Genomic DNA, 115,343 nt, shown 5'->3' on the forward strand with positions numbered 1-115,343 from the left:
GGCTTTGTTGCACAAATCGGTTGAGGGATTCACTGTGTGAATCCAGCGTGATAGCTGTGCGTCATGAGCAGTTGGGCCCCCACGAAATACAAGACCAGGAATTGGTCATCTTACAATGAGGCGTTGAGACGGCGCGGGTCGCTGTCGATTTGGTTTGACCCTGATATGGTCTGGGTTCCGCCACCGAGCGGCAAGCGCGGTCGGCGACACAGCTTTAGTGATGCTGCGATCCAAACCTGCCTGACGATCAAGGTGCTGTTTGGCCTTCCGCTCCGACAGACGACAGGCTTTGTGGAAAGCTTGTTGCAGTTGGTCGGGCTGGACTGGGCAGTTCCCGATTTCAGCACGCTGTGCCGCCGCCAGAGGACGCTGAACGTGGACCTGTCGTATCGTGGCAGTACCGGCCCGCTGAACCTTCTGGTTGATAGCACAGGCATCAAAGCTGAAGGTGAAGGCGAATGGAACGCACGCAAGCATGGCGGTCCCAAACGACGCATTTGGCGCAAGATACACATAGGGATCGACGAGGAAACGTTGGAGGTTCGAGCGGTCGAGGTTACCAGCAGCAACATCGGTGACGCGCCCATGTTGCCTGAGTTGCTGAACCAGATCCCCAACGACCAGGACATCGGATCAGTAACCGGCGACGGGGCCTATGATACGCGCAAATGCCATGACGCGATTGCCGCCCGGAATGCCCACGCTGTCATTCCGCCGCGTAAGAACGCCAAGCCGTGGAAACCCAGCAGCGCCGGAGCCATCGCCCGGAACGAAGCGGTTAACGCCTCACGATACTTGGGCCGCGCCATTTGGCGACAATGGAGCGGATACCACCGAAGAAGCCGTGTCGAGACCAAGATGCACTGTGTGAAGCTGATGGGGCAAAGTCTCATGGCGAGAGACTTTGATCGGCAGGTCGCAGAGATCCAAATCCGTGTCGCAGTCCTCAACCGCTATACCGCTCTTGGCATTCCCGTCACAGAAGCCGTAGGCTAAATCCGTCCGGGGAAAGGGGAAGTCCCATCCTCACAGGATTTGTGCAACAAAGCCATGTCGCGCTTCCTTTTCCGCGTAGGGATCGGGCGCCACTAATATCAAAACAGCGACGCCCGGGTTCTGGCATTAGACACTGCCAGGGCCGGCGGCGATCAGGTAAGTCATTTGGATCGCCGCCGGTTTTTTTTTACCTAGCCTATTTAGGCTGCGAATTCTCAGGATAAGGGAACTCACGACCAAAGACTTCGCTCGCCTCTTCAAAAATTGGGCGCAGAACGTCGTCAACATTCCACACACCACCTGCGATGAACGGGCTGAAGGCGATAGTTTCAACGCCCAACTTTTCTGCCATTGCGGTCTTGTCTGACTCCAATGGTGGCTCTGCCGGAGCTCCCAGTGGCGGTGCCCAGGTCGCTTCTTCGGTAACCGCCATGCGGACCTTGATGTCGTCCTTGGTTACGTTCCAGACCATGAAGTCCTGAGACAAGGACAGCGGGCCGTCATAAGTCGAGCGAATGCGCTCATAAACCGCCGTGGCCGTGTCGAAGTCATTGAAGAAGTGATAAGCGACGGCCATGCGCGGTTTGATCTCGCTCATCACCTTGCCGAATGCCTCCGGCGCTGTATGGACCTGAGTGCCGACCTGCAACGCGGATTCCGGCGTGAACTTCATCTTGTTGACAAGATCCGGCACAGCGATAAAGCACTCATGCACGACAAGGTCTGCGTCTCGTGCATATTCCACGAACCACTTGTTCGGGTATGTGTCCGAGCTGAAGACGAATTTCAGATCGTTCCACTCCAGCGCGTAGCTGATCGAGCCGTCGATTGAGTGGATCGCCGGGAAGGTTCGGATGGTGACACCGTTGTCCTCGTAGATGACCTCGTTCTCGAGCTTGTAGTCAAACTCGGTTACATCCATCACGTAGCCGCGGAAATCCACATTCCCTGCGCGACCGGCTAGGTCCCATGTCAGCATCTCCTGCATCCGGTCAAGGGCATAGGCAGTGCCAAGCTCAGGCGTTGCGCCGCTCGGCCCCCAGACACGCAACGGCACGTTGCGGCCCATCAGGGCACCGCCGATAAACAAGTCATGCAGGGCGCCGAAATGGTCCGTGTGCAGGTGACCGATGAAAACCTTGTCGAGGTAGTTGTAAGGGATCTGAAGGGACGAGATCCGCTCGGCGGAACCGGAGCCGATGTCGAACAGGAACTTGTCGCCATTGCCTAGCTCTACCAGAAAACACGCTGCGGCCTGTGCTGCGCGCGTTGTTGGCATACCCGTGCCGCAAGCGATCACGCGCATTTCGTCAGGGCCGAGGTCTTCACTGTTCGGGTAATACGTGTCCCTCTCGCGCGCCTTGACCGGAGAGACCTCCGCTGTCTCCTGCGCCAAGGCTGCGGAAGGGCCGATCAGATCGTTGACCAGCTGCCCTCCACTTGGTGTGGTCAGCCACATCCCGAATGCAACACCTGCTGCCAGGTATGCCGATAACCTGAGCATCTTTCTTCGATCGTTCATTATGAAATCCTCCTTTGTCATGCCCATGCACGAGACATCTCGCGACTGTCCTGAAATGCAGGCACCAAGCGGACGGCGCAAAAACGCGACCTAGGAGTAGGGTCGGGCATTTTGGGCGCGTGCGTAACGGAATCACCGTGATACAGGGGTGACTCACGCTCGCATTCCGGACATTATCCCTCTCAACCACGCTGTAAGTGATTATGATTGGATCAATTTTGCCAGATAAGCCCATCTCAGATCGCGAAAAGCGGGGTGCTTTGCAGGCTGTCTGTGAGAGCGAATTATTTGGTCATCTGGAACGCTTGCAAGGCTTCCTGGCATACGTTGTTGAAGAAGAATTGGCGGGCCGGGGTGATACTACCCGGGGCAAAACCATCGCGCAGGATGTTTATGGGCGTTCCCCCGATGACGGAAGTGATCCGGAAAACGTTGTGCGCGTAGACGCGCGGCGCTTGAGGCAAATGCTGGATCACTACTATGAGTCCGTTGGCGCAGAAGACCCTGTTCGATTGTTCATGGACGTTGGGGGATACAGGCCGCGGTTCGAGCGAGTGGTTCCGCAAACGGGCGCGCCCCCCTCAGGTAAACTTCTGACAATCGGCTTGCCAGTTCTGACCTTCGCAGTCGGAACCGCCATCGGTATTGCGGTTTCCTCTACGAACATTCAGTCGGGTCTGCCCCCTGTCGCAACGGGGCCGGATCGTTCCAAAGTTCTTGAGCGTCAGACAATCCGGGAGAAATCTCCAGCCTCACTTCAAGCGGTGAATTTAGCGGAACAGGCTCGGATGATGATCTTTCCGATCTTTGATGCGCCCCGACAGCAGCTTGTAGCCGAGGTGTTCAAGCGCGTGATCGAGCTCGATCCGGACTATTTCGGAGGATATGCTGGAGCCGCCCAGACCACTGCGACGCTGGCAATTGTAACGCCGCCTGGTGAGATTAGGCAGAGCTACCTTTCAGAGGCCTCCAGAATGGCCGGCGAAGCCATACGGCGAGAACCCTCAGATCCGTGGGCGCAGTCAGCCAGCGCCTGGGCGAAGTTCGCAAACAGAGAGTTTGATGAGGCATTGCGCTTGTCAGGAAGGGCTGCAGAACTGGCCCCGGAAGATGGCGACATTCTTGATATTCACGGCTCGATCTCCTTATTCTCCGGCGAGTTTGAACAGGCCGCAGAAGCGTCTCAACTTGCGATCGGTAAAGGTGCTGGCAGCCAGCGCTCTGCCAATCGCAATATTTTCGCAGCATCAAGCTATCACCTGGGCAACTACGCGGAATCTCTGAAGGCGTTCCAAGAAGCAGCTGACTTTGGCGATCCGATCAGCGCGCCTTCATTCGCCTACCAAGCCGCTGGATTGCAGGCTTTGGGTCGTGAGTCCGAGGCCAAAGAAAAGCTGGCAGAGCTTCAGCGGGCATGGCCGGAAGCGGATGTTGAGGGCATGCTGAGTGGCATCTTCAGAGATCCGGGTCATGTAGAAGCTCTAATGCACCGGCTGCGCGAGATCGGGCGGCCGCCAGAGTGAGTTCTTTGTTTGCTTGCGTCAGGTATGGGAATAGCTTCGATTTCCGGGAGTATGGTCGTCTGGACACTGCGAAGTTCATGTGATGCCGGTCGGTGTGGTTGGCCGCTTTTGTCATCGTCTTTCTGACCAATGCCAAGGCCGCGGCGCGCATCAAGACTGCGCCTGCTTCAGATGAAGGCGAAGCCTCTGCGGCACGGGTTTCAGTTTCCAGTCTGCTCATTTCCCGTTTCGGTGTCCTGCTGATCGCAATCTTCCTGGTCTCGACCGGCCACGGGGTGATTACCGGGCAGTTTCCGAACTATTTGGACAAAGTGTTCTCCGTCGCGGCCGAGCAATCGACGCTGGTGCTTTCGATCTCTGCTGTTGTGACCCTGCTCACGCTTGATCTGATCGGCCGGTGGATGGGCAAGTCAGGCCCGGCACCAGTGTGGTTAACGGCGGTGGGTATGAAGTCCATGATGATGCTGGCGCTGAGTGTTCTGGCGTTTGCCGCAGGAGGCTTGGTCATATCGTTCCTGCCGCTTGGGATCTATCTCGTCTTCATGCAGGGCATCGCCTGGGCCGATATGACCCAACCTGCACTGGCCTCCCGCGCCTCAACCGCCGGCGCGGGCCTGACGCAAGGTCTTCTGATGTTCGCCATGGCAATGGCGTTCGGCGTCGGCGGCTTTCTCGGAGGTACATTCGCCGACAGTTTCGGGTTCCAGAGTCTGGCGTGGCTGACAGCGGCAGTGAGTATCGGAGCCTTGGTCCTCGGGTTTTTGTCTGTTCCAAGAAAAAACCAAGCGGAAGTGTCCTGAATTCTGTGTTTCTTCTCCGGTCCATGCGGGCTTCAGAATGTCCCTGTGAGCGATACTAGAACCGCTACTCCTATTGGCGTTTAAGGTAAGGGCCGACTCTGGCCATTGCATAGTTTTTGACGATGTCAGACAGGCCAAAGCGCTTCTGCATCTTCGGCTGGCTTCTTGAAGTCGCTCAGATTTCGTTTGGCGCTATCGCGGACACAGGCCTCGTGGATGTTTTTTTCTTGGCGCCCCAAATCGCAGCGCGCGCTTCAAAGTGACTCGTCTCGCTATGCCCTTCCCAGGTGATAACCGCCACGGTTTCAAGGTTCCGAAGGAAGCACCCATTGTTTGGATGGCCAGTCGTCACCGAGAACGAGGTCCGCATAGTTTTTGATGCGGGCGACATACTCTTGGGAATACGGGCTGGCGTTTGGGGCCAGGTGATCGCTCAGCCGTTCAATCCGCGTCACGTCAATGCCGTCATTTTGTGTGAGGGTGCGAAAGACGGGGGTGACACGCACATCGTTGATGAAAGTCCTTTTCTCGCCGTCTAGTCGCCCCTTGACCAGACCGAGATTCAGGATCGCGCTCAGAGCAATGTGAGGTGCGGAAAAGCCCCATGTCAAACTGCCCAGAGAGTACGCGATCACCGCGGTTCGGTTGGGATCCCTGATTGTTTGGTAGGTTTCGACTGGCTGAATGACGTGCGGGTGGTGGCAGATCACGCAATCCGCCCCCAGTTCTGCCAAAGATCGAGCGGCTTCCACTTGAACAAATCTTGGAAAGAACTCGAACTCGTGCCCCCAGTGAACCGAGGCGACAACAAAGTCGCAGCGCTGTGCTTTGCAATCCTCGATTTGCCTGCGCAACAGAGTCAGATCCGGAGCAGATCTCTTTGAGAGGAGTTTTGACACGTGAATCCTGTAGCGTTCCTCTACCGGAAGTGTGCGCCCGTTCAAGCCGAAGCAGTCTGAGGCAAATCCGATTTTTATGCCATTTTTACTCAGTGTCTTTGCGCGCCCATACGTGTCAGGGGTTCGGTTCGTTCCGACGTCGAGAATACCTTCGCTCTGAAGGACATTCAGTGTGGTTTCGACGCCTTCGGTCCCCATGTCGTACATGTGGTTGTTTGCCGTGTGGAGTACATCGAATACGCGCCCTTTGTGACCTTTCAGAATGTCGAACTGGGGTTTGGAACAGCACTCGACCGGCGGAGCCTTGTCGCCGATCACTTCATCCACGAGATCCTGTTCCGTAACCGGTGATTCAAAATTTGCGTAAGAGACATCCTGACCAAAAACCAAGTCATTGATGTGTTCGTACAAAAGGTTCTTTGACTGCTCGATACCCTTGGACCGCAGAATGTCTCCGACAGCAGCAAAAGAAACCGAAGTTTGCATCTCAAAGCCGGCTGGGAGTTTCGGCTTACCGAGATAGGAGCCCGGCAGATTTGAACTCGGAATACCTTTCTCATATCGCAGAATCGGATTCTTGGACTTGTAGATCCAATACAAAGTGTCCCTGGCGTTCATTTCTTCCGATGTAGCGGCCGATCCGCTAAGCGGATATCTCCAGAACCCTCCGAGTTCAGCGGCTCGAACGACCAGGTTCACGATAAAACGTAGCCAGGCGCTTGAAATCTCCAAGACGTCACGCGGGGAATTTGGCAGTTCAACACGCACGGTTGCATCCTTTTGGATGTTTCAATGTCATGCCGAGTTCTAGTCGACACACGTTGTGCGTTCTCAGGCCCTGCTGTGTTTCGTCCTGACGAAGCCGACATCGATTTGCAGAGCGGGCGGGAAGAACGGCACCGTAGCTTGAGCCTTGTTCCCTTCGCTCCTCGTTCATTTCAAAACAACCCACCGGACCCAAGCTGGCAAAGCGGCCCCCACCTTCGGAATTCCAAATGTATCGGCGTCGTAGCACGAGTTAGCCCATCGGTTCATGTGCGCAGCGTTCGCCGACAACCTGTGATGCAGCTTCTTTGCCGCTCAGGTAAGCCCCGTGAACAGTCGAATAAGAGTTTGACATCGTCGCCTCTCCCGCGAAGATGATCTTGTTTCCAATCGGTTCTGCAAGAGCGCACCGCGCCCAGGTCCCTCCCGGTCTGGCATAACTGTACGATCCCAATGCATGGGAATTGCTGCGCCATGATGTCTGGCCGGTCCGCAATATGGATTTGTTGATGTCGTTGCCAAAGAATGAGCGGAGGGCTTCCATACAATAGTCGATGGCGGCATTCGGACCTGCCTGCTCGAGTTCGTCAGCAAACCTTCCGGCAACGAACCCGGTTGCGAGGCTGGTTCCAAAAAAACCAAAAAGCAAAGAGCAGAATTCATTGTCGCCGCTGTGATAATCGGCCATCTGCCCCTGAACAGCCTGAGTCCACGTTGGGAGGAATTCGATGCCGATTTTGTTGAGCAGACCATTTGGCAGCATGTGGATTGCGTCCAGTTTCGAATTGGGCAACTGCGGGGTGAATCTGATGTTTCCGGCAGCAAGAACTCCGGTTGATACAGTCAGGACAAGCTTGCGCGCTTCTACAGTACCGCGTGGTGTAACAACCCTTACACGGGGCCCCGAATAGTCGATCTTGGTCACAGGGCAGTTAAGTTCAACAGGAACGTCCCGATGCAGGTTGCCCAAGAAGTTGCCAAGCCCACCTTCGACCAGCCAATCACCTTCGCTGTCCGCATAGTTTGAAGCGTCTTGTGCCGAGGTGAGATCAGCATCCGCGCCAAGCATTTGAGGTATCGAGTGCCATGCCGTGCTGACAAAGGGGCCGTCGGGCATGGCAGAAGCCGTCGTTTCGTCTTGCACATTTTGCCCGGCGGCCCGGACCGCACGCCAAAGCTCCCTTTGATAGAGCTGGTAGTCTGCGACTTCCTTTTCGGACAAGTTATGGCCCAAGGCGTGGACCCGCGTGTGCTTCCAGGGGGCTTTGTGCAGTCTCGCGCCGGTCTTTTCCGCCAGTCTGGCCAATGGATTGATCGACGCTGAATGAAGCCAAGATGCACCAAGATCGAATGGCACGGAAAATGAGGTGTTGTCGGTTACACAGCGACCGCCGATATGGCCCGAAGCCTCCAGAACAAGGGGTTCCATCCGGGCTTCGAGCAGAGCCTTTGCAGCCGCAAGACCGGCGACTCCGGCTCCGATAACTATGACGTCTGGGTTTTTTGGAATGGCACTCATTTCTATTGCTTTTCCTGATCGTCGTCGAAGGAAAGGGAGAATTCCAACCCCTCAAATCTCGCAAGATCGACCGGGTCTTCGTTGTCGAATTTGCTGCATCTGCGATAGATTTCCAGAACTTGGGCTGACATCAAGCCTTCGTTATATAGGTGCATCGCTGCCGCGTATCTGGCGGCTCCTGAACCGGCAACCCCGGTTTCAGACATCAGGATGCGTTGTTGCCGTTCAAGTTCGGATCCGCCTGAATCTGAGACAGTCACTTTGGAGCTTCAGCGCTCAGGGATGCATTCAGTTTGACGATTTCATCCTCCCTCGGCGTGTCTTCCACGTTGTAGATGGGAAGGATCCGCCGCAGATGATCGTGATGAGACCGAACCCCGTATTCCAGATCGGAGAGGTAGAAACCTTCGAACGAGTCCGAGGCCATAGATTCGTTGGACCAGATCGTGAGTTGGATGTCTTCTTCGACGGTTTCGCGGTCGATGCGCGCGGCAAGGTACCGGGCGGCGCGTTGCTGCCGGTCCTCGTTCGGGTTGCGATAGGTTGCGCTGCGGATCACGGACTTTCCGACCGAAAGCGGGAACTCCTGATAAAACAGAACTGTTTCAGGTGTGGTGGCTATGACTGCGTTGGGAAATATCCCGAAATAGAGCCAGGACTTGTGCAGGTGCTCGGATAAGTGGGGTTGCGGTTTGCTGAACTTCTTGTAGTTGCGAACAGCCCATCGTCGCCCTTTTGTCGGTGTGAACCGACCGTCTGATTTCGAGACGCCATCCACGTATGGTTCGTCGACATAGGTTGAGCCATACAGATCCTGAAGCGCGGGGTGTGCGAGGGCTACGTGATAGCCTTCGTTGTCCACATCACGGATGGATTTCCAGTTAACGGGGCTTTCTTCGGTCCACATGCCGTCGGTCGGGACATGATCGGCCATGTTATAGGCCGCGATTTCGCCTTCAATCGGTGCCAGGAGGTCCGCAACCATTGGCTGGGGGCCGGGGCGCATACGGATGAAAACGAACCCGTGCCAGATCTCCATTTCCAACGGCTGGAGGCCAAATGCGTTCTTGTCGAGATCCGGGAACGATTCCGGGCGCGCCGCGCCTCTCAGGGTTCCGTCAAGATTGTATACCCAACCGTGGAAGGGGCAGACCAGCGCATTGGCGCATTTTCCCTGCTCCTTGGCAACCAGGCGCGATCCCCGGTGACGGCAGATATTATGGAATGCTCGGACCTCTGAGTCTCTGTCCCGCAGGATAAGCGCGCGTTCGCCGCAGAAGTCAAAAGACAGGAAGCTACCGACTTCGGGGATATCCGAAATATGACAGGCGATCTGCCAATGGGTCTTGAACAGTTCGTTTTTCTCCAGCTCCAGAAGACTGGGGCTGTGATAGCACCAACCGGGCAAGCCACGGCGGTCCCAATCAATTGGCACTTCGGTGTTTCTCGCTTCGTCACGCATCCGGATCGTCCGCTTTATGAGTTTCTGCTTTTGCCAATGGTATCAAGGCCACTTTGTCCGACCGAAGAGGGTTCGATGCGTGGCACACATTTCGGCCAGCGCTGCCGTTGATGCTTCACATGTCCCGCAAAATGTCACTTCCGTCAACCCATTCTGACTGAATGGACAGTCAAACAAAGTGGTTGATGCGGCTTCATGTCTGACACGGAACTACCAGAGGATGGGGTGTTTTGCGCCCTTTTTTCGCAATGACGGTAGAAGATGAGTGGAATTTGATCAATTTTTGAATGTTAGCTTGACTTGAGTATTTCCCCGGCCCTACCGTTTTGACTGATTGTTCAGAAGTCGGACGGGGTGACGAAGCAAGGTGTTCCTGCGCGCAGGCAGCATGATGACTTGGCCACCAAAGAGATCCGGCACGAGAGCCTCGTTCAGAAGTTGCGGCCCGGAAGCCGCCAAGACCATCTATCAGGGAGAGGAAGTTAGCTTATGAATTCGATGAAGAAAGCCTTGCGGCTATCACTGCTCGCAGTGACGGCCTCCGCAATATCCGGAACGGCCTTCGCACAGGATCGCGTGCTGAAGGTTACCAACTGGGGCGAATACATTGCCGAGGATACGATTGCGAACTTCGAATCCGAGTACGGCATCAAGGTCATTTACGATCCGTATGACTCTGCTGAATCCATCGACGCAAAGCTGTTGGCCGGCAATAGCGGGTATGATGTCGTCAGCCACGCAGGAAGTGACACGGCCCGATTGATCAAGGCCGGAATTGTTGCGCCGCTGGACATGTCCAAGCTGGACAACGTGAAGAACATCGACCCCGAGATCATGGGGCAGTTGGCCCAGGTTTGGGATCCGGGAAACCAGCATTTCATTCCCTACATGTGGGGAACACATGGCGTGACCTACAACAAGGACTTGGTCCTGGAAACCTACCCAGACGCTCCGATCGGGTCGATGGACATGGTTTTTGATCCCATGCACATGAAAGAACTGGCCAAGTGCGGTGTGTCGTTCCTTGATTCTCCGGGAGATATCATTCCGATGGCCCTTGCTCATATGGGGCTTGATCCGAATTCGACCAACCCGGACGATTACGCCAAAGTTGGCGAGATGCTCGCTGCAATCCGCCCCTACATCAAGACCTTTGACAACTACGCCTATCAGCGGATGCCGCAAAAGGAATTCTGCGTGTCGACGACCTGGGGGCCGGATGGCCTGCTGGCCATGTCCGGCGCGGCCGAGGCCGATACCGGAGTAGTTCTTGACTTCTTCCTGCCCGAAGGTGACCGCAAGGCGCAGTTGTGGATCGATGGGTGGCTGATCCCGCAGGACGCGGCTAACAAGGAAGACGCGCATCTTTTTCTCAACTACATGATGCGCCCGGACGTCGCTGCAAATGACAGCAACTTCACGTGGTATGCGACTGCCAATCTGACGGCCAAACCGATGATCGACGAGGAAGTGACGTCGAGCCCGGCCGCCTTCCCGACATCCGACCAGGTTGCCAAGATGTACACGACTGCAGTTCTGCCTCCCAAGGTTGAACGTCTGCAGACCCGGACCTGGACCAACTTCAAGGCCGGAAACTAACCCTCTCGGACAAGCTTGGCAGTCGCGTTCCGAAAGGATCGCTGCTGCCAATTCAAGACCTACAGGCGAAATGCGAGGCCCAAATTGACCGTTTCCGAACCTGTCAGCGAGACACCGTGGCTGCAGAACGAAGATCAAAAGCCGCTGATCCAGATCAAGGGGGTCACGAAGAAGTACGGTGAGGTGACCGCGGTCGATAATGTTGACCTGGACATCTATCGGGGCGAACTGTTCTGTCTTCTGGGCGGTTCCGGTTGCGGCAAGTCCACTCTTCTTAGGATGCTGGCCGGTTTCGAAGATTTAAACTCCGGCACGATCACAATTGATGGCGTGGATATGGCGAATGTTCCCGCTTATGAGCGCCCGACAAACATGATGTTTCAAAGCTATGCGCTGTTTCCGCACATGACTGTGGAAAAGAACGTCGCATTCGGTCTGGAGCAGGACAACGTTCCCAAATTGGATATCGCCGACCGGGTGCATGAAATCCTCAAGCTGGTCGAGCTGGAGGACTTCAAGAAACGCAAGCCCAAGCAATTGTCAGGCGGCCAGCGCCAGCGTGTAGCTTTGGCGCGGGCATTGGTGAAGCGCCCGAAGCTGCTGCTGCTGGATGAACCGCTGGCCGCGTTAGACAAGAAACTTCGCAAGCAGACGCAGTTCGAACTGGCGAATATTCAGGAAAAAGTGGGCGTAACGTTTGTTGTCGTCACCCATGATCAGGAAGAGGCGATGACTCTTTCCACTCGAATGGCAGTCATGGATGCAGGGCGCTTCAAACAAATCGGCACCCCGACCGAGATCTACGAGTTCCCGGAATCCAGATTTGTCGCCGACTTCATCGGGTCGGCCAACATTTTCGAGGGTCGGGTCGTCGAAGACGGTGCGGATCATGTACGTGTCGAGACCGGGATCTGTGACGTGTTCATCGATCACGGCCATTCCGTCCAAGTTGGGGCCAAGATCTGGGTTGCGCTCAGACCGGAAAAGATCCGCCTCGAAAAATCAGATAATCCGGTGTCTGGGCAGAACCAGGCAGCGGGCGTGATCGATGATATCGGTTATCTCGGTGAAACCTCAATTTACAAGGTCAGGCTCGAGAACGGGCAGATTTTTGATGTTTCAGCGCCCAATCAGGCGCGGCCGATGAACCGGACGCATCGCATTACGTGGGAAGATCGTGTCAACATCAGCTGGGATCCGTCCAGTGCCATGTTGCTGAACTCATGACCGAAGCCTCGGATCATAGGCCTGAGCCGCGGCGCCCCGAGCAGATGTCGTTTTATCGCCATGCCATGCGCAGGGCGCAGAACAACTGGCGCCAGATCGTTACGATCATTCCGTTTTTCTGGCTTTTGCTGTTCTTCCTCGCACCGTTCTTCATCGTTGCCAAGATCAGCCTAGCCGAGCTGGCCATCGCCAGTCCTCCGTTCACCAGCCTGATCGAATGGACAAGCAACGGGGTGATGACCATCCGGCTGGTCTTCGATAATTTCATCTATATTTGGGAAGACAGCCTTTACTTCGATACCTACGTAAATTCGCTCAAGATCTCGATTACCTCGACATTTCTCTGCCTATTGTTTGGCTATCCGATTGCCTATGCGATCGTGCGCTCGGGACCAGTGGCCAAACCGATACTTCTGTTCACGATTATCCTGCCGTTTTGGACGTCGTTCTTGCTGCGCGTATATTCGTGGATGGGGCTTTTGGCGGATCAGGGAACGATCAACAACCTACTGATTTCACTTGGTTTGATCGACGAACCCATCCGGATGCTCTACACCGAGTTCGCGGTCTATATCGGAATTGTCTATACCTACATGCCCTTCATGATCCTTCCGCTATACGCGAATATGGAAAAGCTGGACGGCAGCCTGAACGAAGCAGCAGCGGATCTTGGTTCGCGGCCGACCAACACGTTTTTCAAAGTGACGCTGCCTTTGACCGTACCTGGCATCGTCGCCGGGTGCCTGCTGGTATTCATTCCCGCCACTGGCGAATATGTCATTCCAGATCTATTGGGAGGCGGGAACGTCCAGATGATCGGTCGCGTTCTGTTTAATGAGTTCTCCAGAAACAGCGACTGGCCGGTGGCGGCAGCAGTGGCGATTGTTCTGCTGTTCCTGCTCGTGTTGCCAATCATGGTGTTTCAGCACTTCCAGGGTAAAGCGTCGGGGGATCAATAGTCATGTACGGAAAACGATCCGGCTTTCTGACCGTGATGCTCACCCTCGGTTTGGCATTCTTCTACGTGCCAATGATCCTTCTGGTGGTCTATTCGTTCAACTATTCCAAACTGGTTCCGGTTTGGGGTGGCTGGTCGCTGCGCTGGTATGAAGTTCTGTTCCAGTCCGAAGAAGTCTGGCGAGCAGTTGCGCTCAGCCTTCAGATCGCCGTCGTGAACGCGACCTTTGCGACACTGCTCGGTACGCTGGCGGGCCTTGCAATGGTGCGCTTTGGCCGGTTCCGGGGGCGGACCCTTTTCGGGGGAATGCTGGTGGCACCGCTGGTGATGCCAGAGGTAATCACCGGGCTTTCGTTGCTGGTTTTCTTTATTTCGCTCAATCAGTTGACCGGTTGGCCGGCCGAGCGCGGTTTCACCACGATCACCATTGCGCACATCACGTTTTCAATGGCCTATGTGGCTGTGACCATCCAGGCGCGGCTGACCGGCATGGGGCAATCGCTTGAGGAGGCAGCGGCGGATCTGGGCGCCAAACCCTTCAAGGTGTTGACTGCGATCACCATACCGCAACTTACACCGGCGCTGGTATCGGGCTGGTTGCTGGCATTTACCCTGTCGCTGGACGATCTGGTCATTGCGAGTTTCGTCACCGGACCGGGGGCGAACACCTTGCCAATTCTGATTTTTTCACGCATTCGGCTTGGATTGCGACCGGACATCAATGCACTTGCGACAATTATGATTCTCGTTATTGCCGTCTGCGTTGCGATTGCCGCTATTTTGATGTTCCGCCAGCATAAGGCGGACCTTCTGGATCAGCAGATTGCTGAGCGAGGGGAGGAATGATTTTGGAAGCCAATGAACTTCAAAGAAAAAGACGTAACGAACCGCGTGAGGTTCGGCGCATGCAGCTCATCATGGCTGCAATCGATTCCATTTCAAAGCGGGGTTTTTCGGATACGACACTCAAACATGTGACGGAAACCGCAAAGCTGTCGCACGGCGTTGTGAATTACCACTTCGACAGCAAGGAGGCGCTGTATGACGCAACCTTGGGGTTTCTGGCGCGGGAACACTATGAAAACTGGATGAAGTATCTTGATCGGGCCGCCCCGACTGCGGCGCATCGGCTCGCAGCAATAATCGAAGCGGATTTCGACAAGAGAGTCTGTACACACAAGCGGCTGGCGGTCTGGTTTGCTTTCTGGGGGCAGGCCAAGTACCGGCCCAATTATATCAAGATCCACAATAAGTACGACAATGAACGCTACGAACGGATCGCCGACCTGTGCGGCGAACTCATTTCCGACGGTGGCTATGATGATCTCGATGTCGAACGCACCGCACGCAGTGTCGAAGCTCTGTCCGACGGATCCTGGCTTAGCCTGATGCTTTATCCGAAACTGGCGGATCGGGTAGAATACCGGGATGTGTGCCTCCATGCCTTGACCCGTTTTTTCCCCAGACACTTCCCGCTTGAAGTTTCAGCTTGAGCCCGGGCGTGTCTGAGCGGGGTTCCGGGAGGTAAGAACAACCTGTGCCCTCCTGCAGCATTGGGCATGCCGCATGATTCTGGGCAAATGGTCGAAAGCAAATAAATTCAGGGAGGTCGAATGTCCGAAGAAATCCTTTATGACGATCAAGCCGTCGGTTTTCTGGAAGAGCTCTGGGGTGAGGGGTTTCTTTCGCCCGGCGGGCCTGAAGAAGTTGCCAAGGTCGTTCAAGGCGTCGAACTCAAGGGAAAGAAAATCCTCGACATCGGTTGCGGCTCTGGGGCGATTGCGGTTCTTTTTGCAAAAGTGTTCGAGGCGGCCAAAGTTGTCGGGATCGATGTCGAAGCCCCGGTTTGCGAAGTTGCGCGGCGGCGTGTGGCCAAGGCCGGACTCGAAGGCACGGTTGAAATCATTCAGGTCACACCGGGACCGATGCCCTTTGATGACGAAGTGTTTGACGTCGTGTTTTCAAAGGACTCGATAATCCATATCCCCGACAAGGTCTCCTTGGCAGCCGAAGTGTTTCGCGTTCTGAAACCCGGCGGAATGTTTGCTGCGTCAGACTGGTTGACCAACCATGATGGCGAAATGTCCCCAGAGATGGCACATTACGTGAAAATGGAAGACCTCGAGTTCCAGATGGCCTCACCGGCCAAGTATCGCAGCGCAATGGAAGCGGCGGGGTTCGAGCAGGTCGAACTGGTCGACCGAAACCCGTGGTATTCAGAAGTATCCGCTGCCGAGTTGGCTGAGTTGACCGGACCCAATCGCAGCGGTTGGGCGGAGCGTCATGGCGAAGAATTCATCGCCCACCAAATCGAGATCTGGAGCGCAATGCAGCCCGTTCTGAAGTCAGGCGAACACTGCCCGCATCATATTCGCGGACGTAAACCGGAGTAGGCCGCCAAGATAGGTGCGGGCGGCCCCATCGATTGGCCGTCAGTCATTTGATCGGGCAGATCATGGCCGCTGGGATCCGTGCGCCAGCAAGTTTCAGCGGCCGTCGCGCCCTTCAGGTGTCAAATGCTGTAGCCTGCGCTCACCTTGGTCATCCCGGCCTCCATGATGTCGAACATCTCGTCTATCTGCGCGGCGCTGATGATCAATGGTGGCGAAAACACTGCCATATTCCCGAACGGGCGCAAAAGCAGCCCGAGCTCTTCGCAGGCATCATCTAGCAGCTGTCCGAATTTCAGGTGCTCTTCGTAGCTGTCAGTCTTCAACCCGGGCTGGCACTCGATGCACCCAAGCAATCCGTCGCCACGTATGTCACCGACGATCGGAAACTTGTCCTTGATCCGTTGAAGGCGCGCCTGAAATTGTGGGGTGACCCGCCGGACATGGCCGAGTATGTCCTCGCGCTCCATGATCTCGATGTTCTTGATGGCTGCCGCACAGCTCACGGGATGGCCGGAGTATGTGTAGCCATTGTAAAAAACATCATCCCCAGGAGCGTCCGAAATACGCTGCATGACAGCGTCCGAAATGATGCAGGCGCCCAAAGGCAGATATCCGGATGTCAGGCCCTTGGCGCTGGTGATCATGTCGGGGACGATGCCGTAGACTTCCTCCGAGGCAAACCAGTGACCCAGTCTTCCAAAACCGGTCACGACCTCATCCGATATGTATAGTATGTCATTCGCACGGCAGATCTCGAGCGTGCGCTTGTGGTAGCCCGGCGGGGGAACGATGACCCCACCCGAGCACAAGATCGGCTCCGCAATGAACGCGGCAATGCGCTCGGCACCCACTTCGGCGATCAGGTTTTCCAGATCGGCAACCTTGGCATCGCACCATGCCTCGAGACTCATTCCGGCCGGGCGATGATAGGGGTTCACATCGGGAAGAAAGCGCACAAGATCCTGCGCCTTTTCAAACCGCGTTTCAAATCGCTCCTTGCCGGTGACTGTTGCAGCAAGAAAAGTTGACCCGTGGTATCCCTTTTCCCGGCCAATAACGATCTTCTTGTCGGGTCGGCCAAGCCGGTTGTTCATGAACAACGCAGTTCGCAGGGCTGTATCAACTGCCGTCGAACCGCCGGTGGTGAAATGCACCGTGTTGAGGTCTCCCGGCGCCCGCTCTGCGATCATGCGGGCCAAAATTGCAGCAGGCTCTGTCGTGAACGACCATGGCGACGCATAGGGCATCTGCATGACCTGAGCCGCAATAGTGTCGGCCATTTCCTGTCGCCCGTATCCAATCTGAGTGCACCACATGCCGCCGGGTCCGTCGATGTAGCGTTTTCCCTTGGAATCCCAGAGATAGATTCCGTCGCCGGTATTGACGCGCATGTATTCGTCGGTTCCGAAACCTTTCATTCCGGCCCACGGGTGAAGGTGATGATCCCGATCCCAATCGATCAGATCTCCGTCGGTGGGCGTATTGCCAAGTGAGTTCAAGTTAGTTCCTCCATCAGGTTCGGGCTGGTGGTGTTGCCCGGGCGCGTGGTGGTGCATAGAATGCCGATTTAACGGGATTCAGGCGGGCCATTCTGGTCGTCCATTTGCCTTCTTCTAGTGTATAGATTTCCGCAGAAAGCCGGGTCGGGGATGCGCTGGCGTAGGGCATTCGCACATGAGCCAGAGCGATGTTGCGCTTGGCGGTTGGCGACCAGACCCCGGATGTGATGTGTCCGACTTCCCGCTTGCGGCGGTTGTATATCAACGCCCCCTGAGCGGGTTTGAAGCCTTCAACATCGACCCGCATCAACAGAGATCTGGGCTGGTCGCGCCGTTTCAGCAGCGATCGGCGCCCGTTGAAATGGCCCTTCTGAAAGTCTACCAACCAGCCAAGTCCGAGTTCGAAGGGCGTCTGACCCCGATGCAAGCGTTCGGTGGCGTGGACGGGTTGGAAATCCACCCCGGCGGTCAGAAAACCGGCCTCGATCCGGGCGATGTTGACGGCCTCATAACCGATGGCACGCAGCCCCTTGTGTGCGCCGCCGGCCCAGATTCGATCCCAGAGCGGTTCGGCATGATCCCCCCCGCACCAAAGTTCATACCCCAGATCACCGGTGAAACCTGTTCTTGAAATCGTCAAACCCGGCTCAATCTCTGTCAGGTCAAAGGGCTTCAACCCACCGACGTCCAACCCCGCCGCCTCGAGAACGGCGAAAGATGTTGGCCCTTGCAGAGCGAGGCCCGCGATGCTGTGGCTTTCGTCCTGAACGATGACATCAAAACCGGCGGCAGCGTCCAGAAGCCAGTTCAGCATTGGTTCTTGGCAGCACAAGCGCCAAGTCCCATCGGTGAGATGGAACAAGGTCCCGTCGTCAATCACCATACCTTCTTCGTCGCACCAAACCGTATAGCCAACCCGCCCGACGCCGATCTTTCCCACGTCGCGGGTGACGAGGCGGTTCAGCATCTCGACCCGCTCCGGACCACTCACCCGGTATTTGTGCATCGGAGAGATATCCAGCAGCGCGGACTGATTGCGCAGGGCGAAATACTCAAACTCCACACTGTCGAGGGTCGTCGGCGCGGCATAGCCAGCCCAGTCGTACCATCCATGAGCGCGGTTTTGTTCTTCCAGTTTCCGGTGGAATGGTCCGGGGATCAGCCCAAGCTTGGGGTCGGTAAAGATGCTCATCGTTGACCCTCCAACGCCGCCAACGCCGCGTTTCTCCCCGCCAGCCCCATGACGTCGCCGCCTGGATGGGTCGTTGCGCCGCACAGGAACAGACCTTTTGGCCCCATCGCATAGCGGCCAATTCCATTGGCCGGGCGCAGCGTCAACAATTGATCCAGTGACATTTCGGCATGATGCCAATGGCCTCCGGGGGCGCCAGTCGCGGTTTCAATGAGGTCAGGAGTGATGACCTGCCGGTCTTTGACCAGATCGGAGAGGCCGGGCAGGGTGCGGTTCAATGTCTCCAGCGTAAGGCGGCCGAGGCGGTCTTGCTTCGCGTCCGTCCAGCCGCCCTCGATATCGGAGGGGGCGTATTGAACGATTGTAGACAACCAGTGCGACCCGTCGGATGAAACCGTTCGAACAGCCTCGATCACAGGAGCGTCCGACATTTCACGGTATTTCGCCGGGTTGAATGCTGTTTCCACGTATTCTGCCGACGGTGCGTACACCAGGCGGGATCCCGACAAATCAGCTGGCAGACCGGGTAGGGGGGCACCGTCCGGGAGCTTGAAGTTCACCTTGGCGGTCGTTCCGCGTGCCCGGATGTTACGGATACGACGAGATGCTTCGATGTCGAACATGCCCGTCCCAGTCAATCGGAATGTTTGTTGCGGAGCGATGCTGCTGAGGACCAGAGGCGCCCGTACCGTCTCACCGGTTGTCAGCTCAATGCCCGAAACGGAATCTCCTGTAGTCAGGATTCTCGATATCGTTGAGTCCGGCATCAGGACACAATCTGAGTCACTTGCAGCTTTGGCTAGAAGGTCAGTCACGGCGGACATCCCACCGTGGGGCAAAGAAACAATTCCGCCATGCCCCAACCGATAGATCAGGTTGAACACGGTTCCGGGGGATCTCGGGCCGGCCGCTGCACCTCGCACGGCATCGGCCGCAAGAAGCCCGGCGATCTGACCATCGGGCAATTCATCCAGGATCAGGTCGTAGACATTGGACAACAAGATTTGCAGGAACCGCCGCATCTTTGGTTTGCCCAGTCTTTTCAGACCCAAACCCAGTTTCGCCAACCGAAGAAGCTGGCTTAGCCCGTCGCGCGAGACCAAAGCGTGTGAACCGCCTGGTGGCGGTGCTTCGGCCAGTTGCCGCAGAAGTTCACCGTAACTGACAAGGCTATCCAACAGTGTTTTCAGAGCCTGAGACTCCGGGAGGGTGTTTCCGTCGATCGAACTGGCGCGCGACCCGTCAACGACGATGTGCTGACCGTTATCGGATAATGAAACGGTTGCAACCGTTTGCCCTGAGAAAGCCGCATCTTGGCTGCTCAGCCCGATGTCCTTGAGGACGCGTGGGCTCAAATTGTAAAGAGAGTGGGCAAGCGGTGGGCCGCCATTCAAGGAATACGCGGCCATTCCCCCGAAATGGTCGGCTTGTTCAACAATGCAGACACTCATGCCGCGCCGCGCCAGAATGGTCCCGGCGACCAGACCGTTGACGCCGCCGCCAACGACAATCGCATCATAGCGGCTCATGCTGCATACCCCGTCATTCGGCCGTGCTTGGTCTCGCGGCGCAGGATCGCGCGGGCCGCATTCGCTCCTGGAGCGCCCATTACGCCGCCGCCTGGATGGGCAGAGGATCCGCAAATGTAGAGCCCCTTGACCGGCAGTTCATACTGCGACCATCCCGGAACTGGCCGGTTGAAAAAGAGCTGGTCAAAAGTCAGTTCGCCCTGAAAGATATTGCCTTCTGTCAGGCCGACCTCGTTTTCGATTTCCAAAGGCGAGCGGACTTCCATATGGACCACGCGGTCCCGAATATCAGGGCAGGCAACAGTCATCTGATCCAGCACAGACTCTGACAGGGCCTTGCGTTGCGTAGTGCTCCAGTTGTCAGCGGACCTGACCCCGTTGAGCTCCAAGTCGTAAGGGGCATATTGCACGAATACGGTCATCATATGCGCCCCGGACGGGGCCATCGTCGGGTCGATCTGGCTGGGGATGAGCATGTCGACATAGGGCTTTTTTGACCATCGACCGGCTTTCCAGTCGTCATAGGCCCTTTCGAGCTCGAACAGGCTTTCGGATACATGCAGATCGCCCCGGAGAAAGCTTGCATGCTGTGGTGCCGCAGCAAAATCCGGAAACCTGTCAAGAGCGATGTTGAGCTTTGCGGAAGATCCCCGGATCTTGAAATTCTTCACAGCCTTTGTGAAATCTTCGGGCAATTCGGATTGCTCAATGTGATGCAGAACCGTCCGTTTGATATCCATGTTGGAGGCAACGACCGGAGCGTGAAACACCTTGCCATCCTCCAGCGCCACGCCCTGTACGCGGCCGTTCGTGCTGAGAATTTTTTCGACACCCGCGCCGGTGTGGATCGTCCCACCGTGGTCCTTAAAGGATGCAGCGATGGCATTGGAAATGGCTCCCATGCCGCCGCGTGCAAAACCCCAGGCACCAATGCCGCCGTCAATGTCACCCATGTAGTGATGCAAAAGAACGTAGGCTGTTCCGGGAGAGTAGACACCAAGACCAGTGCCAATGATCCCGGAGCCGGCGAGGTGAGCCTTGATCAGATCGTTTTCGAAATGCTCGTCCAGAAAATCGCCGATGGACATCGTCCAGAACCGCAGAGTTTCGCCGAGTTCCCGGCTACCGAGGTCATGCGCCTTTTTGACCAGATAGGCCATTTCCGAAAGGTCGCGCGGGCGCAGGGATGTGGGGTCCGGGGCATCGCGTAGCAGGAATGGACGAATGAACCGGCACTGCCGCATGATGGCTTGGGAATAGTTTTGATAGGCATCGGCATCGCGGGGAGAATGCCGCGTCATTTCACGCCTGAGCGCGTTATGGTCCGAGTAGTATGCGAAGTAGTCGCCGTCGCGGGTGAAACTTGCACCGCCCTCGTACGGGATGACCTGAAGCCCGTATTTGGGCAGGTCAAGATCCCGCGCGATCTCGCGCCTGAGCAACGAACAGACATATGAGCAGTTCGAGTAAGTCCAGCCTTCGTGCAATGACCGGCTGACGGCGGCGCCTCCGATCCAATCGTTCTTTTCAACCACAAGCACACGAAGCCCCGCACGGGCCAGATAGGCGGCGGTGGTCAGCCCGTTGTGGCCGGCACCAGCCACGATCACGTCATATGTATCTTGATGTGTCAAAACCCTGTTCCTTTGCCATTGGTTTACAGAGCCTATCTCGTTCCGTAAAGTTTATTTGAGCGCTCAAATAAATTTTGAACCGTTGACGCTGGTTTTCTGCAACCTGTAGATGGCGAAGCAGGCAGGAGGGTATGAACTTGGCCGAGGCAGAACAGCGACGCCCCAGAAAAGAACGCAAAGGCAACGCCGATCGCCGTCGGCGGCAACTTCTTGATGCGGCCCGTCGTTCGATTGTGGCGCACGGGCTGGCAAGAACGACGCTTGCGACCGTGGCGAACGAAGCCGGGCTTTCGCAAGGCGTTGCGGTTTTCTATTTCAAGTCCAAGGCAGGGCTTTTGACGGAAACCCTGCGGGATCTCTACCAGCGCTACGAAGATCACTGGATGGCGGCGCTTGAAAATGCGGGCGCAGCACCGGGCGGCAGGTTGAAGGCGTTGATAAGGGCGGACTTTCATCCAGATGCCTGTGGAGCCGACGTGCTGCCTATCTGGTTCGCTTTCTGGGGCGAACTGCGATCGCAGGAACAATATCACGAGGTTGCTGAGCATTTTGAAATACGCAGGCGCGAAACCTTGCTGCGCATTTGGCAGGATCTGCTACCCGAACAGGACGCCTTGTCGGCGAGCCAGATGGCAGAGTGGATGGAAACCTTGACCGACGGCTACTGGCAACGGCTTCATCTGGCACCCGGGAGCCTTGACAGAGCGGCAGCAGAAGCGGCCGCGTGGGGGTGTCTGGTTCGTCTGGTGCCCGAATTGCTTGCCGAGACGGCATAAAGAGCGGAAGAAACCGGGCGCAATCTGATGACGAACAAGCAGACGGAATTGTCGGGCCGGTTATCCTTGGGTGGGGTCAAACGCGAAACTCGTGATCTCGCCCGTCTCGGCTTTCCCATCGTGATATCCCTTGCCGCGGCAACCATGATCGGTGTTGTGGATACCGTGATGGTTGCCCCGCTCGGAACATTGCCCCTGGCAGCGGTGTCAATCACAACCTCGGTGCTGATCATATTTTATTCGGCCCTATACGGATTCGTGTCTGTGATCGGTGTCCGCATGGCCAGGGCATTTGGCGAAGGAAGCGGCGATGCCCTGTCCGTAGCGACCTGGGCCGGGGTCGCGGTCTCAGTTGGGCTCGGCTTGTTGGGAACAGCTGCAATGCTGGCGCTGAAGCCTGCACTTGGTTGGATCGGACAGCCACCGGAGGTTGTCGACCTTATCGGCGGATATTGGACTGCAATGAGCCTTTTGCTGGTCCCTTTTACAGTCTTCTACGCCCTGAAGGCCCTCTTTGATGCAATAGACAGGCCATGGCTTGGCGTTGGGCTGGCGTTTCTGGCGGTTGGCCTGAACATTCCGGCCAACTTCGTCCTAATCCACGGCCTTGGAGACTGGCCGGGCTTTGGCCTTTTGGGCGCGGGTCTGGCGAGCCTTTTGTCCGAAGTCGTTTCTCTGATTGGTGCCGTTGCCATTCTGATTTTGATGCGGCGAAACGGGAGTGGGGTGATGCTCGCATTGCCCCGTTGGGGCGAGGTCCGAATCCAGTTGAAGGAAGGTTCGGTCATTTCGTTTGGATATGTGGCAGAGGGCGCGGCCTATTCGGTGGCTGGATTAATGATGGGGTGGTTCAGTGCCGAGGCGCTTGCCGCGCATCGGATTGTGTCTGCGGCAAGCGATGTTTTGTACATGGTGCCGATGGGCGTTTCCATTGCCGTGTCGATCCGAGTGGCTCAGACCATTGGTGGCGACGAACGGGAGAAACTGACGGAGATCGGCTTGGCGTCACTGTTGGTCATCGTCTCTTGGATGAGCCTTGTTGTGGTAATGATCCTCGTTGGCCGTGAGCCTGTATCAGCAAGCCTGTCATCGGACCCAAAGGTTGTATCTCTTGCAGTCTCCATGTTTCTGGTGATCGCTGCAATGCAGATTGCCGATGGCATTCAGGGAACCATGCTGGGGGCGTCTCGCGGTATGATGGATAACCGTGTGCCAGTTGTGATTACGCTTGTTGCTTATTGGGTGGTGGCATTGCCAATCGGGTATGCGCTGGGGTTCAATTTCGGGTTTGGGCCCAACGGCATCTGGATTGGATATGGCATTGGTCTTGCCATGGCGGCTGCGGCATTGACTTACCGGTTTTTTGGCAAGGCGCGCGTCTAAACTTTTCCGCTGTGAGAACGGAGCGGTGCCGGGCGCGCGGGTTCGCGGAAACCACCCTGCAGGTGTCAGATCAGGCTTAAGTCTCAGCTCCGCTTGTGCCAAGTTCACGATCGGAGGAGGCACTCAATGAATGCAGAACCGAACAATTCGGGCGACGGGATCAACATTTTGTTCATCATGTATGACCAGCTTCGTCACGATTATCTGAGCTGTGCCGGTCATCCACACCTGCACACGCCAAACTTTGATCGGGTCGCCGCAAAGGGAGTGCGGTTCACCAACACCTATGTGCAATCGCCTATCTGCGGCGCATCCCGGATGAGCTTTTACACCGGCCGCTATGCCTCTTCGCATGGGGCGCAGTGGAACGGGTTCCCGCTGCGGGTTGGCGAGCAGACGCTGGGGGATCACCTGCGGCGAGAAGGTATGGATTGCTGGCTGATCGGAAAGACCCACATGAAAGCCGATGCCGAGGGAATGGAGCGGCTGGGCTTGAGCCCCGACAGCGTGATCGGCGCTAGGCAGGCCGAATGCGGCTTTGATACTTGGATCCGGGATGACGGGCTCTGGGCTGAAGGGCCGGACGGGTTCTATGACGAGAAACGGTCTCCCTACAACGAGTATCTAAAGTCAAAAGGATACCCGTCGGAAAATCCGTGGTCGGATTTTGCCAATGCCGGGATCGACGCCGAAGGCGACCTAGCTTCAGGTTGGATGTTCGCGAATGCAGACAAACCTGCCAACATTCGAGAGCCGGACAGCGAAACTCCTTGGCTGACGCGCGAGACAATCGCCTTTATCGAGCAGGCCAAGGGGCCGTGGTGTGCACATGTCAGCTATATCAAGCCGCATTGGCCCTATATCGTCCCGGCTCCCTATCACGACATGTACGGACCGAACCATGTGCCGCAACCTGTTCGGCATGACGTGGAACGCGAAGAACCGCACCCAGTTTTCGGGGCCTATATGAAGAACCGGATTGCTCAGGCCTTTCAACGTGAAGACGTGCGCAAAAAAGTTATCCCGGCGTATATGGGCCTAATCAAGCAATGCGATGATCAGCTTGGTGTATTGCTGGACTTTCTCGAGCAAACCGGGCGCATGCAGAGTACAATGATTGTCCTGACTTCGGATCACGGCGACTATCTGGGAGATCACTGGCTTGGGGAAAAGGACCTTTTTCACGAGCCCAGCGTCAAAATCCCTCTGATTATTTATGATCCTAGACGCGAGGCAGATAACACGCGTGGCACCACCTGCGAGGCACTCGTCGAATCCGTGGACCTTGCCGCGACATTCGTCGAAGCCGCTGGCGGCATGGTTCCCGACCACATTATCGAAGGGCGATCCTTGCTGCCTTGGCTCAGCGGGGAGAAGCCCGAGTGGCGGAGTTTTGCGATCAGTGAGTATGACTACTCGGCGACACCGCAATGTGTTGCACTTGGGTTGGAGCCACGCGACGCACGGCTCTTCATGGTGTTCGACGGGCGTTACAAACTGATCCACGCCGAAGGTGGGTTCCGACCGATGCTATTCGATCTGGCCAAGGACCCCGAAGAGTTTCACGATCTGGCAAAAGGAACCGCACATCAGGCCGAGATCAGCCGGCTTTATGACCAGCTCGCACAATGGGGGCGGCGACTGGCGCAGCGGGTGACCCGGTCAGAGGACGACATCAGGGCAACGCGTGGCAAGTCGCTACGACGTGGTATTCTCCCGTTTCTCTACGATGGTTCCGAAGTGCCCGAAGAGTTAACGAACAAGTATCGCGGCTCGGCTCCACACGACTACTCGACTGAGTAAAAACGATAGGTCGAACTTCAGCGGGCAGATGGATTGGATCCATGATTCTAAGTCGAAAGCTGTCGGGAGCGGCACATTTTGTGAACAATCAGGGTCAGCGCGCGACATTGGTGCGTCTTTAGCGGGTCGGTTTCGCTGCTCAGCCTCTTCGTTGTGAAGCCGACGGGGCGAGCGAACAGATGTAGGAAACCCTGCCTGCAATGGGTTTTTATTGTCAATAATGCATCACGGAAACCGGGGTTTGGACCCATTGGCAACCTTGACCTGCAGTCAGGGACAATGAACTGTCAGAAAGCAGTTCGCAGCGGGGGCGGAGAAGAACAGTGGCGGTGGATAAGGCGACAATCGATGTCAAGATGGGGTCAGAACGGAGTTTTGGCTTCGTCTTTGCTGCGGTCTTTGCGATTATCGCAATTTACCCGGTGTTGCACGGCAACCCTCTGCGCGTCTGGGCGCTTGGAATTTCCGCCGTTTTCCTCGCCATCACGTTTTTGCGCCCGCAAGTGTTCGCCACACCCAATCGGCTCTGGTTCAAGTTCGGTCTATTGCTGGGGGCAATCGTGTCTCCGATTGTGATGGCAGGGGTATTTTTCCTGGTGGTTACGCCGATTGGCCTTGTCATGTCGCTGTTCCGCAAGGATCCGCTGGGCACCCACCCGGATCCCGAAGCACAATCCTATTGGGTCCAGCGGGAAACGCCGCTGCAACCCTTCCAACGTCAGTTTTAGGTAATTTCAATGTTGTCGCTTGTCTCTGAACTCTGGTCTTTCATGAAAGTCCGCAAGAAATTCTGGCTTGTGCCAATCCTTGTGGTTCTTGGTCTGTTTGGTGTCCTGATCGTCTTGGCGCAAGGCTCAGCTGTGGCTCCGTTCATTTACACGTTGTTCTAAGATGACCTTCATCCTAGGCATATCGGCCTTCTACCATGACAGCGCCGCGGCTTTGTTGCGCGATGGTGAGATCATGGCGGCAGCGCAGGAAGAGCGCTTTACCCGAAAAAAGCACGACCCCGGATTTCCCCAGCGCGCGATCGAATATGTGCTGGACGAGGCTGGGATCGACTTCGGTGATGTCGACACGGTGGTGTTTTACGACAAGCCGTTGCTCAAGTTTGAACGCCTTCTGGAAACCTACATTGGCAACGCGCCGAGAGGATTTGCATCGTTCCGTCGGGCCATTCCGGTCTGGCTTCGGGAAAAGCTCTTTCTCAAGGATTTCTTGTTCAAGGAGCTGCGCAAACTCGACAAGGGCTTTAAGGCCGATCAACTGGCCTTTTCCGAGCACCATTTCAGCCATGCTGCCAGCGCATTCTATCCGTCTCCGTTTGACGAGGCGGTAGTACTGACACTGGATGGGGTCGGCGAATGGGCCACCACCAGTGTTGCAATCGGGCGTGGTAACAAGCTGACCATCGAAAAAGAGCTGCATTTCCCGCATTCTCTGGGTCTGCTCTATTCCGCTTTCACCTATTACACCGGTTTCAAGGTCAACAGCGGTGAATACAAGTTGATGGGCCTCGCGCCGTATGGAGAGCCGATCTACCGCGACCTGATTCTCGACAAGATTGTGGACCTGAAAGAGGATGGCACGTTCCGTCTGGATCAGGATTATTTCAACTACATGACCGGTTTGACGATGACGAACCGGAAGTTTTCGGACCTGTTCGGTGAACCGGTGCGGCGTCCGGACGAGGACGACCTGACCCAGTTTCACATGGATGTAGCTGCATCGATCCAAGCAGTGACCGAAGAGTCCGTGTTGCGCATGGCGAGGTCTTTGGCAGCCGAATACAAGATCCCCAATCTCTGCCTCGCCGGTGGTGTCGCGCTCAACTGTGTTGCCAATGGAAAAATGCTGCGCGACGGCGCCTTTGAAAACATCTGGGTTCAGCCCGCATCCGGGGACGCAGGTGGCGCGCTGGGCGCGGCGCAGGCGATGTGGCACCACGAAATGGAAAAGCCGCGCAAGGCAGTCCCGAATGATGCCATGAAGGGGGCCTATCTGGGTCCAAGCTACAATGACGATGCAATCGCGGCCGAACTCACGGCCTGTGGTGCGGTACTGGAAACCGTCGACACGGATACAATGATTGCGACGACAGCCGATGCCCTTGCCGACGGGCAGGCGATCGGCTGGTTTCAGGGCCGGATGGAATTCGGTCCCCGGGCATTGGGTGGACGTTCGATTCTGGGCGATCCCCGTTCAGATGAAACCCAGCGCGTTCTGAACCTCAAGGTCAAGTATCGCGAAAGCTTCCGTCCGTTCGCGCCTTCGGTGTTGCGGGAACATGTTTCGGACTGGTTCGAGCACGATGGCGACAGCCCCTACATGCTGATGGTCGCGGATGTCGTCGACAAACGGCGGGTAGAGATGAATGAGGAGCAAAAGCAGCTCTTTGGTATCGACAAGCTCAATATCCGTCGCTCGGACGTCCCCGCGATTACCCATGTCGATTATTCGGCCCGACTGCAGACAGTGCACAAAGAAACGAACCCGCTCTATCACGCGGTGATCTCGGCTTTTCACGAACGCACCGGTTGCCCTCTGGTCGTGAATACCTCGTTCAACGTGAGAGGAGAGCCCATCGTCTGCTCTCCGACGGACGCATTTCACTGCTTCATGGGTACCGAACTGGATCTGCTGGTTGTCGGGAACACGATCATGCGAAAGGCCGACCAACCCGAAGCATTGATTTCCGACTACAAGGACAAGTACGAACTGGACTGATCGGCAGGTTCAGAACAATCGTTGTCAGGCTGCCTCGTAGTGGGTGAAAATTTCTGGCGGCCCATCCTTGCGGATCAGATAGACCGTGTAAGCCTCGCGTTCGCTTTCCGGCCCCATCCCGGGCGACCCGTAAGGCATGTCCGGCACGGCCAGCCCCACCGCGTCCGGCTGTTCCTGCAGCAGGCGTCGGATATCAGCGGGCGGCACATGCCCTTCGATCATGTAGCCGTCGATCTTGCCGGTGTGACACGAGGTCATTTTCTGGGGAATGCCATTGTCGAACTTGTAGCGGAACAGGGCCGTTCCGGTACTATTCTCCATTGTAACGTCAAAGCCGTCCTGTTTCAGGATGTCTATCCAAGCACTGCAACAACCGCAATTTGGATCCTTGAGAACGTGGATGGAGGGCTGCGACGCGGCCAGAGATTGTGTCGCTACGTTTGCCGCAATTACGCCAATTCCTGCCAAAACCGTCCGGCGGTTCATACACATCGGGTTCATTTTTCCTCCAATGGTTTTCCGGTGCTCGCCCGGTCGTTCGCGGTGAGTTTGAGCGGAGCCTCTCACAGCGCTCTCCTGTCTCACCATGATTAATGTCAAGTCTTTGCAGTATCAGCCCGCCAGCACGCGTGTCGGGTGCTGATTATCCAACCCTGAGCCACGTTTTCATCCCCGCGGTCTGATGAGACAGCATATGGCAGTGAAACAGCCAGTCACCGGGGTTGTCTGCGACGAAGACTATCTCGCGACTCTGAGAGCGATCTACCAATAGCGTATCCCGCAACGGGCCGTAGGTCCCGTCTGGGCGCAGCTCGCGAAAATGGTGCCCATGCAGATGCATAGCATGAGGAAACGCAGTTTCGTTCTTTAAGGACATCTGCACTGTTTCGCCCAGAGATACTTCGGCGAACGGGGCGTCAGGCAGTCCGGCAACCCCGTTCAGAGTCCAAACCTGACCATTCTCGACGAGCTCTCTCATACCCATCATTTGGCCTTTGTATATACCTTCACGCAGACCACCCATTGCCCCGCCTTCCATCGTCATCGGCAATTGCCTTGTGACTGCATCTACGGTGGCCTTTTCGACAGGATTGGGCGGGAGGGGCACTGGCGCCTGACGACGGGAACGGGACTGATCTCCGGTAACTGTGAACTCGGCCAGCACGTAACCCTTGTCCCCTTCCTGCTGCAGGATCATTGCCGTGTCCGGTGCCTCGGTGGTAACGTCAGCAAAAACATCGGCCCGCTGGGCCGGAGCAAGCACGATACCATTCAGTGGTTGCGGCGTTTCCAGAGGCATGCCGTCCAAGGCCATCACCCAGCCTTCCATACCCCTCAGGCGCAGCCGCAAGATCCGGTCCGTGCTAGGATTTATGAACCGAACCCGCAGACGGTCATTGCGACTGAGCGATGTCACCTTTGGGATCATTTCGATGTGGACATAGTTTCCCAGTCGCCCGGCGTGGGACAGATCGTGCATCTGATTAAAGCTGTCGTGGATTTGCGCCGTATCAGTCATGCGCCAGTCATCGACCATGACAATGAGATCATGGTCGACATCGCCTTCTTGAGGTTCATTCACAATCAGAGGGCCATACAGGCCTCGGGCGACCTGCTCAGCAGATTGGTTGTGTGAATGATACCAGAATGTCCCGGCATCCGGCATCCGGCAGTCATATTCGAACTGGCCGCCGGTCGGCACTGCGTCCTGAGTAATGCCGGGAACTCCGTCCATCGCGTTTTCGACACGCACTCCGTGCCAGTGAACGGCAGTGGGCTGCGGGAGCTCATTGACCAGCCTGCGCCGCAGACGCTGGCCTTGGGTCAGCTGAATCAACGGACCGGGAACGCCGCCATCATAGCCCCAGATTGCGGTTTCGGGGTATTCCGACGGCGCAAGCCGGGCAAAACCCTCGCGCGCGGTCAGAATGGTCATCTGGCCCGAGGTGCCGGCCATCGCCGGAACGGCGGCCAAGGCAGCGATACCGCCCAACATTTCACGACGTGTCACATTCAAGGTCAATTTTCGGACTCCTCGTCCAACAGATAGGTGGCGATGGCTCGGCGGTCCAGTTCGGTCAGGTATTGGGTGCCATGGAGGACAACCTCTCCCATGGGTCCACCAAACGCATCTCCGTCGACGGTAACACCGGTTTGCAGAGCATAGGCGATATCTTCTTTGGCCCAGTTGCGCGACCGGAGGCCTTTGGGATCGATCCGGGGTGCTTTTCCCTCTCCCGGGATCGCGGCGTTTCCCATTAGCCGGGCGTTGGCCTTACGCGCGCCGACCAGATTGCGCGGTGTATGGCAGGCCCCGCAATGCGCGGCCCCTTCCACAAGCGCCCGGCCGCGATTCCATTCGCTGCTTTTGCCTTTCACGGGTTCGGTAGCGGGAGTTCGGAGAAAGGCCGCACGCCAGAATTTGAGACCCCATCGTTGGTTGAATGGGAACCGCATCGCGTTAGACCGCGAGGCCTGAGCAACCGGTGGCACCGTTTGGAACGCGGCCCAGAGGTCAGCCACATCCTGATCAGAGAAGTTGGCGTAGAACGGGTATGGGAAGGCGGGATAATAGGGCTCTCCGTCTGGCGAGATGCCCTGCCGAACTGCCTTGGCAAAACTGCTTAGATCCCAATCGCCGATGCCGTGTTCAGGATCAGTGGTCAGGTTGGGGGCAAACAGGGTTCCGAATGGCGTCGGCAAATCGGGCCCGCCCGCCAATGGCGGCCCGCCAGCGGCGAAATCCGTGTGGCAAGCAATACAGCCACTGGCCCGGGCCAGATACGCGCCCCTTTGTGCGTCACCGGCCATCACGACGTTAGCCTCGTGCCCAATTGGCCAAGTGGCAGCGGCGACCATCACGATGCCGCCAGCCAGCGCAGTCAATCCCGCCAGCCTAAACAGGCGTGGCATATTCATTCTTTCCGAAAGCGTGTGTGGCAGGCCGAGCAGGTCTGGCTCATCAGGGTAAAAACACGGTCTGCGGGCATCTGCGCAAGTGTCTGTATGTCATTCACGGACGCAGTATCGGCGCTTGCCGTCCCCATCATCGAAGTTCCCATCATAGAACTTTGGCTTGAGGCGGGATCCTCCTTCGAGAACCCATTGGCAGACGCAGCGGCCAGTCCGTCTGCCAATTCTTCGAGGCGAAGTGCCAAATCGACAAAGGCTTGCCAATCTTCCCATATCGAAGGGAGTGCTTCGGATGGCCCGTGCACCGATCCTTCGGGAAACAGCGTCAGCAAGGGTTGACCGGCATGCTTTCCAATATCTTGTGCGGCCTTCTTGATTGTTGCGCTGTCATAGGCCGTCTGCCCTTTCATCATCGGGGCAATGACCTTCACGGCGTCTTTCATGACGTCCATGCCATCCATGCGCTCCTTAACGACGCCGGTTGCTCCGCTGTGCGCCACGGCCATCGCCGCGATGACCGACGCCGCGGTGGCGCCAGAGAAAAGTCGTGCGAACTTCATGGGTTGTTTCCTCTGTTTCGGGATCTGATAGCTAAAGTGCCAAATCAGACCAGAAAACGTGGAGGCGGTGGGTCAAGGTCAGGCATTGTGCCTGACGGTCGTAGATTTCGGCCGTCGTGGCACAATTCTCCGCGGTGCATCTCAACCGGCTCGAATTTCTGGCCACCGGGAATAATCAGGGAAATGCAGGCGATACCGCCTAGACAATGCTCGAAGGCCGCATTTGCTCTTTCGAAGACGACAACCGTGGACGCTTGCGGTTCACCAGCATGCGCGTCATGTGCACGGGCATCCTTTGGAGCAAACATCACGAACGCGGCACCGAGTATCAGCGCTGTAACAAGGAAAGTTATTCGTCGCGACAAAGCCATGCGTGATTGTGTGCGCTCGTTGATCAGAGAGTTCGATTTGTCCGTCAGCATAGCGTTAAGAGCTATCGAAGTCAGGTCACGATATGGCGAAACCTGACGTGTCCGCAAGCAAGCGTTGGCGGGGCAAAGGACGCGAACATTTTCTTCGGCAGACGCATTCAGTCGGCAATTCGGATGACGATCCAGCCCGTCTGCGTTAGATCAATAACTTGGTTTCACTCCAATTGGTTGACCCCTGTGTATGCGGAAGACGTATTCTGGGGTTGAAGCGCCAGAATCGGAAAGCCCGTCATTGCGGGAACTCAAAATGAGACTGACAGTGACCCTGCCCCAATTGGGCGCAGGATTACTTTGGGTATTAGATTTCGTTTTTTTAGATCACGCCATCTTTGATGATCAGGTCGAAATGTTCTTACGGATTTCCAATAAGTTCGATGTCTTCTAGGGGATATCCGTCCACAAGTAAGATGTCCGCATAAGCCCCTTCTTGAATGACGCCGAGCGGACCTTCTTGGTATGGGCGACGTGGGCCACTGAGCTCTAGCAGGCGCGCGTTTTCCGAGGTCGCGATCTTGAACGCCTGATAGGGCGACATCCAGGTACCCATTCTCACGAGATAGAGACTCTGTTGCCACGCCTTGGAAGGATCCATGAGCTGGTCAGTTCCGAAGGCAAGGTTCACGCCGAGTTCGACTGCCAGGGGATAGAGCGAATTGACCGCGACCATCACCTGTTTCCATTTTGCGGCGCTTACCGGGCTGGCCCAGACCATATCGTCTTCGAACATCGCCTGGGGACGGAGCCAAGCGCCTTTTTCTTTCACCAGTTCCAGTGTTTCCGCGATGCAAAGAAACCGTTCTCGATGGACGAGCGTACCCCACGGTCGGTCATGATATGCGCGAGGACGTAAGTGTTGAAGTTTGCGGCCTCTTCGACCACGGCTCGAATTTCGTCGACCGAGTATTCGCTGACGTCCAGCGGATCGAATTGGGATGATACGCCCCCTCCGGTGGTGATTTTAATCTGCGAGGCCCCAAACTTGAGGATTTCACGCGTTCTCCTGCGGATTTCGGGCGCGCCGTCCGACACCATCGCCATCATATTTCGCTCCCAGTAACTCAGTTCCGAGCCCGGGTTGCGAGGGTTTTCAAGAATTTGGCGAGGAGTGGGCTTCGTAGACACCCGGATATACAGATTGAAGCTGGCCCCAAAAACACTGGTCCGAACAGCGCAGAATAGCGCGAGTGCTCACTTTTCAGTGCCCGTTACCGGTGCCGAGTGTTGGTCGGTGAACGGGATGGCTCTGAAGCCCATTGCGATCTTTAAAAATAGGAACACCAATGAAACAGAGGTTTTGGCCGAGCACCGGGACCCGATCTGTGGTCGTTTCCCTTTGCCGCTGTTCCTTGCCAAGTTTCGCCAGCTGACCGGGCGAGAGTTTACAACCGGGAACTCTCCGACTCTCTGCTGTGAACTGTCTCCACTGACACATCAGGCGCTGGTTCGCCGTCTGGAAGAGGTCATCCTGTTCGCGCCGAACTGGGACAAAAATCGAATGCAGGGCGCTATTGCAGATGCGCTTGCTCAAGCCGTCGCGGTAACATCGGACTTCGAGAGGGAATGTGAATCGATCTCTCTACTCAAAATGCGAAGGTTGGTCACCGAAGCACGCGAAATCGCGTCAGCGCACCCAACAGGCGCAGTTTCGATGTCCATGCTGTGCCGCGAAACCGGCGTTACAGCGCCGACATTGATCAAGGCGTTCAGAAGCATAACGGGCAAAAACTCGTCAAAGTACTTTGCGCTCCAGCGCCTCTCGCGAGTTCATGAAATGCTGTCCAAAGGTGGACACGCCCGCAGTGCTGAAAAAGCCTCATCGCTTGCGAATGGTTTCAATGACCTCGGTCGCTTCGGATCCTTGTTTCGGAGCGTCTATGGCGTGTTGCCCTCCGAGTTTCCACGGGGTGACAGCGAATCCAACGAGGCAATGCGGTAACAGCCCTTTCGATTTGCTCTCAAATGGCCGAGCCCCCTAAACGTGTCCGAAGTCTTTCCGCGCTCCAGACCAGTGACTTGCGTTCGCGTCAGCAGGTTTTGGCGGCTTTTATCTTCGTCATAGATCGCTAGTTTCTGGTCCATACATCGACATACCGGAGGTGACCTCGATGATTGCACTGTATTTGAATGTTTTTCGCCTTTTGAAGGCGATAGCGCGATCTTGGGAAAACCACATGTTTCGAGGCGCGCTATTTCTCGCAATTCTGCTCTTGTTGTCTGGCACACTCTTTTATCGAAGCGTCGAAGGTTGGTCCTGGGTGGATGCTTTGTATTTCAGCGCAACCACGATCTCGACAGTTGGATTGGGAGACCTGTCTCCGTCAACGGGCATCGGCAAGATCTTCACGGTTCTTTATATCTTTGTGGGTGTCGGCGTCTTCGTGGCGCTGTTTGCGCAGTTTACCAAGGCCCTTCTCAGGGACTACGGCGAAGAAGAGCAGTAAGATGGAAGGTGACGTTCGCCAGTACTTTTCTTGACCAATGAACGGAAAGGGAGCGCATCCGCCTTGGACACAGACCGGACTACTACCGCAGCCTATTCGGATTTCGGTTCTGTGTGGCTTATCCAACCTTTGCAGCAGGGCAGAGAGCACGACGCAATTGAATGACTGCACTGCGGGCGAAGCCGGTACCGCAACGAATTGATTGATGCCAGCTTGCTGCTGCTGATGGGTCAGATGCCCAACTGGCCCGGTGGCCCTCTGTCGGACTTTCAGTACACCTTGGGGCTGACCTTTTCGCTCAATCCACCAAGTTGCGGGTCAGGACAACACCTCGCCCGAAGCTTGGCGTGGTCCTTTGTGGTATCACTCGGGCCAGTGCGGGTTCAGCAAGCCGTATCATCGGGTTTAGGTGGTCAGCTGTTGGCATGCGGTTGAGCCAAAACCAATGCGCATGCCCGCTCACCTCAATCCCGTGCTTTGCCACGGCAACGTTGAGTTCCGCCGCGCGTATCATTCCGGCTCGACAGCCTCGAATGTTGAGCGGGACCGGCGCGTCGTGGTGTAAGCCATCGACCTCGATGATCGGGGCAAAGCTGAGTTTCACAACCGCATGACGGAGATTTCGGCGCTGCATCAGATCGGTAATTGAGGTTCGCAACGGGAAATATCCATCCAGGATGTCATCGAACGCGGGCATTTAAAACAGGCCGAAATATTCCTGATGCTCCCATTCGGAGAGGTTCATCAGGTAGCGCTCCCACTCTGCGCGTTTCAATTTGGTGAGATAGCTCTGCACGTCAGCACCAAGACAGGCTTCCACAAATGGTGAGGTTTCGAACAGTGTGATTGCATCTCCAAGATTGGTTGGCAGTTTTTGGGCGTCCGCAGCGGTATAGGGCGTCTCGCTCGGGGGCGGCGCACTTTGGCCAGCGGCGAGGCCGGCCCGGCCCGAATGTATCTGTCCTGCAAATGCAAAATAGGGGTTGGCGGAAGAGTCAGCCACGCGGTTTTCGATGCGTGCAGCGGGATCGCCGGGCATCATCAGTCCTCGCAACATAGCGCCCCGATTGTCGTTGCCCCAGAGGATGCGATTTGGTGCCAGCTGAAACGGGGAGAAGCGTTTGTAGCTGTTCACGGTTGGGTTGGTCAGCAAGCAGAGTTCTGTTGCGTGATCCAGAAGACCCGCAATCCAACCGCTGGCCTCAGGTGTCAGCGCATCAGTCGCTGCCGGGGTAAAGGCGTTTTCTCCGCTACCGAGATGCAACAAGGATTGGTGCATGTGCCAGCCATTCGCAGCAGCATTGGGGAGGCGAGGTTTGGCCATAAAGCTCGCATGCAGGCCTCGAGACTGGCACACTTCTTTCACCATTGTTCGGAACAAGACAAAGCGTGCCGCCTGAGTCTTTGGATCGCCCGGAGCAAAGGTGAATTCAAACTGGCTGGGACCCATCTCGATCTCGACGGTCCGGGGTTCGAAGCCCATCCCCTCGGCCATGCGGCGCAGATGATCGAGCAGCGCTTCGGCTTCGCCATAGCGAGTCTCGGTCAGGAATTGGTGGCCCTGCGTCAGGTTCTCAGTCTGAGGCGGGGAGGGCGGTATTGTGGCCTGACTGTGCTCCAACGCAGGGTCAGTTCGGCGAAACACCTGAAATTCGACCTCAAGTCCAAAGATCGCTTCATATCCTGCCTCTGCAAGGGCCTCGACCGCGCGGTCCAGCACCGCACTTGCGGAAAAAGCGACCGGCGCGCAGTTACGGTCCAGTACGTCGCAGAGCATGATCGCCGAATGTGGAGCCCAGGGCAGAGGAAAAAAGAGCCCGGGATCAGGGCGGAGCACAACATCGCTGGCACCTGAAAGCGGTAGATCGCAGATCTCGGTGCCTTCCTGCCAGATGGGAAATACTGTGCGGTGCGAAGTGTCCTTCAGTAGCAGCGTAGACGGCACGCCAATGCCTTTGTCAAAGACGCTATCCAGCATTTCGGCGACGATCGTCTTGCCCCGCAGAATTCCATGCTGGTCGACAAAGCAGAGGCGAATTGTTTCAAGCGCACTTGATTTGGCAAGAACGGTTTCTCTGTCTCTACTCTGCATTCAGATCGACGCGTCCCACGGACAGGCAGCCCGACGCGCCAGATCGGTAGAGTGGCTGGCGGCTTGCCAATCCTGCGTCTCGGCAATGGCGTCGTTTGACAACGGGCCCACAAGGGCGCTCAGATCGGCCTGCATTGGCAACGCGTCAGGGCGACCAGCTTCGAGATCCGCAATTGCTTTGCGTAGCATCCGACGATAGCGGATGATGGCAACATCGCTGCGGCCCAGATGCTCCTGCGTGCGATCCTGGATCGCGCCCATCCCCTCGACGGCCCATTGGTCATGCACGTTTATGTCCATACCCATTCCTGTGTAAGTCAACTTGGCCTGTTCTTCGGGGTCAAAGTGATAGTCGTTCTCGCGATTCTTAAGCGGTGCGTAATCGGGCAGTCGATGTTCCTGAAGCCGCTGTGCCCGCATAAGATCTTTGTCCACCGGATCGCCAAAACTGGTGAATATTGTGTACCAATAGCAGTTTTCATCATCGACCGGCACATGCCATTGGGTGATCGTCATTTCGCGTGACATGGGGATGCAGATCGCTTCGGGGAAGATCTGGTTAGTCACCCGAACATGGGTCAGCGCATTCGCCATGTGACGAAGGGCGGTAATTTTCAGGCCATAGCCTGTCTCTTCAACTTCGATGACCGGGCGCGGATACTCGCGCAGAACCTGCGTCATCGGCATATTGGTGTGAGCAGCTTTGTCGCGGAACTGTTTGCCATAGCTGTTTTCCGGATCCTCATCCTCAAGGAAGCGGTGAAGAAAGGAGGCATGGGCCGGGTCAATCCCGATCTCGAGGGCCTGCAACCAATTGCAATTCCAAAGCCCTTTGAAAGCAAAGACATGGCTGTCCGGCGCGCGAAAACAATCAAAGCCGGGTAGGTCTGGCGCGTCACCGGGACCCATGTAAGCAAAGATGATCCCGCCGATCTCACGAACTGGATATGTAGGTCCGTTGGGATCAAGCTGGATCTCGCTTGCAGGGGGGAAGTGGGCGGCTGGTGCATCTTCCGGGCAATGGCGTGTTGCCAAACACAACGTTCCCTCGGCTTCGGTCAGAGCCAGGCGCTCGCCTAACAGGTTCACCGCCACCGGCAAGTTGTCAGTGATCTCATCACACAGCGCTGCAGGCTGCCAATAGTGCCGCAGCACTTCGCCCGCCTGAGTGTCAGGGCCGATGCGCGTGATCATATCATTGAGCTCTTGGCTGATCATCCGGCGGCCTCCTCCTTGGCAATCCAAGCGTAGATCGTCCCGTGTTCCTCTTTCACAGGAACCATCGGGACTTTGATCTGGGTGTACATGCGCGAACCTTCGGGTTCTGCAGGTTGCTCGACGCATTGCCCTGTCCGGTCAAAATGCCAGCCATGGAAAGGGCAACGCAGGCCATTATCCTCCAACCTTCCATAGCAAAGGTCCGCACCGCGATGAGGGCAATGACGGCCAATCAGGCCAAGACACCCCTCTTCGTCCCGAAAAAGCACATAGGGCCGCCCATAGAGTTCGACAGGGATCAAAGGGCGCGGCAAATCCAGTTGCACGCTTTGCGCCACGACCACCCAATCGCCTTTCCCACGCGGCATCTCGTCTAGCTCCAGTTCGGGTTGCGCAACAATCGCACACACTTGACCCATCCGGATGTTAGCCTGCCCATGAGAGGTGTCTAGCCCCCGTGTTTCGGCTACTGGTGGAGGCAGCCCGAGGGGCGGTGCGACCGGATATGCGCAGTGAGCCGCATATCTATCCCGCTATGGACCATAGTTTTCACAACGGCACTATTCCACGCTACTGAAGAAAGGCGGCCCGCGTTTCTTAGGAGCGCATAGTGGCCATGATCCGGAAACTCATTGCCGCTTGAGTTCGATAATAAATTCCGCGTGTGGTGTGGTTGGATAAAGCCTGTTTCGTATTAGGATAGTAACCAACGAAATTTGCGAACCCAATTTGGGAAAACCGTTATGCCGATACTGCTGCAAACTCGACGAGCTTTCGTTACAGCCACCGGTGCCGCAATTCTCGTCGGCTCCGCGGGCCTGCCAGCGCCGGCGCTTGCGCAATCTCTGGCGCCCACACCGACGATGCGCGGTGGAGCCAACAATTACCGCCCTGGCGCGCCGATCGTGGAGAGAATTGGAAACGGAGGCTTTTTTACTACCGGCACGGTACGTCGCGCCGGTGACGGTGCACCCTTGGGCGGACGGCGTATTCAAGTCTGGGCGCACACAACAGAAGGACACGAACGGGAAGAAAGGTCGCATGGCGCAACCCTTACTGACGAGAAGGGTACGTTTCGTATCGAGATGCCGCAGATCGTCCCCGCATTCGGTCAGGCGCATGGACATCTCGCCTATGATGCTGACTACGACGATGGGGGCTTTGAGACCGTGTTCCTGCGGCCAGTGATGGCGCGGGCATCAGACACGAGCCTTCATGTCGAATTCGTTCTACTCCCGGTCTGATGACAGCGCGTGCTGCGCTCTTTTGGACGGCTTTGGCGCTGGCCATCTTCATCCCATTGATAGTCGCCGCGCAGAGCCCGCTTCTGCAATGGCGGTCTCCAATCTACATCGCGGCAGGGTTTTCGGGGATATTTGGGTTGGCACTTTTGCTTGTCCAACCTCTCTTGATACTCGGCGCGGTTCCAGGTGTTCCGGCGCGGCGCGTCCATATCTGGACGGGCACGGGGCTAATTCTCGCAGTGATCATACATGTCGCTGGTCTTTGGATTACGAGCCCGCCGGATGTTGTGGATGTTCTTCTATTCCGTTCGCCAACACCATTTTCGGTCTGGGGGGCAATTGCGATGTGGGGCGTTTTCGCTGCCGGCCTACTTGTTGTTTTCAGAAAACGAATTGGCCTGCGGTTTTGGCGTTTGGGGCATAGCCTTGCAGCTATTACCGTCGTCACGGGAACCGTTGTTCACGCCTGGTTAATCGACGGGACGATGGGAGACTTTACAAAAGCGGCACTCTGTCTGCTCGTCGTTTCGGCAGGAGCATGGGCAATTCGACGACGCCGTGTATGGACAGTGCTTCGCCAGATGAGAAACGCATAAGTCTGCGAGACCGATCCCTATGTGAACGACTAAGAAAAGTATACTCGGGTAAGTGGGACTGCTTCGGGAATGCTTGGAACTTGTGCTGACTTTGATGCACGCCCACCTAACATCCGCTTTCAGTCAACACGGTCGACATCCCCTGCATTTGGAAACACTGTTACGGTAGCCATGAGGCGGCGAACCCGTCGCGGGTTGTGTCGGTGAGACCGGATACTGATTTCGGGTCACCCCATAATCGTAACCGTTCTAGCGAGGAAAGCTGAATATGACCCGGCAGACAGTACCGATAATCGCGGCAAAACACCCTGCCAAAACAGACCTTGAGGTTGGGAAGGATTATTATTGGTGTCGGTGTGGCAAGTCTCAATCACAGCCGTTTTGTGACGGGTCGCATGCCGGGTCCGGGATCACGCCGCTGAAGTTTGCGGCTGAAAAGGATGGCCCGGCAGCCTTGTGCCAATGCAAGTCATCTGCCAATGCGCCCTATTGTGACGGTGCCCATGCGACACTCGGAAATCTTGAGCCCGGGGATGCCGCCCCAGAGCCCAAGAGAGAGGTACCTGCTGCTGTTGCGACGCCTGAGGAACCGACGGTGGCACGGATCCATGAATTGGCCCGCGATGGGCTCTCGAAACTGGGCCATCATGGCGAAATGGGTGCAATGGGTGTCCCGCGCAAAGATCTGCCGCATTGGGACGACATCCAGGTTCTGCCGGCGCAGATGGCGCGTAAACCCTTGTTGGATGATGCGGTGGTGGAAACTTCGATGACCATTGGGCCACGGGCGGCAAAGCCACTGACCTTGGATATCCCGCTCTTTGTTTCGGACATGAGCTATGGCGCCCTGTCCGAAGAAGCCAAAACCGCACTGGCACGTGGGGCAGAGCTTGCTGGAACTGGCATCTGTTCGGGCGAAGGCGGTATGCTCCCAGAAGAGCAGGCCGAGAACACGCGCTATTTCTACGAATTGGCATCGGCCCGTTTCGGTTGGAACATTGATCTGGTCGAACGCGTACAGGCGTTTCATTTCAAAGGCGGCCAAGGGGCAAAGACTGGCACGGGCGGGCATCTGCCTGGTGACAAGGTGCAGGACAAAATCGCCGAGGTGCGAGGTCTGGAACCCGGTCAGGCGGCGATATCACCATCGACATTTCCGGACCTGCACAAACCTGCCGATTTCAAACGCATCGCCGATCAGGTGCGCGAACGATCCGGCGGCATTCCTATCGGCTTCAAGCTTTCGGCCAACCACATCGAAGACGATATCGACTTTGCGCTGGAAGCCAGTGCCGATTACATCATCCTTGATGGGCGCGGTGGTGGGACCGGTGCGGCGCCACTGCTTTTTCGTGACCATATCTCGGTTCCGACCATTCCGGCGTTGGCCCGCGCACGACATCATCTGGACGCCAAAACGGGCCGCGATGTGACGCTTGTCATCACCGGTGGCCTGCGCGTGGCCGAGGATTTCGCAAAAGCAATGGCACTTGGTGCGGATGCGATTGCCGTCAGCAACTCGGCTATGCAGGCCGTGGGGTGCATCGCCGCGCGCATGTGCAATTCGAACAACTGTCCTGTGGGTGTAGCGACGCAGAAACCCGAACTGCGCAAACGTCTTGATGTTCAAGTCTCGGCAGAACGTCTGGCGCGGTACTTCGAGGCAAGTGTCGAATTGATGCAGGTGTTGGCGCGCGCCTGTGGTCACGCATCGCTGACTGGTTTCACTTCAAACGACATCACCACCTGGAAACGTGAAATGGCCGACCTGAGCGGTATTCGTTTCGCAGGCCTGCGGAAATAGCAAATTGGCTGTGCGCAGATGGACCTAACATAGGCGCTCAGCCCGCCTCATATCCCTGCGGAAAGGAGCCAAATCATGCTCGATACAAACGATTTCCGCACAGAAGGTATGCCAGGCGAGATGCAATTCCTGCTTGAACGTTATCCTCGCGACAGCTGGGAGGCCCATCCCGGGTTCAAGGAAAAGACACGCCATTGGCTGGGCGCGCACGTGATGTTTCGCCAGTTGGCCGACCGCGTTCGCCAAGACACCGAGGCCTATCTTGATGGCAACAGCGACGCCTCTGGCTATGCTCGCCGTCTGTCGTATTTTGGCGGTTTGCTGGTGGGAAACCTGCACGGCCACCATGGCTGGGAAGATCACAATTTCTTCCCAGAACTGTCTGCGGCCGATCCCCGGTTCGATGCCGGGCTTGAGATACTCGAGAAAGATCACGCCGACCTTGACTTGATATTGGAGGGTTTCACACGCAAGGCAAACCGGGCGATCAAACTTGTCCAGCTTGATGAGGCCCAGGCGCGTGACGAAGCAGGCCAGCTTCATGGCGCGGCCCAGGCGATCGAGGCCTTTTTGCAGCGTCATCTGACTGACGAAGAGGAGCTGGCTGTTCCGATTATTCTGCATCACCGATTGAGAGGATGATCAAACCATGAGTGACAAAACTGATGACAACCCGTTTCAGGACGGTCTGACCAACCCCGCCACACGGGAGTATCACCAAGGGTCAGAAGAAGGGCCAATTCCTGAACAGAGCTAAAGAGAAAACGCAGACTCCAAGGGGAGCATGTCACGACTTGGTGGACCTGCTCCCCCGAGAGGCTTGATCATGTATTGCCGACACTCGCGCGCCTCAGTAGGAAACGTTGGATTTTGCCGCTCGGTGTCTTTGGCAGTTCACTCACAAATTCGATAAGACGAGGATAGGCGTGTGCTGAGAGGCGCCGTTTGACGTAATCCTTCAGTTCTTCAGCCAGCTCGTCATTGCCGTCTGCGCCTTCCGCCAGAACGACAACCGCTTTGACGATTTCGGTCCGTTCTTTGTCCGGCACACCGACGACGGCCGTTTCGGTGACAGCGGGATGCTCGATTAAGGCGCTCTCAACGTCAAACGGTCCGATGCGATAACCCGAAGAAGTGATAACATCGTCATTTCGCCCGACGAAGGTGATACACCCGTGTTCATCCCGCTCTACGGTGTCCCCGGTAAGATAGTACCCGTTCTCGATCGATTTGTTGCCCTTGTTTAGATAGCCACTAAAAAACAAGAGGGGTGAACCCGCGATGTTCACGGCCAGTTGGCCGGGCTCGTTTGGATCGGCTATACTGCCATCCTCGGCCAGAACCTCAACCCGATATCCCGGCATCGCATAGCCAGCGGATCCCGGACGCACCGGATGTTCGAGCCCATGATGGTTATTCACCAACATGCCCGTTTCTGTCTGCCCATAGTGATCTCTGATCGGCGCATCCAGCTCGGTTTCGAACCAACGGATGACTTCAGGATTCAGCGGTTCGCCTGCGCTGCTGATACAGCGGATTTGATCGCGCAGCTGTGACGCGCGCTCGTTTCCAGAGGCGATGATCAGTCGAAACGCAGTGGGTGCGCCGGCAAAGTTGGTTACGCCCAATCTGGAAATCACATCGTATGTGCTGTCCACCATGAATGGCCCTTCGACCAGAGTGGTTGAATGACCCAATAGCAGCGGTCCGATAACTGCATAGTAGAGCCCATAGGCCCAGCCGGGATCGGCAATGTTCCAAAAAACATCCTCAGGCCGCAAATCGATCCCATCGACCATGTAAGCTCGTAAGGCCGGCAGAGCTTTTAGCGGAACTGGTACGCCCTTCGCGGGCCCTGTCGTTCCAGAGGTTGCCATCATGAACATCAGATCATCGCCGCTTCGCAATACCGGAACAAACTCCGTAGACTGCGAGGCCAATGCCCGCCGGAAATCAATGTCTCCGGTGTTAAGCTCGTTTGGGGTGTCCACGATCATTGCGACCGGCGGACAATCTTTGACACCGTCGAGCTTTTTGCGGTTTGCGGCATCGGTTACGACCAGCTTTGCACCGCTCATGGTCAAGCGGTCCTGAATAGCCTTGGGCCCAAAGGCTGTAAACAAGGGCTGGTAGGCCGCACCTGCCCTCAGGGCACCCAGAACGACTGCCACCAGATCCGGAGTGCGCGGCAATAAGCCCGCCACGATGTCGCCTGGTCGTATGCTTTGCTCCTTCAGAAAGTTGGCGAAACGGGCGGCTTCGTCACGCAGCTCCAAAAAGCTGCGGGTCTCATGATGCCCGTCCAAAGATATCCAGTCCAAAGCCCGGGGATTGTCCTGTAAATGGGCATCACAGCATTCCACACATGCATTGATCCCATCGCTGAAACTGCCGGAGAAAGAAGACCTTGCGGAATCCAGATCAAAGGTCTCCAACGCTGTGGAATACTCCCTGCAAGTTCCTGTGTCGGAATTCGGTGCCATAAAACCCACTTCTGCAAACGCAACCCTTAGATATCTTGCACCAGAACGGGTCGAGATTCCACGCCTGAGAACGTACGAGCACCTGCGCGTTATGAGGTTCTGTCTCCTCACGTAACGGGGCGCTTATCCGACACATAGCGGTGCGCATGGTGAATTGATCGGATCCATGGAAATGCTGCCCAAACCCGCCAGCGAATGGTTTCCGATCCTGATGACAGGCGGTGCACTGCAAAGTCCGGACCGGGTTGCCGCCTATCGGGATGGCTGGATGACCAATCCTCGGATGTTGCTGCTCAGGCTCAAACCGCCCGCGATAACCGCGCCGGTTCAACCAAGACAGGCACTGGTCTCAAGTCCGAAATGCAGTGGTTCTATGCTGATCTGTTGGATGACGATCATGCTCAGCCCCAACCCATTCATTGGGCTTTTGATCTGGCCTGCCCTTCCTGATGTCCTACCTTCGTGATCTACGCGATAGCGGGATCAATCATGTCGCCCTGAACCTGCGTTTCAGTCAAAGAAACATCGACGGCACGATGTAGCGCCTCGGCCAAGAACTGCTTCCAGAATTTCCTGTGCAAGGAACTCCGCAATGACCAAAACAATTTTTATCACCGGATCAACTGACGGAATTGGCCTGTTGACCGCAAAAACCCTTGTAGCCCAAGGTCACAAGGTCATTCTGCATGGGAGGAGCGCCGGCAAATTGGAAGCCGCTGCTAAGGAGGTTGGTGGCAAGGTAGCGAGCTATGAGGCGGACCTGTCCTCATTGGAGGCGACATCTGCGTTGGCAGAAATGGTCAACGACGACCACGGCCGAATCGATGTTCTGATCAACAATGCGGGTGTCTACAAAACATCCAATCCGATCCTGCCAAATGGTCAAGACGTACGCTTTGTCGTGAACACATTGGCTCCTCACGTTTTAACCGCGGCTTTGCTCCCACGTTTGCCAAGTGAGGGACGCGTCATCAATCTGTCCTCCGCGGCGCAGGCCCCAGTCGATTTGGCAGCGCTTTCCGGTGAGAAGCAGTTGGACGATATGGGAGCATACGCACAAAGCAAACGCGCGATTACGCTTTGGTCTGCGGCAATGGCAGCAAATCATCCGACCGGTCCCGTCTTCATCGCGGTCAATCCCGGCTCGCTGTTGGCCTCGAAAATGGTCAAAGAAGGCTTTGGGGTCGCCGGCAATGATCTTCAAATCGGAGCCGACATCCTGTGTCGCCTTGCCCTGGATGGCGACTTCGCGAAGGCCTCAGGCCGTTATTGGGACAATGACGCCGGAGGCTTTGGCAACGTGGATCTATCGCAGGCTAATGCCGTTATGCGTGTTGTCAGTGAACTAACACTGTGAATGTCATCCGCCGTCGAAGGCAGTTAGAAATTGTTGATGAATAGGCGACAGCTTTTGTCTTCTAAGCGGTCATTCGCTGGGTTTGGTCGTGCGTCCGCTTTTGGGCAGACGTTGTCGTTTTTGTCAGAACGCATCAGACACGTGTTCCCGTGAAAAAAGATGAAAACTCTAGTGTGGTTTCTGCGCCAATGCGTGATCGCAGAGTTCGTTGAATGCCGATGTGATCTCATACTCTTTCAATGCGGCGGGCAAACTGGCGGCAGCCCTCTCGTGCTGGCCGGGGAGCATGATGTCCATTGCGGGGCTGGTGAAAAAAATATTGACGACCGAACATCAGTTCACGCAGCATTCCGGGTATCGGAGTGAATTAAGGCGGCCGCATGCTGGCTCAGGGCTTAAGGATAGACTTAGGGCGTCGGGCGACCGGATGTGATCTCGTCGTGTGACGTGAAACCGATTGTTTGCCGTTTCGGCACTTTCTTATCCGGGCGTCCGGACATGCGCTGGCTTTCCTCATTCCGGTTGATTTTCCATGCACAACAAGAACGGCCTTCGCCTTGCCGTCGATATCGGGGGGACTTTTTCTGATACGGTCCTCGTCGATGGTCCGGGGCAAATCCTCGCCACCGCCAAGATACCGACAACCCCTAGCAACCCAACCCTCGGAGCGCTTGATGGGGCAAAACGGGTGCAGGCCGAGGCCGGGGCCGACTGGTCGAGCATCGATGGCTTCATTCACGGAACGACGCTGGCGACCAATGCTCTGATCGAGCGGCGTGGCGCCGTCGTGGCCACTGTGACGACCGAAGGTTTTCGCGACATCCTCGAAATCGCATATGAGCGGCGTTACAGTCAGTATGACATCAATCTGGTCAAACCAGACCTTTTCGTACCGCGCTCGCGTGCCTTCACCATCGGCGGGCGCATGGATGCGCAAGGGCGGGAACTGCAACCGCTTGTCGAGGGGGGAGTTGCCGGGCTGGCTGAAGATCTTGCTGCCAGCGGCACCGAAGCCGTGGCGATCTGCCTGATGCACGCCTATGCCAATCCGACGCACGAGCTAAGGTTACGTGACCTTCTGCGCGACGCGCTTCCTGATCTGGTAATCTCGCTTTCACATGAAGTCAGCCCCGAGGCTCGTGAGTTTGATCGGCTTTCGACCACAATCGCCAATGCCTATATCCAACCGCTAATGGCCACCTACCTGGCGGATTTCCAGGCCCGGTTTCAAAGGGAGGGTTTGACATGCCCGATCTTGATGATGACTGCGGGTGGCGGCATGACCACAATTGAAACCGCCGCTCGCCTACCGATCCGGTTGGTTGAATCGGGACCGGCTGGTGGCGCCATCCTGGCCGCGCGCATCGCCGCCGAAACTGATGAGCGCGAGGTGCTGAGTTTAGACATGGGCGGCACCACAGCCAAGCTCTGCCTGATCGACGGGTTTCGACCGCAAAAAGCCCGCAAGTTCGAAATTGCCCGAGCTGCGCGGTTCATCAAGGGTTCGGGCATGCCGGTGCGTATTCCGGTAATCGAGATGATTGAAATCGGTGCTGGCGGTGGGTCCCTTGCGAATGTCGACCGGCTGGGTCGTTTGCAGGTCGGGCCGGAAAGCGCGGGTTCCGACCCCGGTCCGGCGGCCTTCGCGAAGGGGGGCACCGAGCCCACCGTAACTGACGCCGACGTCATGCAGGGGTTGATTGAACCCGGGCGCTTTGCCGAGGGGCGTCTAGCGATCGACATGGAAGCTGCGCAAGTGGCGCTTGAGCGCAGCGTCGGGCAGGCGTTGGGGCTTGATGCCGCCCGGGCAGCGCAAGGGGTCAGCGAGATCGTTGACGAGAACATGGCAAGCGCGGGCCGAATGCATGCCGTGGAATCGGGTAAGGATCTGGGCGCACGGATGATGATCGCTTTTGGCGGCAACGGCCCCCTTCATGCGACCCGGGTTGCGCGTCGGTCGCAGGTTGACCGCATCCTGATCCCACGCGATCCCGGGGTGGGTTCGGCGGTAGGTTTCCTTTTTGCGCCGGTCTCGTTTGAGATTATCCGCTCGTGCTATGCCACGCTCGAGGGGCTTGATCTCGTGGGCCTCAACAACTTTTTCGACGATATGATCGCCGAGGCCCGATCGGTGGTTCGAGCAGGTGCACCTCAGGGCGTGCTCATGCAGCGGCGGCAGGCTTTCATGCGCTATCACGGACAGGGCCACGAGATCGAAATCCCGCTTCCGAACCGAGAGCTGGAGGAGGAGGACATTCCCGCTCTGCGCCGCGCCTTTGAGGATGCTTACAGCCGCCAGTTCAGTCGAGCGGTTCCGGGCATGACCATCGAGATCCTGAATTGGGTGCTCGAGGTGTCGTCCGAGCCGCGCGCTTTGAAACACCCGCCCGAGGGAGCCGCGAACCAGCGGGCCATGCCCCTCGGGTTCAGGTCCATTCTGTGTGATGTCAGTGGTGAGTGGCGTGAAGCGGAAATCCATGACCGCTCCCAGCTGAAATCCGGTGACTTCCTTTCGGGACCCGCCCTGATCATCGAACCGCAGACCACGACATTCGTTAGTGCCGACTTTTCAGCCTGTGTGGATGGCGGCGGAAATATCAGGCTCACTCGCAATAGGGAGGAAGTGCAATGAATGCAACAGACACAAAGTTGCAAGTCATGTGGAACAGACTTCTCGCCGTGGTCGAGGAACAGGGCCAGGCCCTGATCCGCTCTGCCTTTTCCCCTATCGTGCGGGAATGTGGGGATATTTCGGCGGGCATATTCGACCTTCACGGCCGGATGCTCTCGCAGGCCGTGACCGGCACGCCGGGGCATATCAACACCATGGCCGAGGCCGTGAAAACCCTGCGCGGGCGCTTTCAGCTTCAGGACATGAAGCCTGGCGACGTCTACATGACCAACGATCCCTGGATCGCCTCAGGACATCTGAATGATTTCCTGCTGATGATGCCAGTGTTCGTTAACGGCAAAGTGGTCGGCTTCACCGCGTGCACGTCTCATCTGGTGGATCTGGGGGGGCTGGGTATGGGCCCCGAGGGCGCGGATATATATGACGAGGGCCTGCTGATCCCACCTTGCAAATTGGTGGATGCCGGTAGGCTGAACACGCTACTGATAGAGATCGTCAAGGCCAATTCGCGCGAACCCATCGCCAACGAAGGCGATATCTATGCACTGATCGCCTGTTGTGAAACCGGAGCAAAGCGGCTGGCGGGTATGATGGAGGAGTTCGGCATCGATAATCTGGACGATCTGGCCGAGTACATCATCAACACCTCCCATCGCGGCACTGTCGAGGCCATCGCGGAGCTGCCCAATGGCATCTGGCGCAACGTTCTGAAGGTGGACGGCTATGAGAAGGAGATCGACCTGCACGCCGCCCTGATTATTGCGGATGACCACATCACTCTGGATTTCGATGGCACGTCGGGTCTGTCGAATAAGGGCATCAACGTTCCATTGAACTATGCTACAGCGTATTCGGTCTTTGCCCTTCGCTGTATCATCGGCCCCGATATTCCCAACAATGCCGGTTCGCTTGCACCCTTCCGCGTGATAGCACCAAAGGACTGTATCCTGAACGCCCAGCCCCCGGCCCCGGTAGCCATGCGCCATACGTTGGGTCAGATGACGCCCGATCTGGTCTATGGATGCCTCGCGCAGGTCCTGCCGGATAAGATTCCAGCCGAAGGTGCGTCTTGCATGTACGACCTGCCGCTTCGTCACGTACCCGAAGCTGTATCGCGCGGGGACAAACAATTCGCCCTGGAGTTGGTCTTCAGCGGCGGCACCGGCGCGCGACCCTGTCTGGATGGACTTTCGGCCACTGCGTTCCCGTCCGGTGTCTGGGGATCTCAGGTGGAAATCACCGAAGCGGTGGCGCCGGTCTTGATCACGAGGCGGGAACTCAAAACCGACAGCGGCGGTGCCGGGCGCATGCGCGGTGGGCTGGGCCAGCATATAGAAATGCGGTCCTCGAAAGACGAAGACTTCATGGTGTTTCTCTCAGTCGAAAGGATCCAGAACCCCGCGCTTGGCCGCAATGGTGCGAATGACGGCGCGCCGGGCCGGATCCGCATCGGCCATAAAGGACCCGACCTGCCGGGCAAAGGCGAGGTCCGTGTAAAAGCCGGAGAGACTCTGATCTTCGAAACGCCAGGGGGTGGAGGATTTGGCAATCCGCAGGAGCGCAGCCACGAGGAGGTTCAACGCGATTTGAAAGACGGGCTGATCAGTCACGTGGCCGCCCGCAACATCTATGGTGCCGAGCCATGATAAAACCCACTCGCCATGTCGCCCGAATGTCACCCTATGCGCTTGCAGAGTTGAGCGCGCCCGAGGGCAAGCGCCTGATCTCACTGTCACAAAACGAGAGTTTGCGCCCGCCGAGCCCGCAAGCCATTGCCGCAGCGACAAAGGCCATGACGGCAGTGCAGCTTTATCCGGACCCCGAATGGGGTGCGCTGCGGGCGGCCTTGTCTGACCTGCACGGCGTTCCTCAGTCGGGAATCCTGTGTGGTAACGGATCAATGGAACTGATCATTTGCCTGACAATGGCATTTGCAGATGAGACAGGAGCCGTTCTGGCACCTGCTAATGCCTATCCGTTTTTCCGAACCGCCGCAGAGCATGCAAGGGCGCGCTACGACACCGCGCCCGAGGACGGCATCGCAGCATCGGTCGATGCGCTGCTTGCTGCGGTTCAGCCAGACACACGCATCGTTTTCATAGCCAATCCCGGAAATCCCACCGGCACCCGCATACCGCGTGCCGAGCTTTTTCGTCTGCGCGACGAGCTACGGCGGGACATATTGTTGGTGATCGATGAAGCCTATGGCGAGTTTTCCGACCATCTGGGCGAGTTCGTTTTCGATCTGGTCGGGCATGGCGATACGATTGTTCTGCGAACCTTTTCAAAGGCCTATGGCCTGGCCGGGATGCGGGTGGGTTGGGGGTTGTTTCCCGAGGGCATAGCCCGGGAGGTTCGCAAAGTGATGAACCCCAATAACATCTCGGCCGCCGGGCAGGCTGCGGCGATCGCGGCGCTGGCAGATCAGGCTTACATGCACGAAACCTGCGCCAGTACCGCTCTGCGGCGTGATCGCTTTATAACCCGACTGCGCAGGGCCGGATTTGAGGTGCCTGGGAGTTTCACCAACTTCGCGTTAATCCGCTTTGACAGTGCTCGAGCAGCCAAAGGCGCCGATACTGCCCTGCGAGCCGAAGGCGTAGTCGCACGGGCCCAAGGTGGTGCTGGGCTGCCCGACTGCCTGCGTGTTTCAGTCGGGCAGGCAGAGGAGCTTGATCTTGCGGCCAAGCTTTTAGAACGCTGGGCTGACGGAGGGGTAATATGACGCAATCACGTGGCCGGGCGAAGTTGGGTGTTTTGGTGCCGTTCACCAACTCCAATCTCGAGCCCGACATGGCTCTCATGCGCCCCAATGGCGTATCGCTGCATTTCGCTCGCATGGGGGGATATGATCAGGACAAAATCCCTGATGCCGATCAGATGCATGGGCTGGGCGCGGCGGATCTGGAAGAGCCCTTGCGCTTGCTTCAGGGCGTGTGCCCGGACGTGATCTTGTATGGCTGCACCTCGGCTACACTCACCCATGGACTCGACTTTGATCGTATCCTCGCCGGGCGGATCAAAGACACCAGCGGGGCGGCGACTGTGACCGCCGCAGGAGCGCTGGTGCATGCATTGCAAACTATTGGGACAGGCCGCGTCGGCTTTGCCTCGCCATATGTTCCTGCGATCAATGACATGGCCATCGCCTTTTTGTCGGATGCCGGCATCGAAACAGTGGCACGGTCCGAGGTTGGTGGTGCGCTGGACAATTTCGGACAGGGCGCGTTGGATCCTCAAGCCGTGTATGATCTGGGTCTTGCCGCCGATCATCCGCAGATCGAAGCGCTGGTCTTGTCCTGCACTGATATGCGCAGCGTCGAGATCATCGCCCGGCTCGAACAGGCCACTGGAAAGCCGGTGATCAGCTCGAACCAGGCCATGATGTTTCAGGCGATGCAACTTGCCGGAATTGACGAGGCTCTGCGGGGATATGGCCAACTTCTTGAAAGGAAGCGACTATGACGGCTGACCGGATTGCCGAGTTCGCACTCTCTGGCCACCAAAAGCCAGAGAGTGCGATAGTCATGGGCGCAACGCTGCTGATCGACACGTTGGGTGTGGCGGCCGGGGCCGTGGGCCTTGAAGCAGGGCGGATCGCGCGGGATTATGCCGTTGCCTTTCACGGTGCAAGCACGCCAGAAAACGCTGCCAGCATCCTGTTCGACGGGCGCCGCGCTTCAATCCCGGGGGCGGCCTTTGCCGCAGCCACTCAGATCGACAACCTTGATGCGCATGATGGCCTTAACCCGACCAAGGGCCACATTGGATGTGCTGTCGTGCCTGCACTGTTCGCTTTCGCCGAAGCCAGGCCAGAACTGTCTGCACGCGACGCGCTGTCTGCATTGGTCATGTCTTATGAAATCGCTGCACGGGCCGCCTTTGCGCTGCACGCTTCTGTCGTTGACTATCACACTTCCGGGTCGTGGAATGCACTTGGTGTTGCCGCGCTGGGGTGCCGCCTTGGGGGCGCAAGTCCCGATCAGCTTCGTCAGGCGCTGGGCATTGCCGAATATCACGGTCCCCGCAGTCAGATGATGCGAGAGATTGCCAACCCCACAATGTTGCATGATGGCTCGGGGATGGGTGCTTTGGTTGGCACGATGGCCAGTTTGTTGGCGTTGCGGGGGTTCACCGGCGCACCTGCCCTTACCGTGGAGGACGAGGCGGCGGCACCTTTCTGGACTGATCTGAACGAGGTCTGGACGATCGAGCGAAACTACGTAAAGCCTTACCCTGTATGCCGCTGGGCGCATGCAGCACTTGACGCCTTGTCCGGGTTGAAACACGAAAACCGTTTTGACGCGAGGGACGTCGCCAATATCGAGGTGAACACCTTTGCCGAAGCGGCTGCACTTTTCCCGGGAATGCCGGCCAACACGTCACAGGCGCAGTATTCCTTGCCTTTCGCCGTTGCGACGATGCTCGTTCACGGCCGGATTGGACCGGATCAGATAAATGGCGCGGCGTTGAGAGACCCGCAGGTGGCGGCAATTTTGCCGCGCATTTCAGTGCGCGAAACAGCCCGGCATTCCATGCGCTTTCCCGAAGGCCGCTGGTCAGATGTCAACGTAGAGTTGAATGACGGCACGCGGCTGGAATCGGGCGACACGCATGCACGCGGGGGACCCGAGGCGCCACTGAAGATGCACGAGCTTGAGGCGAAGTTTCACATCATGGCTGCGGCGCTACCTGAGTCGCGACGGCAGGCAATCTGGGAAATGCGCAAACGGATGTTACACCCGGATACAAAATTCGACGAGCTGGCGCGACTTGTTCGAGCACCGATGGAGAAGTTGTCTGGGTAATTCTGTTTGCGTGTCGCACGGCGTATGTCTTTGACGAGTTTCTCGCCGCGGCTCTGCCTTGTTCCGTGTTTCTGTCTCAGCTCCACTCCTTGGTAGTTACGATGTGCCAGAACCGGACGCGACAACCAGTTTCGATCCGACATCCGCAATCACCTGAAGTCTCAGGGTGGCAAGGCATCATACACAGCAATTAGGGCCGCGACGGAAGGAGACATACGACACATCAGCGCCGGTGTGAGTGGCGCAGCCAGTTCATAGTCCCCTTTCTCAGCCAAAATAGTGGCCCGGTTTTAGGGGGCGAAGACACGACAGGTTGCACACGGAAATTGGGCCGAAGGCGTATGAAGGAAGCGGAGTATCTCGCAGACCAATTCTTGAAACTGGGCCTTTGAACAAGCTGGAATCGCTCGCGAAACGCGCAGAAACATGAGGACAAAAAGAGGATAAAGCCCTTCCGGGCCTTTTTTCATTTTGGCTAAGTATCTGGAATTATTGGTCGGAGTGGCGAGATTCGAACTCACGACCCCTGCCTCCCGAAGACAGTGCTCTACCAGGCTGAGCTACACTCCGACCGTGGCGGGTCACCTATACCCGGTATGGTGGATATGCAAGCAGAATCTCCAAAGGTCTGCTGAAATTCATGCTCTTGTTCGGAGCCGGGGGCTGCGCAATTGTGAGGCCGGGTTTTGGGCAAGTGAGATGGCGGAAAACATCTACTTTCTGATTGGCGGGATCGGCATGTTCCTTGTCGGCATGGAGATCATGACTAACGCGCTGAAAAGCGTGGCTGGCTCCAATCTGAGAGGGATTTTGACACGCTTTACGACGACACCGTTGAGAGGTGTTCTGACCGGCGCGCTTTCGACAATTGCGGTGCAATCCTCCAGTGCCACGACTGTCATGACGGTCGGGTTTGTCGGGGCAGGCCTGATGACGATGTCACAAGCGCTCGGTGTCATTTACGGAGCCAATATCGGAACAACCGTCATCGGGTGGCTTGTCGCAATCCTTGGCTTCAAACTGAAACTTGGAACCGCCGCAATGGTGGCGCTGTTTCCGGCCTCGCTTGCGGGGCTCTTGGCACGCGGAGCTCTGGCTCGGGCCGGGCGGGTTCTGTCCGGATCCTGTCTGCTCTTAATCGGGCTGGACCTGATGCAGAACGGGATGGGCGATCTGACCCGCGACATCACGCCGGACATGCTGCCCGGTGACGGTATTGGCGGGCTTCTTGCAATTGCCGGAATAGGGGCGGGGCTGACGATTCTGATGCAGGCTTCGACCGCTGCGTTGGCGCTGGCATTGGTCATGCTAGCAGCGGGGGCAATCAACCTGACGCAAGCGGCTTGCATTGTGATCGGTATGAACATTGGAACGACCTTCACGGCTGTGCTGGCTTCGCTGGGCGGGTCGACATCTATGCGGCAAACCGCGTTGGCCAATCTGATTTTCAACGTGGTGACTTCGGCAATAGCGTTTCCGCTGCTGTTGCTGGTGCAGAGCCCCCTTCGGAACCTGGCCGCCGCGACTGATGAAATGACGGCTCTTCTTGTGTTCCATTCCGGTTTCAATCTCGTCGGCACGATCCTGTTTCTTCCAGTGACCGACAGGTTCGCCGCACTGGTCGGTCGGCTACTTCCCGAGCGGGAGCCAGAACGCCTCGTCACCCTCGACAAGCGATTGCTGAGCGATGCTGGTTCGGCGATCCTTGCCGCACAATCTGCGTCCGGTGCAATTTCGGGCAGGGTGTTTCGCGCACTGGCGGCGGCGCTTGCAACGGAACCGGATTACCGTCCTTTGGCGGCTTTGGAGCCCTGCGAACAAGGCTTGATAGACCTGAGAGAATTCCTGTCGGACATTCGATTGTCGCCGGACCGGGAAGAAGAAGAGATTGCCTATTCAGCTTTGCTGCATCAGGCCGATCATCTCGGTCGTTTGTTGGGACGGGCACATCAGACGAAGCGGATGGAAACACTGCTGGGCGATAGGATGTTGCGACGGCCAGGATTGGCAACCGGAACTCTGCTGAGCCGGGTTGAACAGGATATCGGTGCGCCTGAGAACGTTGAACGGTTGGCGCGCATGCAGCGGTTGGTTCGCAAACGTCGCCTGCGTCACCGGCGCGCGCTCTTGCTGGGAGAACATGCCGGGCTCTATTCGCTGGATGAGGTTTTTGCCTACACAGATGCGATGCGTTGGCTGGATCGGACCCTGCATCATGCCGAGAGGCTGGCGCATTACCATCATGTCACGGCCGATGAATTGCCCGCGGCGGATAAACGTCCCGCCGCGGGCTGAATTGTCGGTTACAGGCTGGCGTCCAGAGCTGCGACGATGGCATCGCCCATCTCGGTCGTGGATACCGGGTCCACGCCCTGTTCGGTCAGCAGATCTCCGGTGCGGACACCGTCTGCCAGAACCTTTTCAATCGCGTTCTCCAAACGCGTGGCTTCGTCGCCCTTGTCAAACGAGTAGCGCAGTGCCATCGCAAAGCTCAGGATGCAGGCAATCGGGTTCGCTTTGCCCTGGCCGGTGATGTCGGGGGCAGACCCGTGCACCGGTTCATAGAGGGCTTTGGGGCGGCCGTTGGCCATTGGTGCCCCGAGAGAAGCCGAAGGCAGCATACCCAGCGAGCCCGTGAGCATCGCGGCGCAATCGCTGAGCAGGTCGCCGAACAGGTTGTCTGTCAGAATGACATCGAACTGTTTGGGCGCTCGCACCAGCTGCATCGCACCGTTGTCGGCATACATGTGGCTCAGCTCCACTTCGGGGTACTCCGCGCCCACGCGCGTCACGACTTCGCGCCAAAGGATGCCCGATTCCATCACGTTGGCTTTTTCCATCGAGCAGAGCTTCTTGCCGCGCCGCATGGCCAGCTCAAAGGCAGACCGTGCGACCCGCTCGATTTCACTTTCCGTGTAGCGTTGCGTGTTGATGCCGACGCGTTCGTTGCCTTCCTCGAAAATGCCGCGGGGTTCGCCGAAATACACGCCGGAGGTCAGTTCGCGGACGATCATGATGTCGAGCCCGGCCACGACATCCATCTTCAGCGAGGAGAAATCGGCAAGCGCGTCGAAACACTGTGCCGGGCGCAGGTTGGAGTATAGATCCATTTCCTTGCGCAGGCGCAGCAGGCCGCGCTCAGGCTTCACCGAAAAGTCCAGATCGTCGTATTTGGGGCCACCGACCGCGCCGAGCAGAACGGCGTCCACCTCTTGCGCCTTGGCCATGGTTTCGTCTGCCAGAGGCTTACCGTGCTTGTCATATGCTGCGCCGCCGACCAGATCCTCACTCACGTCGAATTGCAGACCCCGTTTGGCGCCAAACCAGTCGATGACTTTGCGCACTTCGGCCATGACTTCGGGGCCGATCCCGTCACCGGGCAGTATGAGAAGCGAGGGGTTGGACATCTGGAACTCTCCTTGAAATCTGTTGCCATGCCCCTAGCGCGTGGCATCTCGGGGGTCAATGAGGCGAACTCAGCCTTGCAGGGGCGAATGCGGTTACGTCGTCGCCATTTCGTTCAGTGGCTGGGGAATTGAAGATCAACCCAAACAAGGCGATGCCGACTTGCCTCCAAGGCTGCCTTGTAAAGGGGGTCGTCTTTTGGCGAGGGCCAGATGACCCCGGTGTCGATCACGTCCAGATCGGAGGACGGCAGAATGTAATCTACCCGCAAGCGCCCGACTTTGGGCCAATCCACGGTATCGGTTGCATTGTCGTTGCGATGCCCCTGATCGGGCGCGTCCCGCGCGCCGCTGCTTTCCGGGGTGGGGTCCTGCAGCATCGGGTGATCCAGCAACCGCCGCATTTCTGCTGAGTAACCGTCACTGTCCCATGGATCGAGGTTGCTGCCTCCCATGATAACGGGCCGTTTGCAGGGCATTTTATCAAGCTCGCCGTTCAGATAGAGGGACCAGAGCCGCAGTTCATCCCGATTTCGCAACCCGTTGCGGTCTTCGGGCCCGTCAAAGACCGGCGGGCTGGCCTGAAACGCCAGAATGCAGAATGAACCCTCTGAGGTTCTGATGGGTACGACCCAGTGGCCCGTGGTCGACAGGCGCTGGAGCTTCTGAGCAGCATCCGAAGGAAAGGGCTCTCCCTGCACGGTCGGTAAAGTCGCGCCGGGTAAATCTTGCCAGATCAGGGTGGAAAAGTTTGTCGCCTGCGCAACCTCTATCGGGAGACGGGACAGAAGCGCCATACCGCCCTGACCGGTGAATTCGCCGTAGCCCTGTGAATCTTCGGGCCCACCGGTTCGTCCGTCACCGTTCATATCCAGACCGGTGGTCAGCCCTCGATTGGGTTGAGGCGCATAGCGGTAGGGATAGCTAAGACCGTGCGTTTCGATCTGTGCGGTCAGGGCAGTCAAAGCGCGCCCCTCGGCGTCCCAGTCAACGCCCTGCAACAGGAGGATGTCAGCCTTGGTGGCAGCGATTACCTCCAACACAGCCCTGATCTGGGGATCATTGCCCCGCTCAATGTCACGTAACATAAGCCCGGGGCCATCACGTTCCAGTTCCGTGTTGAAAGTGGCAAGCCGGATCGGTTCTGCAGAGACGAGTGCGGGTAGCAGGCCGGTCAGCACGGCCAACAGCCGGTGCCTCATGCTGTCTGCAGCGCCTCGGCGTTGGCATAGGCGCGACGGCGCTTTTCCTCGATCAAATCGGCGACCCGCAACATGGCCATGCCCCGGATGATCATCGAAGCCGGTAGGAAACCCCATGCGCTCATGGTCCAGATCAGGGTCAACGGACGCTCAAGGATCAGCGGATTGATCATCCCTGATGCAATCTGCACCAACGCAGGAATGACGAATGGCAGCAGAACCCCGATGATCACGTTGATCCGACCGTCGCGCTGTAGGCGATACACCACGTCTCCGCCAGTCGTCGGGTCGAACAAGGGCAGGTTGATCCAGACGTTGAATGCGCCGTTGCCGACCGGCCAGCTGAGGATCCGGATGACAAAGGCAAAGCTGGCTACCGTAGCCAGGGCGACCACGTAAGCGACCCCCGCCGAGTCACGAACCGCTGCCACTGTCGACAGTGGCGTATGATCGGGCAACATCAGCGTGGCCAACCGAACGGGCGAGTAGGGGAAATCCATCAGGTTCCCCAAAGCCGCGCCAAGTCCGGCAAACAGTGTTGTCAGGTTGCTGGGCTCGATGCTGTTTTTCGAGATCAGGGTCAGAGCAAAAACCGTGACCGCCAGCGAGACAAACCTCAATCGGTTCAGTGGCGGAGCATCGCGGAATTCGATGAAACTTGGGAAGGTTGAGTTGTATTCGGCGAATGTCAGGGCCGCCGCAACAAGCGCCAGAAGAACAACAATTTCTGTTCCACCAGTGGCAAAGCCTGGCAAAAGGAGAGATGGAGTTGCAAAAAGCAATGCCACCAATATCGCGCGAAGAGCCGCGCCTGAAATGCGTGCAAACACTGTCCGATCCCTTCAAACTGGACAGGCCGATGCGTTGCCGAGCCTTTGTTCCAACTTGATCTGCCCCCTCGCGGGAACATGTGCCTCAATTTGGCCTCATTTGTGCCGCCATTCAGCCACCCGCTCAAGTCGTCGAACCACGAAATACCTGATTTGAGGCGAAAAAGTGGTGAGACTGGTGCCTCTTTGCATCATTTTTGGCGCAACTTTCCGGCGGACTTGGTGGAATGCACAACATCTTGTGGGTGAGTTAGTGTCGCCCTCAAGGAAGCAGGATTTTGTAGTCGCGGAAGGTGTTGGGCGCTGGTGGGGGAATTGTCAGATCCGCATGACGCAACATGGCGAAACCCCTTTTGTTTGGGAACATCCGGACAGTCGCGCATTGTTTGATCGGGAACAGTCATGGTCAGTGCAACATATGTTGCAGGTGCCTAGCGGATCTGACCAGAGCGGTGGTATCGTGACCGCGGAGGCAAAACCCCCACGGTCCAATTTTGCAAGCGAGAGCTCAGACCCAGGGACGGTCCTGAGCGGCTTTCTGTTCAAAGCTGTCGATCGAGGCCGCCTTTTCCATGGTCAGGCCGATATCGTCGAGACCTTCAAGCAGGCAATGCTTTTTGAACGCATCCACTTCGAAAGAGATGACTTCGCCATCCGAGGTGGTGATTTCCTGTGCTTCCAGATCGACGGTCATGCGAGCGTTCTCGCCCTTTTCCGCGTCCGTCATCAGGATGTCTACCTGCTCTTGCGGCAGTACGACCGGCAGGATGCCGTTCTTGAAACAGTTGTTGAAAAAGATGTCGGCGAAGGACGTTGAGATCACACATTTGATACCAAAATCCGCGATCGCCCAAGGGGCGTGTTCCCGCGAGGATCCACAACCGAAATTGTCCCCGGCCACCAGAATTTCGGCTTTGCGGTACTGTGGTTTGTTGAGCACGAAATCAGGTATCTCTGAGCCGTCGCGATTGTATCGCATCTCATCGAACAGGTTCACGCCAAAACCCGTGCGCTGAATGGATTTCAGGAACATCTTGGGAATGATCATGTCCGTGTCGATATTGACGAGCGGCATGGGGGCGGCCACCCCGGTGAGTTTTTCGAATTTTTCCATTTCTCTACTCCGACGGGAGAGGCCGCAAACCCCGGTCCCGCCTTATGTTTGTTGTGTTTCCGGATCAGCGCTCTTGACGAAGAGCGCCGCGAAGATCAGGCCGAAGCCATTAAAGAGCATCTCGATACCCATCAGGATTCCGAGAAGGCTGAGAGCCAGTCCGACAGTGGCATTCATCATGATGTAGCCGGCAAGGAACAGCGACAGAACGCCGGTGATGAGGGTGGGCCAGAAGAACCCGGTGCCCCGCATCTGGAACGCGAGAAAGATCCGCGCAAATCCTCCGGCGGCAAACAGGATCATGACCACAGTGGCCAGTGTCAGAGTGCCTTCCAGCGGGTTGGACATGAAGGACCAGCCCAGGAACACCATGATTATGCCCATTATGATCGACAGGATCTTGTTGCCTGTGCCTTCGACTGAGAACCCGCCAACGACCTGCACACCGCCACCAATGAGTAGCATGATCCCGGTCAGCGTTGTGATCGCCACGGACGCCACCACCGGGGCGCCGAGGATGATTACCCCGAACACCACGGACAGAATTCCCAACAGAAGTAGTTTCAGCCAGTCGCTCATAGCAATAGTCCCTCAAAAGTTGAATATTGAGGAGACCTTACATCAACTCTCGCACATCTGTCAGCCTTCCTGTGATTGCCGCTGCGGCAGCCATGGCAGGGCTCACCAGATGGGTGCGTCCCTTGTAACCCTGCCGGCCTTCGAAGTTGCGGTTCGACGTGGCGGCGCAGCGCTCTTCGGGGGCCAGTTGGTCGGGGTTCATGGCGAGGCACATTGAGCAACCTGCAAGGCGCCATTCGAAACCGGCTTCTTTGAAGATGTCGGCCAGACCTTCTTCTTCGGCCTGCGCACGAACAAGACCCGATCCCGGAACGATCATCGCCCGCAGACCGTCCTTGATTTTCTTGCCCTTGACCACGTCGGCCACAGCCCGCAGGTCTTCGATCCGTCCGTTGGTGCAGGAGCCAATGAAAACGGTGTCGATCTCGATATCGGTTAGTTTCTGGCCGGGTGTCAGACCCATATACTCGATCGAGCGTTTGGCTGCCTCGACCTTGCCGCCTTCGAAGTCTTCCGGATTCGGAACGGTGGCAGAAATCGGCAGAACGTCCTCGGGCGATGTTCCCCATGTCACTACAGGCTGGATATCTTCACCCTTGAGGGTCACGACCTTGTCGAAATGCGCATCACCGTCTGTGAAGAGCGTTTTCCACCAGGTCATGGCAGCTTCCCACTGAGCGCCTTTCGGAGCGTGCGGGCGGCCTTTGACGTATTCAAAGGTTGTTTCGTCCGGGGCGATCAGACCAGCGCGGGCGCCGCCTTCGATTGCCATGTTGCACACGGTCATACGGCCTTCCATGGAAAGGTCGCGGATGGCCTCGCCACAGTACTCGATCACATATCCGGTGCCGCCGGCAGTGCCGGTTTCGCCGATAACGGCCAGCGTGATGTCCTTGGCGGTCACACCAGGGCGCAGCTTGCCGGTGACCTCGACCTTCATGTTCTTGGACTTCTTCTGGATCAGCGTCTGCGTTGCCAGCACGTGCTCGACCTCGGATGTGCCGATCCCATGCGCGAGTGCGCCGAAAGCGCCGTGGGTCGCCGTGTGCGAGTCTCCGCAAACCACGGTCATGCCCGGCAGGGTCCAACCCTGCTCGGGACCGACGATGTGCACGATACCCTGACGAACATCTGAAACCGGGTAATAGTGAACGCCGAATTCGCGCGCGTTCTTGTCGAGCGCTTCGACCTGAATACGGCTTTCTTCGGTCATCTGTGTCGGATCTTCACGGCCTTCAGTGGTGGGCACGTTGTGGTCCGGAACGGCAATGGTCTTTTCAGGTGCGCGCACCTTGCGGCCCGACATGCGCAGTCCTTCGAAGGCCTGCGGGCTTGTTACTTCGTGTACCAGGTGGCGGTCGATATAGAGCAGGCAGGTGCCGTCCTCGGCCTCATGCGCGACATGCGCATCCCAGATTTTGTCATAGAGTGTCTTGGGGGACATCGGTCCTCTCCCATGTTTATTGAGAATTGCTGGCGATTAGGGGCTGAGCGGCGTCTATAGGCGCGCCAACACCGTGCGGGCAGCCCCAAAGAACCGCTCACGCAGGCGCGCACGGTCTTGCAGGTCGATTTTTGGGGCCGTATTGGGTCTCATGCGCTCCAGATACAGGCGCGGCCCGAGTCTATCAAGGTCTCACGCACCGAAGTACCGGACAGACCTGTGGATCTGCCCGGCGATGCCATCTGGGCACAATCTGGCGAGCGATACGGGGGCTTCATTGAATTGTCCTTGTCCGCTTGCTACCTTGAAATTACCCCAGCGCCGGGGGACAGGCGGCGCGCTACAAAGGAGGACTATGTCCTGTCACTTCATACGCAGGCGGGTTTGCCCGCCGAAGATCGGGCCGGTTTGATGGCCCAATCCCAGCTTACCAGCGAAACGCTGCTCGAGCGCATTCTTACCTCTCTCAGTGATGACAAGGCCGAAGATGTGGTGCAGGTGGACCTGCGCGGGCGTTCCTCGTTCGGCGATTACATGGTGATCGCGTCGGGGCGTTCCACTCGTCAGGTCTCGTCCATGGCCGAGAAGCTCACGGATCGGATCAAGCAGGAATTCGGATACACATCCAAGGTCGAAGGCAAGGATGCCGGCGACTGGGTGCTGATCGATACGGGCGACGTGATTGTCCATATCTTCCGCCCCGAGGTCCGCGAATTCTACCAGCTGGAAAAGATGTGGCTGCCGCAGGGTAGCAGCGCCTCGGCGAACTGAGGCGTCATCCCGGCCCGTATTGCAGGGCCGGAGGCGGGAGAGCATGCTCATTCACATTTGCGCGGTCGGCCGATTGAGGGCCGGACCGGAGAAAACGATCATTGACGATTATCTGTCGCGGTTCGACCGCACGGGGCGGGCGCTTGGCCTTGGTCCCGCACGGGTCGTTGAGGTCGAAGACAAGAAAAGCGCCGGTATGAGCGCCGAAGCCGGGTTGTTGCGCAAGGCGCTGCCGAAGGGGGCAGTAATTTGCACGCTGGACGAGCGCGGTAAGGTGATCTCGTCGCCTGATTTCGCAAATAGGCTGGCTGACTGGCGCGATACGGGGCGGCAGGATCTGGCGATTGTCATTGGCGGGGCAGATGGAATTGACCCGTCGCTCAGGGCCGAGGCGGACTTCTCGATATCGCTGGGCAAGATGGTGTGGCCACACATGCTTGTGCGCGTGATGCTGGCCGAACAGTTGTACCGAGCTGCCACGATTCTTGCCGGCAGCCCTTATCACCGAACCTGAACCGATCGTTTCGACCAAATGAAACGGCACCAATCCGATGGACATTCGACGGATTGTTTGCAATTGGTTCAATCATTTGTCTTGTGAATGGTCTGCGGCAACGCAATGGTTGATCCTTTTGCGAAAGCCTAGAAAATTTGTGACATCCAGTTCAATGTCAACAGAATGAGTGCAATGTTCAAGCTCACCCCACTGCAGGAAGGCATGCTTTACGAAAGCGTGGTCTCGGCAAAGCCTTGGGCCAACCTTGAACAGATTGTAATCCATTTGGAAGATGAGCTCGTGGATGCGGGAGCGATGCGGGCAGCTTGGCAGGGAACCGTGGATGCCACACCGGTTCTGCGCAGCGTAATCGACTGGCAGAGTTCAGATGAACCGGTGCAGCGTTTTCACCCACCGGCCCCGTTTACACTGGATGTGACGGATTGGCGCGCCGAGCCGGATCCCGATGCTGCCTTGCAGATCTGGTTGGCGAAGGACCGTTCGGCCGGTGTTGATCCATCGACTTACCCGGGGTTCCGCGTCAGCCTTTTTGTTCTTGGGCCAATGCGCGGGGTTCTGGTCTGGACGTTTCTGCACACATTGCTCGACGGGCGCAGCATGGTGCGGGTTCTTGACGATGTCTTTTGGAGATACGAGGCCGGGCTTGGCAAAAAGCCGCAACCGGAAGGCGGCGTTCCGACCAGCATATTCGAGGCTCATTGTCTGGCACTCCAAGGTCAATCTCACGCAGAAGGTGCTGCCTTTTTTGCGAACCGACTGAATGGCTACGATGCCGCCTACGGAATCGCTGACGACACCCAGGAAGCCAGCCGCAAGATCATTGCAGACCTAGAGTTGGACGAGGCGGAAACCCTCGCTCTGACAGGTCTGGCTGAAGAGGGCGGCGTTTCCGTCGGCACTATTGTTCAGGCGGCTTGGGGAATTGTTCTTGGACGCTGGTCGGATCGCGGCGATGCGGTTTTTGGGGCAACATTGTCGGGGCGTCATCTCGTGCCGGGCGCGAGGAATGCTATCGGATGTTTTATCAACACGGTTCCGATGCGTCTGAGACTTGGTCGCGGTCTTGAACTTGGTGAGGTTCTGACGCGGCTGCGCGCAGACCAGATCGGGCTGCGCCCATACGAGCAAACTCCTCTGTCCGAAATAAAAGCTCTGAGCGAAGTGCCGCCAGACCGGCCACTGTTCGATTCCATGGTGATGTTCGAGCGCGGATCAATGCAGCAGCTGCTTTGGCGGCTCGGAGGCAATTGGCCGCGTCGTCGTGTTGAATTTCTGGAAGAGGGGGCGCTGCCGGCGACTCTGGCAGTCTATCACGATCAACGCCTCAAGCTCAGGCTGGAATACGACCCGGCACAGGTTCCCGAAGGTGACCGAGTCTCGGCCTATGTGCTGCGGCTGTTGCGTTCGATGATTGCCGGCGGGATTTCCACACCGCTTGCCCAGCTCGATATGCTTGACCGTGCCGAGGCCGAAAAACTGTGGGAAATGGCCCGTCCGACGCCTGAGATCGGGGCAGGGGACACTTGTTGTCTCACGACTTTTGAAAACCGTGTTCGGCTGGCCCCGGACCGGATTGCGGTGTCCCAGCCCGGCGCTCAATCGCTGACCTATGCGGAACTGGACGAACGGGCGACCCGCCTGGCATCCCGTTTGACGGAAAACGGAGTCGAGCAATCATCGAACGTGGCTGTGTGCATGTCGCGGACGCCAGATTTTGTCGTGGCCCAGATCGCCACCTGGAAGGCTGGCGCGGCGTTCATTCCGATGGACCCCGAATACCCGCCCAAAGTCCTGAGCGGTATGTGCGAGGATGGGCGTGCGGTTCTGGCAATCGTGGACGAGGCTGCGCCCGAACTTCCTTGCCCGACCGTCACCGTGTCAGCGAGTTCGGATGGTATTCTGCCGGCATTGCCGGACACAGACCGGGCTTCGTCGCGAACCGCATATGTCATTTTCACTTCCGGTTCGACCGGTCGCCCCAAGGGGGTTGCCGTGTCCCACGGATCGCTTGCGGCACATCATGCCGCCATGACCGAACGCTACGGGCTTGTCGCCCAAGACAAGGTATTGCAGTTCGCCAGCCTCAGCTTTGATGTATCGCTCGAAGAGATTATCCCCACGCTCCTGAACGGAAGCGAACTGGTCATGCGGACTCCGGAGATGGCAGGGTCTTTCAAGAGCTTTCTTGAGCAGGTTTCCGAATTGCGCCTGTCCGTTTTGAACTTGCCGACAGCGTTCTGGACGGCCCTGACCGAAGAGCTAGTGGCCACCGGATCGCGTTTGCCAGCCTGTGTCCGTCTGGTGGTTGTCGGGGGGGAACGCGTGCCGGCTCCGGCGCTGCGTCGTTGGCGCGAGATCGAGCCGAACAGGCGGTGGATCAATGGGTATGGCCCGACCGAGACCACAATAACCTGCACAACCTACGAAGCGGGTGAAATCCTGCCCCAAGGCGATAGCGTGCCGATTGGAAAACCGACTCCCCACGCGCGTGCAATGGTTGTGGCTCGCGATGGATCGTTGGCGCCAGACGGGGCGGTTGGTGAGCTTTGCATTGCCGGGCCGGCAGTCGCGACTGGTTATGTTGGCCTGCCCGATCAGACGGCGGAACGGTTTGGCGCGGCGCCCGACAGGCTTGGCGGTGGCCGGATGTATCACAGCGGAGACATGGCGCGATGGCAGAGCGACCGCAACCTTGCTTATCTTGGCCGTGGCGATCGGCAGATCAAGCTGCGTGGGTTCCGGATCGAACCGGCTGAGATTGAGAAGAAACTGGAAGGGTTGGACCAGATCGATCACGCCGTGGTCTCGGTCGACCAGCCGGACAGCGATCAGGCCCGGTTGGTGGCATGGGTCTCACTGGTCGACGGTGGCACCAAAGGGTTGCAAGAGGCGGTGGCACGCACATTCCAGTCTCACATGCGGCCGCTGGTGGTTCCTGTTGAGGAATGGCCGCAAACGCCGGGCGGCAAGATTGACGTCAAGCGGCTGCCTGCACCGCCCCGTGCCGACGCAGCGCCGGATCTTTCGAAACCTGCCAACGATACAACACGCGGAATCGCAGCGATCTTTGCCAAGGTTCTGGGAACCAGGCAGGTTGATCCTGACAGCTCTTTTTTTGATTTGGGGGGGCATTCACTGCTGGTTCTGCGCCTGATTGGGCAGATCGAACGGCAGTACGGCTTCAGACTGGCCGCTCAGACCGTTGTGTCGAATCCGACGCCACGGGGTCTTACCCGGGCATTGCGGGAGCAACCCGAGTACACCGACCCGCACGTGGTGTGGCCAATACAGCCCAATGGTTCGCGGCCGCCGATTTTCGGGGTTCATGTAATCGGAGCCGAGGGTAGCTTTTTCCGGCCTCTGGCCGAAGTAATGGGACAGGATCAGCCCGTTTTTGGGCTGACGGTCGGGATGCTGAGCGAAGAAACCCCAGTCGGGATCGAAGAGACCGCCCAATTTTATTTCGAACAGATACAAAAGAGATTTCCCGATGGCCCGTTGTCACTGGCCGCAGTATCACTCGGCAGTTACGTTGCACTAGATTTGGCACAGCGTTTGATTGCGGCAGGGCGCGAAGTTCGGGTGCTGGCGCTATTTGATGCCGAAGGACCGGCTGGACGGAAGAGTCTGCGTGGCCTGCGGAAACTGGTGATCCACGCCCGTCTGACACAAAGCGAAGGTCTGGGGTATGTTGGTGGAATAGTTTCAGCCAAGTTTGGCGATCTTCGCCACAAGGCCGAGATGATCCAGCGGACACTCACTACCCGTCGTCAGGGAGTGTCTTCGCCGGCGCTGACAATCGGGCAGTTCGTTGCTGCCAACGATCTGGCACGCCAAGCCTATCAACCAAAACCATACCCCCGTCCAATTACATTGTTCCGGGCCGCCGGAAATCACTTTGACTGTCCAGAGGGGATTGCCGAAGGATTGGGTTGGAAAGGCGTTGCGGCAGGTGGGTTCGAAGTTATCGACATACCCGGAGATCATCTGTCGATCCTCGAGCCGCCGAATGTCGATCAATTGGGAAGAGCATTGATGAAAATCCTGCGCCAAGCGGAGCAGGAGCAGGACATCTAGTTCAGAGCGCGCGGATCAGCTCGGCTATCGCATCCTGATGGTGGTAGAGGATGGCGGCGCCGAGACAGGTTCCCAAGCCCAGAAAAACCGCGTCGTGCAGCGGGTCCCACACTTTGTGTTTGATGGCGAGCAGAACGATTGCCGGATGCGCAAGAAATCCCGACAGCGCAAGGCCGGCTATTGCACCGATCAACCCGAATTTGATGGCGCCGGTTAGAAGCAGACCAAACTGCAGAAGGGCACGAAACCCAGACAACAAAAAGAACCCGCGAGAGTCAGATGCCGCAAGTGCCGCCCGGTCATAGGTAACCCCCGGAACCTGCGGAACCTGCGCCAGTGCAACAAGCGTCAGGATAACACCGGACTGGACATATCTCTCATCATAAAGCAGCGCCACGATGCTCGGCCCGAACAGGGATAGAAGCAGCAGAACTCCCATTGTGCCAATGCTCAGAAGCGATCGCACCCTACGTAAGAACCGAGCATTTTCAGCCGAAGCCGACGGCGGCGCATCACGATAGACAGGGATCATTACCCGGTGCACCACGGATTGTGACAGGATCAGCGGGAAGCTCGCGAGGTAATAGCCGATGTTGTAGATCCCAAGCTGTACCAGCGGTAGGATCTTACCCAGCACAAGTTTGTCGCCTTGGGTCATCAGGAAACTGAAGGCCGTGCTGGCCGTGATCCATTTCCCGAACGAAATCAACTCGACTGCGGCGCTCTTTTCCCAACGGAATCTGTTTGGCAGGCCATCGATCAGAATGGTGCTCAAGATTGGCCGCAGCGCGGCATCGACCAATCCTCCGAGGACCAGCGCCCAGACCGAACGGGTAAGATAGGCTGCGGCAATCATAACAATGATGCCGATGATCTGGCTGAGAAGTTCCGCTAGAACAACCCGTCCGACCTGAAGATGACGATAGGCGGTTTCGACGCGGGTTGGCAGGAACCCGGAGAAAACCAGACCCAGCGCCGCCACAAAGAGGTATCCCTGCAATTCGGGCACGTCATAGAAATTGGCAAGCGGCAAGGCGAGAAGACATGCAATGCCCCAAAGGATAACGCCGCGAATGACCTGAATTGTCCATGCTGTATTCAGGAAATCAGGATCGTCGCCCCGTTTGCTTTGAGCGACGGCTGGGCCGATGCCGATGTCCGAAAACAGTTCCAGCCCGACAATCACCAGTGTCACCAGCGCCATCACGCCAAAAGCTTCGGGAAACAGCAAACGGGCTAGGACCAGGTTCGAGGCCAGCCGGATCAGCTGTGATGCCCCGTAGCCGGCGGTCACGAATGACGAAGAGGAAAGCACCCTCGATGCCAGGGACTTTCTTTGAGGATTGGTGGTTTCGACGCTCATTTTCTCTTCTTCTATGGGCGTGTCAGATCGGACTTGTGAGGCAACCGCATTCCGAAGGCAAGGGACCGGCCCTGTTTGACGGCAGGTCGCCTACCCGGGACAGACGACGATTCCGTGGTGCCTGAATTGCAGGTCGTTGGCATCCTAGAGTTGGCAATTATCGCTTCGCCGTGCTTCTTCCCGGTTGCCAAAGAAGGGGTAATCCCCTTCCAAATGGCGCATCGCCGTAATCTGGCGCCCTCCGTCTTCTTGACAGTTACCCGCCATGAACTCGGCAGCCAGCCACTCTTCGTACCAATCGGACAAGCCCTGACCTTCGACGCCGCCATTGTGATAGGAACGGGTCGCGCTGGCCGCGCGGCCGGTCGAGCCCGTCCTTTCAGGATACCAGCGGTTTTCTTCCATGGCTCCAAGCCCTCGTATTTAGCCCCGTCGATGCCCGCGACGCGTTTCGCCTTGTAAACAAAAGACTGCCCAGTCTTGTTGTGCAAGCAGACTACTTGCTGGACCCGATACGCGCCATTTCTCAGGGGATTAGCGCCGGAAATCGGTCTGTTGGGGCTCAATCCACTGGACAATGCAACCGCTGAACGGGCGATTGATCGCAAACTGACACTGATTGCGTGAATGGCAGCAGCGGAGCGGGGCGCGTTGGAATACGAGTGCCTTCGATTCGAGTGGAATTTCTCAAAAAAGCCAAATTCGACTGATAGTGTTTCGTGGAGTGCCTTGGGAAAGGCCGATCAGGAGCAGGAAGTCCGTGACAGCGTTGACGCATGCCGCACGCGCGGCGCGTATTGTTGAAGTTGCCGAACGCTACTTTGGCAGGCCGGTGAGCAGCGTATCCGCGCCGGGTGGTGCGGGACGTTCCAGTTTGCGACTGCACTTTGATCGCATGGACGTTATCGGCACCCTGCGGCAGGATTTTCGGCGCACTCACCTCGAAGCTCATGTTCTTCGACAGCTCGGCGAACTCTCTGAAGACCTTCCGGAGTGTATAGGCGTCGTCGACAACGTTCTGTTTCAATCCGATGTGGGTAAGGAGCGCCTAGGACAGGCGATGGCCCGAAGTCGCCCCAGCGGCCGCCTCGATCTGGCTGCTCGGGCGGTTTCCGCACTGTTCAGGTTGCAGAGCGCCGCGCGAAAAACCAACCTGCAAACAATGATGCCGCATCTCGGGGCCAACGATGAATGGGTGGCCGGTCTGGTGGGTTGCATCAGGGTGTTGTCGCCTTTCGGCCCGATACCGACCGGGTTTGACCGCTCTGCCGCCTGTGAGGCTATTGCAGTTGCGCCCAGCCAGTTCGTCAAATGGGATTGCCGGTCAGGCAATGCGGCGTTGAATGGGCTCGGGCGGCTGAGATGGTTTGACTTCGAATATTCCGGACTTCGTCACGGGGCCGAAGACTTTGCGTGGCTGATTGGAGATGAAACGCTTCCCGTGGCCCCGGATCAGATGGTCGATGTGATGATCGATTGCTGGGATCCCGGTGCGGGGCGCGATATCGGACAGTATTTCGAGTTTCTCTCAATCTATCTGACCTTTCATGCCGCTCAGCGACTGACCCTGATACTTGGCGAACTCGAATGCCGAGGATGGCTCGACAAAGAGCATATCCTTGAACTGGACGATGCCGGTGTTCACCCGGATTTTCTGGTTCAGATTTGTGGAGTCGGGCGCTATTTTTCGGAACAGACTCGGTTGACCGCTCCCTTGGCACCATTGTTTGAGGCCGCTGGCGAAAGCTTTCGAAAATCCGAGGTTGCGGCCGGCACTTCCAGAACCGCGCCCCTAGCGGGTTGAACGGGACCAATCGCTATCCCATTGAGATTTCCACGACCAGATAATCGATGAAGGCCCGCAGCTTGGGCGCAATGAACTGTTTGGTTGGATATACGGCGTGGACGCATTGCTGTTGCTCTGGCAGGTCAGGCATTGCGTTCTCGACGAGGCCGGCATCCAGAGCATCTCTTACAAGATATCCGGGCAGTCGCGCGATCCCCAGCCCGGCAATTGCAGCATTCAGCAACGAGGTTCCGTCATTCACACTGAACCCTGCAGTTGTTTGAACCGCTCGGACCTGTCCATCGGGCTGGGCGAAGCGCCATTGGTTTCTTCCCGGACGGTTATACCTTTGCAGAAGTTGGTGTCTTTGCAGGTCTTCGATAGCCTCTGGCCGTCCATTGCGCAGCAGATAGGCGGGGCTCGCTACCAGATAGGTTCTGTAACTGGCGAGCTTTCGGGCCATCAACGTGCTGTCGCTCAGGTCGCCTGACCGCAGCGCAAGGTCGAAACCGTTGCTGATCAGATCCACACGGGTGTCGCTTAGTTCCAGGTTCAGGGAGATGTCGGGGAAACTCTGCAAAAACTTGGGCAGCAGGGGGGTAACGACGTGGATGCCGAAATCCGTGGCCGAAGCCACGCGCAAAGCCCCGGATGGACGCGCGTGAAGTTCGGCGACAAGGGCATCGGCATCACCCGCGTCGTTCAGGATCTGGCTGGTGCGGTCATAATAGACCATTCCGATCTCCGTCGGATTGACGCTTCGGGTTGTCCGGCTCAGCAAACGGGCGCCAAGACGTTGCTCCAACGCGGCTATGTGCTTGGATACAGCGGATTTCGAAATACCCATCTTTCGTGCGGCATCGGTGAAGCCGCCTTGTTCTACCACTGTTGCAAACGCTTCCATTTCGATCAGGCGGCTCATGGGTTTCGAAACTCTTTGGTTTTTTGACTGAAATTGGGTGTGAGCGGTGGCGTAGGTTTGGAAATCGGACTGGCGCTCAAACCGCTGCGTCTGTCAGGATCGATATGCCGTCATACCGGGATCTTTCCTACCGGCGACTGCGCCACGTCTTTCGGAGTTTCGGCCAAAAATGATGCATTTGCAGATACGCGATGCTAGTCTCCTCATGAGACTCATTTGATAAGAGATTTTCGGGGGCTCATGCCATTTAAGGATCTGCATTTCACCCGTCGTGTTTCCTCCTGTTTTTCCGCCATTTGGGGATCTGACAATGCCTGATCCCGAACTGCGTCATGGGGCAATTTACGTGCAGGTATTGGCCCGTGATTTACTGGAACAGGGCTATTCCGAGGCCCAGATCTTTGATGGAACAGGGTTTCGACCAGACATTCTGGGCCAGAAGAAACCCTTTGCCCTGTTTGACGACATCGCCGGATTTTATGAACATGCGGCAAAGCTGACCGGGAATGACTCCCTTGGGTTCGAACGCGGGATCAAACGCGAAATGCGCCGGACGGGGCTGATCTGCTATGTCGGCCTGTCTGCGCCGACTGTCAGGGATTTTATCCAGAACATCGCCAGGTATCGCCGCGTTTTCAGCGACGCCGTTGAAATACAGACCGCGCGGCTTGATCAGGACGGAGTCCTGTCATGGCATTTCGCAGTGCCGAGCCGGATTGTTCGCAGGCAGTATGTCGAATTCGGAGCATCGGGTCTTTTGTCGGCAATGCGACGGGCTGCCAATCGCAATTTTTCGCCTTCGCTGGTGACGTTCCGACATTCGCGCAAGACCAATCTTCACGGGTTTGAACGCTACTTCAGTTGCCCGGTCGAATTCGGGGCGGCTGAAAACGCCTTTCATTTTCGCCGCGAGGACCTGAACCTGCCGCTGATGACAGCCGACAATGAACTGTATCAGGTCTTGGTCGAATCCTGCGAAAGCGTGATTGGTCACAAATCCCGCAACGTTGCACCGATCATTGTGGATGTGGAACGCGCCATTGCCGAACGTCTGGCAACAGGTGAAGCCAGCCAGGACAGTGTTGCCCGGGCGCTTGGCATGAGCCCGCGCACCCTTGCCCGCCGGCTTTCCGACGAAAACACGACTTTCTTCAAAACGCTGGAAGAACTGCGGGTTTCGCTCGCTATGAGCTATCTGAAGGACAGTGATCTGGTACTGGCAGAAATAGCCTTCCTGCTTGGATATGCCGGTCAAAGCAGTTTCAACGATGCGTTCAAACGCTGGACCGGTCGGACTCCGGGTCAGTTTCGGGCGGAAGACGCTCCCAATAGTCACTCTTCCATACCCTAGTATGGGGGCAAAATCGGCCTGGCGCCGATTGATAACTTGTCAGCTATTTCAAGACTCTGCCACAGTCTCGACATATTTCGGGGTGGTTGCCGGCGCCGTTTGACATCAATTCTGTCAGTTCGATTCTTGAGGCTTCTGGCGCCACTTTGGCAACAATAGTTGCTCTGGCGCTTGATTGGTCACGATTTCCGCGAGTTTTTTGGCGGTTTTGGCCGCATCTGGATTGGAAACAGTTTGTTTTTTCAGAAATTGTTAATTTTCGACGGTGGGGTGTTACCTTTCATCATGGCATTTTTGGGGCGGCTTCAGGTCCTGAATGTGCCGGGGGTCGGAATTGTCGTGGTGGGATCGCGCAGCCGGGGCTCACAATTTAATCGCTTGGAGGGACTGCCACTCCGGGCTTCGGTCAAGTCGCACACGATACACATCCGACCATTTGGCGGAGCTATTTCTCTGTGTGCGCCGTCAAATGAATGGGGGCGGAGATGAAGGACGTTACGTATTCTGGCACGCCGTTACGGCGGGTGCCGGGCGTTTCCTTCCCGGGGGCGACTGGTAGTCTGTTGTCTCCGGTTCTCGCCGACATGAGCGTTCCTCCGGCAGCCAATACGGTGGCAATGCCAAGCGAAGAAGTCGGGGAACAGAGCTTTTATCGCGTTTATGGCAAGCGGGCACTCGACATATTTCTCGTCTTCCTGAGCCTGCCTGTGACGGTTCCGATCATGGTTCTTTGCGCAGTTGCATTGTGGATCGAAAGCGGCCTTCCGTTCTACCAACAGAATCGCCTTGGACGGGATGGCAGATACTTCAAGATCCTGAAACTGCGGACAATGGTGCGGGACGCAGATGAATTGTTGCAAAAATACCTACAGGACGACCCCGAGTTGCGTGAGGAATGGGAAACGACCCAAAAGCTGAAACGCGACCCTCGGATCACCTTGGTCGGGGGTTTTCTGCGCAAGACGTCTCTGGATGAGCTGCCGCAGATCTGGAACGTGCTGAAAGGTGACATGAGCCTTGTTGGGCCGCGTCCGATGATGCCGGATCAACTGGAAATCTACGGAGAACCATCCAGTTACTTCGCTTTGCGGCCGGGCATTACCGGCGTCTGGCAAGTTTCGGCCCGCAACGAAACGCATTTTTGCCAGCGTGCGCGCATCGACATGGACTATTTCAAGCTGCTGTCGTTCCCGCTGGACCTGAAGCTTTTGTTGAAGACCGTGGGCGTTGTGTGCCGCAGAACGGGATATTGAGACGGTTTTGAACGGATCAAGGCATTTGGGAGTTTTGTCATGACGCAATATACTGCTCAGGCAGCAATGGAGAAGGCAGCTACTCCCTCTGCGCTGCGAGACACTCGGAGTGAGTTCGATCGAATGAACCAGCAGGGTTTCAAACGGTTTAGGCGTCGCGCCGCACGACGCGGGGCAGATCCGGCCCATGTCGACGATGACATCCGGATCAACCTTCCGGCGCGTCTTCCCGATACGTGGGATCGCCTGCCGCTGCGCTTGCCGGGTGTGCAAAAACATCTGCGGTCTCGCGCACCGCTGATCAGCTTTTTTCGCAACGACCCGGCTGCCAAGGCGTTCGACCTCTTGCGCACGCGTTTGCTGCAAACGTTGCGCGAACGCGGTTGGCAGCGCGTAGCCGTGACGGGGCCGACCTCAGGCTGTGGTTCGACATTCACGGCTGTGAATCTTGCGCTCAGCTTGGCGCGGGTGCCGGGTAGCCGAAACATACTAATGGATCTTAATCAACGCACGCCCGGCATTGCTGATCTGCTCGACATGCACGACTCTGGCCAGATGCGTCGATTTCTTTGCGGAGAAGCGCAACCGGCCGAGCATTTGGTGCGCATTTGCGATACGCTGGCCGTTGGTCTGACGCAGGAGCCGGACAGCCAGTCTGCCGAACTTTTGCAAACTGCGAACTGCACTGTTGCGATGGCCAACATGGTCGACGAGATCAATCCCGACGTGGTGATCTATGATTTGCCACCGATGCTTGAGCACGACGATCTTGCAGCGTTCCTGCCCCAGGTAGACGGGGTGCTGCTGGTGTCAGATGCCACGCGAACAACACCGGATCATTTGGCGGCCTGTGAGCGGATTCTGGGCGACCGGACCGAGCTGTTGGGCGTTATCCTGAACCGGGCAAAGCGTTCAGGGGTTGAAAGCCTCGGCGCATAACCCCAATTGGACTTCGGCCCGCTAGTATCCGAATTGGCGCCATAGTTTTGCCCGCTTGGCGTGATTTAGTTTTCGCAACGGCCATTGAATGGGCCGAATACTCGCCGGCTGGGCGATGAGCAGGCGGAAACGGAACAAGGCAGGCTGTTTGGAGAAGAACGGTCTGCAGGGAACAGGCAAATGGGTCCGATCAGTTCGCTAGGTGATCTTTTTGACATGGTGCGCAGGCGCTTTGTCCTGATCTTTCTTGTTACCGCAATCGGCAGTGGCCTGTCCGTGTTGTTTGCGATGGAACAGCCAAGGGTCTACTGGGCCGCCGAAGTTCTGCAGGTGGTTCAGCCCAAGATTGCCGATGATCTGGCCAAAACCACGGTCGAGGGATCTTCGGCGCGCCGGCTGCAGTTGATCGAACAACAACTCATGGCGCGGTCCAGCTTGCAGGAGATGATCGAACAGTTCGGAATCTACGCCGACCAGCCCGGTCTCAAACCCGACACAAAAGTGGCGATGCTACGCAGCGCCGTGCAGATTACCGGGCTTGCCGCAGCCCGCGAAGGGTTTTCAGACGACGGCACGATCTCGGTGCTGACCATATCGGCCGAGATGCCGACTGCGGAGCTGGCGCAACAGGTGGCGCACGAGTTTGCGCAGCGTACGATAGAGATTTCGAATGAAACTCGCATCGGCAATGCCCGCGAGACTTTGGACTTCTTTCTCGCGCGCGAACAGATTCTGTCTGACGAGATTGCCAAACTGGAAGACGAAGTCGTCAGGTTCAGGGATGAAAACGAGATCTCACTGCCGGGCAGTATCGAATTCCGCCGTGAGGAGATCGCGACAATCAACGAAGGCTTGCTGACGATTGCTCGCGAACGGATCGAGTTTGAGCGCGAGATGGAACGATCAGAGCGGACCGATCGGCCCGCGACCGTCGCGCGCAAGCGTGCGGACTTCATCGAGCAGATCGCCACGCTGGACGCGCAGCGTGACTTGTTGCTGGAACGTAAACGCGAATTGGAAGCCTCGATCGAAACAACGCCTTACATTGAGCGACGATTGAATGCCTATGAGCGGCAGCTCGACCAGTTGCGGGACGAATTTGAACTGATCTCCGCGCGCCGGGCTGAGGCCGAGGTCGGGTATCGGCTCGAAAGTCAAAATCAGGCTGAACGACTGACGGTCATCGAGGAGGCCACGGTTCCCGAGTTCCCGATTTCGCGCAGCCGCAAGATGATTGCGGCAGCTGGCGGTGTGGCCAGTCTGTTGGTTGGCATAGTTCTCGCCTTTCTGTTGGACCTTCGCAAACCGGTGATCCGAACGGCTGCTCAGATGGAACGGCAAACCGGTCTCAAACCAGTCGTTTCCATCCCTACGCTGAATACACGGCGGCGGCGGACGTCCGGCCCCGAGGCGCCTTCCTAGGTTCGACCTGTTTTGCAACGCGCCAATCTCTCCTATCGCCAATCTGTTGCGACCGACCTTAATGTGGGCGGGAAGAATTCCTGCTTATATCCGAGGTGACCGACGTGAAGCTCGCCTATGTCCTGAATACCTATCCGCAGCCCTCTCACAGCTTCATCCGACGCGAGTTGCGGGCGCTGGAGGCGCAGGGGCATGACGTGGTGCGGATTGCGATGCGACGCTCGGATCAGGAACTGGTTGACCCGCAGGACCGGGAAGAGGCCACTCAGACGACCTATGTTTTGGACCACAAAGCAGCTCTGCTGGCAGACGTAACCAAAACTGCACTGTCGAGACCGGGAAAATTCCTGTCTGCGCTGCGACTGGTGTGGCGCATGGGACGCGTTTCTGAACCCGGTGTTTTTCGGCATTTGATCTATCTGGCCGAGGCCGCTCATGTGGCGCGGCTATGCACAGAGGCAGGGGTTGAACACGCTCATGCGCATTTCGGAACAAACCCGACTGCTGTGGCATTGCTTGCGCATGAATTGGGTGGTGCGCGATACTCTTTCACCACCCACGGCCCGGAGGAATTCGATGCCCCGCGGGCCCTGTCTCTCGGCCTGAAACTTGAGCACGCGGCCTTTGCGGTCGGCGTCAGTCAGTTTGGTCGCAGCCAATTGCGGCGCTGGGTCGGGTTTGAGATCTGGCCGAAGCTCCATGTGGTTCATTGTGGAATCGACCCCGAGAAGTTCGACGACCCAGCACCTGTGCCTGACGACACCTGTCGGGTGGTCGCCATCGGGCGCTTTGTTGAACAAAAGGGCCAGATGGTTCTGATCGAAGCAATGTCTGCGGCGATCGACCGAAACCCCGAGCTTCACCTTACGCTTGTGGGCGACGGCCCAATGAGAAACGCTTTGCAAACTGCGGTCACCCGGTTGGGCCTGGAAAAGAATGTGCGTTTCACTGGCTGGCTGGACGAACGCCGGATCCTGCAGGAGCTTGAGGCAGCGCAGGCGCTGGTAATGCCAAGCTTTGCCGAAGGTCTTCCGATGGTAATCATGGAGGCCATGGCCGCCGCCCGACCAGTCATTGCGACCAGCATCGCCGGAGTGCCTGAACTGGTGCAACAGAATAAAACGGGTTGGCTCATCCCGGCCGGTGATGTGGGTGCCCTGTCTGATGCGTTGACCGATCTCGCGGCCACCCCGGTTGCTGCTCTCGCAGAAATGGGGGCAAGCGGCCGAAAACGGGTTCTGGCCCGCCACGATGCAGGAGTCGAAGCCGCCAAGCTTGCGGCTCTGATTGCAAAGGCTGGGCAGTCATCGACAGGATAAGTCAGCGCCCGCGCACCCAGCGAATTCGGCTGCGATAAATCGGCGTTTTGGTGGCAATGCCAACGGCCGCATAGACGGCAAAGCCGACCGGATCCTGCAGCAATCGTCCAATCAGGCCGCCCGGTCCAATCTTTCGTTTGTCATCGTTCGCCAACAGGTCCGGATGCAACCGGGCGATTTCTTCCACGCCCTTGTTCTGACGCCTCCGAACGCGGACGAGGTTTCCAAACCCTTCGACCATTGGCCATACGTAGCCGGCGGAGACCCGGATACGTTCGTCCGGTGTGAAACTCAGGCGGGCGAAAGTGTCATCGGAAATGATGTCCGGCCAAGTCTTCCAGCGCTCCCGCCCTGCAATGTTCACAGCGAAGATACCAAAACCAGGCACCCCGTCGGTTACGAAGGGCAGGGTTTGCCAGAACTGGCCATAGGCCCGGCTGGCCATGCTGATTGCAGGCGCGACTTGGGGAATGCCGGATGCATAGCGGGGTTGGTCTGTGTCCAGAGCTGCCACGAGCTTGGCCAATAACGACGGTGCAACGGTCACGTCCGCATCAATATACACCCGGATATCACCCCCGGCGGCTTTATCCCCAGCGTTCAGTGCGCCCAGTTTTCCACCTTTGGAAAGTTCCAGAACCCGCCAAGCCCATCCGGCTGCCTCGGCCTGCTTGGCAAAGCTGCGTGCGATGTCGGCGGTGTCGTCCGTGCAGCCATTGGCAATGACCAGAACTTCGATTTGCCATTCTTTGGCGAGAGGTTCTGACGCCAACAGTGCTTCGACGCAGCCGGGCAAAAATGCCTCTTCATCATGGGCGGGTATCAGGACTGAGACAACGCGGCTCACTTCCATGCCTCCAGGGCTTTCCAGCGCGGGTTGGTATCATTCAGGTGTCTGAGATGCCCCCAGCTGCCCCATTTCGAAGGCGGAAAGACATCGGTAAATGCGGTAAATAACTGGCCCCCACGCGCATACCACCCCGCAATGAGTTCCTTGTAGAGCAGCCCCATTTCCTCGCTGTAGTTGAGAACGGAGAGAAAATCGGTGAGATCGTCGTCGTCCAGCATATTGCCTAGCCCCACGACGTGGCTGCCGCCTTCGTACATGATCAGGTCAAGTCCGTGACGCGTGGCCACATCGGCATGGTAGGGCAAAATGCGGGTCAGCAAATCCTCGAGCGTATCCCCCGGTTGGCCCGATATTGAACCGTCGCGCAATTCAGCCCAAGCCCATCGCAAGGCGGCGTCATATTTATGTGCCGCGACATACGCGGTTTGATCTGCGGCAGGCAGGGATCGGGCCTGTTCTTCGGCAATGGCTTTGCTTGAGGACAGCCAATCGCGAACGAGCGGTGCCCTGTCCTCCATTCCCAACAGAACTCCGAAATATCCGGTTATCGCATAGGCGTCGAAATGCTCTGTCAGGTTGAGGTTGGGCAATAGCGGAGGTTCAAGAATTTCCTGTTCCAGACCTGTCCACCCGGTTTGGGTCGAGATCACCCGGATCAGCCTTTCCGGGGCGTCTGCAAATACCTCGGTCCAGATACGCGCCATTTCAACCGAGCGGGCGGCATAGGCCTGAACCCAGGAGTCCTTTGCCTGCCATTTTGATAGTGCTGTCTCATCTGCCCAGACTGCCTGCTGAAACTGCCAGTTCCATACCTCGTTCGAGAACTCCACATAGGTGCGCTGGTCGACCCACAGGTCGCGTTTCACCATTTCCGCGAAATTGCGCAGGAAATCGTCGTCGGCAAGGTGCGGCATGCAGAACCAGCCGTCGACGCCGGTTCGGTTCAGCAGTTCCAGCATGATTTCAAGCGGAACACCCTTGAGAGCATAGCTGAAATCCTGCGGCATTGGGCGGTTGTCCCAGCTTGATTGCGTGCTGTCGTTGGTGTCCATCCAGTCCATGAACCGAAAAAGCTCGAAGCCCTCTAACTGGTCGAGCCAAAGCGGATTGAAGATCGCACCCGCGTCAAAGGCTGCGGCGTGTTCAAACTTGACTACACTGATGTTTCGAACGTGATCCCCCCCCGCGCCCCGGTCAGTTCGCTGGATGCGGATTTCGACCAGCCCGGGACCGGGCGTGTAGTCGAATTGAATCTCGCCTTTTCCGTAACGCACGTTTTCCGCGCGTCCAGAGACCTCGATAATCCCGTAGCCATCATATGTCAGGCGATAGCGTCCTTTTGTATGCGTGGCCTCTTTCGGAATATCGGTCAGGATCACCGTGCCGATCGAGCCCAGCCGATGCGGAATAGCCAAGGGCCAGCCATTCGGATCGAGAAACCCGGCACTTTGCAACTCGTGATGATCAACGCCGCCCCATTCCCCTCGCAGGTGACCGACCCATGGACGGGCGGTTTTAAAAATGTCGAGAAACGGTTGCTGGGTACTGAAATCAAGAATACCGGCAAGGTTCGTCGCCAAAGGTGGCGGTGTCGCGGGGGGCGGGTAACGCGACAGGTCGGCAACCGGGATCGGCAGGTCGTCAGGTAACGGGGTCGTCGTGACAGCGGCAGTCGCCGAATTTTCCAATACGGACGGGGTCTCAGTCGTTGGCCGCGTGTCGGGGATATTCTGAGCCACGTCCCATGCAAGATCCTGAAGGCGCGCTGCAAGAACCGGCGTCAAAGGCCTGAACTGCTGCCCCCAGCGGCTTTTTAGACGGCGGGGAAGGCCACGAGGGTGCTCCCCGGTCAGAACGGCGTATTGCAGCATCGTCAGGTAGTAGAACCCAAAATCGTTGGGATGGATGTCGTCCTGAAAAACGTCCCGAATGTCCTTGAGGCCCGGGACAGTGCCGGCGGCGATCTCGTCATGCAGCCGGGCCATCGCCTGACCCGCCGGCAGCAACTCCATTTCGGGTCCAGAGGCGCTCGAGTTCACGGCATCGACGATGCTTTGCCATACTGGCAGATCCTGATCTAGCCGATCGCGCCACGGGACATCGCCACCGGGATCAAACTCGACCTCGACGCCTGTTCCGGATTTCAGGCTGTGCCATGTTTCCTGCAGGAAAACTCTTGTTTGCGGATCGGACGAAACGGCAAGCTCATAGAACCGGGTTGCATAGGTGACTGTGTCGTTCCATTCGAAATTGCCTGCAAGCGGGACGGCTTCGGTCAGAATGACTGCATTGATCCCGCCTTGCGGCAGCACCGCCCTGGCGTTGGTTCCCTCGGCGTCAGCACCGTTCTCCCAGTTCCATTTCAAGGGCGCGCCATTAATGATCTGGGCCTCTACGCGGACGGTTTCCGGCAGCACCGCATCCAGCATGTCTGGATTGGTTTGACCAAACAGGGAATGCCCGACAAAGAGTACACCGGTCAGTGTCGACAACCAGCTCATCTCGCCACCCCGGTCTTTGGGTAAGCGGTGACTGTGGCCCAAACCGTTTCCTGCATTATCCGAGCAGCGTCGGAAGTTGGTGCAATTGCGGGAGCACCATCCGACTTCTTGAGGGCATGGGGCAGGCCGACAGGCGAGCGCCCGTAGAGGACGGCATAGTGGGTCAGAGCAACCAGGTAGTTGCCTATATCATTCAGGTGGATTGTATCGAGCGTGCCGTCTTCGTTTCGGGAAAACAGATCCTCAGGCCCTTTCAATCCATCGATGCCGCCGTTTTCCTGCATCTTTCGGGTCAGCCGTGCCATGACCTGACCGGCAGGAATGACAAGAATGGGATTGTCAGGGTTGCGGGCAAGATCCGCAAACAGGATCTTTTCTTCCCAGAGCGCGGCTAGATCGTTGTCCAATCGGTTCAACCAGCCATCCGGATCATCCAGTTTGTGCCAAGTCTCATACAGATAGATCCGGGTATCCGGTGAGGCATCCCGCACCAGATCCGCCCACAGAGGTAGGTATTTCGCGCTGTCATGGTAGCGTATCGCAGACCGCAGCTCGACCATTTCGGTCAGAACCACTGCGTCGTAGTCACCTGACTTAATGGCCTCTTGTGCCGGGCGGAAGCGGTCGTGGGCGTTTTCGGTCTCGAACCCGTTGATCGGGATCTCAGGCTCCCAATGATCCATCAAAGATGTGCCCCATCCCAGTTGGCTGGCATAATCGTGGCCCGTTGTGCCCAATCCGGCATCTGCCAGTTGCATCAGCATTGCAGGCATATCGCGGCCGACAAGGCTGTGGCCCAGGTGAAAGACCGAAATCGGGCCGTCGGGCGGGGTCAGAGGGGTGGCGTAGGCTGCCGTGACAGCATCTGCCGAAGGGCGTTTCGGTGTCGACCAGAACCACCACGCACCGGCGACGGTGGCGAAAAGTACCAACAAGAGGAGAATACGAAACGCCATGGTTCAAATCCGGTCAACTTGTTTGGACATTATCCCGCTTTCCCTTTTCGATCACGCCCGAACCGCGACCACTGCAACGATCAGGCCATAGCCAATGGCAAATCGGCCAGCCAGCGTGTCGCCACCCTGAAACGGATCAACATCGCGCACAAAGCGAGCGCTGAAACGTTGGCTGTCGTGATCGATCTCCGTCTCAATCACGTCGAAACCGAAGACGGTGCGGCTTTGCGGATATTGCGCTTTGTAGGTGGCTTCCTTGATGCAAAAGATCAGCTTAGCCATGAGACCGGGATCTGATTGGAGGGCGAGCCACTGCTGTTCACCCGCTGTGCAAACCGTGTCCCAATCTTGGCCGTCAAGCGGTGTGGCCGGTTCCAGATCGATGCCCAGCATCTGAACATCGCGGGCGTGCGCTACGGCGGCAAGGCAATCATGGTCAGTATGGGTTATCGATCCGACGAGGTGAGCCGGCCAGCGCGGTGCCCGGTCATCACCACTGGGAACCGGCTGCGGTGCCAGACCAAGGCCAGCCATGGCTTGCCGGGCAGCTGTGCGGCCCGCCGAGAACTCGCATTGCCGCTTGGGCACGGCGGTCGCAATTGCCGGAAATTCGTCCGCAAGCAATCGATGCGCGTCAGAGCGGGGATCGGCTGCGGCCAGCGCGATATCAGGATCGAGCAGTTGGCTGGCCATAAGTAGCGCTGGCGAGGCGGATGTGCCTCGCCCGATCATCCTGCGCTCGTCCTGCGGCTTGCACGCATTGCCCGTCTTTTAGACATGGTTTGCGACCGGTTCGCTGCTTCGACCTGCGGCGCCTGTGGAGTTTCTCCGCCGGTTGTGACATGGGCGGCCAGCGCCTTGAGCGTGGGAAACCGGAAAATGTCGGTGATCGACAGGGCGGGCAGGTCAAGCGCCGTTCGGATCTCTCGATGGGCTTGGACGGCAAGCAGCGAATGGCCTCCCAGCGTAAAGAAATTGTCTTCTGCCTGGATCTGACCGACCCCCAATATCTTCGACCAGATTGCCGCGATCTGTCCTTCGGGACCTTCCGCTGGCGCGGGCCCTTTGTGTTCGGCCTTTTGGGAAGGCACTGGTGCGGGTAAGGCAATGCGGTCAATTTTCTTGTTCGGTGTCAGCGGAAAGCTGTCGATGACGACGACGTGGGCAGGGACCATGACCTCCGGCAAACGGGTAGCGAGATGTGACCGCAAACTTTCAGCAGAGAACGAAGGTGTCGTGGTGACATACCCTATCAATCGTGTGTCCCCGGCAGTTTCGCGCGCAACAACTACGGCGCCCGTAACCCCTGCGAACGCGGCCATCTCGGCTTCGATTTCGCCCAGCTCAAGACGCTGGCCGCGGATCTTGATCTGATGATCGGTCCTGCCTAGGAAATCCAGCTTTCCGTCAACCCGCCAGCGTACGAGGTCACCGGTTCGGTACAAACGGGGAGAAGCAAATCCATCGGACGCAGTATTTAATCCGGTTTCCGCCGGGAACGGATCCGACACGAACCGCTCGTTGGTCAGATCAGGGCGTTGCCAGTAACCGCGCGTGACCCCCTCGCCGCCGATCAGCAATTCGCCGGGCACGCCGACAGGGCAGGGCGCTCCGTTTGAATCCACCACGTAGACAAAGGTGTTGGCAATCGGTGCCCCGATGTTGGCGGTTCCCGAAACGCCAGTCTCCAGGCATTCGCATGTGGACCAGATCGTGGTTTCGGTTGGGCCATACATATTGAGAATTTTCGCCCCGGTGCATTCGCGCAGATCTTCGACCAGATCCCCTGGCAGGGCTTCACCTCCAAGCAGGAGGTGACGGACACGCCCCAGCGACATTCGGGCTTCGTCGTTCATGGCGATCATCCGCGCCATGGACGGCGTGCATTGCATATGAGTAACCTTGTGGCGAATGATCTGGGCAGCGAGCGAGAAATCATCCTCGGCTATCTCTGCCGGTGCATTGGCCCGAGCGAGGACTTCGGCCAAGGGTTTGAGCCCTTCCAGAACGACCTCGGGCGCAATGCCGTAGTCGATCAGGCAGGCGATTTCATCGACACCGATCCGTTTCAGCTGCTCCACGCGCGCAAGACCGTCTGTGACGGTTCCGAACAGGCCCGAGTCCTCGAAATAGCGCTCAAACGCAAAATCAAGTATGGCTTCCAGTTCGTCCTCGCTTAGCACACCCAGATCCATCTCGAATGGGTTCGAGACGCCCTTGGGTTTCTTAAAGGCCGGAAATGCCCAGGCATATTGCTTGATGAGGCCAGCCGCCGCACGAAGGTAGTCTTTCATCGGTTCCCGCGCGACGGTCCGGGCCTCATCGCGTGTGCCTGCAAGATAGCTGTGCAGCATCAGCGTAACCGTGAAATCTGCGGGATCATGCCCCGCCTCGCGAAGTGCGGCATGGTAGATGCGGATCTTTACCGCCACTTCATCGACCGACTGGCCCAACAGGTGGGTCAGTACGTTGGCCCCGATCTGACCTGCCTCTTTCCAGGTTTCCGGATTGCCCGCCGTCGTTACCCAGACCGGCAGTTCCTCGGACACGGGTCGTGGCTGCGTTACCACCTCGTGCATAGTGCCGTCGGCCTTGGGGAACCCGACCGGCTCTCCGCGCCACAGTTTGCGCAGGGTCTCAATGGTTTCGAACATGGCCGGCTTGTTCTTGGGCGGAGAATTCTCCGGGCGCAGGATAAAGTCATCGGGCTGCCACCCCGACGCAATGCCGAGCGCCGCACGCCCGCCGGTCAGGTTGTCGATGACGGCCCATTCTTCGGCGATCCGCGCAGGATGGTGCAGGGGGGCAACGCAGCTACCGGCCCGCACACTCAGGTTCTGTGTTACTGCAGCGACAGCAGCGCCAGTCACCGACGGGTTGGGGTAGGGACCTCCAAAGGCGTGGAAATGACGTTCCGGTGTCCAGACCGCATTGAACCCATGCGCATCGGCGAATTTCGCACCTTCAAGCAGCAGCTCGTATTTTTTTGGACCGGGCCCGTCGTCGTTGCCCCAGTACATCAGGTTAAAATCGATCGGTCGTTCGCTGACAGCGATTGGGCCTTTTGAAACCACTGCGCGGTTTTCGTCACTGCTGAGCACGACTTTGAACCCACGCGACAAGGTCCAGAACAGCTCAAGCACCGAGATGTCGAAGTTCAGGCTGGTGACCGCCAACCATACGTCACCGGGTGTATGTTCAATGCGGTCATCCATGCCGGCAAAGAAGTTTATCACGTTGCGATGTTCGACCATCACCCCCTTTGGAGTGCCGGTGCTGCCAGACGTGTAGATGAGATAGGCCAGATCTTCCGGGGTGACGGGGACCTCGGGATTGCCGGCCTCGCAGAGCGTAGCGGTATCGTCCAGTACAAGCACCTGCGCTGCGCTGCCAGACAGCGTATCGGAGAGGGATGCGTGGGTTACGATCACCGAGGCAGCACTGTCTTCGACGTAATGCGCAATCCGGTCGGCAGGATAGCTCGGGTCCAGCGGCACGTATGCACCGCCCGCCTTCAAAATGGCCAGCGCGGTGGCGACTAGATCGGTCGACCGGTGGAGGAACAGCCCGATATGAGCACCGGGTTTTACTCCCATCCGGATCAGACTCGCAGCGATGCCGTTGGCACGGGCGTTGAGTTCGCCATAGCTCAGGCACTGCCCTTCAAAGACAAGCGCTTCGGCCTCCGGGGTCTTAACAACCTGTGCCTCGAACGCGGCGTGCACTGTCCGCGTTCGGTCATGGTCGCGGGCGGTGGCGTTCCAGGTAGACAGGGTCTGCGTTCTTTCACCTGAGGAAAGGACAGAAAGTGATGCGATGGCGGCCTGTTCGTCATAGCCCTGTGCGACGTTTTGCAGAACAGCTTCCAACCGCCTAGCAAGCAGTTCCACTGTTGCCGCGCTCAACCGGGTTTCGTCAGCGTGCAGAGCTATCGAATCCCCATTCAAGGCAATTGTGGCCGCCGTTCCGGATACAGGCCCGGAACCATCCAGCGCCAACCCGATTTCGGGGGTCTCTGTGCGCGTGATCAATGGATCCCGGGCGATCAGATCCAAGGCAAAACCGCCTTTGCTCCGGGTATGCTGAATCCGGGCCTGCGCCTTTTCAGCTGCCTCGCCCAGTGTATCAGTTTCGGAAACCTGCACCGGCACCCATTCGCTGAAGTAACCCGGTTGCCCGCGATCAAGGCCGGGCAGCCCCAAAGCTATATCTCCGTAGGTTTCACCGCTGCTGCGCAGGGCCCAGACGAGAATGGCGGCAAGCAATCTGTCTTTGCCAAGACCGTCCGGAACCGAGATTCTGTAGGTGTTCCACACCGGGGTATCCCCGGCACGCCCGGCCAATGGCACCGGCAGCGGGTTCAGGGAGCGCAGGTTGCGCCGCCACAAGGGTTCGGCGCTCAGGCTCTCGGCAATCAGCGCCTCAATGCCGGCAACGGGTGCTGCCAGCGACTGACCGGTTTCAACACGTCCGGTCAGATTGACTATTTGGCCGCGCGGGTCGGTCAGGTCATCAAGAACAAGATCACCGTCGCGGGTCGCCACGGTGATCGCGTTCGGGCTGTGGTCTACTACCTTGCCCGGGGCCATTCCCGAAGCGGTTTCCGCAACCCGGGCGTTGCCAATCAAACAGACTTCGTTGCCCAAGGTGATCTTGGGGCAGGTCATCGGATTCCAGTATCCGCCAAAATCCAATGCCCTGACAAAACGCGCCATATCGTGTGCGGGCTTGGCAAAGTCGAGATGGCCCGCGTGTTCCGGTCGTTTGTCGCGGGCGAAGTAACTGCGTTGGCTCAGGTCTTGCGCCGTCCGTTGTGGCCCGTCGCTCTCGAGCTGGAAAATGACCTCCCCAAAACTCTCCAGTCCGGCCGCATAGCATTTTGAGTTGAGAGAATAGGCTGTGTCGTCTGCAGCGATGTCGAAATTCGCCTGCGCAAGAATGTCGCCTTCATCGATGCCACCTTCGATCAAGTGCCATGTGACACCGTATTGTTCTTCACCAGCCATCAAAGCCCAAACCGGTGTGTTCAGACCGGCATAGCGTGGTAGCGGCCCGTCGTGGAAATTGACCGCCCCATGCTTAGACATCCGCAAAACGGCATCCGGGATGACGCGAAGATTTGCGATGGAAAGAAGCCAGTCGAATCCACTCGATAATTCATCGAACCGGTCATGCAGCGGCAGCCCCTTGGTTCCTGCCCAGTCGCGGATTGTCGGGTCCGTGGATACTACAGCGTGAATACTGTGTCCGCGATCCAGCAATGCCTCTGCGCAGCCAATGAGTAGGGATTCATTTCCAATCAAGGTGCAGGAGAACTGGGTCATTGGCTGTCCTTCGTTCTTGTCATCACGGTCGGCGCCAGATCCCCACCTGTCGCTGCCCCGGGTGCTGAAGGCCGCAGGTTTCGAAGCCAGTGCGCCGCGAGATCGCCCATGAAGCGATCTGGATCAGCCTGCGGCTTTCCCGAGATCAGGCGCCGGAGCCCGTAAATGGCGGAGCCGGCAAGTCGGGCCATTGTCGCCACCCCTGCGTAAAGAGATCCGTGGTTCTTTCTGAAATAATGCAGTCTTGAATCGAACCAGTATGGGGGCGTTCTGTCCCAACTCTTCATCCCGGTGCTGGCCGAGCCGATATGGGCCACGGAACTGTCAGGCAGATAATATACTTCCCATCCGGCACGCGCGGCCCGCAGGCAGAGATCGGTTTCTTCGAAATAGAGGAAAAACGTTTCGTCAAAGCCGCCGATCTCGTCGATCATTGCCCGGCGGATCATGAGGCTTGCACCCGCGGTCCAGTCTATGCGGGTTGTCGATTTCGGGATCTCGATCGGAACGATCGCGTTCTGAAACAGGCGCGAAACAACCCCGGTCCGCGCAGCCATCTCGAACTCGCCCGCCGCACTGGGAAAACGGAATGCGGTTCGGTGCGGTTCACCTTCTTCCCCGTGAATGTAACTTCCTGCCATTCCGGCCTTCGGGTGGTTGATCAGAAAGTCGCACAACACCCGGATGGCACCGGCGTCAGGCCATGCATCCGAATTCAGAAGGTAGTAGAAATCCGGTGCCTCGCCGGAATTCAGCCCGGTCCGTATTCCGAAATTCACGCCTGCTCCAAATCCGCCATTGCGGCCAGCGTCGACAACCCGCACCCGCCCGTCAGCGGCCCATCCCCGCTTGTCGACCTGATCCTGCAGCATCCCGAGCGAATTGTCAGCCGAGCCGTTCTCGACAATCAGGATCTCCCCGTCCAAATCGGTCATTTCGTGCAGGGCGGCCTCTGTCGCGCGCAGGGTAAGCTCCGGCGTCCGGTAGTTCAGGATTATGGTCAGGAGTTTCGGGTTGCCTGCTGTCATGGTGTCACTCCGCCGCCTGCGCGTGTGCAGGCTTGGGCGCCGCCGTTTCGACCGCGTCGATCGATTGCTTCATGCGTTCGGCAAGCACGCTGACATTGGGAACGAGAACCATGCTGTCGTGATCGCCGGGAACTTCGATCACCTGGGTCAGGGGGGCATGTTCAGTCCAGCCGTTGTCCGGGATCACGTATTCACGCTCTGAACTGACCCATTGACCGCCGGAAACCTTCCAGTGTCGGTCCAGCGGTGGCCGGAACAAGGCCAGCGGTCCCTGCCATGATTTGACTTGGTAGACGGATACGGCCTCCCGAAAGGCAGCTTCGATCTTGGTGTTGTTAAACGCCGTGGCGGCGTTCAGGGGGGGAGGCGCCACGCGGCGTTTTTCCAGCTCCCAACGCAGGCGATTTCCGGCCCACTCGCCAAAATAACCAGCACCCTTTGTGCGCAATTCGCTCATCTTGATCAGGGCCTTGTCCCGGCGGCTCAGCGCTGGGCGCACAGGCAGAGGGGTATCCAGCAAAACCAGCAATGAAACTTCATCGCCCTGGGCCTTCAACTGCTGCGCCATCTCATAGGCAGTAATACCGCCACCCGAGAAGCCGCCCAGTAAATAGGGGCCTTCCGACTGGATCTGTTTCAACTCGGCTATGTAGTCCTGCGCGGCGTCTTCCATTGTCCGGTGGGGCTCGTCGTCACCGATCAGACCCCGGGCCTGTAGGCCGAACACCGGGCGCTCGCCGCCCAACATCAAGGCCAGATGGCGAAGGTTCAGAACATTCCCGAACATGCCGGCCACAAGAAAGAACGGCGTGGCTTGCCCGTCGCCCTGATGCAGCGGCACCAGATGTGTGAACTCTTGTCGGTCTTGGCTTTGCGTCCCCGCACTCTCGCCCGTCTCCTCGGCGTCGACCGGACCAATCCGGTCGGCAATGGCCGCGACGGATGGCGCCTCGAACAGGAGGGAGATCGGGAATTCCACGCCAAAGCTTCGCTTGATCTGAGCGAACAGGCGCACGGCGATAAGAGAATGGCCCCCGAGATCGAAAAAGCTGTCTTCCACGCCGACCGAGCTGACCCCCAACAGGGCTTCGAACATCCCAGCAAGCGACTTCTCCACCTCGTTGCGCGGGGCGACATAGGCGGTATCGAGCTGCGGCCGTTCAAAGGATTGGCCTTCTGCATCAGAGGTGGAGACCTGCGCAGCCTGCCGGACAAGGGCGGGCAGTTCCATTGAGCTGATCAGAACCTGCGGCAACCCCGTCGCCAAAGCCCGTTCAAGCGCTTCTGGCCCCTCATCCGGGCGGATTCCCAAAGAAATGTTCCGATGCAGGCGCTGCTCTTCGGGCGACAGCGGCGTGGTTGTCGATGCGGCTTCCAAGCCCAGTGCGACGGCATCAGTGTCGGGTCTTTGCGGCTCGTCTAGTGCAAGCGAGCCTGACGTGCGCTGCATTCGGAACCCGCTTATGTCCACACAAACATGGCCGTCGGGGTCTGTCAGCGTAACATCAAACGAAACTTCGCCCTCGACAGCATTGAAATCGGCGCTCAATCGGATCCAGGATCGGATGTCGGCCGGCAATGTCCTCCAGACACGGATTTTGCCGTAGGAGATCGGTACCCAGAGGTTCTGGCCGTTGTAGCCGGGAGCCAGCGAGATAGCCCATCCTGTGGCCAGATCCAAAAGCCCGGGGTGCAGTTGCCAGCCGGTGCAGGTATCGCGGAACTCCTCCGGAAGGGACAGCCGCGCAAGGCCTTCGTTCCGGCCAAGGGCTGTAGATTGCAGAACGTGCCACCGCGGACCAAACTGCAGGTGTGTTTCTTGCGGCGATTTCAACCGTTGTCCGGGTTCGCCGTGATGTGTTTCAGGGCAGCGGGCCGCGATCTCGTCCAGGACCACCGGAGGCGGCGCGACCCCGACCGGGTGCAAGCTGGCCTGCGCGTTCAGAACATAACCGCCTGCGGCCTTGGAATGGACCGAGAACGCCGTTGTCTCACCGTCGTCTTCCATCCGGATCACGGTCTCGCGCGGAGCCTGATCGGATGCTGTCAGCGGACGGAAGAAATAGAGGTCGCGGATTTCGAACCCGTCGGTGTTGCCCTGTGCTGCAAGGGATTGTGCGGCAAGTTCCACATACCCTGTCCCCGGCATCAGTGCGGCCCCGGCAGCAGTGCGGTGTTCGTCAAACACCCAGCTGGTCTCGGGCGAGAATGTCGAGGCAAATAGACGGTTGCCGCTTGCATCGAACCCTGCTTCATCAAGAAGCGGGAGGTCGCAGGGATCCCGGTCGGACGGAGCAACCCGGCCCTCGCGCGCTGACTTTGCATCGGCGGCCATACCGACCTCGGACCAAACGCCCCAGTCGATGGCAACAACCTTGGTTGCGGCGGATCTGCGCGATGCGGCCCATGCGTTGAGATACTCGTTGGCGGCGATGTAGTCGACCTGGCCGGCCGGTCGCGTCACGGTAGACGAGGAGGAGAACAGAACCATCACCTCCAACATTCCATCCGGGAACAGCGTATCGAGAACCTGAAGCCCGGTGATCTTCGGCGCCAGAACCTTGGCGATTGAACTGTCGGTTTTAGCCAGCAACGGCCCGTCATCTATTTGACCTGCGGCGTGGATTACACCGTGCACGGCGCCAAACTCTTCTTCGGCTATAGCCAGCGCGTCGCGCATCTGATCCAGATTGCAGACATCTGCCGCAATCGCCATCACGGCACCTGTGTCGATCTGTTCGAGATGGTTCAGCGCCCGAATCCGACGGGCGGTACGGTCTGCCGGGCCATGACTGTTCAACCAATCTGCGCGGGCATCGGCTTCGGGAAGCGGGTCGCGCGAAAGCAGGATCACGTTGGCTGCGTGCTGCGTCATCAGGTGCTCGGCCAACGTCTGGCCAATGCCGCCGAACCCTCCGGTTATCAGATAAGTTCCACCCTGACGAATGGTGGACTTGTCCGCTGCGACGATCGGTTGTTGCCGATAGCTGAGACCAAACCGCCGTTCGCCCCGCAGGGCCGCATTCGTGTTTTCGGGTTCGGCAAGCAATTCCTCGAGGATGCGCGGCGTCAACAGATCGGGCGTGCTCTCGGGAGTACGCAACCGACCCAGCCATCCAACCGGTTCAGGGCGATCCAGTTCCAGATCAACGGTCGCCACGGTTACGCCCGGCATCTCGCGCGGCAGCACGCCAGCCGGGCCGGCGATCATTGTCTTTTCGGGATAGGGCAGGGCTTCTTCGCTCACCTGCGCTGCCCCGGTGGTAAAAACGGTCATATGCAGGGCCGGCAGGTCGGCCGCGCTCAGCGCCTGGGCAAGATAGGTGAGACTGTAAAATCCCTGCTCCAGATTGCGAACATGAAATGAGGACCCGGGGCGGTAGCTTTCGGTATCGGTCACAAGCCAGAAATGGCCCACCCGATCCGGCAGCCGGTCGGCTTCGGTCAAGGCGGCGATCAGATCGTCATATCCGTGTCGACCTTGTTCCGGCGGGAGCTGATAGCTGTTCTCATCAAGGCGGGCGAAAGTGTCGCCGGCAACAACACGGGTGACGCGATGACCGGCCTGCGCGAGCTTCTCAGCGACCGGTGCGGCGACCCTCGCGGTATCCTCGAAGATCAGCCAGTCGAGCGGAACCGCACCCAGTTCGGTATCGATCTCGATGTCACAATCCGCCAGACGGGGGCGCCAGACCGGGCGATAGAACCAGTCTTTCAGATCATCATGACGCCGCGGAGCCGGTTCGATTTCGGAGGGCGCAACTTTGCCCGGTTCGATGTAGTAGGTGCTGCGTTGAAAGGCGTAGGTGGGCAATGGCAGCCGGTTGCGCCGGGCCTCTCCCCAGATCTGGGGCCAGTCGGCGTCGACACCGCAGGCCCAGAGGCGTCCGATCACACCGAGAAAAAAGACGTCATCTGCCACATGGTGATCCGGGTGGCGCAGTGTGCTTAGAACTTGCCCCGGACGCACCCCGTTGTTCATTTGCGCCAGCGCGCTCAGCGCCTTGCCGGGGCCAACCTCGAGAAACACCCGGTCGGGCGCGGCCAGCGTTTCGATACACTTGGCGAACTGAACGGTATTGCGCAGCTGCTCGACCCAGTAGTCCGGGTTGGTGGCCTGTTCCGGGGTCAGCGGCTGGCCGGACCTGTTCGAGATCACCGGGGTTTCCGGCGCACTGAGCGACAGCCCGGCCAGGAACGCGCGATAGTCGGACAGGATCGGTTCGAGCATTCGGGAATGGGCCGCAATATCAATCTGGATCCGCTGATGGTCGACCTCGCGCGCTGAGAGTGTCTGCGAAAGAGCATCAATGGCTGTCTGCGGTCCGGATACGGCTGTCAGGTTCGGTGCGTTGACAGATGCGATATCAAGATCGGGCCCGATCAGTTGTTCGACCTCGGCCAGCGGCAAAGAGATCGATAGCATCCCGCCCTTGGGAACTTGGTCAAACAGTCGTCCGCGCAGCAGGACGAGGTCGATGCAATCTTCGAACGAAATAACACCCGCAAGGCACGCTGCGGTGTTCTCACCCATCGAATGTCCGACCAAAGCGGCCGGCTGGATGCCCCAACTCTGCCACAGCTGTGCCAGTGCATACTCTACGATCATGATGAGCGGCAGTTGGACCGAAGGCTGTTGCAACTTAACGTCGGCCTCGCCCGGATCGGGCTCGGGCAGCCAGATCGCGCGGATATCGTAGTCGATCTGCTTTTCAAGATGCTCAAGCCCGCGATCCATCCAGTCAGCAAAAACCGGCTCGGTCTCGTAAAGATCCCGGGCCATACCGGCGTATTGGGCGCCGCCTCCGGGGAACATGAATACCGTGTCCGGAGAGGAGCCCAGAAGATCGTGGGTAAAGACGCTGCGCGGGTCGCCCGCCTCTAGCAGGGCTGCGGCGTCGTCCGCAGTTTCCGCCACTACGACACGGCGCTTTTCAAAGCCCCGGCGGCCTTCCTTCAGGGTAAACGATACATCGGCCAGATCTGTTTCAGGGTGGTTGCGCAGCCATTCGGTCAGCGCCGTCGTGTTCCCGTCCAAAGCGGCGCGGGAACGGGCGGACAGACAGAGAATGTGGAACGGAAATTCGCTTTCCTCAGAGGCGGAACGTTTGGGCGCCTCTTCCAAGATTGCGTGGGCATTTGTTCCGCCAACCCCAAGCGAGTTTACGGCGCCGCGTCGTGGCCCGACACCGGATACCCATTCGGTTAGACGGTCGTTGACCCGGAAAGGCGAAGTATCGAAGTCGATCGTCGGGTTTGGCTTTTCGAAACCCAGCGACGGCGGAATCTGGCGGTGGTGCAGCGCCATTGCCGTTTTGGCAAGACTGGCCACCCCGGCGGCGGTATCCAAATGGCCGATATTGGTTTTCACAGAACCGATACAGCAATAGCCGGTGGCATCAGTTTGACGGCGATAGGCTTCGGTTAGGGCCGAGACCTCGATCGGGTCACCAAGATACGTGCCGGTTCCGTGACACTCCACGTGATCGATCGTTTCAGCCGAGACATTCGCGGTTTCCAAAGCTTTGGTGACTGCAGCGGCTTGCCCGTCAACGCTTGGGGCGAGGTACCCGGCCTTGGCGGCCCCGTCATTGTTGATCGCCGTGCCTTTGATAACCGCCCAGATATGGTCACCGTCGGCCACCGCATCTTCCAGGCGCCGCAAGGCCACTACTCCGGCGCCGGACCCGAACACTGTGCCTTGCGCCCGGTGATCGAAGGCATGGCAATGACCGTCCGGCGAAAGTATCTCGTTCTCCTTGTAGAGATAGCCACGCCCCTGTGGCAGCTCGATCGTCACGCCACCGGCCAGCGCCATGTCGATTTCGCCATCTCGCAGTGCCTCGCACGCATAGTGAACTGCGACCAAAGATGTCGAGCAGGCCGTCTGGACGTTCACCGAAGGGCCCTTGAGGTCAAACACGTGGCTTGCACGGGTCGACAGGAAATCCTTGTCGTTTCCGGTGTGGCGCAACAGGAACATGCCCACGTCATCCACAAGTCCGGGATTCGAGCAGATGTTGAAATAGAAGTAGCTGCCCATTCCACAGCCTGCATATACCCCTATCTTGCCGTCGAGATCTTCGGGTGGATGGCCGGATTGCTCCATTGCCTCCCATGCAACTTCGAGAAATTTTCGATGCTGTGGGTCAAGGATTGCCGCTTCTTTCGGACTGAACCCAAAGAACTCAGCGTCAAAATCGGCAAAACCATCCAGCGGGGCTGAGGACGGGACATAGTTTGGGTCATCCAGCCGTGCCGGGTTCTCGCCGTTTTTCAGCAGCGTTTCCTGATCCAGAACAACGATGGATTCGACACCATCGCGAAGGTTCTCCCAGAAATGCGCAGCCGAAGATGCTCCCGGCACGCTGACCGAAAGACCGACAATTGCGATATCGCTCGCAGAGCATACTGAACCTTCTGACTTCATTTTGTGATTGGACGATCCTGCGTCATGCTTCCCCCGAACTTGGGACAATGGTAGATGACCGCCCCGCCCCCCGGAAGTGAGATCGACAGCGCGGCATTGTAGATTTCAGCCTAATGGATTGTTTTTGGGAAACAAATCATTTCCGGTGTAAATCACCATTGCCTCAATCGGTTCAACGAAGCCCTAGTTTTCGTCGATTTGGGGCAAGGATGAGAACAATAGCTGAAAGCTTGCCCCGCCAGCTCAGAAACGGCCGTTCCTTTAAAGAATCGATCGGCTTCCCGACTTGTCCCGATTGGGTTGCATCACGCTGCCATCTGAAAAAATCTTGTTGCTTTTTGATGCTTTGGCGGGATATCGCTGCCGCTCGACATAACCCAATACAGCGCCGGCACACATCCAGGTCAGTGGAACCAAAGTAGCATTCAGCAGCATGTCCACCATCGTTGCCGCCAGCAGGATCGAAATCGGAGCCACAAAAGGCGATATTTCCGAGTTGGACATCTTCCGCATCTGCAAGGCCATCATTGCGATTGGCGTCGCCAAGAGCCCCATCTCGGCTATGTATCCCGTCCACCCAAGGGTGCCGAAAACGATGATCCACCGACCGTCGGGAATGGTAAGGATCTGGCGCGTTTCCTCGTGTCGGATCAGGTTTCGGCTCCAGCCGCCCCAACCAAAAAGTGGCTTTTCATCAGCTCTTGCCAACAACGCATCCTCGTTGGTGAAGCGGTATCCCAGCGATTGTGCGCGATCCGGGCTGATGGCATTCGCCTGTTCCAAAATCCAATCCAGCGGGATCATGCCCGTGTTGCGCAAAATGGGATAGGCGACTGCCAATGTCGCGCAACAGACCGCTACGCTGATCTGCTGACGTGGCGAGGCAAACAGAATGACCGGCAGGAAAACCAGCCCATACAACAGCGAAGCGAGGCTCTTGCAGAGAATGAGCACTACGAAAAGATAGATAACGGCTGCGAACAGGCGGGTCCGTTCTTCGCGCTCGGCAACCCTTGCCAATGTGGCCGTCGCCAGGATGGCGTTAAGAAAGAAAAAGGCCAGCCACAACGCATGTGGAAGGAAAACAATCGGCCTGAAGCCGCCGCTGCGCATCATCTGGTCAAAGCTGTGCTGAAAGAACCCGTAGATCCAGGTGTGTAACTGAGGGCTGAATCTAATCTCGAACAAGGCAGGCAGGGAGTAGAACAACCCACCCAACATGATCGCTACCAGCAATTCCCGCATACCTTCCTCGGTCGACAAATATTGCCGTGCCAGCAACAGTGGTAGCAGCAGGATTGCCTGATTGGAAATAAACGAGAACAGGTCACGCAGGCTCAGTCCTGGCTGGGCTGGGACAATGTAAAGTATGGGGTCGCTGTTGGCGATGACCTGAAAAATCAGGGGATCGCCGTTGGTTAACACGGTCGGGATGGCGCACAGCACATAAAGTACGGTTAGCAGTTTTGCCACCGGTGCTCGCGGCAGCAGCTCGACCTTCCGCCTGGCTACGAACGCACAAATCACAAATGCGCTCAGGTTGGGGATCGAAACCTTGTCGAGATCCGGCACCAACGGCAGGTCCAGCGCAGCGCCTTGCGGCAACAGAAGATACCCGCCGAGAATACTCCACAGGATCGCCCGCTCCGTGGAAAGCCGTTTGAACAAGACCACGCAGATCAGCGGCCAAGCAAAAAGCATCAGAAAGGCAAAACTGTTGGGCATTGTCCGTTTGGCTACTTGGTTGCGGGTCAGAAATGTTGACCAAGTCTATCAGGGGGCGCCCCGGCTGTCGCTCAGGATTGGTCACAAGCCAGGCAAGCATTGCAGGGATACAACGCCGCGGGATTCCGCTGATCGTGGGCGTAGCAGTCAAAGCGGTGATTTCCTAAACAGTCTGCGGGTGCCAAACCAAAAAAGGGCCGGGTCCGTGCAATTCGAATTCTCGGGGCAGACGATCGCCATCAACATTCCAAACTGGTCCGAACTGGAACACGAGCTCCGTGCGCGTTTCCAGAGGCGCGAAGGATTTGCTCTTGCGACGGTGAATTTGGATCACTTGGCCAAAATGACTCGGGACACAGAATTCGTTGCCGCCTATGCGGCACAGGATCTTGTCGTCGCGGATGGGCGACCGGTGGTTTGGCTGTCGCAGCTTGCGGGTCAGCCTGTGGATCTTTTGCCGGGCTCCGAAATCATCGAACCTCTTTGCCGGCTTGCCGCGGATTGCGGGGTCAGGGTCGGGATGGTTGGCAGCACCAAGGAGGCCCTTGCTGACGCATCGCAGGTGCTGGTTGCGCATGCGCCCGGTCTGGATGTTGCCTTACAGATTGCGCCGTCGGGCGAGTTCGATCCGGACGGGGAAGAGGCCGCCACTATTCTAGAGCGTCTTTGTGATGAACAGATACAGATGTGTTTTCTGGCTTTGGGCGCACCCAAGCAGGAAAAATTGGCAAAGCGCGGTCGGGCCGAGGCACCATCGGTCGGCTTTGTCTCTATTGGTGCCGGGCTGGACTTTCTGGGTGGCCACCAGGTCAGAGCCCCGCGCTGGACGCGGGTAATTGCTATGGAGTGGTTATGGAGGGCGATGAGTGATCCGGTCAGGTTGGTGCCGCGATACGCCCGTTGTTTCGCCATCCTTCCCGGGCAAGTGGTGCAGGCAATACGACAGCGTTGATCATTGATACTCAATCAAACCCCGTTTGCGGCCACGGAGGTGGTTGAGGTGGAACTCCAGCACGCCCTGTGCTTCGGGAAACTTGGCGAGGGTTGTGAACACGGCATTTTCCCATGCTGCGCGATCGCCCCCTTCGCGTCGCGCCAACCTCAATATCTGCACAGGATAGGCCAGCAACAACAGCAGGAAATGCGGCGTTGTCAGCGTGCCGATCGCGATGACCAGAGGCAGGGCCAGCCCCCAAAGCACAGCGCGCCGGGTTTCCTTTACCCAATGGCGCTCGGGCGGCCTTCCGTGCAATGCGGCCCCTTCGGCAAAGGCATGACCGGCCCTGCGGGCGCGCCTCCACCACTGGGTGAACTGGTGCATGTTGGCGTCATGCCGGGTCATCTCGGCATCCAGCCTTTGGATGCGCCCTCCGGCCTGTCGCAGCCGGACACATAGTTCCGGCTCTTCGCCGGCGATCAGGTCCTCTCGGTACAGCCCTGCCTGACGCAAAGCGTCAAGACGGATCATTGCATCACCGCCGAAGGCGTTCGTCAGCCCGATGGGGGTATCCCATTCCCGATCACACAAGCGGTTGTAGACGGACGCCTCCGGATGTCGCTCACGTCGCCGTCCGCAGACGGCCACCAGACCGGGATCGGCATCCAGACTGGTCAAAGCGGCAGAGATCCAACCGGGCGCCAGTTCGCAGTCGCCATCGACCATCTGCACAAATTCCACCTCTGCATCGTGCAGAACTGAAATCCCCGCATTCCGGGCTCGCGCGGCCGTGAACGGGCGCGACATGTCGAGTTCGACCACTTCCGCGCCAGAGTTTCGTGCGCGCTCCACGCTGCCATCGGTTGAGCCACTGTCGACATAGATAACCTGCCGGACCTCTGTGAGGCTCCTGAGACAGGCCGACAACCGGTCGCCTTCGTTGCGTCCGATCACAACGGCGGCAACCTTGCTCATGCTTCTGGCCTTTGGTTCAGTGCCGGGCAGCGATCAATAATCCTTGCTGAAGAACACACCGACCGAAGTTTCGCCTGCGTTGTCCACAGTGCCCTTCAGTGTGACCGATTCCGAGACATTGTAATTCAGGTTCACCTCGGTTTCGCCGGCTGTGTTCACGGTGAAGTCGGTATACAGGTTGTCGAACAAATACGTCCCTGCACCCACTTGCGCATTTCCATCCTCATCTGCTCCAGCCTGAACCGAGTCAACTCCTGTGGCGTTTCGGATCCCCTTTGTCGAGTCGCCGCCGGCGCCGCTCAGTACGGCAAGTGAAGCCGCCATCTGGGCCAGCACGATCGGCGAGATCTCCGAGAACCGGTTCCCGAACAGCAACATCGCCAGCGCCTCTTCAGAGGGGCGTTCCGGTTCCGCAAAAACCTTGACGGTCGGAGTGTTGATCGGGCCGGAGATCTCCAGCGTCGAGGTGCCTTCGGAGGTCGAGGTTGTCGACGCAAACTCGATGTAGGGCAACAGGTTACCTTGCAGAGTAACCAACCCTTTGGTCAGTTTGAGGCGCCGCCCCAACAGGTCAAGATTGCCCCGGATCAGTTCAATCTGGCCGGCCGGAGAAATCGCGGCAGTGGTGCCCCTGATCGAGATGTCTCCGCCAAGTTCGGCATTCAGCCCTCGGCCGCGGGCAAAGATCTTGTTGGGGGCGATGATTTCCACGTCCAGTCCGATACGGCTTTCTCCGCCACCGGACTTTTCCTTTTCCACCAAGCGGGCATGCTGGCGCGTGGTAAAAACTGCGCCGGGTTCGGAACTATGCCGTATGGGCGGAATTGGGGCTGCGCCCACCGCGCCGGATGCTGCAGACAGATCGATGTTGGTCTCGCCGATGAAAATCTGCCCTGTCAGATTGGAATTTCCAGCCAGTTGCCCAGCGAATACCAATTGGCCGTTTGCCGAACTGTCAAAGGTGATGTTGTCGGTCAGAACCAGATTGTCGAGCGCAATTGCAATCCGGCCATCGAAAGGGGCGCTCAGGGTCACCGGGCCGCTGACCCGTACACCACCACCTGCTGCAAGGGACGCAGTGATGTTCAGATCAGCTCCGCCTTCGGAAAGGTTGATCCGGCCTGACAGGTCATCGATCGTTTGCCCAACGCTCGGGATCGCCACTTTGGTGCCTGATGTTGTCACTGTTCCAGAGACAGTTTCGATGGAAGGCTTACCCTTTACGGTAATATCGAACTTCGCGTCGCCGTTCACCGAGTTGGGCGAGATGAACAGGTTGGCCGCGTTCAGTGACAGTGATCCCGTGGCGCCCAGATCGGCTTCGCCCGATGCTTCGTCGAAATTCCCCGCCACGTTCGCCTCGATCCCGGCCGGTCCCTTTGCGGTGGTGTCGATTGTCCAGACCCCGCCGTCACGCTTGGCGTTCCCGGTGGCTTTAAGGCTTCCTGACAGCTCGGGAAGGAAACGCTCCAGCCGGTTGAATTCTGCATCGAAATCAAGATCTGCGGCGCCTTTGAGCGAGACCTTTCCATCCAGCTCGGCAAAACTGCTGTCGGGGCCGGTCAGGCGGACCTCGCCGGCCCAGTCCTCGCCGTCCTGCGCGACATCGCCGGCCAAAGTCAAAGGCCCTTTCATCGAAGGTATTACGCGCTTGAGGTCATCAAGAGCTGCCTTGAAAGTCAGACCGCTCCCCTCGCGTCCGAGAGCGCCGCTGGCACTTGCAGAGAGTGCAGAACCGTTCAGGTCAAAGACATTGACATCAATGCCGTCGGCACCGCGTGCTGCATCGACCTTGAGCGTGGTTGTTCCGGCAATCAGCGCGTCCACCTGCTCGATCCCGGCGGCCAGATCTTTGGCGTTCAGGTCCAGCGCCATGGCGAAATCGCCACCCAGAGGCGCGCCTTTGCCGGTCAGATCGGCCATAACGGATCCAGCAAGATCCTGTCCCGCCAACGCAGAAAACAGCGACAGGTCGGCGGCGGCGACACTGACGGCCCCGTCCATCCAAAAGCCGCTATCGGCGCTACGAAACGCCCCATTCGCTTTGGCGTCAACTGCGGTGCCGTTCAATTCGAACTGGTTTATGCCAATCCCGTTTTCGCCCCGCTCAGCATCCAGGTAGAGTGTTGTCGCACCTGCAATCAGAGGATCAAACCGTTCATCACCGGCCGCCAGATCCCGCGCATCCATATCCAGGGTAAACGCAAAGTTGCCGCCCAGGGGTGCACCGTTGCCGGTTAGATCAGCCTGCACCGATCCGCCAAGATCGCGGCCGGCCACGCCCGAAAACCGGGAAAGGTCGCTTGCCTCGACGCTGACTGCGCCATCCATCGAAAAGCCGCTTTGGAGGCCCTGAATGTCCGCTTCGGCCTCGGCCTTGTAATCGGAACCGGTAAGGACAACGTCGTCAAGCTGCAGCTTTCCGTCACCCTGCATTGCAAATCGACCCGTGAGCAGAACTTCGCGGCCAACTGCCTGATCCAGTGCATCGTCGCCCAGTTCCAGATCGTTCAGGTCAGCCTGAACTTCGCCTGCAAGATCAAGGCCTTCGCTTTGGTCCAGCGTTCCTTTGGCGGAAATCGCGGCACGTCCAACCGAAAGCTCCTCCTGCGAAATCCGGTCAGCGTTCAGATCAAGTGTCCAGTGGTTCCCGGCTTCCTTGTCGAACTGAGCTGCAAACCGAGCGGCCCCCAAAGCGGTCGGGGGGGTTCCGATTGGCAGGACCACGTCGTCGCCTTCGGGCGGTGTAATCTGACCATTCACATCCGCCAATTCCAGTACACCGCCGGCCAAGGCTACTTCGCCTTCTAAAGTCAGCGCGTCGGAGCTGAGGCGCATGTTGTCCAGTTCGAGCCGTCCGTCCGGATCACTGCGGCCAGACACAGCCAGTTCGGAATTGTTGCCAAAGAACTCGTCGAATTCGGGTTGCAGGAATGGCGTCAGATCGCCGCCGAGGTCTGCAGTAAATGCAATGCTTTTCTGATCTTCATCGGCCGCGTTTGGTGTCGGCACTTCCTGCAGCCGCACCTGCCCGGACACGCTTTGGGTTGCGTCGCTGGTCAGCGCGATGTCGGCAGTAAAATCGGTAACCGGTCCTTCGCCCTTGGCTGTCAGCAAAAGCGGTGGCTGGTCAGGCATAGACAATGTGGTCGAGATCAGGCCGCCGGCATCCTCGATCACCTTCAGGTCAAGTGAGATCAGGCTCGTTTCGTTTGAGAACCCGGCGATCAGGTCGATTTCGTCTCCTGGACGGTCGAGCCGGGTCACAGCGATATTGGTATCGAGATTGCCGTCGGCCAGCGTCAGGCTGCCGAGCAGCTCCAGTTCGGCGGGCATTCCCATCAGGGATTCGCCAAGGGTCAGGCGTTCAACCTTGATTTCGCCAAGTTCCACCGAGACCGGAAGTTCGGGCACTTGAAAGGGTTGCGTTTCCGGTGAGGGCAAGGGTTCGGCTGTTTCAGCGGGGATTGGTGCCCGCGCGATGACGATCTCGCCGGCACTCAGCGAATTCACGGAGAACCGCCCACGGACAAGCGCCAACCGGTTCCAGTCGAGGACCGCGTTGTTGATTGTCAGCCACGGGCCTTCCTCGTCCGAGACTTCGACCTGTTCGATCGTCGCGCGGGCGCTGAGCGCGCCCTCAAGGCCGACAACCCGGATCTTCTGATCTTCGCCCGACAGGCTGTCTTCGAGGAAACGTTCCAGCATGCTGCCAGAGCCGTCGTCATCCTCCTGACCGAGTGCCAGCCCGGGGGCCAGAACAACTGAAACGGCGAGAGGGTATGCAAGAAACCTGTTCAAAACGCCTGTCCAATCCCGATGTAGAATTGCATCCCGTCGTCGGTCGGGCCGTCGACCGGCCACGCCAGGTCCACCCGCAGTGGGCCAAACCCACCGAGATCATAGCGAACACCGATCCCGGCGCCGGTGTGGTAGGTCGAGTTTGAACTGACAAAGGACGATGTGTCCACTGCGCCGTAGTCGAAGAACCCAACAAGCGAGATGTTGTCCGTCACATGACCCCTGACTTCGGCCGCCACACCGAGGAAAGATTTGCCGCCGGCAATGCCAGTGCCGACCGGAATACCCAACGATTCATAGGGTTGGCCTCGGACTGTTCCCGCGCCACCCGAGAAAAACAGGAAGCTTGGTGTAACCTCGGACGGTCCGGGGCCGACAACCGATCCGATCTGCATGCGTCCGGCCAGCACGATGCGGCCACCGCCAGGGTTCACATAGCCGCGCCCGTCGACAAAGAACTGCGCCCCGGATTTCGTTCCGGATACTCCTAGGAACGGAGACACCCGCGCATCCAGAAAGAACCCTTGTTTGGCACTGACCGGGTTGTCGCGACGGTCCCATTCCGCCTTGAATGGCAGGACAAGATAGTGGAACGGCCTGTTGCTGCCATAGGCGTCGTCGGCCTTGGAGTAACTGTAGGCCGCAAAGCCTTCGGCGTAGAGGTCATCAGAAAACACACGCCGAACACCGGCACCCAGCAGTCCCCGGGTTTCGTTGTAGTGGGTCCGGTTCCGGCGTTCGATTTCACCCAGGTAAAAGATGTTGTCATCAGGTCCCAGCTTGTCGGGCTGGTCCAGACGAACACCGATCCGTCCGTCGATATCCTCGTCGCCGCCGATATTCCGGATCTGAGCCTCAAAGCGGAGCCTTTCGGCACCGCCAAGGAAGTTCCGGTGCATCCAGATCCCTGTCAGATCCAGCCCTGTCCGAGAGGCCAGTTCGGCCCCGAAGGTCAGTCGGCGACGGGGCATATCCTCGAAAGTCGCTTCGAAATCCAGCGTGCCATCCGCATTCGGTTGTTCCGCTTCCTTGATGTTCACAGAACGGAATGTCCCGGTACGCCTCAGTCTTGTGCCGGTTTTCTGGACAAGGGCAGGGCTATAAACTTCACCGGTCGGGAAACCGGCAATTCGATTGATTGATTCCGGTTTGACCGCTGTTTCACCTGCGAGCGTCATTTTGCCAAAGCGCAGCTTTGGCCCGGGCAGCACTTCCAGATCCGAGTCCAGCTGGGCAGCGCTGTGAACGGCGACTACACGCTGCTCTCCGATCTTGACTTTTGGGTGCCCGGCAAAACGCCAGGCGCGTATGGCCTCGGTTCCAGCGTCCTTGATCGCCCCCGTCGTGGCGGGTTGACCCACCGCGTATTCCTCGGGCAGTTCGGTATCGGGTGCAAGCGGGCCGATTTCGGCGCGCTTGAAGGTGAAGGGCCGGCCGGTCTGGATCGAAATTTCAACCCGGTTGAAAGACGAGGGCGTGGAAAGCGCCGGGATATTGGCCGCTTCGCGCCCGTCCAGTCGAATGTTCACGACCGGGCTGAAATATCCTTCATCATAAAGGATTTGAACAAGGGTCCGATAATCCGCCAGTGCTGCAGCCAGAATTTCCTGTGGTGAGGACAAACCGCGCGATTCAGCAGACATGACACTGGAGCTGTCGCTAAGCCGGGACTGAAGATCTTCTGAAGCGCCGGGCGCAGACAAGCTGGTTTCAAGGGCCAGTGCAGGGAGCGGACAACTTAGCAGAGCCACAAGGCTCACACGCCGCAGAAAACCAATCCAACAGCTTGTTTCCGCCATGCTCGGTCCTCGCCCACCCTACTCGCAACTCAAAAGGGCTGAGATTTTTCTCCTGCCCGTAGACTTCCCCTAACATACCGGGCGGGTTCGCGGAAAAACTTTTTCCTGCTCCGTTCCGATTATCAATAATGGGCGGAATCAGGGCAACGCTTTCGGGGCTGATGCAGTTACGCCGCCGTCATAAGCTGCGCCACGTCGAGCATCCGTGCTGAGAACCCCCATTCATTGTCGTACCAGCCAAAGACCCGCACCTGGCGAGATCCGACCATCCGCAGCTCGGGCCCGGCAATGACGAGGGATTCCGGTCGGCTTCGCAGATCCGACGACACCAGTGGCGTATCGGTCCAGCCAAGAACGGTCGACCGCGAAACGGCTTGGCGCAGTTGGGCTTCGAAGTCTTCCCGCGTCGTTTCGGTTTGCAGCTGAACGATGAGATCTACTGCCGAAACACTCGCCGTCGGAACACGCACCGCCGCGCCGGAAATGCGCCCGGCCAGTTGCGGCAGGACTTCGTCAATCAGGTGCGTGGCCGAGCTGGTTGTTGGCACCATCGACAGGGCTCCGGCCCGGGACCGGGCGAGATCCCCACGCGGCGCATCAACCATCGGCTGGCTGTTGGTGTAGCAGTGAATGGTCGTCATATGGCCCGAAGCAATCCCGCCAATCTGATCGATCACGTTTACCAGCGGCGCCAGACCGTTGGTCGTGCAGGAGGCGTTGGAAACGATCCGGGCATTTCCCAGCGCATCTTCGTTGGCCCCCAGAACGATTGTGACCTCTGCGGCCGGGGAGGGGCCGGAAATCAGCACTTTTCGGGCTCCGGCTGTCAGCCCCCGCGCAGCCACGTCCGAACTGCGGGCGATGCCGGTACAATCGAGCAGGACATCAACCTCACTCAGATCGACCTGAGCAAGGTCAGGCGAATGGGTCATGGTAATGGCGCGGCCATCGACGAGCAGCTCTTCCGGTCCCTGTTCGACCCGACCCGGCCAAGGGCCGAATGTGCTGTCGTACTCAAACAGATAGGCACAGGTTTCGAGTGGCGCGATATCATTGATCAGCACCAGTTCAATTCCGCTCATCCGGGGCGATCCCAGAATCTGGCGCAAGATTGTGCGGCCGATCCGGCCGAATCCGTTAATCGCAAGTCTCATGGACGCAGATATGGCAGGGGAGGTTTCCGACCTCAATGGGTGTTCCGGACGACACAGTTTCATGTCAAACGGTTAGATGGCATCCCTGACAACGTCCGCAAACAAAGACGACAGGATCAACCGGTGTCGCTTAGGCGAGTATCGCGCCGGTCAGCTCAGTTGCAGGACACTTGCGAGAAGACCTGACCGGAAATGTTCTGATACATGCTGTTGCGGACAACCTTGCATCCCGTCGCCTTCTGAATTGCCGCAATGGCCTGAGACGTACGCGTGCGTGGGGGCTGGCCGAATGGATTGAGGTTGTTGTTGTCCCGTGTAGCCCGATAGGTCACCGGTTCATCGTGCACCTGCGTGACTGCCCATGTTCGGGTATAGACTGTCACGGTCTTGGAAGGTTGTTCATTGGCCGTGAGCCCCGGGATTCCGCCACCGGTTTCACAGGCACTCAGGGCCATGGTTGCAGCAAGCAGGGCGGCCGGGGCGAGAATTCTCATCGGATATCTCCGTCCAATCAGGAAGTGTCTGTCCTTTATGAGCAAATTCCACGCCGCCTGTGAAGCCCTGCTGCGTCTGCCCCAACAGCGGTGTTGCCGCCTCACCGCAATTTGCCGGGCTGAACAATTGGGCAAGGGGTTGGACAATCGCTGACCGGGCTGTAACCATTGAAACAAGATCACTTTCACGACGAAGGTGAATCTGTGTTGAAAGGATTGTCATGCGCGCCTTGATTTCTGCCGTTGCGCTGGGTGTGTCGATCTCGCTTGCGATCGCTCCTGCACAGGCCAAGTCCCTGTCGCGGATTATCGCGGAAATGGGCCTCAGCCCCGCGGATTTCGAGATGATGGGAACGGCAGCCGCGTCGCTGTATCAGGATGTGACGCCCCGGGCCGGATCGCAGGCCTCTTGGTCGAACCCGGACACCCGCTCGCACGGAACTGTCACACTGCGCGAGGCAAGTGGCGGCTGCGTTCGGTTGACCCACGAAATGTTTCCCAAGGGAGAGCCTGCGGATCGCCGGATTCGATTGAGATTTTGCAAGGCATCTGATGGCCGCTGGGTTCTGCAACCCTGACCTTGCGCTCGGCGAGGAGCGGCATCTTTTTGTCCGGGTTGGCGATTGTCGCGTTTCTGTCTTGTCGTGTCGCAATGCCGTCGCTACGGTATGCCCGTGCATACGGGAGAACCGGCAGTCGATTCCATCGTTGCTGGTGCCGAAGGAGCAACCGCCCCGGAAACTCTCAGGCCGAAAGGACCGTGTGCGCAAACAAATCTGGAGAGACCCCGGACCCGATCCGGGGCGCCGAAGGGATAGCGATCTCAGGCGCAGGGACAGATGGGGCATCGTAATCGGCGCAGTTCCGCGCGCGTTTGGGATGCCGGGTGATTTCCTCAAATCATGTCGGCCAGAAGAGGGAAGGTCGTATGACGGAGTTGCGAAGAACACCGCTCTACGCACTGCATCTGGAGCTCGGGGGCAAGATGGTGCCTTTCGCCGGATATGAGATGCCAGTGCAGTTCGCGGGCATTATGGGAGAACACCAGCACACCCGAGATAAGGCGGGGCTGTTCGATGTAAGTCACATGGGGCAGGTCATTCTGACCGGTGGCAGCTATCAGGACATTGCCAGCGCATTCGAAACGCTTGTGCCGATGGATGTTTCGGGCTTGAGCGAAGGCCGCCAACGTTACGGCCTGTTCTTGAACGAAGCTGGGGGTATCCTTGACGACCTGATGTTCGCCAACCGTGGCAATCACCTGTTCGTCGTGGTCAACGCAGCATGCAAGGATCAGGATATCGCCCACATGAAGGCGGCGCTCGAACCGGGGGTCACTGTCACGCCGGTCATGGACCGCGCATTGATGGCGCTTCAGGGCCCGGGGGCGGAACGCGTGCTGGCAGATCTGAACCCGGAAGCGGCCGAGATGCGCTTCATGGATGTCCGGACGCTGGTTCTGGACGGCGCCGAGTGCTGGGTGTCCCGTTCGGGTTACACTGGCGAAGACGGTTACGAGGTTTCAGTTCCGGCCGATCGGGCAGAAGCGCTGGCCCGTCGATTGCTGGAACACGAAGATGTTGCCCCCATCGGGCTCGGCGCTCGGGATTCACTGCGGCTCGAGGCCGGGCTTTGCCTGTATGGGCACGATATCGACAGCGACACCCTACCGACCGAAGCCGCGTTGAACTGGGCGATCCAAAAGGCGCGGCGGGCAGGCGGGTCTCGCGAGGGGGGCTTCCGGGGGGCAGACGCAGTTCTGGCGCAGATGGCAAACGGAGCCGGTCGCAAGAGAGTCGGGCTGAGGCCGGGCGGGCGCGCACCGATGCGCGAAGGCGTCGAGATATTTGCCGCTGCCGAAGATGGAGAGCCGATCGGGCGGATCACCTCCGGCGGGTTCGGGCCGACGGTCGGTGGGCCTGTCGCGATGGGGTATGTCCCGGCCGACCTGGCGACGCCCGGAACCGAACTGTTCGGAGAACTGCGCGGCAAACGCCTGCCGCTGACCGTAGCACCGCTGCCCTTTGTGGCGGCCAATTTCAAACGATAGTCCAAGTGGGAAGCAGACATGAAGTATACAGAGGAACATGAATGGTTGTTGCCGGAAGGCGACCTGATGGTAGTCGGCATTTCGGCGCATGCTGCCGAACAGTTGGGTGACGTGGTCTTTGTTGAACTGCCGGAAGTCGGGACAGAGGTGAGCAAGGACGAAGAGATCGTCGTGATCGAGAGCGTCAAGGCTGCGTCCGATATTCTGGCGCCGCTGGACGGCGAGATTGTCGAGGTCAACGAGGCGATTGTCGATGAGCCCGGAAAGGTCAACGAGGATCCCGAAGGCGAAGCCTGGTTCTTCAAGATCAAACCCTCTGACCTGTCTCTGATGGACGACTACATGGATGAAGCTGCCTATAAGGACTTCATCGGCTGATAACGCGGTTCCGTCGGGCCTGTCCGACGGTCGCATGTTCAAGGATGCTAGCAGCGGGAGCGCCTTCTGGCGCTCCGCCTCAGCAGTTATTCTCGAAGGGGAGTGGATATGACTTTCACGCCGACCGACTATCTTCCTTACGATTTTGCAAACCGACGCCACATCGGGCCGTCTCCGCAGGAAATCGCGGAAATGCTAGAGGTGGTTCAGGCACCGGACATGGAAACGCTGATCGACGAAACCGTTCCGGAAACCATCCGGCAGACGGCACCGCTTGATTTTGGAAAGCCCAAGTCCGAGCAGGAGCTTTTGTTTCACATGCGCCGGACGGCACAGAAGAACAAGGTTCTGACCTCGCTGATCGGCATGGGTTACCATGACACGGTCACGCCACCGGCGATCCAGCGCAACATTCTGGAAAACCCTGCCTGGTATACCGCGTACACTCCCTATCAGCCGGAAATCTCGCAGGGCCGGCTTGAGGCATTGCTGAACTTCCAGACCATGGTGGGCGACCTGACCGGGCTGGAGATTGCCAACGCCTCCTTGCTCGACGAGGCCACGGCCTGCGCCGAAGCCATGACCATGGCCCAGCGGATTTCTAAGTCGAAGGCCAAAGCGTTCTTTGTGGACGAGAATTGTCATCCGCAGAACATTGCTGTCATTCAGACGCGCGCTGCGCCCTTGGGGATCGAAGTGATCGTAGGGGCGCCGGATGATCTGGAGGCAGACAAGGTTTTTGGTGCCGTATTCCAGTATCCAGGCACTTGGGGGCATCTTCGGGATTTCACTCCCGAGATTGCCGCGCTCCATGAAAACAAGGCGATCGGGATCATCAGCGCGGATCCCCTGTCGCTGACGATGCTGAAAGAACCCGGCGCCATGGGGGCGGATATCGCTGTGGGGAACACACAGCGCTTTGGGGTTCCGCTGGGATATGGTGGTCCCCATGCAGCTTACATGGCGACCAAGCAGCAATATGCACGCAACATGCCCGGACGGATCGTGGGTGTGTCGGTGGACAGCCACGGCAATCGTGCCTACCGCCTCTCCCTGCAAACGCGGGAACAGCATATCCGGCGTGAAAAGGCGACATCGAATGTCTGCACTGCGCAGGCTTTGCTGGCCGTGATGGCGTCATTTTATGCTGTGTTCCACGGCCCCGAAGGTTTGAAGGCCATCGCCCAGCGGATCCACCGCAAGACCGTGCGGATGGCCAAGGGTCTCGAGGCCGCCGGCTTCAAAGTAGAGCCCGAGCATTTCTTTGATACCGTCACGGTTGATGTAGGCCTGCTTCAGCGGGGGGTACTTCAGGCTGCTGTGCGCGAAGGCATCAATCTCCGCCGCGTCGGTGACAGCAAGGTCGGGATCACGCTGGACGAACGCACCCGCCCTGCAACCATCGAAGCGGTGTGGCGTGCGTTCGGTATCATCCTGAAGGATGAGGTCTTTACTGCAGATTACCGGCTGCCGGACGATCTGGAGCGCCAGAGCACATATCTGGAGCATCCCATCTTTCACATGAACCGGGCCGAGACCGAGATGATGCGCTATATGCGCCGCCTTGCTGATCGCGACCTCGCTCTGGATCGCGCCATGATCCCGCTTGGATCCTGCACAATGAAACTGAATTCGGCTGCCGAAATGATGCCCGTGTCGTGGCAGGAATTCTCGCAGTTGCATCCGTTTGTCCCGGCCAATCAGGCAGAGGGCTACAAAGAGATGATCGACGACCTCAGCGCCAAGCTGTGCGACATAACTGGTTATGCGGCAATCTCGATGCAGCCGAATTCGGGCGCGCAGGGAGAATATGCCGGACTGCTGACCATTTCCGCCTATCACCGGGCCAATGGCGAGGGACACCGCAACATCTGTCTGATCCCGATGAGCGCGCACGGCACCAATCCCGCATCGGCGCAAATGGTGGGCTGGAAAGTTGTCCCGGTGAAATCCGATGAAAATGGTGATATCGATCTCGAGGATTTCCGGGCCAAGGCCGAGAAGCACTCAACTGATTTGGCTGGCTGCATGATTACCTATCCGTCGACTCATGGCGTTTTCGAGGAAACGGTTCGTGACGTCTGCTCCATCGTTCACCAGCATGGTGGGCAGGTGTACATTGACGGCGCAAACATGAACGCGATGGTGGGTCTGGCGCGTCCCGGTGATGTTGGCGGCGATGTAAGCCACCTCAACTTGCATAAGACGTTTTGTATTCCGCATGGCGGCGGCGGGCCCGGCATGGGGCCGATCGGCGTCAAAGAGCATCTCGTTCCGCATCTGCCCGGCCACCCTGTGTTCGGAGAGGGCGCGGTTTCCGCAGCGCCGTTCGGTTCGCCCTCGCTCTTGCCGATCAGTTGGGCCTACTGCCTGATGATGGGCGGCGAAGGACTGACGCAGGCGACGCGCGTGGCGATCCTGAACGCCAACTATCTGGCCAAGCGACTCGAGGGTGCCTACGAGGTCCTTTACCGCGGCGCCAAGGGGCGTGTCGCGCATGAATGCATCATCGACACGCGTCCGTTTGCCGATAGTGCCGGTGTGACCGTGGATGATATTGCCAAGCGTCTGATGGATTGCGGGTTCCACGCGCCGACCATGAGCTGGCCAGTGGCCGGAACGCTGATGATCGAACCGACGGAGTCTGAAACCAAGGCGGAACTGGATCGGTTCTGCGACGCCATGCTGGCCATTCGGGAGGAAATCAGAGACATCGAAGAAGGGCGCATTGATGCGGAAAACAACCCGCTGAAAAACGCGCCGCATACGATGGAAGATCTGGTGCGCGAATGGGATCGTCCCTATGGGCGAGAGCAAGGGTGCTTCCCGCCGGGTGCTTTCCGGGTCGACAAGTACTGGCCACCAGTCAACCGGGTCGACAACGCTTATGGCGACCGCAACCTTATCTGCAGCTGTCCTCCGATGGAGGATTATGCAGAGGCCGCTGAGTAAGGTTCTCACGGCTGCGTTGCTTCGGAGCCGGGAGAGTAGTATTCAGGCGACACGGGCACATGAGGATGGAGCAGAACGTGACCAAATCAATATTGCTGGCTGGCATGATCGGCGTGGCGACCTTGTCTCTCGCGGCGTGCGGAAGCCGCACAAAAACAGAAACAAATGTCAAGGCCACCACCACGGGTCAGGAACTGACGGACCTGCAAAGGGCATTGAACGAGGGCGTGATTACTCAGGACGAGTACGACAAAAAGCGTGAGCAGATCCTGAAAGACGGTTAAAATTCGCGACCTTGGCGGGCTCGTCTGCCCGCCGGGGTCGCCCTGCGGACAGACCGCAAACTACTCCGGCTTCGCCAATTCGTATGGTGACGGTCAATAGCCGCGTTTCCGATCGACCTCATGCAGAAGCGGCTTTCCCGCTGAAAGGCGGCGGTAGTTTTCGGCCACATCTCCAAGCGCGTCGCCAAGGTGCCATCCCGATACATGTGGGGTAATCGTAACCTTGGGATGCATCCAGAGCGGATCCCCCGCAGGCAAGGGTTCGCGTTGGACCACATCCAGAACCGCGTGCGCAACGGGACCTGTGTCCAGAACCCGGAGCAAGGCAGGCTCGTCCACAAGATCGCCGCGACCTGCGTTCAGTAATACGGCGCCGGATTTCATCCTGCCCAGATTTTCCATCCCCATCAGCCCACGGGTTTCCTGCGTCGACGGAAGGATCGCGCAGAGAAAGTCGCTGTCGCGCAGGATGGCCGACAGGCCCTCTTCACCGTGCATGCAGTCTACCCCTTCGATGGCCTTGGGGGATCTGCTCCAGCCTTTCACGCGAAAACCGACAGAATGCAGCATCCGCGCCGTTCGGTTGCCAATCGTCCCCAGACCGAGCACGCCAACAGTTGTTGCGGGTGTGGAGCGCGGTTCAATAGGTTCCCATTCCGAGTTCCGCTGTGCGGCAGAATGTGCGTCCATGTTGCGCTGGGTGCGAAGGATGTAGGCCAGGAACCACTCTGCAATTTCACGGGCCGGTTCGTCAGGCCGCAGGCGGGTAACCCGAACCTGCGGGGGAAGGGCGGGATGGGTTACGATGGTCTCGACACCGGCCCCCAGTTTCTGCACCAGCGCCAGGTTGGGGAACTGAGCAGGTCGATCACCCCCAAGGTTTGAAACGGCCATCATTGTGATGTCTTCGGGGTTTCCGATACTGGCATTCGTGCGAACCACATCATCCGAAAAGCCCGAGCGGCTCAGGTATGTCCGGATCTGGTTCGCCAGTTCCTCTTCGTCGATCCATCCCGACAGTCCGATATCGATCAGCAATGCCACGGTCTGTACTCCGTACAATTTCCCGCCATGACGTCCCGTCACTGCGCTGGACACTCAGCGCGGCGCTGCGTCATGGTTTCACGGACAGTAAGCGCCCCGCGTCAGGGAGCAAGGAGGATTTCGGCAATGCAGATGAGTTTTGGAATGCGGGAGGAAAACCGCAAGCTTCTCGACCGGGTAGCCGCGATGGTTCGCGACGAAATCATGCCGCTGGAAGAAGAGTATCAGGCCGAAATCGGAAAAGAGGACCGCTGGAAGTACACGGCAAGGCAGTCGGAAATACTCGAGGGGCTCAAGGCAAAGGCCCGTGAACAAGGTCTGTGGAATTTCTGGCTGACGGACAGCGATAAGGGATTTGGCCTCAGCACTGTCGAATATGCTTTTTTTGCCGAAGAGATGGGTAAGACCCCGTTGGGGGCCGAAGTCTTCAACTGCTCGGCACCGGATACCGGCAACATGGAGGTTTTTGAACGGTACGGGACCGAAAAGATGAAGAGCGAGTGGCTGAAACCGCTGCTCGACGGGCAGATCCGCTCGGCTTACCTGATGACCGAGCCCGATGTTGCCTCTTCGGATGCTACGAACATCTCGATGTCCTGTGTCCGCGATGGCGACGAGTATGTTCTGAACGGCGAGAAATGGTGGTCTTCCGGGGCGGGCGATCCGCGCTGCAAAGTTTATATCGTGATGGTCAAGACCGGGCGGGAGGACCTGCCCAAGCACAAGCGCCAGTCGATGATCGTGGTTCCCGCCGACACGCCGGGCATCGAGGTATTGCGCCCGATGGAAGTATACGGCCATGACGACGCGCCGCATGGGCATATGCATATCCGGTTTACGGATGTTCGTGTACCGGCCGAAAACATCCTTTTGGGCGAAGGGCGCGGTTTCGAGATTGCGCAGGGGCGGCTTGGACCGGGCCGCATCCATCATTGCATGCGGGCGATTGGCCAGGCCGAGATCGCCTTGGAGCGCATGTGCAAGCGGTCGCTGCATCGTGAGGCATTTGGCAAGAAACTGGCGCAACTCGGGGCCAACTATGACATCATTGCCGAATGCCGGATGGAGATCGAAATGGCCCGCCTGCTGTGCCTCAAGGCGGCTTGGTATATGGATCAGGGCGACGCCCGCGCCGCGGCACCGTGGATTTCCCAAATCAAAGTTGTGGCACCCCGCGTCGCTCTGAAGGTGATCGACGAGGCGGTGCAGATGTTCGGCGGCCAAGGCGTCAGTCAGGATACACCGCTCGCCATCGCATGGACGCATGTGCGCACTTTGCGGCTGGCTGACGGGCCGGATGCGGTGCACCGGCGTCAGGTGGCGCGGACCGAATTGAAAAAATACACGCAGGAGAAAATGTGAGCGGCTCTGCAAGGTCCGAAACCGCGTTTTTTCGCATTGAAGAAGATGGGCTGTTTCACGGCAACGATCCGGCGCGCGGGCCGTGGTCTGCCGATCACTGTCACGCCGGGCCGGTCACGGGGTTGGTGGCACGGGCGGCCGAAAACGCTGCCGGGCCTGAAAAAATTCTGACCCGGCTGACTTTGGATGTCCTGAGGCCAGTGCCGTTGGATGGACTGCGGATTGAGACAGAGATCACCCGGAAATCCAAAACTCTGACTACAACGCGGGTGACTGTGCATGACATCAACGGCACTGTCTGTGTGGCTTCCAGTTCGATGCATTTGGTGCGCAAGGAATTGGGCGATGTACCGACGGCTCCTGTTGACCCGCCGAAATTTGAGGATTTCGAGCCGAGCAAATCCGTCCTGATTGGAGCCCTGCACTCAAAGCCGGCTTTTGCAAACTTCATCGACATGGCCTATCGCAAGGGAGATCCGCTCAGGCCGGGTCCGAAAACGGTTTGGATGCGGGTCCCTGCATTACTGGAAGGAGAGAAGGTTTCCCCTATCCAGTCGGTCTGTGCCCTGGCCGATTGTGGCAACGGTATCTCGTGGAACGAGCCGCCTGTCCGGTTCGGTTTCATGAACACGGATCTCACCTTGCAGATACACCGGGAACCAGAAAGCGACTGGCTCGCCGCCGAAGCATTGTCCCATTGGCACGGCACGGGCGTCGGAATGTCACAAGCCATTCTGCACGATATGAAAGGGCCGATCGGAGTTGCCCTGCAAACACTGGTTCTGCACCCGGTGAAGTAACTCAGGCGAACGGATCAGCCGGATACCCGACCCGCGCTAGGTATAGCCCTTCGCCCGGGCAGACCGGTCCACAGGCCGCGCGGTCACAGGCTTCCAACGCCTCTCGGACATCGTCCGGTGACCATGCGCCCGCGCCGACGCGTTCCAATGTTCCAACAAAGCTCCTCACTTGGTTGTGTAGGAATGAACGCGCGCGAACGTGGAAATGGATCTCGGGGCCCGAGAAGCCGTCTACCCGTTCAACCCGCAATTCATCCAGGGTCTTGACCGGGCTTGCTGCCTGACAGATCGAGCTTCGGAAGGTGGTGAAATCATGTTTTCCCAAAAGCATGTCGGCCCCGGCCTGCATCGCGTCCACATCCAGCGCGTGCCTGACGCGCCAGACCTGACCCTTGTCATGAGTTGCAGGTGCGCGCCGCTGCAATATCCGGAACAGATACTGTCTTTCGATGGCCGAGAAACGCGCGTGCCAGTCATTGTCTACCTGTGCAACGGCGAGGACCGCGACCGGCGCCGGTTTCAGATGATGGTTCAGCGCCTCCGAGAGCCGGAACGGATCCCATCCCTTGTTCATGTCGCAATGGGCCACCTGGCCCAACGCATGAACCCCGGCATCTGTCCGTCCCGCCGCTGCTATCGTATGCGGACCAGGTTCGAGCTTTGCCAGAGCGGCCTCGATCGCGCCCTGAACAGACGGCAGATCTTTCTGACGCTGCCAACCGGCAAACGGGGCACCTTGGTATTCCACTTTCATTGCAAAGCGAGGCATGGCCGGGCTGGTATCCTGCGATCGCGATCAAGTCCAGCCTCCAGAAAGGGGCTCGGCCTCTGCCGCCTGCGGCCCCTCCCGCTGGAAATTTCTGGTCAAACAATTGCAGGATACTGTTCTTCATCTTTTGAAAAATACTCCGGAGCGCGAGGCAGAGCCTCGCAAACCCCGCCATTGCCGCCTATCTTTAAGGCACAGTTACAAAAAAGGTAGAGATTTGGTCCTTTCCTCAATTGCTGACAATCTGGTGCGTGGTATTGAAAACGTCGGCGACAGCTTGTCGGAAACATTTCTGGAACCAGTCATACGCCTTGGCGTGACCGGGTTGGCGCGGTCCGGCAAGACGGTCTTCATCACATCGCTGGTGGCAAACATGCTGGATCGTGGCCGTATGGCGGGATTGGCCGCCCAGCAGGAAGGCCGCATTGCAGGCGCCTACTTGCAACCGCAGCCCGACGACACCGTGCCACGCTTCGACTACGAGACCCACCTGGCCGCGTTGACCGGCCCTTCGCCACGTTGGCCGGAAAGCACACGGGCGGTATCTGAGCTTCGGCTGTCGCTCAAGGTCCGGCCGTCGGGGTTGCTATCGGGGCTGCAGGGACCGCGCACGATACATCTGGACATCGTGGATTACCCCGGCGAATGGCTT

At 58.0% G+C, this 115,343-nt stretch carries 88 protein-coding genes, 1 tRNA gene, 1 pseudogene and 2 riboswitches (1 of these 92 running past the window's edge); of the genes and pseudogenes, 46 read left to right on the forward strand and 44 right to left on the reverse strand.

What is annotated here, in order from left to right; genetic code table 11:
• Positions 1-63 precede the first annotated feature (63 nt).
• Positions 64-996: an IS5 family transposase gene (locus ACP15U_RS14125; protein ID WP_425043710.1), complete on the forward strand. Its 933-nt coding sequence runs from the start codon at positions 64-66 to the stop codon at positions 994-996.
• Positions 997-1,192: 196 nt separating this feature from the next.
• Here the strand turns inward: ACP15U_RS14125 and gntH are convergent, their stop codons facing one another.
• Positions 1,193-2,518, reverse strand: a complete 1,326-nt coding sequence (gene gntH / locus ACP15U_RS14130) for a guanitoxin biosynthesis MBL fold metallo-hydrolase GntH (RefSeq protein ID WP_425045796.1) — start codon at positions 2,516-2,518, stop codon at positions 1,193-1,195.
• A gap of 218 nt (positions 2,519-2,736) precedes the next feature.
• On the opposite strand from gntH, the gene ACP15U_RS14135 reads away from it, so the two are divergent.
• Positions 2,737-4,041, forward strand: a complete 1,305-nt coding sequence (locus ACP15U_RS14135; protein ID WP_425045797.1) for a tetratricopeptide repeat protein — start codon at positions 2,737-2,739, stop codon at positions 4,039-4,041.
• 98 nt (positions 4,042-4,139) lie between these two features.
• Positions 4,140-4,841 carry an MFS transporter gene (locus ACP15U_RS14140; RefSeq protein ID WP_425045798.1) on the forward strand — a complete coding sequence of 234 codons (702 nt, stop codon included), beginning with the start codon at positions 4,140-4,142 and terminating at the stop codon, positions 4,839-4,841.
• 305 nt (positions 4,842-5,146) lie between these two features.
• Here ACP15U_RS14140 and ACP15U_RS14145 read toward each other — a convergent pair whose 3' ends face one another.
• The 4 genes from ACP15U_RS14145 to ACP15U_RS14160 all read right to left on the reverse strand — a co-directional run bounded on the left by ACP15U_RS14145 (position 5,147) and on the right by ACP15U_RS14160 (position 9,486).
• Positions 5,147-6,508 carry a CapA family protein gene (locus ACP15U_RS14145; protein WP_425045799.1) on the reverse strand — a complete coding sequence of 454 codons (1,362 nt, stop codon included), beginning with the start codon at positions 6,506-6,508 and terminating at the stop codon, positions 5,147-5,149.
• Between the two features lie 250 nt (positions 6,509-6,758).
• The gene (locus tag ACP15U_RS14150) at positions 6,759-8,024 is read right to left on the reverse strand and encodes a flavin monoamine oxidase family protein (RefSeq protein ID WP_425045800.1); all 1,266 of its coding nucleotides are present in this window, start codon (positions 8,022-8,024) and stop codon (positions 6,759-6,761) included.
• Positions 8,025-8,026: 2 nt separating this feature from the next.
• Entirely contained in the window at positions 8,027-8,284 is a 258-nt protein-coding gene (locus ACP15U_RS14155; protein ID WP_425045801.1) for a hypothetical protein, read from the reverse strand.
• Positions 8,281-9,486: an aromatic ring-hydroxylating oxygenase subunit alpha gene (locus tag ACP15U_RS14160; RefSeq protein ID WP_425045802.1), complete on the reverse strand. Its 1,206-nt coding sequence runs from the start codon at positions 9,484-9,486 to the stop codon at positions 8,281-8,283. Before ACP15U_RS14160 ends, ACP15U_RS14155 begins: the two co-directional genes overlap by 4 nt.
• Positions 9,487-9,975: 489 nt before the next feature.
• Between ACP15U_RS14160 and ACP15U_RS14165 the strand changes: the two genes are divergently transcribed.
• The 6 genes from ACP15U_RS14165 to ACP15U_RS14190 all read left to right on the forward strand — a co-directional run bounded on the left by ACP15U_RS14165 (position 9,976) and on the right by ACP15U_RS14190 (position 15,663).
• Positions 9,976-11,085, forward strand: a complete 1,110-nt coding sequence (locus ACP15U_RS14165; RefSeq protein ID WP_425045803.1) for an extracellular solute-binding protein — start codon at positions 9,976-9,978, stop codon at positions 11,083-11,085.
• 84 nt (positions 11,086-11,169) lie between these two features.
• The gene (locus ACP15U_RS14170) at positions 11,170-12,312 is read left to right on the forward strand and encodes an ABC transporter ATP-binding protein (protein WP_425045804.1); all 1,143 of its coding nucleotides are present in this window, start codon (positions 11,170-11,172) and stop codon (positions 12,310-12,312) included.
• A 44-nt stretch (positions 12,313-12,356) separates the two neighbouring features.
• A complete protein-coding gene (locus tag ACP15U_RS14175) occupies positions 12,357-13,271 on the forward strand; it encodes an ABC transporter permease subunit (protein ID WP_425045965.1) in 915 nt (304 codons plus the stop codon).
• Between the two features lie 2 nt (positions 13,272-13,273).
• The gene (locus ACP15U_RS14180) at positions 13,274-14,116 is read left to right on the forward strand and encodes an ABC transporter permease subunit (RefSeq protein ID WP_425045805.1); all 843 of its coding nucleotides are present in this window, start codon (positions 13,274-13,276) and stop codon (positions 14,114-14,116) included.
• Between the two features lie 59 nt (positions 14,117-14,175).
• Positions 14,176-14,763 carry a TetR/AcrR family transcriptional regulator gene (locus ACP15U_RS14185; RefSeq protein ID WP_425045806.1) on the forward strand — a complete coding sequence of 196 codons (588 nt, stop codon included), beginning with the start codon at positions 14,176-14,178 and terminating at the stop codon, positions 14,761-14,763.
• A 120-nt stretch (positions 14,764-14,883) separates the two neighbouring features.
• Entirely contained in the window at positions 14,884-15,663 is a 780-nt protein-coding gene (locus ACP15U_RS14190) for a class I SAM-dependent methyltransferase (RefSeq protein WP_425045807.1), read from the forward strand.
• Positions 15,664-15,782: 119 nt separating this feature from the next.
• Here the strand turns inward: ACP15U_RS14190 and ACP15U_RS14195 are convergent, their stop codons facing one another.
• From ACP15U_RS14195 to ACP15U_RS14210, 4 genes are read right to left on the reverse strand one after another with little or no spacing between them, the layout of a single operon-like run.
• Entirely contained in the window at positions 15,783-17,162 is a 1,380-nt protein-coding gene (locus tag ACP15U_RS14195) for an aminotransferase (protein WP_425045808.1), read from the reverse strand.
• A 13-nt stretch (positions 17,163-17,175) separates the two neighbouring features.
• A complete protein-coding gene (locus ACP15U_RS14200) occupies positions 17,176-18,354 on the reverse strand; it encodes an aminomethyltransferase family protein (protein ID WP_425045809.1) in 1,179 nt (392 codons plus the stop codon).
• Entirely contained in the window at positions 18,351-19,883 is a 1,533-nt protein-coding gene (locus ACP15U_RS14205; protein WP_425045810.1) for a phytoene desaturase family protein, read from the reverse strand. Before ACP15U_RS14205 ends, ACP15U_RS14200 begins: the two co-directional genes overlap by 4 nt.
• The gene (locus ACP15U_RS14210; RefSeq protein ID WP_425045811.1) at positions 19,880-21,517 is read right to left on the reverse strand and encodes a phytoene desaturase family protein; all 1,638 of its coding nucleotides are present in this window, start codon (positions 21,515-21,517) and stop codon (positions 19,880-19,882) included. The genes ACP15U_RS14205 and ACP15U_RS14210 overlap by 4 nt, the downstream gene beginning before the upstream one ends.
• Before the next feature lie 131 nt (positions 21,518-21,648).
• Between ACP15U_RS14210 and ACP15U_RS14215 the strand changes: the two genes are divergently transcribed.
• From ACP15U_RS14215 to ACP15U_RS14240, 6 genes are all read left to right on the forward strand, one after another.
• Positions 21,649-22,293: a TetR family transcriptional regulator C-terminal domain-containing protein gene (locus tag ACP15U_RS14215; RefSeq protein WP_425045812.1), complete on the forward strand. Its 645-nt coding sequence runs from the start codon at positions 21,649-21,651 to the stop codon at positions 22,291-22,293.
• 27 nt (positions 22,294-22,320) lie between these two features.
• Positions 22,321-23,676: an MATE family efflux transporter gene (locus tag ACP15U_RS14220; protein ID WP_425045813.1), complete on the forward strand. Its 1,356-nt coding sequence runs from the start codon at positions 22,321-22,323 to the stop codon at positions 23,674-23,676.
• A gap of 159 nt (positions 23,677-23,835) precedes the next feature.
• Positions 23,836-25,479: a sulfatase-like hydrolase/transferase gene (locus ACP15U_RS14225; protein ID WP_425045966.1), complete on the forward strand. Its 1,644-nt coding sequence runs from the start codon at positions 23,836-23,838 to the stop codon at positions 25,477-25,479.
• Positions 25,480-25,802: 323 nt separating this feature from the next.
• The gene (locus ACP15U_RS14230; protein WP_425045814.1) at positions 25,803-26,207 is read left to right on the forward strand and encodes an SxtJ family membrane protein; all 405 of its coding nucleotides are present in this window, start codon (positions 25,803-25,805) and stop codon (positions 26,205-26,207) included.
• A gap of 9 nt (positions 26,208-26,216) precedes the next feature.
• Complete coding sequence (locus tag ACP15U_RS14235) at positions 26,217-26,369, forward strand: DUF5989 family protein (RefSeq protein ID WP_425045815.1); 153 nt, start codon at positions 26,217-26,219, stop codon at positions 26,367-26,369.
• A 1-nt stretch (position 26,370) separates the two neighbouring features.
• A complete protein-coding gene (locus tag ACP15U_RS14240) occupies positions 26,371-28,206 on the forward strand; it encodes a carbamoyltransferase family protein (protein WP_425045816.1) in 1,836 nt (611 codons plus the stop codon).
• A gap of 24 nt (positions 28,207-28,230) precedes the next feature.
• On the opposite strand, the gene ACP15U_RS14245 is transcribed toward ACP15U_RS14240, so the two are convergent.
• The 5 genes and pseudogenes from ACP15U_RS14245 to ACP15U_RS14265 form a co-directional block, all read right to left on the reverse strand.
• Positions 28,231-28,692, reverse strand: coding sequence for a DUF411 domain-containing protein (locus ACP15U_RS14245; protein ID WP_425045967.1), 462 nt, complete (start codon positions 28,690-28,692; stop codon positions 28,231-28,233).
• A 157-nt stretch (positions 28,693-28,849) separates the two neighbouring features.
• The gene (locus tag ACP15U_RS14250; protein WP_425045817.1) at positions 28,850-30,229 is read right to left on the reverse strand and encodes a multicopper oxidase family protein; all 1,380 of its coding nucleotides are present in this window, start codon (positions 30,227-30,229) and stop codon (positions 28,850-28,852) included.
• A complete protein-coding gene (locus ACP15U_RS14255; RefSeq protein WP_425045818.1) occupies positions 30,226-31,119 on the reverse strand; it encodes a c-type cytochrome in 894 nt (297 codons plus the stop codon). Before ACP15U_RS14255 ends, ACP15U_RS14250 begins: the two co-directional genes overlap by 4 nt.
• A gap of 2 nt (positions 31,120-31,121) precedes the next feature.
• Complete coding sequence (locus ACP15U_RS14260; RefSeq protein WP_425045819.1) at positions 31,122-31,679, reverse strand: c-type cytochrome; 558 nt, start codon at positions 31,677-31,679, stop codon at positions 31,122-31,124.
• A gap of 783 nt (positions 31,680-32,462) precedes the next feature.
• A pseudogene (locus ACP15U_RS14265) lies at positions 32,463-33,151 on the reverse strand (amidohydrolase family protein).
• Between the two features lie 196 nt (positions 33,152-33,347).
• Here ACP15U_RS14265 and ACP15U_RS14270 point away from each other — a divergent pair.
• Together ACP15U_RS14270 and ACP15U_RS14275 are read left to right on the forward strand one after the other, a co-directional pair.
• The gene (locus ACP15U_RS14270; RefSeq protein ID WP_425045820.1) at positions 33,348-34,046 is read left to right on the forward strand and encodes a helix-turn-helix domain-containing protein; all 699 of its coding nucleotides are present in this window, start codon (positions 33,348-33,350) and stop codon (positions 34,044-34,046) included.
• Positions 34,047-34,281: 235 nt separating this feature from the next.
• Entirely contained in the window at positions 34,282-34,551 is a 270-nt protein-coding gene (locus tag ACP15U_RS14275; protein ID WP_425045821.1) for a potassium channel family protein, read from the forward strand.
• Between the two features lie 298 nt (positions 34,552-34,849).
• On the opposite strand, the gene ACP15U_RS14280 is transcribed toward ACP15U_RS14275, so the two are convergent.
• From ACP15U_RS14280 to ACP15U_RS14295, 4 genes are read right to left on the reverse strand one after another with little or no spacing between them, the layout of a single operon-like run.
• On the reverse strand, positions 34,850-35,248 hold the full coding sequence (locus ACP15U_RS14280; RefSeq protein WP_425045822.1) for a hypothetical protein: 399 nt from the start codon (positions 35,246-35,248) through the stop codon (positions 34,850-34,852).
• Complete coding sequence (locus ACP15U_RS14285; RefSeq protein ID WP_425045823.1) at positions 35,249-36,643, reverse strand: glutamine synthetase family protein; 1,395 nt, start codon at positions 36,641-36,643, stop codon at positions 35,249-35,251.
• The gene (locus ACP15U_RS14290; protein ID WP_425045824.1) at positions 36,644-37,861 is read right to left on the reverse strand and encodes an aromatic ring-hydroxylating dioxygenase subunit alpha; all 1,218 of its coding nucleotides are present in this window, start codon (positions 37,859-37,861) and stop codon (positions 36,644-36,646) included.
• Positions 37,858-38,280, reverse strand: a complete 423-nt coding sequence (locus ACP15U_RS14295; RefSeq protein ID WP_425045825.1) for a Rieske 2Fe-2S domain-containing protein — start codon at positions 38,278-38,280, stop codon at positions 37,858-37,860. The genes ACP15U_RS14290 and ACP15U_RS14295 overlap by 4 nt, the downstream gene beginning before the upstream one ends.
• 324 nt (positions 38,281-38,604) lie before the next feature.
• Between ACP15U_RS14295 and ACP15U_RS14300 the strand changes: the two genes are divergently transcribed.
• From ACP15U_RS14300 to ACP15U_RS14310, 3 genes are all read left to right on the forward strand, one after another.
• On the forward strand, positions 38,605-39,105 hold the full coding sequence (locus tag ACP15U_RS14300) for a twin-arginine translocation pathway signal (RefSeq protein ID WP_425045826.1): 501 nt from the start codon (positions 38,605-38,607) through the stop codon (positions 39,103-39,105).
• 864 nt (positions 39,106-39,969) lie between these two features.
• Entirely contained in the window at positions 39,970-41,505 is a 1,536-nt protein-coding gene (locus ACP15U_RS14305; protein WP_425045827.1) for a glutamate synthase-related protein, read from the forward strand.
• A gap of 75 nt (positions 41,506-41,580) precedes the next feature.
• A complete protein-coding gene (locus tag ACP15U_RS14310; protein ID WP_425045828.1) occupies positions 41,581-42,147 on the forward strand; it encodes a hemerythrin domain-containing protein in 567 nt (188 codons plus the stop codon).
• A gap of 182 nt (positions 42,148-42,329) precedes the next feature.
• Here ACP15U_RS14310 and ACP15U_RS14315 read toward each other — a convergent pair whose 3' ends face one another.
• On the reverse strand, positions 42,330-43,826 hold the full coding sequence (locus ACP15U_RS14315; RefSeq protein WP_425045829.1) for an AMP-binding protein: 1,497 nt from the start codon (positions 43,824-43,826) through the stop codon (positions 42,330-42,332).
• Positions 43,827-44,160: 334 nt separating this feature from the next.
• Between ACP15U_RS14315 and ACP15U_RS14320 the strand changes: the two genes are divergently transcribed.
• From ACP15U_RS14320 to ACP15U_RS14350, 7 genes are all read left to right on the forward strand, one after another.
• Complete coding sequence (locus ACP15U_RS14320) at positions 44,161-44,454, forward strand: hypothetical protein (RefSeq protein ID WP_425045830.1); 294 nt, start codon at positions 44,161-44,163, stop codon at positions 44,452-44,454.
• A 126-nt stretch (positions 44,455-44,580) separates the two neighbouring features.
• Complete coding sequence (locus ACP15U_RS14325; RefSeq protein WP_425045831.1) at positions 44,581-45,345, forward strand: SDR family NAD(P)-dependent oxidoreductase; 765 nt, start codon at positions 44,581-44,583, stop codon at positions 45,343-45,345.
• 532 nt (positions 45,346-45,877) lie between these two features.
• Positions 45,878-47,977, forward strand: coding sequence for a hydantoinase/oxoprolinase family protein (locus ACP15U_RS14330; RefSeq protein ID WP_425045832.1), 2,100 nt, complete (start codon positions 45,878-45,880; stop codon positions 47,975-47,977).
• On the forward strand, positions 47,974-49,623 hold the full coding sequence (locus ACP15U_RS14335; RefSeq protein WP_425045833.1) for a hydantoinase B/oxoprolinase family protein: 1,650 nt from the start codon (positions 47,974-47,976) through the stop codon (positions 49,621-49,623). The genes ACP15U_RS14330 and ACP15U_RS14335 overlap by 4 nt, the downstream gene beginning before the upstream one ends.
• Positions 49,620-50,702 (forward strand): pyridoxal phosphate-dependent aminotransferase, encoded by a 1,083-nt coding sequence (locus tag ACP15U_RS14340; protein ID WP_425045834.1) that lies wholly within the window; start codon positions 49,620-49,622, stop codon positions 50,700-50,702. Before ACP15U_RS14335 ends, ACP15U_RS14340 begins: the two co-directional genes overlap by 4 nt.
• Positions 50,699-51,442 carry a maleate cis-trans isomerase family protein gene (locus ACP15U_RS14345; protein ID WP_425045835.1) on the forward strand — a complete coding sequence of 248 codons (744 nt, stop codon included), beginning with the start codon at positions 50,699-50,701 and terminating at the stop codon, positions 51,440-51,442. Before ACP15U_RS14340 ends, ACP15U_RS14345 begins: the two co-directional genes overlap by 4 nt.
• Entirely contained in the window at positions 51,439-52,785 is a 1,347-nt protein-coding gene (locus ACP15U_RS14350) for an MmgE/PrpD family protein (protein ID WP_425045836.1), read from the forward strand. The genes ACP15U_RS14345 and ACP15U_RS14350 overlap by 4 nt, the downstream gene beginning before the upstream one ends.
• Before the next feature lie 493 nt (positions 52,786-53,278).
• Here ACP15U_RS14350 and ACP15U_RS14355 read toward each other — a convergent pair.
• Positions 53,279-53,355 (reverse strand) — tRNA-Pro (locus ACP15U_RS14355).
• Between the two features lie 129 nt (positions 53,356-53,484).
• Between ACP15U_RS14355 and ACP15U_RS14360 the strand changes: the two genes are divergently transcribed.
• Positions 53,485-55,080 carry a Na/Pi cotransporter family protein gene (locus tag ACP15U_RS14360; protein ID WP_425045837.1) on the forward strand — a complete coding sequence of 532 codons (1,596 nt, stop codon included), beginning with the start codon at positions 53,485-53,487 and terminating at the stop codon, positions 55,078-55,080.
• 8 nt (positions 55,081-55,088) lie between these two features.
• Here the strand turns inward: ACP15U_RS14360 and leuB are convergent, their stop codons facing one another.
• The 6 genes from leuB to leuC all read right to left on the reverse strand — a co-directional run bounded on the left by leuB (position 55,089) and on the right by leuC (position 61,358).
• Positions 55,089-56,192, reverse strand: coding sequence for a 3-isopropylmalate dehydrogenase (leuB, locus tag ACP15U_RS14365; protein ID WP_425045838.1), 1,104 nt, complete (start codon positions 56,190-56,192; stop codon positions 55,089-55,091).
• A 113-nt stretch (positions 56,193-56,305) separates the two neighbouring features.
• On the reverse strand, positions 56,306-57,391 hold the full coding sequence (locus tag ACP15U_RS14370; protein WP_425045839.1) for an endonuclease/exonuclease/phosphatase family protein: 1,086 nt from the start codon (positions 57,389-57,391) through the stop codon (positions 56,306-56,308).
• Positions 57,388-58,221, reverse strand: coding sequence for a hypothetical protein (locus tag ACP15U_RS14375; RefSeq protein WP_425045840.1), 834 nt, complete (start codon positions 58,219-58,221; stop codon positions 57,388-57,390). The genes ACP15U_RS14370 and ACP15U_RS14375 overlap by 4 nt, the downstream gene beginning before the upstream one ends.
• 508 nt (positions 58,222-58,729) lie before the next feature.
• The gene (leuD, locus tag ACP15U_RS14380; protein ID WP_425045841.1) at positions 58,730-59,335 is read right to left on the reverse strand and encodes a 3-isopropylmalate dehydratase small subunit; all 606 of its coding nucleotides are present in this window, start codon (positions 59,333-59,335) and stop codon (positions 58,730-58,732) included.
• Positions 59,336-59,377: 42 nt separating this feature from the next.
• A complete protein-coding gene (locus ACP15U_RS14385; RefSeq protein ID WP_425045842.1) occupies positions 59,378-59,914 on the reverse strand; it encodes an HdeD family acid-resistance protein in 537 nt (178 codons plus the stop codon).
• 37 nt (positions 59,915-59,951) lie between these two features.
• The gene (gene leuC, locus ACP15U_RS14390; RefSeq protein WP_425045843.1) at positions 59,952-61,358 is read right to left on the reverse strand and encodes a 3-isopropylmalate dehydratase large subunit; all 1,407 of its coding nucleotides are present in this window, start codon (positions 61,356-61,358) and stop codon (positions 59,952-59,954) included.
• A gap of 411 nt (positions 61,359-61,769) precedes the next feature.
• On the opposite strand from leuC, the gene rsfS reads away from it, so the two are divergent.
• The 3 genes from rsfS to ACP15U_RS14405 all read left to right on the forward strand — a co-directional run bounded on the left by rsfS (position 61,770) and on the right by ACP15U_RS14405 (position 66,723).
• Entirely contained in the window at positions 61,770-62,129 is a 360-nt protein-coding gene (rsfS, locus tag ACP15U_RS14395; RefSeq protein WP_425045968.1) for a ribosome silencing factor, read from the forward strand.
• Positions 62,130-62,172: 43 nt separating this feature from the next.
• The gene (rlmH, locus tag ACP15U_RS14400; protein ID WP_425045844.1) at positions 62,173-62,643 is read left to right on the forward strand and encodes a 23S rRNA (pseudouridine(1915)-N(3))-methyltransferase RlmH; all 471 of its coding nucleotides are present in this window, start codon (positions 62,173-62,175) and stop codon (positions 62,641-62,643) included.
• Between the two features lie 174 nt (positions 62,644-62,817).
• Positions 62,818-66,723: a non-ribosomal peptide synthetase gene (locus ACP15U_RS14405; protein ID WP_425045845.1), complete on the forward strand. Its 3,906-nt coding sequence runs from the start codon at positions 62,818-62,820 to the stop codon at positions 66,721-66,723.
• A 1-nt stretch (position 66,724) separates the two neighbouring features.
• Here ACP15U_RS14405 and ACP15U_RS14410 read toward each other — a convergent pair whose 3' ends face one another.
• Together ACP15U_RS14410 and ACP15U_RS14415 are read right to left on the reverse strand one after the other, a co-directional pair.
• Positions 66,725-68,086: an oligosaccharide flippase family protein gene (locus ACP15U_RS14410; protein WP_425045846.1), complete on the reverse strand. Its 1,362-nt coding sequence runs from the start codon at positions 68,084-68,086 to the stop codon at positions 66,725-66,727.
• 144 nt (positions 68,087-68,230) lie between these two features.
• A complete protein-coding gene (locus ACP15U_RS14415; protein WP_425045847.1) occupies positions 68,231-68,491 on the reverse strand; it encodes a hypothetical protein in 261 nt (86 codons plus the stop codon).
• A 355-nt stretch (positions 68,492-68,846) separates the two neighbouring features.
• Here ACP15U_RS14415 and ACP15U_RS14420 point away from each other — a divergent pair, with 355 nt between their 5' ends.
• A complete protein-coding gene (locus ACP15U_RS14420; RefSeq protein WP_425045848.1) occupies positions 68,847-69,890 on the forward strand; it encodes a hypothetical protein in 1,044 nt (347 codons plus the stop codon).
• A 13-nt stretch (positions 69,891-69,903) separates the two neighbouring features.
• Here ACP15U_RS14420 and ACP15U_RS14425 read toward each other — a convergent pair whose 3' ends face one another.
• Positions 69,904-70,794: a LysR family transcriptional regulator gene (locus ACP15U_RS14425; RefSeq protein ID WP_425045849.1), complete on the reverse strand. Its 891-nt coding sequence runs from the start codon at positions 70,792-70,794 to the stop codon at positions 69,904-69,906.
• Positions 70,795-71,104: 310 nt separating this feature from the next.
• On the opposite strand from ACP15U_RS14425, the gene ACP15U_RS14430 reads away from it, so the two are divergent.
• The 5 genes from ACP15U_RS14430 (at position 71,105) to ACP15U_RS14450 (ending at position 77,078) form a co-directional block, all read left to right on the forward strand.
• On the forward strand, positions 71,105-72,145 hold the full coding sequence (locus ACP15U_RS14430) for an AraC family transcriptional regulator (RefSeq protein WP_425045850.1): 1,041 nt from the start codon (positions 71,105-71,107) through the stop codon (positions 72,143-72,145).
• A 485-nt stretch (positions 72,146-72,630) separates the two neighbouring features.
• Positions 72,631-73,398 (forward strand): sugar transferase, encoded by a 768-nt coding sequence (locus tag ACP15U_RS14435; RefSeq protein WP_425045851.1) that lies wholly within the window; start codon positions 72,631-72,633, stop codon positions 73,396-73,398.
• A 39-nt stretch (positions 73,399-73,437) separates the two neighbouring features.
• Positions 73,438-74,337, forward strand: coding sequence for a CpsD/CapB family tyrosine-protein kinase (locus ACP15U_RS14440; protein ID WP_425045852.1), 900 nt, complete (start codon positions 73,438-73,440; stop codon positions 74,335-74,337).
• Between the two features lie 180 nt (positions 74,338-74,517).
• Positions 74,518-75,759 (forward strand): GumC family protein, encoded by a 1,242-nt coding sequence (locus ACP15U_RS14445; RefSeq protein ID WP_425045853.1) that lies wholly within the window; start codon positions 74,518-74,520, stop codon positions 75,757-75,759.
• A 104-nt stretch (positions 75,760-75,863) separates the two neighbouring features.
• Positions 75,864-77,078 carry a glycosyltransferase family 4 protein gene (locus ACP15U_RS14450; RefSeq protein WP_425045854.1) on the forward strand — a complete coding sequence of 405 codons (1,215 nt, stop codon included), beginning with the start codon at positions 75,864-75,866 and terminating at the stop codon, positions 77,076-77,078.
• Position 77,079: 1 nt separating this feature from the next.
• On the opposite strand, the gene ACP15U_RS14455 is transcribed toward ACP15U_RS14450, so the two are convergent.
• The 8 genes from ACP15U_RS14455 to ACP15U_RS14490 all read right to left on the reverse strand — a co-directional run bounded on the left by ACP15U_RS14455 (position 77,080) and on the right by ACP15U_RS14490 (position 95,892).
• The gene (locus ACP15U_RS14455) at positions 77,080-77,931 is read right to left on the reverse strand and encodes a glycosyltransferase family 2 protein (protein WP_425045855.1); all 852 of its coding nucleotides are present in this window, start codon (positions 77,929-77,931) and stop codon (positions 77,080-77,082) included.
• Complete coding sequence (locus tag ACP15U_RS14460) at positions 77,922-80,429, reverse strand: hypothetical protein (protein ID WP_425045856.1); 2,508 nt, start codon at positions 80,427-80,429, stop codon at positions 77,922-77,924. Before ACP15U_RS14460 ends, ACP15U_RS14455 begins: the two co-directional genes overlap by 10 nt.
• Positions 80,426-81,385 carry a hypothetical protein gene (locus ACP15U_RS14465; RefSeq protein WP_425045857.1) on the reverse strand — a complete coding sequence of 320 codons (960 nt, stop codon included), beginning with the start codon at positions 81,383-81,385 and terminating at the stop codon, positions 80,426-80,428. The genes ACP15U_RS14460 and ACP15U_RS14465 overlap by 4 nt, the downstream gene beginning before the upstream one ends.
• 51 nt (positions 81,386-81,436) lie before the next feature.
• Complete coding sequence (locus ACP15U_RS14470) at positions 81,437-82,117, reverse strand: 4'-phosphopantetheinyl transferase family protein (RefSeq protein WP_425045858.1); 681 nt, start codon at positions 82,115-82,117, stop codon at positions 81,437-81,439.
• Positions 82,114-86,709, reverse strand: coding sequence for a MupA/Atu3671 family FMN-dependent luciferase-like monooxygenase (locus tag ACP15U_RS14475; RefSeq protein WP_425045859.1), 4,596 nt, complete (start codon positions 86,707-86,709; stop codon positions 82,114-82,116). Before ACP15U_RS14475 ends, ACP15U_RS14470 begins: the two co-directional genes overlap by 4 nt.
• On the reverse strand, positions 86,706-87,737 hold the full coding sequence (locus ACP15U_RS14480; RefSeq protein WP_425045860.1) for a glycosyltransferase family 2 protein: 1,032 nt from the start codon (positions 87,735-87,737) through the stop codon (positions 86,706-86,708). Before ACP15U_RS14480 ends, ACP15U_RS14475 begins: the two co-directional genes overlap by 4 nt.
• 4 nt (positions 87,738-87,741) lie before the next feature.
• Entirely contained in the window at positions 87,742-94,167 is a 6,426-nt protein-coding gene (locus tag ACP15U_RS14485; protein ID WP_425045861.1) for a type I polyketide synthase, read from the reverse strand.
• Positions 94,168-94,428: 261 nt separating this feature from the next.
• Positions 94,429-95,892: a hypothetical protein gene (locus tag ACP15U_RS14490; RefSeq protein WP_425045862.1), complete on the reverse strand. Its 1,464-nt coding sequence runs from the start codon at positions 95,890-95,892 to the stop codon at positions 94,429-94,431.
• A gap of 205 nt (positions 95,893-96,097) precedes the next feature.
• Between ACP15U_RS14490 and ACP15U_RS14495 the strand changes: the two genes are divergently transcribed.
• Positions 96,098-96,844 carry a WecB/TagA/CpsF family glycosyltransferase gene (locus ACP15U_RS14495; protein ID WP_425045863.1) on the forward strand — a complete coding sequence of 249 codons (747 nt, stop codon included), beginning with the start codon at positions 96,098-96,100 and terminating at the stop codon, positions 96,842-96,844.
• On the opposite strand, the gene ACP15U_RS14500 is transcribed toward ACP15U_RS14495, so the two are convergent.
• The 5 genes from ACP15U_RS14500 to ACP15U_RS14520 all read right to left on the reverse strand — a co-directional run bounded on the left by ACP15U_RS14500 (position 96,845) and on the right by ACP15U_RS14520 (position 105,052).
• Positions 96,845-97,804 (reverse strand): glycosyltransferase, encoded by a 960-nt coding sequence (locus ACP15U_RS14500; protein ID WP_425045864.1) that lies wholly within the window; start codon positions 97,802-97,804, stop codon positions 96,845-96,847.
• A gap of 33 nt (positions 97,805-97,837) precedes the next feature.
• Positions 97,838-101,605 (reverse strand): translocation/assembly module TamB domain-containing protein, encoded by a 3,768-nt coding sequence (locus ACP15U_RS14505; RefSeq protein WP_425045865.1) that lies wholly within the window; start codon positions 101,603-101,605, stop codon positions 97,838-97,840.
• Entirely contained in the window at positions 101,602-103,404 is a 1,803-nt protein-coding gene (locus ACP15U_RS14510; protein ID WP_425045866.1) for an autotransporter assembly complex protein TamA, read from the reverse strand. The genes ACP15U_RS14505 and ACP15U_RS14510 overlap by 4 nt, the downstream gene beginning before the upstream one ends.
• 167 nt (positions 103,405-103,571) lie before the next feature.
• The gene (locus tag ACP15U_RS14515; protein WP_425045867.1) at positions 103,572-104,558 is read right to left on the reverse strand and encodes a type I glyceraldehyde-3-phosphate dehydrogenase; all 987 of its coding nucleotides are present in this window, start codon (positions 104,556-104,558) and stop codon (positions 103,572-103,574) included.
• A gap of 155 nt (positions 104,559-104,713) precedes the next feature.
• Positions 104,714-105,052 carry a hypothetical protein gene (locus ACP15U_RS14520; RefSeq protein ID WP_425045868.1) on the reverse strand — a complete coding sequence of 113 codons (339 nt, stop codon included), beginning with the start codon at positions 105,050-105,052 and terminating at the stop codon, positions 104,714-104,716.
• A gap of 221 nt (positions 105,053-105,273) precedes the next feature.
• On the opposite strand from ACP15U_RS14520, the gene ACP15U_RS14525 reads away from it, so the two are divergent.
• The 5 genes from ACP15U_RS14525 to ACP15U_RS14545 all read left to right on the forward strand — a co-directional run bounded on the left by ACP15U_RS14525 (position 105,274) and on the right by ACP15U_RS14545 (position 110,716).
• The gene (locus tag ACP15U_RS14525) at positions 105,274-105,630 is read left to right on the forward strand and encodes a hypothetical protein (protein ID WP_425045869.1); all 357 of its coding nucleotides are present in this window, start codon (positions 105,274-105,276) and stop codon (positions 105,628-105,630) included.
• Between the two features lie 93 nt (positions 105,631-105,723).
• Positions 105,724-105,823, forward strand: a riboswitch (glycine riboswitch).
• Positions 105,824-105,899, forward strand: a riboswitch (glycine riboswitch). It abuts the riboswitch before it with no gap.
• 81 nt (positions 105,900-105,980) lie between these two features.
• Entirely contained in the window at positions 105,981-107,102 is a 1,122-nt protein-coding gene (gene gcvT / locus ACP15U_RS14530; RefSeq protein WP_425045870.1) for a glycine cleavage system aminomethyltransferase GcvT, read from the forward strand.
• Between the two features lie 18 nt (positions 107,103-107,120).
• Entirely contained in the window at positions 107,121-107,480 is a 360-nt protein-coding gene (gene gcvH / locus ACP15U_RS14535; RefSeq protein WP_425045871.1) for a glycine cleavage system protein GcvH, read from the forward strand.
• 108 nt (positions 107,481-107,588) lie between these two features.
• The gene (gene gcvP, locus ACP15U_RS14540; RefSeq protein WP_425045872.1) at positions 107,589-110,432 is read left to right on the forward strand and encodes an aminomethyl-transferring glycine dehydrogenase; all 2,844 of its coding nucleotides are present in this window, start codon (positions 107,589-107,591) and stop codon (positions 110,430-110,432) included.
• 77 nt (positions 110,433-110,509) lie between these two features.
• Complete coding sequence (locus ACP15U_RS14545) at positions 110,510-110,716, forward strand: SHOCT domain-containing protein (RefSeq protein WP_425045873.1); 207 nt, start codon at positions 110,510-110,512, stop codon at positions 110,714-110,716.
• A gap of 93 nt (positions 110,717-110,809) precedes the next feature.
• On the opposite strand, the gene ACP15U_RS14550 is transcribed toward ACP15U_RS14545, so the two are convergent.
• Positions 110,810-111,760, reverse strand: coding sequence for a 2-hydroxyacid dehydrogenase (locus ACP15U_RS14550; RefSeq protein ID WP_425045874.1), 951 nt, complete (start codon positions 111,758-111,760; stop codon positions 110,810-110,812).
• Positions 111,761-111,886: 126 nt separating this feature from the next.
• On the opposite strand from ACP15U_RS14550, the gene ACP15U_RS14555 reads away from it, so the two are divergent.
• Entirely contained in the window at positions 111,887-113,122 is a 1,236-nt protein-coding gene (locus ACP15U_RS14555; RefSeq protein WP_425045875.1) for an acyl-CoA dehydrogenase family protein, read from the forward strand.
• Positions 113,119-113,922, forward strand: coding sequence for a thioesterase family protein (locus ACP15U_RS14560; RefSeq protein WP_425045876.1), 804 nt, complete (start codon positions 113,119-113,121; stop codon positions 113,920-113,922). Before ACP15U_RS14555 ends, ACP15U_RS14560 begins: the two co-directional genes overlap by 4 nt.
• Position 113,923: 1 nt before the next feature.
• Here ACP15U_RS14560 and truA read toward each other — a convergent pair whose 3' ends face one another.
• On the reverse strand, positions 113,924-114,691 hold the full coding sequence (gene truA, locus ACP15U_RS14565; RefSeq protein ID WP_425045877.1) for a tRNA pseudouridine(38-40) synthase TruA: 768 nt from the start codon (positions 114,689-114,691) through the stop codon (positions 113,924-113,926).
• A 217-nt stretch (positions 114,692-114,908) separates the two neighbouring features.
• Here truA and ACP15U_RS14570 point away from each other — a divergent pair, with 217 nt between their 5' ends.
• On the forward strand, positions 114,909-115,343 hold the 5' portion of the coding sequence (locus ACP15U_RS14570; protein WP_425045878.1) for a YcjX family protein. The gene runs 975 nt beyond the window's last position; the window shows 435 of its 1,410 coding nt (coding positions 1-435); it begins with the start codon at positions 114,909-114,911; its stop codon lies beyond the right edge, outside the window.

Origin of the sequence: Primorskyibacter sp. S87, from assembly GCF_049801055.1 — a bacterium.
In the GTDB taxonomy this organism is placed as follows: Bacteria; Pseudomonadota; Alphaproteobacteria; order Rhodobacterales; family Rhodobacteraceae; genus JBNAGF01.

What these genes read in the sequence shown, in the direction of transcription:
- ACP15U_RS14125 (WP_425043710.1), top strand. Translation starts at nt 64, where the DNA reads ATGAGCAGTTGGGCCCCCACGAAATACAAGACCAGGAATTGGTCATCT.
- gntH (WP_425045796.1), bottom strand. Translation starts at nt 2,518, where the DNA reads ATGAACGATCGAAGAAAGATGCTCAGGTTATCGGCATACCTGGCAGCA.
- ACP15U_RS14150 (WP_425045800.1), bottom strand. Translation starts at nt 8,024, where the DNA reads ATGAGTGCCATTCCAAAAAACCCAGACGTCATAGTTATCGGAGCCGGA.
- ACP15U_RS14160 (WP_425045802.1), bottom strand. Translation starts at nt 9,486, where the DNA reads ATGCGTGACGAAGCGAGAAACACCGAAGTGCCAATTGATTGGGACCGC.
- ACP15U_RS14165 (WP_425045803.1), top strand. Translation starts at nt 9,976, where the DNA reads ATGAATTCGATGAAGAAAGCCTTGCGGCTATCACTGCTCGCAGTGACG.
- ACP15U_RS14175 (WP_425045965.1), top strand. Translation starts at nt 12,357, where the DNA reads ATGTCGTTTTATCGCCATGCCATGCGCAGGGCGCAGAACAACTGGCGC.
- ACP15U_RS14180 (WP_425045805.1), top strand. Translation starts at nt 13,274, where the DNA reads ATGTACGGAAAACGATCCGGCTTTCTGACCGTGATGCTCACCCTCGGT.
- ACP15U_RS14185 (WP_425045806.1), top strand. Translation starts at nt 14,176, where the DNA reads ATGCAGCTCATCATGGCTGCAATCGATTCCATTTCAAAGCGGGGTTTT.
- ACP15U_RS14190 (WP_425045807.1), top strand. Translation starts at nt 14,884, where the DNA reads ATGTCCGAAGAAATCCTTTATGACGATCAAGCCGTCGGTTTTCTGGAA.
- ACP15U_RS14200 (WP_425045809.1), bottom strand. Translation starts at nt 18,354, where the DNA reads ATGAGCATCTTTACCGACCCCAAGCTTGGGCTGATCCCCGGACCATTC.
- ACP15U_RS14205 (WP_425045810.1), bottom strand. Translation starts at nt 19,883, where the DNA reads ATGAGCCGCTATGATGCGATTGTCGTTGGCGGCGGCGTCAACGGTCTG.
- ACP15U_RS14215 (WP_425045812.1), top strand. Translation starts at nt 21,649, where the DNA reads ATGAACTTGGCCGAGGCAGAACAGCGACGCCCCAGAAAAGAACGCAAA.
- ACP15U_RS14220 (WP_425045813.1), top strand. Translation starts at nt 22,321, where the DNA reads ATGACGAACAAGCAGACGGAATTGTCGGGCCGGTTATCCTTGGGTGGG.
- ACP15U_RS14235 (WP_425045815.1), top strand. Translation starts at nt 26,217, where the DNA reads ATGTTGTCGCTTGTCTCTGAACTCTGGTCTTTCATGAAAGTCCGCAAG.
- ACP15U_RS14240 (WP_425045816.1), top strand. Translation starts at nt 26,371, where the DNA reads ATGACCTTCATCCTAGGCATATCGGCCTTCTACCATGACAGCGCCGCG.
- ACP15U_RS14245 (WP_425045967.1), bottom strand. Translation starts at nt 28,692, where the DNA reads ATGAACCGCCGGACGGTTTTGGCAGGAATTGGCGTAATTGCGGCAAAC.
- ACP15U_RS14255 (WP_425045818.1), bottom strand. Translation starts at nt 31,119, where the DNA reads ATGCCACGCCTGTTTAGGCTGGCGGGATTGACTGCGCTGGCTGGCGGC.
- ACP15U_RS14260 (WP_425045819.1), bottom strand. Translation starts at nt 31,679, where the DNA reads ATGAAGTTCGCACGACTTTTCTCTGGCGCCACCGCGGCGTCGGTCATC.
- ACP15U_RS14270 (WP_425045820.1), top strand. Translation starts at nt 33,348, where the DNA reads ATGGCTCTGAAGCCCATTGCGATCTTTAAAAATAGGAACACCAATGAA.
- ACP15U_RS14275 (WP_425045821.1), top strand. Translation starts at nt 34,282, where the DNA reads ATGTTTCGAGGCGCGCTATTTCTCGCAATTCTGCTCTTGTTGTCTGGC.
- ACP15U_RS14280 (WP_425045822.1), bottom strand. Translation starts at nt 35,248, where the DNA reads ATGCCCGCGTTCGATGACATCCTGGATGGATATTTCCCGTTGCGAACC.
- ACP15U_RS14285 (WP_425045823.1), bottom strand. Translation starts at nt 36,643, where the DNA reads ATGCAGAGTAGAGACAGAGAAACCGTTCTTGCCAAATCAAGTGCGCTT.
- ACP15U_RS14290 (WP_425045824.1), bottom strand. Translation starts at nt 37,861, where the DNA reads ATGATCAGCCAAGAGCTCAATGATATGATCACGCGCATCGGCCCTGAC.
- ACP15U_RS14295 (WP_425045825.1), bottom strand. Translation starts at nt 38,280, where the DNA reads ATGGGTCAAGTGTGTGCGATTGTTGCGCAACCCGAACTGGAGCTAGAC.
- ACP15U_RS14300 (WP_425045826.1), top strand. Translation starts at nt 38,605, where the DNA reads ATGCCGATACTGCTGCAAACTCGACGAGCTTTCGTTACAGCCACCGGT.
- ACP15U_RS14305 (WP_425045827.1), top strand. Translation starts at nt 39,970, where the DNA reads ATGACCCGGCAGACAGTACCGATAATCGCGGCAAAACACCCTGCCAAA.
- ACP15U_RS14310 (WP_425045828.1), top strand. Translation starts at nt 41,581, where the DNA reads ATGCTCGATACAAACGATTTCCGCACAGAAGGTATGCCAGGCGAGATG.
- ACP15U_RS14320 (WP_425045830.1), top strand. Translation starts at nt 44,161, where the DNA reads ATGCTGCCCAAACCCGCCAGCGAATGGTTTCCGATCCTGATGACAGGC.
- ACP15U_RS14325 (WP_425045831.1), top strand. Translation starts at nt 44,581, where the DNA reads ATGACCAAAACAATTTTTATCACCGGATCAACTGACGGAATTGGCCTG.
- ACP15U_RS14330 (WP_425045832.1), top strand. Translation starts at nt 45,878, where the DNA reads ATGCACAACAAGAACGGCCTTCGCCTTGCCGTCGATATCGGGGGGACT.
- ACP15U_RS14335 (WP_425045833.1), top strand. Translation starts at nt 47,974, where the DNA reads ATGAATGCAACAGACACAAAGTTGCAAGTCATGTGGAACAGACTTCTC.
- ACP15U_RS14340 (WP_425045834.1), top strand. Translation starts at nt 49,620, where the DNA reads ATGATAAAACCCACTCGCCATGTCGCCCGAATGTCACCCTATGCGCTT.
- ACP15U_RS14345 (WP_425045835.1), top strand. Translation starts at nt 50,699, where the DNA reads ATGACGCAATCACGTGGCCGGGCGAAGTTGGGTGTTTTGGTGCCGTTC.
- ACP15U_RS14350 (WP_425045836.1), top strand. Translation starts at nt 51,439, where the DNA reads ATGACGGCTGACCGGATTGCCGAGTTCGCACTCTCTGGCCACCAAAAG.
- ACP15U_RS14360 (WP_425045837.1), top strand. Translation starts at nt 53,485, where the DNA reads ATGGCGGAAAACATCTACTTTCTGATTGGCGGGATCGGCATGTTCCTT.
- leuB (WP_425045838.1), bottom strand. Translation starts at nt 56,192, where the DNA reads ATGTCCAACCCCTCGCTTCTCATACTGCCCGGTGACGGGATCGGCCCC.
- ACP15U_RS14370 (WP_425045839.1), bottom strand. Translation starts at nt 57,391, where the DNA reads ATGAGGCACCGGCTGTTGGCCGTGCTGACCGGCCTGCTACCCGCACTC.
- leuD (WP_425045841.1), bottom strand. Translation starts at nt 59,335, where the DNA reads ATGGAAAAATTCGAAAAACTCACCGGGGTGGCCGCCCCCATGCCGCTC.
- ACP15U_RS14385 (WP_425045842.1), bottom strand. Translation starts at nt 59,914, where the DNA reads ATGAGCGACTGGCTGAAACTACTTCTGTTGGGAATTCTGTCCGTGGTG.
- leuC (WP_425045843.1), bottom strand. Translation starts at nt 61,358, where the DNA reads ATGTCCCCCAAGACACTCTATGACAAAATCTGGGATGCGCATGTCGCG.
- rsfS (WP_425045968.1), top strand. Translation starts at nt 61,770, where the DNA reads ATGGCCCAATCCCAGCTTACCAGCGAAACGCTGCTCGAGCGCATTCTT.
- rlmH (WP_425045844.1), top strand. Translation starts at nt 62,173, where the DNA reads ATGCTCATTCACATTTGCGCGGTCGGCCGATTGAGGGCCGGACCGGAG.
- ACP15U_RS14405 (WP_425045845.1), top strand. Translation starts at nt 62,818, where the DNA reads ATGTTCAAGCTCACCCCACTGCAGGAAGGCATGCTTTACGAAAGCGTG.
- ACP15U_RS14410 (WP_425045846.1), bottom strand. Translation starts at nt 68,086, where the DNA reads ATGAGCGTCGAAACCACCAATCCTCAAAGAAAGTCCCTGGCATCGAGG.
- ACP15U_RS14415 (WP_425045847.1), bottom strand. Translation starts at nt 68,491, where the DNA reads ATGGAAGAAAACCGCTGGTATCCTGAAAGGACGGGCTCGACCGGCCGC.
- ACP15U_RS14425 (WP_425045849.1), bottom strand. Translation starts at nt 70,794, where the DNA reads ATGAGCCGCCTGATCGAAATGGAAGCGTTTGCAACAGTGGTAGAACAA.
- ACP15U_RS14430 (WP_425045850.1), top strand. Translation starts at nt 71,105, where the DNA reads ATGCCTGATCCCGAACTGCGTCATGGGGCAATTTACGTGCAGGTATTG.
- ACP15U_RS14435 (WP_425045851.1), top strand. Translation starts at nt 72,631, where the DNA reads ATGAAGGACGTTACGTATTCTGGCACGCCGTTACGGCGGGTGCCGGGC.
- ACP15U_RS14440 (WP_425045852.1), top strand. Translation starts at nt 73,438, where the DNA reads ATGACGCAATATACTGCTCAGGCAGCAATGGAGAAGGCAGCTACTCCC.
- ACP15U_RS14445 (WP_425045853.1), top strand. Translation starts at nt 74,518, where the DNA reads ATGGGTCCGATCAGTTCGCTAGGTGATCTTTTTGACATGGTGCGCAGG.
- ACP15U_RS14455 (WP_425045855.1), bottom strand. Translation starts at nt 77,931, where the DNA reads ATGGAAGTGAGCCGCGTTGTCTCAGTCCTGATACCCGCCCATGATGAA.
- ACP15U_RS14460 (WP_425045856.1), bottom strand. Translation starts at nt 80,429, where the DNA reads ATGAGCTGGTTGTCGACACTGACCGGTGTACTCTTTGTCGGGCATTCC.
- ACP15U_RS14465 (WP_425045857.1), bottom strand. Translation starts at nt 81,385, where the DNA reads ATGGCGTTTCGTATTCTCCTCTTGTTGGTACTTTTCGCCACCGTCGCC.
- ACP15U_RS14470 (WP_425045858.1), bottom strand. Translation starts at nt 82,117, where the DNA reads ATGATCGGGCGAGGCACATCCGCCTCGCCAGCGCTACTTATGGCCAGC.
- ACP15U_RS14475 (WP_425045859.1), bottom strand. Translation starts at nt 86,709, where the DNA reads ATGACCCAGTTCTCCTGCACCTTGATTGGAAATGAATCCCTACTCATT.
- ACP15U_RS14480 (WP_425045860.1), bottom strand. Translation starts at nt 87,737, where the DNA reads ATGACAGCAGGCAACCCGAAACTCCTGACCATAATCCTGAACTACCGG.
- ACP15U_RS14485 (WP_425045861.1), bottom strand. Translation starts at nt 94,167, where the DNA reads ATGAAGTCAGAAGGTTCAGTATGCTCTGCGAGCGATATCGCAATTGTC.
- ACP15U_RS14490 (WP_425045862.1), bottom strand. Translation starts at nt 95,892, where the DNA reads ATGCCCAACAGTTTTGCCTTTCTGATGCTTTTTGCTTGGCCGCTGATC.
- ACP15U_RS14500 (WP_425045864.1), bottom strand. Translation starts at nt 97,804, where the DNA reads ATGAGCAAGGTTGCCGCCGTTGTGATCGGACGCAACGAAGGCGACCGG.
- ACP15U_RS14510 (WP_425045866.1), bottom strand. Translation starts at nt 103,404, where the DNA reads ATGGCGGAAACAAGCTGTTGGATTGGTTTTCTGCGGCGTGTGAGCCTT.
- ACP15U_RS14515 (WP_425045867.1), bottom strand. Translation starts at nt 104,558, where the DNA reads ATGAGACTTGCGATTAACGGATTCGGCCGGATCGGCCGCACAATCTTG.
- ACP15U_RS14520 (WP_425045868.1), bottom strand. Translation starts at nt 105,052, where the DNA reads ATGAGAATTCTCGCCCCGGCCGCCCTGCTTGCTGCAACCATGGCCCTG.
- ACP15U_RS14525 (WP_425045869.1), top strand. Translation starts at nt 105,274, where the DNA reads ATGCGCGCCTTGATTTCTGCCGTTGCGCTGGGTGTGTCGATCTCGCTT.
- gcvT (WP_425045870.1), top strand. Translation starts at nt 105,981, where the DNA reads ATGACGGAGTTGCGAAGAACACCGCTCTACGCACTGCATCTGGAGCTC.
- gcvH (WP_425045871.1), top strand. Translation starts at nt 107,121, where the DNA reads ATGAAGTATACAGAGGAACATGAATGGTTGTTGCCGGAAGGCGACCTG.
- gcvP (WP_425045872.1), top strand. Translation starts at nt 107,589, where the DNA reads ATGACTTTCACGCCGACCGACTATCTTCCTTACGATTTTGCAAACCGA.
- ACP15U_RS14555 (WP_425045875.1), top strand. Translation starts at nt 111,887, where the DNA reads ATGCAGATGAGTTTTGGAATGCGGGAGGAAAACCGCAAGCTTCTCGAC.
- truA (WP_425045877.1), bottom strand. Translation starts at nt 114,691, where the DNA reads ATGCCTCGCTTTGCAATGAAAGTGGAATACCAAGGTGCCCCGTTTGCC.